At 69.2% G+C, this 95130-nt stretch carries 85 protein-coding genes, 1 tRNA gene and 1 rRNA gene; 45 read left to right on the top strand and 42 right to left on the bottom strand.

Annotated features, from left to right (window positions below):
- From IE302_RS34175 to IE302_RS34155, 5 genes are all read right to left on the bottom strand, one after another.
- Nucleotides 1–84, bottom strand: a 16S ribosomal RNA gene (locus tag IE302_RS34175); the annotation flags it as partial.
- A 392-nt stretch (nucleotides 85–476) separates the two neighbouring features.
- Nucleotides 477–1697: a low temperature requirement protein A gene (locus tag IE302_RS34170; RefSeq protein WP_191258569.1), complete on the bottom strand. Its 1221-nt coding sequence runs from the start codon at nucleotides 1695–1697 to the stop codon at nucleotides 477–479.
- Between the two features lie 455 nt (nucleotides 1698–2152).
- Nucleotides 2153–3625: an MFS transporter gene (locus IE302_RS34165; RefSeq protein WP_191258568.1), complete on the bottom strand. Its 1473-nt coding sequence runs from the start codon at nucleotides 3623–3625 to the stop codon at nucleotides 2153–2155.
- Nucleotides 3625–7209 carry a DNA polymerase III subunit alpha gene (gene dnaE, locus IE302_RS34160; RefSeq protein WP_191258567.1) on the bottom strand — a complete coding sequence of 1195 codons (3585 nt, stop codon included), beginning with the start codon at nucleotides 7207–7209 and terminating at the stop codon, nucleotides 3625–3627. The genes IE302_RS34165 and dnaE overlap by 1 nt, the downstream gene beginning before the upstream one ends.
- 202 nt (nucleotides 7210–7411) lie before the next feature.
- A complete protein-coding gene (locus IE302_RS34155) occupies nucleotides 7412–8497 on the bottom strand; it encodes a plasmid pRiA4b ORF-3 family protein (RefSeq protein ID WP_229908090.1) in 1086 nt (361 codons plus the stop codon).
- A 131-nt stretch (nucleotides 8498–8628) separates the two neighbouring features.
- On the opposite strand from IE302_RS34155, the gene IE302_RS34150 reads away from it, so the two are divergent.
- The 7 genes from IE302_RS34150 (at nucleotide 8629) to IE302_RS34120 (ending at nucleotide 16011) form a co-directional block, all read left to right on the top strand.
- The gene (locus IE302_RS34150; RefSeq protein ID WP_191258566.1) at nucleotides 8629–9030 is read left to right on the top strand and encodes a nitroreductase/quinone reductase family protein; all 402 of its coding nucleotides are present in this window, start codon (nucleotides 8629–8631) and stop codon (nucleotides 9028–9030) included.
- Nucleotides 9027–9677, top strand: a complete 651-nt coding sequence (locus IE302_RS34145; RefSeq protein ID WP_191258565.1) for an alpha/beta fold hydrolase — start codon at nucleotides 9027–9029, stop codon at nucleotides 9675–9677. The genes IE302_RS34150 and IE302_RS34145 overlap by 4 nt, the downstream gene beginning before the upstream one ends.
- Nucleotides 9678–9775: 98 nt before the next feature.
- Nucleotides 9776–10447: a FadR/GntR family transcriptional regulator gene (locus IE302_RS34140; protein ID WP_191258588.1), complete on the top strand. Its 672-nt coding sequence runs from the start codon at nucleotides 9776–9778 to the stop codon at nucleotides 10445–10447.
- Between the two features lie 4 nt (nucleotides 10448–10451).
- A complete protein-coding gene (locus IE302_RS34135) occupies nucleotides 10452–11891 on the top strand; it encodes an amino acid permease (RefSeq protein WP_191258564.1) in 1440 nt (479 codons plus the stop codon).
- The gene (locus tag IE302_RS34130) at nucleotides 11888–12841 is read left to right on the top strand and encodes an asparaginase (protein ID WP_191258563.1); all 954 of its coding nucleotides are present in this window, start codon (nucleotides 11888–11890) and stop codon (nucleotides 12839–12841) included. Before IE302_RS34135 ends, IE302_RS34130 begins: the two co-directional genes overlap by 4 nt.
- A 10-nt stretch (nucleotides 12842–12851) precedes the next feature.
- Nucleotides 12852–14240 carry an aspartate ammonia-lyase gene (gene aspA, locus IE302_RS34125; protein WP_191258562.1) on the top strand — a complete coding sequence of 463 codons (1389 nt, stop codon included), beginning with the start codon at nucleotides 12852–12854 and terminating at the stop codon, nucleotides 14238–14240.
- Nucleotides 14241–14388: 148 nt separating this feature from the next.
- Nucleotides 14389–16011 carry a CocE/NonD family hydrolase gene (locus tag IE302_RS34120; protein WP_191258561.1) on the top strand — a complete coding sequence of 541 codons (1623 nt, stop codon included), beginning with the start codon at nucleotides 14389–14391 and terminating at the stop codon, nucleotides 16009–16011.
- Here the strand turns inward: IE302_RS34120 and IE302_RS34115 are convergent.
- Both IE302_RS34115 and IE302_RS34110 read right to left on the bottom strand, forming a co-directional pair.
- Nucleotides 16008–16769, bottom strand: a complete 762-nt coding sequence (locus IE302_RS34115; RefSeq protein ID WP_191258560.1) for a metallophosphoesterase — start codon at nucleotides 16767–16769, stop codon at nucleotides 16008–16010. The genes IE302_RS34120 and IE302_RS34115 overlap by 4 nt on opposite strands.
- Nucleotides 16770–16773: 4 nt before the next feature.
- Nucleotides 16774–17403 (bottom strand): GntR family transcriptional regulator, encoded by a 630-nt coding sequence (locus IE302_RS34110; protein WP_191258559.1) that lies wholly within the window; start codon nucleotides 17401–17403, stop codon nucleotides 16774–16776.
- 46 nt (nucleotides 17404–17449) lie between these two features.
- On the opposite strand from IE302_RS34110, the gene IE302_RS34105 reads away from it, so the two are divergent.
- Nucleotides 17450–18628 (top strand): aminotransferase class V-fold PLP-dependent enzyme, encoded by a 1179-nt coding sequence (locus IE302_RS34105; RefSeq protein ID WP_191258558.1) that lies wholly within the window; start codon nucleotides 17450–17452, stop codon nucleotides 18626–18628.
- Here the strand turns inward: IE302_RS34105 and IE302_RS34100 are convergent.
- Nucleotides 18625–19116 carry a DUF1453 domain-containing protein gene (locus IE302_RS34100; protein WP_191258557.1) on the bottom strand — a complete coding sequence of 164 codons (492 nt, stop codon included), beginning with the start codon at nucleotides 19114–19116 and terminating at the stop codon, nucleotides 18625–18627. The two genes, IE302_RS34105 and IE302_RS34100, sit on opposite strands and share 4 nt — an antisense overlap.
- A gap of 63 nt (nucleotides 19117–19179) precedes the next feature.
- Here IE302_RS34100 and IE302_RS34095 point away from each other — a divergent pair, with 63 nt between their 5' ends.
- Genes IE302_RS34095 through IE302_RS34085 form a run of 3 tightly spaced genes read left to right on the top strand, consistent with a single transcriptional unit; the run spans nucleotide 19180 to nucleotide 21750 of the window.
- A complete protein-coding gene (locus tag IE302_RS34095; protein ID WP_191258556.1) occupies nucleotides 19180–19809 on the top strand; it encodes a TetR/AcrR family transcriptional regulator in 630 nt (209 codons plus the stop codon).
- Nucleotides 19806–21302 carry an AMP-binding protein gene (locus tag IE302_RS34090; RefSeq protein ID WP_191258555.1) on the top strand — a complete coding sequence of 499 codons (1497 nt, stop codon included), beginning with the start codon at nucleotides 19806–19808 and terminating at the stop codon, nucleotides 21300–21302. The genes IE302_RS34095 and IE302_RS34090 overlap by 4 nt, the downstream gene beginning before the upstream one ends.
- Before the next feature lie 28 nt (nucleotides 21303–21330).
- The gene (locus IE302_RS34085; RefSeq protein WP_191258554.1) at nucleotides 21331–21750 is read left to right on the top strand and encodes a cupin domain-containing protein; all 420 of its coding nucleotides are present in this window, start codon (nucleotides 21331–21333) and stop codon (nucleotides 21748–21750) included.
- Here IE302_RS34085 and IE302_RS34080 read toward each other — a convergent pair.
- Entirely contained in the window at nucleotides 21747–22265 is a 519-nt protein-coding gene (locus tag IE302_RS34080) for a MarR family winged helix-turn-helix transcriptional regulator (protein ID WP_191258553.1), read from the bottom strand. The two genes, IE302_RS34085 and IE302_RS34080, sit on opposite strands and share 4 nt — an antisense overlap.
- 14 nt (nucleotides 22266–22279) lie before the next feature.
- On the opposite strand from IE302_RS34080, the gene IE302_RS34075 reads away from it, so the two are divergent.
- Nucleotides 22280–22783: a carboxymuconolactone decarboxylase family protein gene (locus IE302_RS34075; protein ID WP_191258552.1), complete on the top strand. Its 504-nt coding sequence runs from the start codon at nucleotides 22280–22282 to the stop codon at nucleotides 22781–22783.
- A 284-nt stretch (nucleotides 22784–23067) separates the two neighbouring features.
- On the opposite strand, the gene IE302_RS34070 is transcribed toward IE302_RS34075, so the two are convergent.
- From IE302_RS34070 to IE302_RS34055, 4 genes are all read right to left on the bottom strand, one after another.
- Nucleotides 23068–24027, bottom strand: a complete 960-nt coding sequence (locus IE302_RS34070) for a GNAT family N-acetyltransferase (protein WP_191258551.1) — start codon at nucleotides 24025–24027, stop codon at nucleotides 23068–23070.
- A gap of 48 nt (nucleotides 24028–24075) precedes the next feature.
- A tRNA-Val gene (locus IE302_RS34065) sits at nucleotides 24076–24147 on the bottom strand.
- Nucleotides 24148–24186: 39 nt separating this feature from the next.
- Nucleotides 24187–24648 carry a peroxiredoxin gene (locus tag IE302_RS34060; protein ID WP_191258550.1) on the bottom strand — a complete coding sequence of 154 codons (462 nt, stop codon included), beginning with the start codon at nucleotides 24646–24648 and terminating at the stop codon, nucleotides 24187–24189.
- A 76-nt stretch (nucleotides 24649–24724) separates the two neighbouring features.
- Nucleotides 24725–25153 (bottom strand): DUF3052 domain-containing protein, encoded by a 429-nt coding sequence (locus IE302_RS34055; RefSeq protein ID WP_005164955.1) that lies wholly within the window; start codon nucleotides 25151–25153, stop codon nucleotides 24725–24727.
- Between the two features lie 402 nt (nucleotides 25154–25555).
- On the opposite strand from IE302_RS34055, the gene aceE reads away from it, so the two are divergent.
- Together aceE and IE302_RS34045 are read left to right on the top strand one after the other, a co-directional pair.
- Nucleotides 25556–28351 carry a pyruvate dehydrogenase (acetyl-transferring), homodimeric type gene (gene aceE, locus IE302_RS34050; RefSeq protein ID WP_191258549.1) on the top strand — a complete coding sequence of 932 codons (2796 nt, stop codon included), beginning with the start codon at nucleotides 25556–25558 and terminating at the stop codon, nucleotides 28349–28351.
- A gap of 124 nt (nucleotides 28352–28475) precedes the next feature.
- Nucleotides 28476–29687, top strand: a complete 1212-nt coding sequence (locus IE302_RS34045; RefSeq protein WP_020630471.1) for an alpha-hydroxy acid oxidase — start codon at nucleotides 28476–28478, stop codon at nucleotides 29685–29687.
- A 72-nt stretch (nucleotides 29688–29759) separates the two neighbouring features.
- Here the strand turns inward: IE302_RS34045 and IE302_RS34040 are convergent, their stop codons facing one another.
- Entirely contained in the window at nucleotides 29760–30401 is a 642-nt protein-coding gene (locus tag IE302_RS34040) for a nicotinamide mononucleotide transporter family protein (protein WP_191258548.1), read from the bottom strand.
- A 213-nt stretch (nucleotides 30402–30614) separates the two neighbouring features.
- The gene (locus IE302_RS34035) at nucleotides 30615–31352 is read right to left on the bottom strand and encodes a mechanosensitive ion channel family protein (RefSeq protein WP_191258547.1); all 738 of its coding nucleotides are present in this window, start codon (nucleotides 31350–31352) and stop codon (nucleotides 30615–30617) included.
- A 329-nt stretch (nucleotides 31353–31681) separates the two neighbouring features.
- On the opposite strand from IE302_RS34035, the gene IE302_RS34030 reads away from it, so the two are divergent.
- The 5 genes from IE302_RS34030 to IE302_RS34010 all read left to right on the top strand — a co-directional run bounded on the left by IE302_RS34030 (nucleotide 31682) and on the right by IE302_RS34010 (nucleotide 36735).
- Entirely contained in the window at nucleotides 31682–32896 is a 1215-nt protein-coding gene (locus IE302_RS34030) for a PucR family transcriptional regulator (protein WP_191258546.1), read from the top strand.
- Nucleotides 32897–33217: 321 nt separating this feature from the next.
- Complete coding sequence (locus IE302_RS34025; protein ID WP_191258545.1) at nucleotides 33218–34150, top strand: ACP S-malonyltransferase; 933 nt, start codon at nucleotides 33218–33220, stop codon at nucleotides 34148–34150.
- Nucleotides 34147–35130, top strand: coding sequence for a beta-ketoacyl-ACP synthase III (locus tag IE302_RS34020; RefSeq protein ID WP_191258544.1), 984 nt, complete (start codon nucleotides 34147–34149; stop codon nucleotides 35128–35130). Before IE302_RS34025 ends, IE302_RS34020 begins: the two co-directional genes overlap by 4 nt.
- 68 nt (nucleotides 35131–35198) lie before the next feature.
- On the top strand, nucleotides 35199–35444 hold the full coding sequence (locus IE302_RS34015) for an acyl carrier protein (protein ID WP_004559006.1): 246 nt from the start codon (nucleotides 35199–35201) through the stop codon (nucleotides 35442–35444).
- 40 nt (nucleotides 35445–35484) lie between these two features.
- Nucleotides 35485–36735 (top strand): beta-ketoacyl-[acyl-carrier-protein] synthase family protein, encoded by a 1251-nt coding sequence (locus IE302_RS34010; protein ID WP_191258543.1) that lies wholly within the window; start codon nucleotides 35485–35487, stop codon nucleotides 36733–36735.
- 174 nt (nucleotides 36736–36909) lie between these two features.
- Here IE302_RS34010 and IE302_RS34005 read toward each other — a convergent pair whose 3' ends face one another.
- The 4 genes from IE302_RS34005 to IE302_RS33990 all read right to left on the bottom strand — a co-directional run bounded on the left by IE302_RS34005 (nucleotide 36910) and on the right by IE302_RS33990 (nucleotide 42277).
- Nucleotides 36910–39270, bottom strand: coding sequence for a cation-translocating P-type ATPase (locus IE302_RS34005; protein WP_191258542.1), 2361 nt, complete (start codon nucleotides 39268–39270; stop codon nucleotides 36910–36912).
- Nucleotides 39271–39336: 66 nt separating this feature from the next.
- The gene (locus IE302_RS34000) at nucleotides 39337–39930 is read right to left on the bottom strand and encodes a hypothetical protein (RefSeq protein WP_191258541.1); all 594 of its coding nucleotides are present in this window, start codon (nucleotides 39928–39930) and stop codon (nucleotides 39337–39339) included.
- A gap of 42 nt (nucleotides 39931–39972) precedes the next feature.
- The gene (locus IE302_RS33995; RefSeq protein WP_091599164.1) at nucleotides 39973–40476 is read right to left on the bottom strand and encodes a DUF3145 domain-containing protein; all 504 of its coding nucleotides are present in this window, start codon (nucleotides 40474–40476) and stop codon (nucleotides 39973–39975) included.
- A gap of 328 nt (nucleotides 40477–40804) precedes the next feature.
- Complete coding sequence (locus tag IE302_RS33990; protein ID WP_191258540.1) at nucleotides 40805–42277, bottom strand: S8 family peptidase; 1473 nt, start codon at nucleotides 42275–42277, stop codon at nucleotides 40805–40807.
- A 194-nt stretch (nucleotides 42278–42471) separates the two neighbouring features.
- On the opposite strand from IE302_RS33990, the gene IE302_RS33985 reads away from it, so the two are divergent.
- Nucleotides 42472–43983, top strand: coding sequence for a hypothetical protein (locus tag IE302_RS33985; protein WP_191258539.1), 1512 nt, complete (start codon nucleotides 42472–42474; stop codon nucleotides 43981–43983).
- A 161-nt stretch (nucleotides 43984–44144) separates the two neighbouring features.
- On the opposite strand, the gene IE302_RS33980 is transcribed toward IE302_RS33985, so the two are convergent.
- Nucleotides 44145–45518 (bottom strand): dihydrolipoyl dehydrogenase family protein, encoded by a 1374-nt coding sequence (locus IE302_RS33980; RefSeq protein WP_229908089.1) that lies wholly within the window; start codon nucleotides 45516–45518, stop codon nucleotides 44145–44147.
- A 157-nt stretch (nucleotides 45519–45675) separates the two neighbouring features.
- Here IE302_RS33980 and IE302_RS33975 point away from each other — a divergent pair, with 157 nt between their 5' ends.
- Nucleotides 45676–46380: an Lsr2 dimerization domain-containing protein gene (locus IE302_RS33975; protein ID WP_191258537.1), complete on the top strand. Its 705-nt coding sequence runs from the start codon at nucleotides 45676–45678 to the stop codon at nucleotides 46378–46380.
- A 54-nt stretch (nucleotides 46381–46434) separates the two neighbouring features.
- On the opposite strand, the gene IE302_RS33970 is transcribed toward IE302_RS33975, so the two are convergent.
- From IE302_RS33970 to IE302_RS33950, 5 genes are all read right to left on the bottom strand, one after another.
- Nucleotides 46435–47178 carry a lipoate--protein ligase family protein gene (locus IE302_RS33970; protein WP_191258536.1) on the bottom strand — a complete coding sequence of 248 codons (744 nt, stop codon included), beginning with the start codon at nucleotides 47176–47178 and terminating at the stop codon, nucleotides 46435–46437.
- Entirely contained in the window at nucleotides 47175–48560 is a 1386-nt protein-coding gene (locus tag IE302_RS33965; protein WP_191258535.1) for an NAD(P)(+) transhydrogenase (Re/Si-specific) subunit beta, read from the bottom strand. The genes IE302_RS33970 and IE302_RS33965 overlap by 4 nt, the downstream gene beginning before the upstream one ends.
- Nucleotides 48557–48856 carry an NAD(P) transhydrogenase subunit alpha part 2 gene (locus tag IE302_RS33960; RefSeq protein ID WP_007032801.1) on the bottom strand — a complete coding sequence of 100 codons (300 nt, stop codon included), beginning with the start codon at nucleotides 48854–48856 and terminating at the stop codon, nucleotides 48557–48559. The genes IE302_RS33965 and IE302_RS33960 overlap by 4 nt, the downstream gene beginning before the upstream one ends.
- Nucleotides 48856–49974 (bottom strand): Re/Si-specific NAD(P)(+) transhydrogenase subunit alpha, encoded by a 1119-nt coding sequence (locus IE302_RS33955; RefSeq protein ID WP_191258534.1) that lies wholly within the window; start codon nucleotides 49972–49974, stop codon nucleotides 48856–48858. Before IE302_RS33955 ends, IE302_RS33960 begins: the two co-directional genes overlap by 1 nt.
- 368 nt (nucleotides 49975–50342) lie before the next feature.
- A complete protein-coding gene (locus tag IE302_RS33950; protein WP_191258533.1) occupies nucleotides 50343–50999 on the bottom strand; it encodes a TetR family transcriptional regulator in 657 nt (218 codons plus the stop codon).
- Between the two features lie 90 nt (nucleotides 51000–51089).
- Between IE302_RS33950 and IE302_RS33945 the strand changes: the two genes are divergently transcribed.
- The 5 genes from IE302_RS33945 to IE302_RS33925 are packed head-to-tail and all read left to right on the top strand — an operon-like array spanning nucleotide 51090 to nucleotide 55492.
- Nucleotides 51090–52181 carry a ferredoxin reductase gene (locus tag IE302_RS33945; protein ID WP_191258532.1) on the top strand — a complete coding sequence of 364 codons (1092 nt, stop codon included), beginning with the start codon at nucleotides 51090–51092 and terminating at the stop codon, nucleotides 52179–52181.
- A 13-nt stretch (nucleotides 52182–52194) separates the two neighbouring features.
- Nucleotides 52195–53310 (top strand): fatty acid desaturase family protein, encoded by a 1116-nt coding sequence (locus IE302_RS33940; protein ID WP_191258531.1) that lies wholly within the window; start codon nucleotides 52195–52197, stop codon nucleotides 53308–53310.
- Nucleotides 53311–53320: 10 nt separating this feature from the next.
- Nucleotides 53321–53521: a hypothetical protein gene (locus tag IE302_RS33935; RefSeq protein WP_093934750.1), complete on the top strand. Its 201-nt coding sequence runs from the start codon at nucleotides 53321–53323 to the stop codon at nucleotides 53519–53521.
- Between the two features lie 47 nt (nucleotides 53522–53568).
- Nucleotides 53569–54831 (top strand): sensor histidine kinase, encoded by a 1263-nt coding sequence (locus IE302_RS33930; RefSeq protein WP_191258530.1) that lies wholly within the window; start codon nucleotides 53569–53571, stop codon nucleotides 54829–54831.
- Between the two features lie 16 nt (nucleotides 54832–54847).
- Entirely contained in the window at nucleotides 54848–55492 is a 645-nt protein-coding gene (locus tag IE302_RS33925) for a response regulator transcription factor (protein ID WP_191258529.1), read from the top strand.
- Between the two features lie 148 nt (nucleotides 55493–55640).
- On the opposite strand, the gene IE302_RS33920 is transcribed toward IE302_RS33925, so the two are convergent.
- Nucleotides 55641–56171 (bottom strand): GNAT family N-acetyltransferase, encoded by a 531-nt coding sequence (locus IE302_RS33920; protein WP_191258528.1) that lies wholly within the window; start codon nucleotides 56169–56171, stop codon nucleotides 55641–55643.
- Nucleotides 56172–56202: 31 nt separating this feature from the next.
- Between IE302_RS33920 and IE302_RS33915 the strand changes: the two genes are divergently transcribed.
- Genes IE302_RS33915 through IE302_RS33905 form a run of 3 tightly spaced genes read left to right on the top strand, consistent with a single transcriptional unit; the run spans nucleotide 56203 to nucleotide 58002 of the window.
- The gene (locus IE302_RS33915; RefSeq protein ID WP_191258527.1) at nucleotides 56203–56766 is read left to right on the top strand and encodes a helix-turn-helix domain-containing protein; all 564 of its coding nucleotides are present in this window, start codon (nucleotides 56203–56205) and stop codon (nucleotides 56764–56766) included.
- Between the two features lie 10 nt (nucleotides 56767–56776).
- Nucleotides 56777–57586 (top strand): DUF3626 domain-containing protein, encoded by an 810-nt coding sequence (locus tag IE302_RS33910; RefSeq protein ID WP_191258526.1) that lies wholly within the window; start codon nucleotides 56777–56779, stop codon nucleotides 57584–57586.
- A gap of 5 nt (nucleotides 57587–57591) precedes the next feature.
- The gene (locus IE302_RS33905; protein ID WP_039916714.1) at nucleotides 57592–58002 is read left to right on the top strand and encodes a secondary thiamine-phosphate synthase enzyme YjbQ; all 411 of its coding nucleotides are present in this window, start codon (nucleotides 57592–57594) and stop codon (nucleotides 58000–58002) included.
- Here IE302_RS33905 and IE302_RS33900 read toward each other — a convergent pair.
- A complete protein-coding gene (locus IE302_RS33900) occupies nucleotides 57940–58962 on the bottom strand; it encodes a YhgE/Pip domain-containing protein (protein ID WP_191258525.1) in 1023 nt (340 codons plus the stop codon). The two genes, IE302_RS33905 and IE302_RS33900, sit on opposite strands and share 63 nt — an antisense overlap.
- Nucleotides 58963–59065: 103 nt before the next feature.
- Here IE302_RS33900 and IE302_RS33895 point away from each other — a divergent pair, with 103 nt between their 5' ends.
- From IE302_RS33895 to IE302_RS33880, 4 genes are all read left to right on the top strand, one after another.
- The gene (locus tag IE302_RS33895; RefSeq protein WP_191258587.1) at nucleotides 59066–59752 is read left to right on the top strand and encodes an HAD hydrolase-like protein; all 687 of its coding nucleotides are present in this window, start codon (nucleotides 59066–59068) and stop codon (nucleotides 59750–59752) included.
- A 9-nt stretch (nucleotides 59753–59761) separates the two neighbouring features.
- Nucleotides 59762–60721, top strand: a complete 960-nt coding sequence (locus IE302_RS33890) for a DUF8017 domain-containing protein (RefSeq protein WP_191258524.1) — start codon at nucleotides 59762–59764, stop codon at nucleotides 60719–60721.
- A complete protein-coding gene (locus tag IE302_RS33885; RefSeq protein ID WP_191258523.1) occupies nucleotides 60718–61590 on the top strand; it encodes a DUF8017 domain-containing protein in 873 nt (290 codons plus the stop codon). Before IE302_RS33890 ends, IE302_RS33885 begins: the two co-directional genes overlap by 4 nt.
- A 70-nt stretch (nucleotides 61591–61660) precedes the next feature.
- Nucleotides 61661–63835 (top strand): bifunctional lysylphosphatidylglycerol flippase/synthetase MprF, encoded by a 2175-nt coding sequence (locus tag IE302_RS33880; protein WP_191258522.1) that lies wholly within the window; start codon nucleotides 61661–61663, stop codon nucleotides 63833–63835.
- On the opposite strand, the gene IE302_RS33875 is transcribed toward IE302_RS33880, so the two are convergent.
- Nucleotides 63772–64743, bottom strand: coding sequence for a DUF8017 domain-containing protein (locus IE302_RS33875; protein ID WP_191258521.1), 972 nt, complete (start codon nucleotides 64741–64743; stop codon nucleotides 63772–63774). The two genes, IE302_RS33880 and IE302_RS33875, sit on opposite strands and share 64 nt — an antisense overlap.
- Nucleotides 64743–66491, bottom strand: a complete 1749-nt coding sequence (locus IE302_RS33870; RefSeq protein ID WP_191258520.1) for a proline--tRNA ligase — start codon at nucleotides 66489–66491, stop codon at nucleotides 64743–64745. Before IE302_RS33870 ends, IE302_RS33875 begins: the two co-directional genes overlap by 1 nt.
- A gap of 126 nt (nucleotides 66492–66617) precedes the next feature.
- Between IE302_RS33870 and IE302_RS33865 the strand changes: the two genes are divergently transcribed.
- Both IE302_RS33865 and IE302_RS33860 read left to right on the top strand, forming a co-directional pair.
- Nucleotides 66618–66974 (top strand): VOC family protein, encoded by a 357-nt coding sequence (locus IE302_RS33865; protein ID WP_191258519.1) that lies wholly within the window; start codon nucleotides 66618–66620, stop codon nucleotides 66972–66974.
- 28 nt (nucleotides 66975–67002) lie between these two features.
- Nucleotides 67003–67905 (top strand): 2-hydroxyacid dehydrogenase, encoded by a 903-nt coding sequence (locus IE302_RS33860; protein ID WP_191258518.1) that lies wholly within the window; start codon nucleotides 67003–67005, stop codon nucleotides 67903–67905.
- 42 nt (nucleotides 67906–67947) lie between these two features.
- On the opposite strand, the gene IE302_RS33855 is transcribed toward IE302_RS33860, so the two are convergent.
- Nucleotides 67948–68883, bottom strand: a complete 936-nt coding sequence (locus IE302_RS33855; RefSeq protein ID WP_191258517.1) for an aminoglycoside phosphotransferase — start codon at nucleotides 68881–68883, stop codon at nucleotides 67948–67950.
- 73 nt (nucleotides 68884–68956) lie between these two features.
- Nucleotides 68957–69925, bottom strand: a complete 969-nt coding sequence (locus tag IE302_RS33850; protein WP_191258516.1) for a GNAT family N-acetyltransferase — start codon at nucleotides 69923–69925, stop codon at nucleotides 68957–68959.
- Between the two features lie 58 nt (nucleotides 69926–69983).
- Between IE302_RS33850 and yaaA the strand changes: the two genes are divergently transcribed.
- Complete coding sequence (yaaA, locus tag IE302_RS33845; protein WP_191258515.1) at nucleotides 69984–70739, top strand: peroxide stress protein YaaA; 756 nt, start codon at nucleotides 69984–69986, stop codon at nucleotides 70737–70739.
- Between the two features lie 87 nt (nucleotides 70740–70826).
- Nucleotides 70827–72278: a trypsin-like serine protease gene (locus tag IE302_RS33840; protein WP_191258514.1), complete on the top strand. Its 1452-nt coding sequence runs from the start codon at nucleotides 70827–70829 to the stop codon at nucleotides 72276–72278.
- Between the two features lie 61 nt (nucleotides 72279–72339).
- Here IE302_RS33840 and IE302_RS33835 read toward each other — a convergent pair whose 3' ends face one another.
- From IE302_RS33835 to IE302_RS33825, 3 genes are all read right to left on the bottom strand, one after another.
- Nucleotides 72340–73863, bottom strand: a complete 1524-nt coding sequence (locus tag IE302_RS33835) for a phytoene desaturase family protein (RefSeq protein WP_191258513.1) — start codon at nucleotides 73861–73863, stop codon at nucleotides 72340–72342.
- A 72-nt stretch (nucleotides 73864–73935) separates the two neighbouring features.
- Nucleotides 73936–75483, bottom strand: a complete 1548-nt coding sequence (locus IE302_RS33830) for a S8 family peptidase (RefSeq protein WP_191258512.1) — start codon at nucleotides 75481–75483, stop codon at nucleotides 73936–73938.
- Complete coding sequence (locus IE302_RS33825) at nucleotides 75483–76646, bottom strand: S8 family peptidase (protein ID WP_191258511.1); 1164 nt, start codon at nucleotides 76644–76646, stop codon at nucleotides 75483–75485. Before IE302_RS33825 ends, IE302_RS33830 begins: the two co-directional genes overlap by 1 nt.
- Before the next feature lie 303 nt (nucleotides 76647–76949).
- Between IE302_RS33825 and IE302_RS33820 the strand changes: the two genes are divergently transcribed.
- From IE302_RS33820 to IE302_RS33805, 4 genes are all read left to right on the top strand, one after another.
- Nucleotides 76950–79775, top strand: coding sequence for an ATP-binding protein (locus tag IE302_RS33820; RefSeq protein WP_191258586.1), 2826 nt, complete (start codon nucleotides 76950–76952; stop codon nucleotides 79773–79775).
- Between the two features lie 394 nt (nucleotides 79776–80169).
- A complete protein-coding gene (locus tag IE302_RS33815) occupies nucleotides 80170–81111 on the top strand; it encodes a serine protein kinase RIO (protein ID WP_191258510.1) in 942 nt (313 codons plus the stop codon).
- 379 nt (nucleotides 81112–81490) lie between these two features.
- The gene (locus IE302_RS33810; RefSeq protein WP_191258509.1) at nucleotides 81491–82993 is read left to right on the top strand and encodes a DEAD/DEAH box helicase; all 1503 of its coding nucleotides are present in this window, start codon (nucleotides 81491–81493) and stop codon (nucleotides 82991–82993) included.
- Between the two features lie 158 nt (nucleotides 82994–83151).
- Nucleotides 83152–84339 carry an 8-amino-7-oxononanoate synthase gene (locus IE302_RS33805; RefSeq protein ID WP_191258508.1) on the top strand — a complete coding sequence of 396 codons (1188 nt, stop codon included), beginning with the start codon at nucleotides 83152–83154 and terminating at the stop codon, nucleotides 84337–84339.
- Here the strand turns inward: IE302_RS33805 and IE302_RS33800 are convergent.
- Both IE302_RS33800 and IE302_RS33795 read right to left on the bottom strand, forming a co-directional pair.
- A complete protein-coding gene (locus IE302_RS33800) occupies nucleotides 84305–84787 on the bottom strand; it encodes a GNAT family N-acetyltransferase (RefSeq protein WP_191258507.1) in 483 nt (160 codons plus the stop codon). The two genes, IE302_RS33805 and IE302_RS33800, sit on opposite strands and share 35 nt — an antisense overlap.
- Nucleotides 84788–84820: 33 nt before the next feature.
- Nucleotides 84821–85654 (bottom strand): S1 family peptidase, encoded by an 834-nt coding sequence (locus IE302_RS33795; protein WP_191258506.1) that lies wholly within the window; start codon nucleotides 85652–85654, stop codon nucleotides 84821–84823.
- 216 nt (nucleotides 85655–85870) lie between these two features.
- On the opposite strand from IE302_RS33795, the gene IE302_RS43285 reads away from it, so the two are divergent.
- From IE302_RS43285 to IE302_RS33780, 3 genes are all read left to right on the top strand, one after another.
- Nucleotides 85871–86035, top strand: a complete 165-nt coding sequence (locus tag IE302_RS43285; protein WP_191258505.1) for a hypothetical protein — start codon at nucleotides 85871–85873, stop codon at nucleotides 86033–86035.
- The gene (locus tag IE302_RS33785; RefSeq protein ID WP_191258504.1) at nucleotides 86025–86687 is read left to right on the top strand and encodes a M15 family metallopeptidase; all 663 of its coding nucleotides are present in this window, start codon (nucleotides 86025–86027) and stop codon (nucleotides 86685–86687) included. Before IE302_RS43285 ends, IE302_RS33785 begins: the two co-directional genes overlap by 11 nt.
- A 76-nt stretch (nucleotides 86688–86763) precedes the next feature.
- Nucleotides 86764–88158, top strand: a complete 1395-nt coding sequence (locus tag IE302_RS33780) for a mycothione reductase (RefSeq protein ID WP_191258503.1) — start codon at nucleotides 86764–86766, stop codon at nucleotides 88156–88158.
- Nucleotides 88159–88244: 86 nt separating this feature from the next.
- Here the strand turns inward: IE302_RS33780 and IE302_RS33775 are convergent, their stop codons facing one another.
- Entirely contained in the window at nucleotides 88245–88757 is a 513-nt protein-coding gene (locus tag IE302_RS33775; RefSeq protein ID WP_229908087.1) for a hypothetical protein, read from the bottom strand.
- A gap of 55 nt (nucleotides 88758–88812) precedes the next feature.
- Nucleotides 88813–90060, bottom strand: coding sequence for a CynX/NimT family MFS transporter (locus IE302_RS33770; RefSeq protein ID WP_191258502.1), 1248 nt, complete (start codon nucleotides 90058–90060; stop codon nucleotides 88813–88815).
- Between the two features lie 48 nt (nucleotides 90061–90108).
- Here IE302_RS33770 and IE302_RS33765 point away from each other — a divergent pair, with 48 nt between their 5' ends.
- Entirely contained in the window at nucleotides 90109–90798 is a 690-nt protein-coding gene (locus IE302_RS33765) for a FadR/GntR family transcriptional regulator (RefSeq protein ID WP_191258501.1), read from the top strand.
- A gap of 67 nt (nucleotides 90799–90865) precedes the next feature.
- Here IE302_RS33765 and map read toward each other — a convergent pair whose 3' ends face one another.
- The 4 genes from map to IE302_RS42895 form a co-directional block, all read right to left on the bottom strand.
- A complete protein-coding gene (gene map / locus IE302_RS33760) occupies nucleotides 90866–91723 on the bottom strand; it encodes a type I methionyl aminopeptidase (protein WP_191258500.1) in 858 nt (285 codons plus the stop codon).
- Nucleotides 91724–91746: 23 nt separating this feature from the next.
- Nucleotides 91747–93552, bottom strand: a complete 1806-nt coding sequence (locus IE302_RS33755; protein WP_191258499.1) for a penicillin-binding transpeptidase domain-containing protein — start codon at nucleotides 93550–93552, stop codon at nucleotides 91747–91749.
- 63 nt (nucleotides 93553–93615) lie between these two features.
- Nucleotides 93616–94470: a GNAT family N-acetyltransferase gene (locus IE302_RS33750; RefSeq protein ID WP_191258498.1), complete on the bottom strand. Its 855-nt coding sequence runs from the start codon at nucleotides 94468–94470 to the stop codon at nucleotides 93616–93618.
- A gap of 155 nt (nucleotides 94471–94625) precedes the next feature.
- A partial coding sequence (locus IE302_RS42895; RefSeq protein ID WP_229908086.1) for a flavodoxin-dependent (E)-4-hydroxy-3-methylbut-2-enyl-diphosphate synthase occupies nucleotides 94626–95130 on the bottom strand: 505 nt, incomplete at its 5' end.

Below are 95130 nucleotides of genomic sequence, written 5' to 3'. Positions count from 1 at the left end.
CCCCGAAAGGCTTCATCGTTCGACTTGCATGTGTTAAGCACGCCGCCAGCGTTCGTCCTGAGCCAGGATCAAACTCTCCAACAATGTCAAATTTGATCGAGGCAAATAATGCTCTCAAAGGAACCTCAAACGAGGTTCAAAATAAGCTCTACTGGCTTAGTTCACTAGCACACTGTTGAGTTCTCAAGCAACACACCCCAGATCGCACCGTGGCTACACGGCCTTATCTGAAGCAGTTATTTCTTGGCTTTAGTCCGGAGCACACCCTAGCACCTGCTCGAAACTGCCGTTTCAGCGGGGGTAGAGTTACCTCTCCGGTTCGGGACCACCCACTCTACCACCATCCGGTGGGAGCTTGGTTCGTGTTCCCGGCGGCCGCTCGGTTTCCCTGGCGACGAAGAGAACATTACACGGCCCGAAACCGGCGTTTACAGGGGGGTCCCTTTTTTCGCGCCGACGCTCTGACCTGCGTCGATCTACCCCTCTGCCGCCACCTCACCCGAAGCGGCGCCCGGCACCGGTTCCCCGTGGGTCGCGACGACCGTCAGGACGACGAGGGCGGCGGCGAGCCCGGCGGTGATGTGGATGGGCGCCGGCGTGAACGACGCGGCGAGCACGAGCCCCGCGGTCACCGGGAAGCCGATCGCGATCGGGCGGCATTCGTTGGCGGGCCCGATGTGCATCAGCCAGACGCTCAGCAGGTAGATCGCGACGGGCACGGTCGTGGCCATCGCGGCGGGAAGCGAGGCGACGTGCCCGGTGTGGGTGTCGTAGTCGACCGCGACTTCGAGACCGGCGCCGAGCGCGGCCGCCGAAGCGAAGATCAGGTAGTGCCCGTAGCCCCAGCTCGCGACGGTGAACAGGCTCTTCGCCTTTTCGAGCCGGACGTGGCCCGGCTGGTCGAAGTACAGCCACCACAGGGAGAAGACCAGCACGAGCCCCGCGGCGGCGAGCGAGATCAGGCTGCCGGTGTGCTCGCCTTTGTCCAGCCCCTCCTTGACCGCGGTGGTCGCGCCGAGGATGGATTCACCCAGCACGATGATCGTGAACAGGCCGTAGCGCTCGGCGATGTGGTGCGGATGCCAGCCGGTCCAGCGCTTGCGTTCGGCGATCACCGGGACCGCGAGTTCGGCCACCAGGAGCACGAAGAACGACGGCAGGGCCAGTGAATCCGGCAGGCCGAGCCGGACGATCCACAGGATCTGGACGATCGTGATGCCGATGGCGTACCGCACCGCGGCCGGACGGCACCGCGGATCGGTCCGCGCGGCGCGCAGCCATTGCACGACCATCGCCAGGCGCATCAGGACGTACCCGGCCACCATGATCCGGAAGTCGCCGTCGAAGGCCGACGTGACACCGGCGGCGACGGTCAGCCCTCCGGCGATCTGCACCAGCGTCACCAGCCGGTACGGCACGTCGTCGGTGTCGAACGAGGACGCGAACCAGCTGAAGTTCAGCCAGCCCCACCAGATCGCGAAGAACACCATCCCGAAGCTGAGCACCCCGTGCCCGATGTGGTTCTCGGCGATCGCGTGGTGCAGACCGGCGGCGGCCTGCGCGACGGCGACCACGAAACACAGGTCGAACAACAGCTCCAACGGGGTCGCGACCCGGTGTCCCTCACCGGAATCGCGCATCGTCATCGGCCGGTACCAGACCCTCAGCCGATTCCGCCGGTCAGAACTCTCCGCCATCTCCGCTCCTCGCACTCTCGGACTCGCGAAGATCTTCGCAGCCGGGAGCGGTTCACACACTCGGAGAAACGCGCAGCGGGTGGGTCCGGGCCGGGTGCACCTCCCCAGGCGACCCCGCGCGGACCCACCCGCGCGAATGCCTCACCGGGACTCGGCTCGCCAGTGGTGTGAGCCGGCTGCCGCCGAACGGTCCCCCGCGGACGCCGACGGCTGTCCACCGGCCCGTGACCGTGGGTGTCCATTCCTGAGAACTCCGGACTCACCACGATCGCTTCGCCGATCGATCCATCCCCGATCGATCGACAGAAATACCACTGTCGGTAGCCATGACACAGCAGTGAAGGCTCCGTAAGGTCTACCCGGTTGCTCTGAGTAGCACCAGAGGATGACTACCTCAGTCACTCGGATGGAGCATCGAGTCTTGCCGAACGTAGTCATCGGTACGCACGGATGACTCAGCCGCGTTGACTGTCGGCGGCCGCCCTCGCGGCTTCCTCCCGCTCAGTGAGCGAACGCCGCTTACGGCGCGCGCGAAGCTCGATCACGGCGAGTAGGAGCGCCGAACTCGTCAACACGGCGGCGCACAGCATCGCCGCGGTCAGCGCCGACGGATAACCGCCGTTCGCGCCCAGTACCGCGTGGAAGACCGAGGCCAGCACGACCGTGCCGATCGCGGTGCCGATCCGCTGCCCGGTCTGCAACGCTCCTCCGGCCACCCCCGCCATCGATGTCGGAACACATTCCAGGGTCAGCGTGGTGTTGGGCGAGATGACCATCCCGCCACCGACGCCGGCGACGAGCAACGGCAGCGCGAACCACCAGCCCGCCGCGTCGCCGGGATCCCGGCCGGCCAGGACGGCGACCGTGACCATCCCGGTGATCACCATGACCAGCCCGGTGACGGTGAGCCTGCGGCCCCACTTCGGCACCAGCCGTCCCGCGATCGCCGCCGAAACGGCCGAGCCGAGGGCGAAGGAGGTGACGGCCAGCCCTGACTGCAGTGGTGTGTAGCCGAGACCCTGCTGGAAGAAGATCGCGAAGACCAGCCACATCCCGGTGAACCCGCTGAAGTACAGCGCGCCGACGGCGGCACCCGTGGCGTAACCGGGGGTGTCGGTGAACAGCCGAGTGTCCAGCAGTGGCGGACGGTCGCGCCGCACCATCGAGCGTTCCCACCGTACGAAGGCGAATCCGAAGACCACCGCGACGAGGAACAGCCACCACAGATCGCTCAGCCCGCCCTGCTCGGATTCGATCAGCGGGAGCAGGACCCCGAGCACGGCGACACCCAGCAACATGATGCCGACGAAGTCGATCTCGCCCCGCAGGCTTCTCGCCGGTCTTTCCGCTTTCGGGAGCCATCTCAAGGCCAGGGCGAACGCCAGGATCCCGATGGGCACGTTCACGTAGAAGACCCAGCGCCAGCCTTCCGGGTCGCCGAAGACGGCGAGGATCACGCCGCCCAGCACCGGCCCGACGGCGGTGGAGATCCCGACGGTGGCACCGAACATGCCGAAGGCACGGCCTCGTTCCGCGCCGCGGAACAGGTCCTGGATCATCCCGCTGTTCTGCGGCGTCATCATGCCCGACGCCACCCCCTGCAGGAGCCGGGCGATGACGAGCGTCGTCTCGTTCGGCGCCGCGCCGGCGAACGCGCTGGTCAGCACGAACGCGGCGAGCGCGAACAGGAACATGCGGCGGCGGCCGAGCGCGTCACCGAGCCTGCCACCGGCCACCAGCACCAGGCCGAAGGCCAGCGCATAGCCCGAAACGACCCACTGGATCCCGCCGCTCGACGCGCCGAGGTCCTTCTGGATCGAGGGCAGTGCCGTGTTGACGATGCTGACGTCGAGCAGGCCCATGAACCCGGCGGCGAGGGAGACGGCGAGCGCCTTCCAGCGCCGGGGGTCGGGTTCGTAGGTGCTCATCAGGTACTGGCGGCGATCCCGGGAATGCCCTTGAGCTCACCGATCAGCATCGACGTCACCTTGACCGGATAGTCGTACAGCGCGAACACCGTCTGGTTCTTGCCGACCAGCTTGAGGTGCACCGGGGTCTCGCCCTTGTGCGCCAGCAGGGTCTGCTTCAGTTCGCTGACCACCGACTGGTCGATCTTCTCCGCGGCGGCCAGCAGGACCAGCGGCAGGTCTTCGTCACCGTTGCCGACCTCGGACAGGTCGAGCGGCACGAGCCCGCCGCCGAAGATGGACATCTTGTCCTCGCGCCAGTTCACCCGGCCCTTGACCAGGACGGCGTTGTCCTCGACGAGGTCCGCGGAGAACATCGCGTAGGACTTCGGGAAGTACAGGACCTCGAGTGAGGCGTCCATGTCCTCGACGGTGCAGATCGCCCAGGGCTCGCCCTTCTTGTTGACCCGGCGTTCCAGCGAGGTGATCAGCCCGGAGATGATCAGCTCGCCTTCCTTGGGCGGGTCGGCGATGATCGCGGCGATCGGCCTCGGCGCGTGTTTGCGCAGGATGCGCTCGGCACCGTCCAGCGGGTGCGCCGAGACGTAGAGACCGAGCATCTCCCGCTCGTAGGCGAGGAGTTGCTTGCGCGGGTACTCCTCTTCACCGAACTTCAGGTGCGCGAGCGGCGACGAGGACGCGGTGGCTTCCGCGTCGTCCTCCCCGCCGAAACCGAAGAGGTCGAACTGGCCCATCGCCTCCTGGCGCTTGAGCGGGACCACGGCCTCGACCGCGTCCTCGTGCACCTGGATCATCGAAAGGCGGGAGTTGCCGAGCGAGTCGAACCCGCCTGCCTTGATCAGCGATTCGATGACCCGCTTGTTGCAGGCCACCAGTTCGGACTTGTCGAGGAAGTCGGTGAAGGAGGAGTACTTCCCCTTCTCCGCCCGGGTCTTGATGATCGACTCGACGACGTTCGCGCCCACGTTGCGGACCGCACCCATGCCGAAGCGGATGTCCTCCCCGACGGCCGCGAACCTCAGCGCCGACTCGTTGACGTCCGGCGGGAGCACCTTGATCCCGAGGCGGCGGCATTCCGAGAGGTAGACCGCCGACTTGTCCTTGTTGTCACCGACCGACGTGAGCAGCGCGGCCATGTACTCCGGCGTGAAGTTCGCCTTGAGGTACGCCGTCCAGTAGGAGATCAGGCCGTACGCGGCCGCGTGGCTCTTGTTGAACGCGTAGCCGGCGAACGGGAGGATCGTGTCCCAGAGCGCCTTGATCGACTCGGAGGAGAAGCCGCCGGGGACCAGCTCGCTCGACTTCATGCCCTCTTCGAAGCCGACGAACTCCTTCTCGAGGACCTCCGCCTTCTTCTTACCCATGGCGCGGCGGAGCACGTCCGCGCGGCCCATCGAGTAGCCGGCCACCTTCTGGCCGATGTGCATGATCTGCTCCTGATAGACGATCAGGCCGTAGGTGTCGGCCAGGATCTCCTTCAGGGGCTCTTCGAGCTCGGGGTGGATCGGTTTGACCTTTTGCCGGTTGTTCTTGCGGTCGGCGTAGTCGTTGTGCGCGTTCATACCCATCGGGCCGGGGCGGTACAGCGCGCCCACCGCCACGATGTCGTCGAACACCGTCGGCTGCATCCGGCGGAGCAGGTCACGCATGGGCCCGCCGTCCAGCTGGAACACGCCGAGCGTGTCACCGCGGGAGAGCAGCTTGTACGTCTCCGGATCCTCGACGCCTAGGGTGTCGAGGTCGATGTCGACCCCGCGGTTGGTCTTGATGTTGTCGATCGCGTCACCGATGACGGTGAGGTTCCGCAGGCCCAGGAAGTCCATCTTCAGCAGGCCGATGTTCTCGCACGACGGGTAGTCCCACCCGGTGATGATCGAGCCGTCGTCGCGCTGCCACAGCGGGATGGCGTCGGTCAGCGGGTCGCAGGACATGATGACCGCGCAGGCGTGGACACCGGCGTTGCGGATCAGGCCTTCGAGACCACGGGCGGTCTCGAAGATCGTCTTGCACTCTTCGTCGGTCTCGACGAGCGCCCGGACCTCGGCCGCTTCGCCGTATCGCTCGTGCTTCGAGTCGACGATGCCCGAAAGCGGGATGTCCTTCGCCATGATCGGCGGCGGCAGCGCCTTCGAGATCCGGTCCGCGATCGCGTACCCGGGCTGGCCGAAGTGGACCCGCGCGGAGTCCTTGATGGCCGCCTTGGTCTTAATGGTGCCGAAGGTGATGACCTGCGCGACCTTGTCGACGCCGTACTTGTCGGTGGCGTACCGGATCATCTCGCCGCGACGGCGGTCGTCGAAGTCGATGTCGATATCGGGCATCGAGACGCGCTCGGGGTTCAGGAACCGCTCGAACAGCAGCTTCTGCGGGATCGGGTCCAGGTTGGTGATACCGAGCACGTACGCGACCAGCGAACCGGCGGCGGAACCACGGCCGGGGCCGACGCGGATGCCGACCTTCCTGGCGTAGTTGATGAGGTCGGCGACGATGAGGAAGTAGGCGGGGAAGCCCTTCCCGATGATGACGTCGAGCTCGATCTCGATGCGCTCGTTGTAGTACTCGTCCGGGACGCCCTCCGGGTACCGCCACTTGAGGCCGCGCGCGACCTCTTCCCGCAGCCAGGTGCCCTGGTCGTAGCCCTCGGGGACCTCGAAGAACGGCAGCCGGTCCTTGTGCGTGTAGACGTCCTTGTAGGACTCGACGCGCTCGGCGATCAGCAGCGTCGAGTCGGCGGCGCCGGGGACCTCCTTGTCCCAGTACTCGCGCATGTCGGCGGCCGACTTCAGGTAGTAGCCGTCACCGTCGAACTTGAACCGGTTCGGGTCGTTCAGCGTCTTGCCCGCCTGCACGCACAGCAGCGCGGAGTGGGTGTCGGCCTGGTCCTTGGTGACGTAGTGCGAGTCGTTGGTGGCCAGCGGCCGGAGGTCGAGCAGCTTGCCGATCTCGAGCAGGCCCTCACGGACCGACCGCTCGATCGGCAGGCCGTGGTCCATCAGTTCGAGGAAGAAGTTGTCGCCGCCGAAGATGTCCTTGTAGTCCGACGCGGCCTGGATCGCTTCGGTGCGCTGCCCCAGCCGCAGCCGGGTCTGGACCTCGCCGGACGGGCAGCCGGTGGTCGCGATGATGCCCTGGTGGTTCTCCGCGATCAGCTCGCGGTCCATCCGGGGCTTGCGGTAGTAACCCTGCATGCTCGCGAGCGAGGAGAGCTTGAACAGGTTGCGCAGGCCGGTGGAGTTCTCGGCGAGCATCGTCATGTGGGTGTACGAACCGCTACCGGAGACGTCACCGCCCTCACCGAACTCGTCCGAGCCACGCTGGTTGGCCTGTCCCCAGAAGACCGGCTTCTTGTGGAAGCGGCTCTCCGGCGCGATGTAGGCCTCGATGCCGATGATCGGCTTGAGGTCGTGCTTGACCGCCTGCTGGTAGAACTCGTCCGCGCCGTACATGTTCCCGTGGTCGGTCATGCCGACTGCGGGCATGCCCAGGCGCGCCGCCTCCTTGAACAAGGGGGCGATCTTCGCCGCACCGTCGAGCATCGAGTACTCGGTGTGCACATGCAGGTGGACGAAGGAATCGTTCGACACCAGCGAAAACCTCCCCTAGGCAGACGGATCCCTGGCTGCTTGACGCGGGCCGGTCCTCCCACCTTATGCGCCGATGGATCTCGGCGCCCGGGCGGGCTGGCGCCCCGGCGAGGGCCAGTCTCTACCTCCGACCGCCCGCCGCCAAGCACCCACGCGGCACGGTTTCGCGATGACCTCGGTTACCCCCGAACGGGGCGCCGGGTCAGCTCAGCCGGGCCAGCCGCCGGTTGACCACCTCCCTGTCGAACCACTCCGGATCGAACCCGTGGCCGCCGAACTCTTCGATCAGTTCCTCGTTCTCTTCGTCGTCCGGATCACGCAGGGCTTCCAGCAACGTCTCGTAGCCGCTCGGGTCTTCGCATTCCGGCGGCGGGGCGGCGCGCTCCCCGCCGAGGCACCTCGCCGTGCGAGGAGGGTCGACCAGCTTCTCGACGCGGATCCAGTGCCGCCAGCCCTCCACCTCGTAGACGAGCCGGTGGCCGGGCGAAGTGACGACCTGGCCGAGTGTCACCTCGTCGTCCAGACGGTCGCCCTCGCAGCTCTGGGCATCGACACTGAAGCCGCCGTACGCGGTCTCGAATCGATGGTGCCGCCGCTCGTCGAGGTCGAACGCGGCCGCGAGGATCCGGTGCAGCCCGGCGAGGGTGACGTCGGAGCGGACTTCGAGCCGTCGCCAGATCGCGTCGTCCGGTTCGGTCAGGGCGACCGCCAGCCAGAGTCCGGTGACCGGCGTGGGCCGGGGCAGGACGAGCGGCAGCGGATCGGCCGACGGCATGCGGGGCAGCGGTTCGTAGGCGGGGAGACCGAGCCAGCGGCGCAGCTGGGCCGCGCGCTCGGGCAGATCAGGCCTCGGATCGGTCCCCAGCTCCAAGAGCTTGGGGACTTTTTCCCGGATCCAGGCGTCGCCGTCCGCCTTGACGATCAGGGCCGTTTCGACCTGGCTCCGGAACTCCTCGGGTGTCAGCGGCGCCTCGGTCACCTCGAAACCGCCCCGGAGAACCGCCAGGGCGTCCTCGGGGTCGGGGTGGAGCTCGATCACGTCGACCTGGCGATCGTTGACCACCACCTCGACGCCCACCGAGCGTTTGCCGGCGGTCAGCGTGGCGGCGAGGACCACCAGGTCCTGATCCACCTGGCCTTGGACGACACAGTCCGACAGCTCGATCGGTCCGTGGAGCAGCTTCGGCCAGCGCTCCACCCTGGTCACGTCCAAGGGCGGACGCGTCCGGTGGGAGCGCTGGTGCTTCGGTCTTTTGGCGGGCTTGCGGCCGCGGCTGACGGGGGACACGGGAGCAGTATCGCCAGCGGCACCGACAGTTTCGGCGTCGTGAGCAGCGACGATCCAAAAGTGCTTGCCGACCTGGGCGCGGATGGGCAGACTGACCAGCCGCCAAGATCGCCGAACCGCCCGGAGAGTTGATGATCGACCTGCAGGCCATGAACGAGCGCGTGATCGCGGAGTTCCGCGCGAACGGCCGCCACGGCGATGGTCTCCCGACGTTGCTGCTCACCACCACCGGCGCCCGCACCGGGCGGCGGCACGTGACGCCGATGCTGTTCCTGGCCGACGACGACCGCTACGTCGTGTTCGCCGCGAACGGAGGCGCTCCCGGGCATCCGGACTGGTACCGCAACCTGGTCGCTGAGCCGTCCGTCGACGTCGAGGCGGACGGAGAGGCCTTCACCGCTCACGCGATCGAGGTCACCGGAGCAGCCAGGGACCGTCTGTTCGCGAAGCAGGCGAAGGCGTTCCCTCGGCTGGCCGAGCACCAGTCGAAGACCAGCAGGCCGTTCCCGGTGATCGCGCTCCAGCGCGTATGAAGGTCACGATCGTCCACGCCCACGGAGGCGGTTTCACCTCGTACGACCCGGAGATCGGGCGGCTGCGGACCGACGCGCTGCACCGGTCGGCGAAGCTCCGGGTCGTCCCGGTGGAGTACCGGCTGGCCCCGGAGCATCCCTACCCGGCCCAGGTCGCCGACGTCCTCGACGTCTACCGGTCGATCGAAGGACCGGTCGTGCTCCTGGGCGAGTCCGCGGGCGGGACGATCGTGCTCTCGGCGCTCCTGCGGCTCCTCGCCGACGGCGAGCCACCCCCGGCGGGCGTCGCCGCGATCTCGCCGGTCGCGGACCTGTCCCTCCCGGGTGGTTCGTTCGTCACCAACGACGGCGCCGACATCCTGGACCGGGATGCGCTCCGTCGATCGATCGAGGCGTACCTCGGGGACGCGGAGGCCGGCTCCGCGTCGCCTTCGCGCGGCGACTTCACCGGATCGCCGCCGCTGTGGCTCGCGGTGGGCACCGCCGAAGTCCTGCTCGACGACGTTGTGACACTGGCCACCTCAGCCCGGGAATCCGGTGTCAGCGCGGAACTCCGCGTCTACGAAGGCGCCCAGCACGGGTTCGAATTCTCGGGTGAATACCCCGTCGACGCGGACCTCGCAGCGTGGATCGGGACCCTCGGCTGATCGCTTGACAAAGCGGTGGACCGACCGCACGATCTCGTCTCATGAACCTGTCTGACAGCCAGACAGCCGGACACGGTGGTCCCCGGCGCGTCAGCGCGATGGAGGCCGTGCTGGCCCATCTCCGCGGCGCCATCGAGCGCGGCGACTACCCCGTCGGGCAGAAGCTGCCGTCGGAATCCGCGCTCGGCAAGGAGTTCGAGGTCAGCCGTTCGGTCGTCCGCGAAGCGTTGCGGGGGCTGCAGGCACTCGGGCTCACCGTGTCCAAAACGGGCAAAGGGACCTTCGTGACCGCCACCGGGCCGGTCGAGAACCCCACCTTCGGGACCTACTCGGCCCGTGACCTGTTCGAGGTCCGGCGGCACGTCGAGATCCCCGTCGCCGGGTACGCGGCCGTGCGCCGCAGTACCGACGACCTCGACCTGCTCGGTCACCTCGTCGAGCGCATGGACCTCGAAACGGACAACACCGCGTGGGTGGCGCTGGACTCGCTGTTCCACATCACCATCGCCCAGGCCTCGGGCAACCCGGTGTTCGGCAAGGTCATCGAAGAGATCCGCGACGCGCTCGCCCGGCAGTCCTCCTTTCTCAACCAATTGGGGGACCGTCGGACCCGCTCGAACACCGAGCACCGTGAGATCGTCACCGCCATCGCCTCCGGTTCCGAAGCGGACGCCATCGCGGCGATGACCTCCCATCTCGAGCACGTCGAGAACGCGCTTACCACCATCGTGCGGCCAAGCCGCCCGACGCAGCAGAACAAGGACGACTGACACCGTGACCGAACAGACCCTCAGCGCGGACGGCAAAGCCGCGCCGGTTCCGGCCGACGCCGGTGACGCCGGCTACGACAAAGCGCTGAAACCCCGCCACGTCAACATGATCGCGATCGGCGGCGCCATCGGCACCGGCCTGTTCCTCGGCGCGGGTGGACGGCTCGCGCAGGCGGGCCCGGCCTTGGCGATCGTTTACGCGGTCTGCGGCCTTTTCGCGTTCTTCGTGGTGCGCTCGCTCGGCGAACTCATCCTGTACCGCCCCTCCTCCGGCGCCTTCGTTTCCTACGCCAGGGAATTCATGGGTGAGAAGGGCGCGTTCGTCGCGGGCTGGATGCATTTCCTGAACTGGTCGACGACCGGTATCGCGGACATCACCGCGATCGCGCTGTACGCGCATTTCTGGTCGTTCTTCACGCCGATCCCGCAGTGGGTGCTGGCGCTCATCGCGCTCGCGGTGGTGCTGGCGCTGAACATGGTGTCGGTGAAACTGTTCGGCGAGATGGAGTTCTGGTTCGCCATCATCAAGGTCGCCGCGCTGGTGACCTTCATGGGGATCGGGATCTTCCTGCTGGTCACCCAGCAGCCGATCGACGGCCAGGTCCCGGGCTTCTCGCTGCTCTCCGACCACGGCGGGATCTTCCCGGCCGGGGTGCTGCCGATGGTCCTGATCGTCCAGGGCGTCGTGTTCGCCTACGCCTCGGTGGAGCTGGTCGGTGTCGCCGCCGGTGAGACCGAGAACCCGCGCAAGATCATGCCGAAGGCGATCAACTCGATCATGTGGCGGATCGGGATCTTCTACGTCGGTTCGGTCGTCCTGCTGGCGATGCTCATGCCGTGGAGTTCCTACTCGAAGAGCGAAAGCCCGTTCGTCACGGTGCTCTCGCACGTCGGGGTGCCGCAGGCGGGCAACGTGATGAACCTGGTGGTGCTGACGGCGGCGCTGTCCAGCCTGAACTCGGGGCTCTACTCGACCGGGCGCATCCTGCGGTCGATGTCGCTGGCCGGGTCCGCGCCGAAGTTCACCGGCGTGATGAACAAGAACCACGTGCCCTACGGCGGGATCCTGCTCACCTCCGCGGTCTGTGTGGTCGGTGTCGGCCTGAACGCCGTCGTGCCGAGCCAGGCCTTCGAGATCGTGCTGAACTTCGCCGCCATCGGCATCCTCGGCACCTGGGCGATCATCGTGCTGTCCCATCTGCTGTTCGTGCGCAAGGCCAAACTCGGTGAGGTGGAACGCCCGTCGTACCGCCTGCCGTTCTCTCCCTACACCGAGATCGCGACGCTGATCTTCCTCGTCGCGGTAGTGGTGCTGATGGGCTTCGACGAGGTCGGCCGGATCACCCTGTACTGCTTGCCCGCCATCGCGCTCGCGCTGGTGGCAGGCTGGTTCGGGGTCCGCAAGCGGATCAACATGGACGTCTTCGAAAAGACGAAGCTGTGATCCCCGAGATCCGCGTGCCCGCCCACGAACCGCTGGTGCACCTCCTCCGCGACGGAATGGTCGAGGGGGTGCACCACGGTTCGGCCGTGGTGCTCGCCCCGGACGGCCGGGTGCTGTTCTCCGCCGGTGACGTCGAGGCGGCTTTCTACCCGCGTTCGGCGGCGAAACCCTTACAGGCCACGGCGATGGCGCGACTCGGCGTCGACCTGAGCGCCGCCGGGTTCGCCGTCGGCGCGGCCAGCCACTCCGGCGAGGAGATCCACCTGGCCGAGGTGCTCCGGACCCTCGACGGCGCCGGGTTCACCGAGGAAGACCTGCGGACGCCGGAAGACCTGCCGTTCGACCTCGTCGAGCGCGACGCCTGGATCGCCTCGGGGCGGACCGCGTCGAGACTGGCGCACAACTGCTCCGGCAAGCACGCGGCGATGCTCGCGACCTGCCGCCTGCACGACTGGTCCACAAGGGACTACCTGGATCCGGGACATCCGCTGCAGCGCGCGATCGCCGGCTGCGTCGAGGACCTGACCGGGCAGCGGATCCCCAAGGTGGCCGTCGACGGCTGCGGCGCTCCCCTGTTCGCGGTGTCGCTGCGCGGGCTCGCCAGGGCGGTCGGCAAGATCGCCGCGGCTTCCGCCGGGACCCCGGAAAGCCTTGTCGCCGAAGGGATCCGGAAGCATCCGGAACTGGTCGCGGGTACGCGTCGCGACGTCACCGCGCTCATGCGCGCGGTGCCCGGCCTGATCGCCAAGGACGGTTTCGAGGCCGTCCAGGTCGCGGCCCTGCCGGACGGCACGGCGATCGCGATCAAGATCGCCGACGGCGGAGACCGCGCGCGCCGGCCGGTGCTCGCCGCCGCGCTCGCGCTGTGCGGTGTCGAGCAGGACGTCCTGGAACCGGCCCCCGGCCTGCGCGTGACCGGCGCGCTCGCCGAACACCATCTCGCCGCCTGAGGAGCTTTCGATGCACCGCGTGGAACACGATCTGCTGGGAGACAAGGAAGTTCCGGCCGACGCCTACTGGGGTGTGCACACCGCCCGCGCCAGGGAGAACTTCCCCATCACCGGCACCGCGATCTCCGCGTACCCGCATCTGATCGAGGCGCTCGCGTCGGTCAAGGAGGCGGCCGCCCGGGCCAACGCCGACCTGGGGCTGCTGGAGCCGGACGTCGCCGACGCGATCCGCCGGGCGTGCGGCGAGATCCGGGACGGCGCACTGCACGACCAGTTCGTCGTCGACGTCATCCAGGGCGGCGCGGGCACGTCGACGAACATGAACGCCAACGAGGTGATCGCGAACCGCGCGCTGGAACTGCTCGGGCACAAGAAGGGCGACTATGCCCGCGTGCACCCGAACGAACACGTGAACCTCGGGCAGTCGACCAACGACGCGTACCCGACCGCGGTCAACGTCGCCACGATCATCGCCGTCCGCGAGCTGGCCGAGGCGATGGTCGTGCTGGAGCGGGCGTTCGCGGCCAAGGCCGTCGAGTTCCACGACCTGCTGAAGATGGGCCGCACGCAGCTGCAGGACGCCGTCCCGATGACGCTGGGGCAGGAGTTCGGCACGTACGCGGTCATGCTCGGCGAAGACCGGCTGCGGCTCACCGAAGCGGTGGCGCTGCTGCACGAGATCAACCTCGGCGCGACCGCGATCGGCACCGGCCTCAACGCCGCGCCCGGGTACGCCGAAGCCGCTGTCGCGCATTTGCGTGAGATCACCGGGCTGCCCGTCGTGACCGCGGCGGACCTCGTCGAGGCGACACAGGACTGCGGCGCTTTCGTGCACCTTTCCGGTGTGCTCAAGCGGATCGCGGTGAAACTCTCGAAGAGCTGCAACGATCTGCGGCTGCTCTCGTCCGGGCCCCGGGCGGGGCTCAACGAGATCAACCTGCCGCCGGTTCAGGCGGGGTCGTCGATCATGCCCGGCAAGATCAACCCGGTGATCCCCGAGGTGGTCAACCAGGTCGCGTTCGAGGTCATCGGCAACGACGTCGCGGTGACGATGGCGGCCGAGGCCGGGCAGCTGCAGCTCAACGCGTTCGAGCCACTGATCCTGCACTCGCTTTCGGAGAGCATCACGCATCTGCGGTCGGCCTGCCTGGTGCTGGCGGAGCGGTGCGTCTCCGGGATCACCGCGAACGCCGACGTGATGCGGGGCTACGTCGAGAACTCGATCGGGCTGGTGACCGCGCTGAACCCGAGCATCGGCTACGCGGCGGCGACCGAGATCGCCAAGGAAGCGCTCGAAACCGGGCGCGGCGTGGCGGAGCTCGTCGTCGAGAAGGGTCTTCTTCCCGCGGAAGAACTGGCGAAGCTGCTGAAGCCGGAGACGCTCGCGCGGCTTTCCTGAGACCAGCGGGGCGGTACCGGGCGGTCCGCCCCGCGCCAGTGTCATGAAAGTGGCTTTCAGGACATTTTTCGTCCTGAAAGCCACTTTCATGACATGCGAGTACGGTCGTAAGCGGAAGGTGATCATCCGCGCGAAAGGCGGCCCAGGCGTGCTCGACCGACTTCTCGACCGATATCTCGGCCTTCCCCCGGCCGAAGGCCCCGCTCCCTCGGTGACCAAGGCGATCCCCGTCCCGATGCCCGACGGCGTCCGGCTGCTGGCGGACCGCTACGCCGTCCCTGGCGACGCGCCACGGCCGGTGGTGCTGATCCGCACGCCGTACGGCCGCAAGGGCGTGATGGGCAAGATCTTCGGCGAGACGTTCGCACGACATGGACTGCAAGTCGTCCTCCAGAGCACTCGCGGGACCTTCGGCTCCGGCGGCGAGTTCCGGCCGTTCCACCTGGAGAAGGAGGACGGCCTCGCCACCGTCGCCTGGCTGCGCGAGCAGCCGTGGTGCGACGGCCGGGTGGCGATGGCGGGCGCGAGCTACCTCGGCCACACGCAATGGGCCGTCGCGCCGTACCTCGACGAGCCGCTCGAAGCGATCTGTCTCGGCGTCACCGCGTCGGAGTTCGTCTCGGCCTTCTACCCCGGCGGGATCCTCGCGGTCGACAACATGGTCTCGTGGTCGTCATTGATCGGCCGCCAGGAAGGCCGGTTCGCCGGCCTGCCGAACCCTTGGCAGACGAAGAAGACCCGCCGGGCCATGGCGCATCTCCCGGTTTCCGGCGCCGACGTCGCGGCCATCGGCAAGCAGGTGCGGTTCCTGCAGGACGTCTCCGCGCACGCCGAACCGGGCGACGACTTCTGGGCACCGTCGGACCACAGCGCCGAGGTCGCCGGGCTGACCACGCCGGTGAGCATGGTGACCGGCTGGTACGACCTGTTCATCGCCGCCCAGCTGCGCGACTTCAAGGAACTCGCCGCCGCCGGCCGCGAGCCGCGGATCACCATCGGCCCGTGGGCGCACGGCGAGCCAGCCAGCCTGAAGACCCTGATCACCGACCAGATCGGTTTTCTCTCCGCTCACCTGCTCGGCGATCGCGCGCCGCTGAGGCAGGCACCCGTGCGCCTGTACCTCCAAGGCTCGGGGCGATGGCTGGACTTCGAAAGCTGGCCGCCGAAGTCGGACGCCACCCCGTATTTCCTGCGCCCCGGCGGGCTCTCCCCCGACGAACCCGTCGAGTCGAAGCCGGGCACGTTCACCTACGACCCGGCGGATCCCACACCGACCGTCGGCGGCCCGCTGCTGTCGGGTGTGCAGAAACAGCAGGACAACACGGACGTCGAGCAGCGCCGGGACGTGCTGTTGTTCACCGGCGACGTGCTGAAGCGCGACCTCGACGTCATCGGCGAGGTCTCCGCGCTAGTGCACGTCCGGACCGACCTCGGGCACGGCGACGTGTTCGTCCGGCTGTGCGACGTGGACGGTCGCGGGGTCTCCCGCAACGTCACCGACGGCATCCTCCGCCTGCGGCCCGGCGGTCCCGCGTCCGATGTGGACGGTGTGGTCGCGGCCGAGGTCCGGCTCGACCCGACCGCCTACCGGTTTCGGCGCGGGCATCGGCTGCGGCTGCACGTCGCGGGCGGCGCGTTCCCGCGCTTCGCCCGCAACCACGGCACCGGCGAACCGGTGCACAGCTCGGTGGACGGGAAACCCGCGCGGTTCGAGATCTTCCACGACCCCGCGCACCCGTCCCGGATCACGCTGCCGGTGTTCTCGGCTTAGTTCGGCACCACCCGCTGGTGGGTGGTCAGCCTGCCGTCGTCGTGCAGTACGTGGAACAGCAGCGACGGCGGCAGGTCGTAGTCGACCGGCCCGCCCTCACCCCAGCCCCGGAGGCCGTTCTCTTCCCACGGGAACAGGATGCTCGACCCGACCGACGGCGCCGACCGCAGCGGCACCCCCGCGAACGTCGTCGACGCCGCGGCGTGCACGTGCCCGCAGAGCAAGGCAACCACACGCGGATGCCGGGCGAGCACCTCGGCCAGTTTTTCTTCGCCGGTCTGGCGCATCGCGTCCACCAGCGGCAGCCCGAGCGCGACCGGCGGATGGTGGAAGGCGATGAAGGCGGGCCCGTCGCCGTCGGCGAGAACACGGTCCAGCCAGGCCAGGGTCTCGTCGTCGAACTGCCCGTCCGGCTTGCCGGGGATACTGGAGTCGGCCATGACGAACGTGACGTCGCCGACGGTGTGCGCCACGTTGACCGGCGCGTCGTCCGGCGCCTGACCGAGCAGCCCTTCCCGGAACGGGCCGCGTTTGTCGTGGTTGCCGGGGCAGGTGAAGAGCGGGACGTCGGTCTTGAACAGCTCGGCCGCGCGCCGGTACTCCTCAAGGGTGCCGTGGTCGGCGATGTCGCCGGTCACCAGGATCGCGTCCACCGGTGTCACCAGGCCCCCCAGATACCGCATGACCCGCTCGGTGCGTTCGTCTGCGCGTTCCCCGCCGTCGAGATGGTTGTCGCTCAGATGTGCCGTCACGAACATCGTTTCACCCCATGTCGTCCAGATATGCCAACGTTTTCACCCAGTTCCGCACGAGCAGCTCGACGGCCGTCGCGAGGTCGGGCACCCGGATCGCCTCGGCGATCCGGAAGTGCTCATCGATACTCTCCCGAGAACGTTCGACGCCACCGAAATAGCGGGCGTCGTAGCGCTTCAGCAGCGGTTTCGTCTGCTCGATCAGGCGCAGCAGATGCGGATTCGTGCAGCGCGAGACCAGCAGCGCGTGCCAGCGATCATCCAAAGTGGACAGATCGCCCTGCCGATCGAGTTCCGCGGCCATCTCGGTGGTGATCCGGTCCAGGCCGCCGGTGAGGCCGACGAGGTCCTGCGGCGAACTCCAGCGCAGCGCGAGCGATTCCAGCTCCGCGACGAGCGGATACAGCTGCCGGGCCTCGCCGGGATCGAACGGCGGCACGAGAAAGCCGCGACCGGGCGCCGAGACGAGCAGCCCGCGATCGGCCAGCCCGATCAGCGCCTCGCGCAACGGTGTCCGGCTGACGCCCAGTTCGCGGGCGAGGTGCACCTCGTTGATCCGGCTGTCCGCGGCGATCCGGCCGTCGAGCACGCGGGCGGTGATCTCCTCCGCGAGGTCACGCCGAAGCAGGTTCCTCGTCATGCCGACAGTATTGCATGCACTTCGGCCGTACTGTATTCAGTTAGGCATGACGGACTTCGATGTGAACCGCGCTCGCCTCGAGACGCCGGGCTGTGCGGAAGTGGTCCACCTCAACAACGCCGGATCGTCGCTGCCACCCTCCCGGGTGACCGACACCGTCGTGGACTACCTGCGCGAGGAAGCCCTGATCGGCGGGTACGAACAGGCCGCGGCGACCGCGGAGCGGATGGAAGGCGTCTACGCCTCGGCGGCCCGGCTCGTCGGCGCCGAGCCGGGCGACATCGCGCTGACCGACAACGCGACCAGGTCGTGGCAGGCGGTCTTCTACGCGCTCCCGTTCGCCGCGGGAGACCGGATCCTGACCGCGAAGTCCGAGTACGCGAGCAACGTCATCTCTTTCCTGCAGATCGCGAAGCGCACCGGTGCCGTCGTCGAGGTGGTCGACAACGACGAGTCCGGGCAGCTGGACGTCGAAGACCTCAAGCGCCGCGTCGACGGCGACGTCAAGCTGATCGCCGTCTCCCACGTGCCGACGCAGGGCGGGCTGGTGAACCCCGCCGAGGAGATCGGCGCGGTCGCGCGGGAGGCCGGGATCCCGTTCCTGCTGGACGCGTGCCAGAGCGCCGGCCAGATCGACCTCGACGTCGCGCGCCTGAACTGCGACGCGCTCAGCATCACCGGCCGCAAGTACCTGCGCGGGCCGCGCGGCACCGGATTCCTTTACGCGCACCCGCGCCTGCGCGAGCGCGTGGAGCCCGCGATGCTCGACCTCCATTCGGCGGTGTGGACAGCGCCGGAAACCTACGAAGTCGACTCGACGGCGAAGATGTTCGAGGTCTGGGAACGCGATCACGCCGCCTTGCACGGCCTCGGCACGGCGATCGACTACGCCCTCGAATGGGGCATGCCCGCCATCGAGGCCCGCGTCGCCGCGCTCGCGGCGAAACTGCGCGACGCGCTCCGCGAGGTCCCCGGCGTCAAGGTCCACGACCAGGGCACACGGCAATGCGGGATCGTCACGTTCAGCGTGGCGAAAACGCCCTCACAGGAAGTGAAACAGCGCCTGGCGGCGGCGAAGGTCAACGTCAGCGTCACGGAAGCGACGTCCGCCCAGTTCGACTTCGCCGAGCGCGGACTGCCTCCGCTGGTCCGGTCCTCGGTGCACTACTTCAACACCGAAGAGGACATCGCGCTCCTCGTCGGCGAAGTCGGGAAACTGGCTTAACGGCGGGAAAGCAGCGAATCGGACGGCGGGGCGAAGGGCAGCCCCGTCGCCTTCGCGCGTTTGCCGATCACCAGGGCCTCCCCCAGCAGGCTGACGCCGATCGACAACGTCACCGGCCGCGCGTCGGGATGCGCCCCGGCCGTGGTCGCCAGGAACCCGATCCCGAAGTTCACCAGCAGCGACAGCACCCAGACACCGAACGTCCAGCCGGTGTAGCGCAGCCAGAGCACGCCGTCGCGCTCGAACAGCTTCGTCGTCGTGGCGCGCACCGCACCGAGGCCGCAGCCGACCACGGAGCCCAGAACGAGCCAGAGGCCGTCCGTGAGAGTGAAGATCTCCAGCTTGGCCAGGCCGTAGACCCCGATCGCGAGCAGGATCACCGGCGCCCCGAACACCTCGCGTGCGACCAGCGGTTCTCCGCGCAGCCTCCGCACGACGATCGCGATCACCGCGACGACCACCAGGGCCATCAGCAACCAGGTCCTCATGAACTCCCCCTTTATAGCATGACTGTGCCAAATAAAATAGCAAGGCCGTGCTATAAAGACAACATGCCCAAGATCGTCGACCCCGACGCCCGCCGCCTGGAGATAGCCGAAGCCGTCTTCCGCGTGATCCAGCGGGACGGCCTCGCGCAGGCGTCGCTCAGGAGCGTGGCCGGGGAGGCCGGACTCGCGATCGGTTCGGTGCGGCACTACTTCCGCGGCCACGACGAGCTGATCGTGTTCGCCATGCGCGCGCTCGGCGACCGGCTCGAAGCGAGGTTGCTGGGACACCTCCCCGATCTGCTCGACCCCGCGACCCCGCGCTCGCGGCGGCAGGAAATCACCGAAGCACTGCTCGGCGAGCTGCTCCCGCTCACCGAGCAGACCAAGGCCGAAACCGACGTCTGGCTGGCGTTCTCCGCCGCCGCAAAGAACCGGCCGGACCTCGCCGAGGAGGCCGTCCGCATGTACGAAGGGGTCCGAGCCCTCGTCCGGCGGGTGCTCGACGGCGCCAACGAAGCGGGCGGTCTGCTCGACGACCTCGACCTGGCCGTCGAGACCGAACGGCTGGCCGCGCTGCTGGACGGCCTCGCGCTGTCGACGGGCCGGACCTCGCCGGAGCTGATGCGCACCGTGCTCCGGCGGCATCTCGAGACACTGCGGCGCCCCGAACCGGCTGGCACGGTGAAGGGATGAGCACGTTCTACGAAGTCGCGGCCCAGGACCCCGGCCGCGTCGCGGTGATCGACGTCGACGGGCGGGAGACCACCTTCGGCGCACTCTCGGCGCGCGCGAACCAGCTGACCCACGCTTTGCGGGAGCTCGGCCTCGGCGAGGGCGACGGCGTCGTCGCGATCATCCACAATGGACTCACCTATTACGAGCTGCTGCTGGCGACCTTGCAGGCGGGGATGTACTTCACCCCGGTCAACCACCGGTCCTCGCCGGGGGAGATCGCCTACATCGCGGCCAACAGCGGCGCCAAGGTGGCCGTCGCGGACGCGGACATCGCGGCCACGTGCACCGCGGAACTGGGAAGCCTGCACCGGTTTTCGCGCGGCGAGACGCCGGGCTGGGCCGACTACGCGTCCTGGGGCGCGGATCTGCCCGTCACCACGCCGGAGCACCGGACCGCCGGGCAGACGATGCTCTACACCTCCGGGACCACGGGACGCCCCAAAGGCGTCCGGCGCGCGCTGTCCGGGCGACCACCGGCGCTGCACCCGATCCACGCGCACGTCCTCGAACGCCTGGACGTCCTGCCGGGGCACGGCGTGCACCTCGTCGCCTGCCCGCTGTACCACGCCGCGCCCGGCATGTTCTCGACCGCGATCCTGCATCTCGGGCACACGCTCGTGCTGATGGACCGGTTCGACGCCACGGAAACATTGCGGCTCACCGAAAAGCACCGCGTGACGAGCACGCATCTGGTGCCGACGATGTTCCACCGCATGCTGCGGCTGCCCGAGGACGTCCGCGCGCACTACGACCTGTCGAGCCTGGTCTCGGTGATCCACGGCGCCGCGCCGTGCCCCCGGGAGGTCAAGGAGCGCACGCTCGCCTGGCTCGGGCCGGTGGTCCACGAGTACTACGGCGCGTCCGAGGGCCTGATCACGGCGGTGCACGCCCGGGACTGGCTCGCCGAGCCGGGCACCGTCGGCGAGCCGCTGGACGGCGTGCGGGTGAAGGTCCTCGACGACGACGGCCGGGAGCTCCCCGCGGGGGAGACCGGGACGCTCTACTTCAGTTCCGCGCACACGAAATTCGACTACCACGACGATCCGGACAAGACGGCCGCCGCGCGCTCCGGGGAGTTCGTCACCGTGGGGGACGTCGGCTACCTCGACCCCGCGGGCCGGGTGTTCCTGTGCGACCGGCGGACGGATCTCATCCTTTCCGGCGGGGTGAACATCTACCCGGCCGAGATCGAGGCGCGGCTGCTGAGCCATCCCGACGTCGCCGACGTCGCGGTGATCGGGGAACCGGATCCCGAATGGGGACAACGGGTCGTCGCCGTCGTGCAACCGGTCGAAGGTGTCGCCGGGGACTCCGAGCTGGCGGAGCGGCTCGAAGAGCATTGCCGGGCGGAGCTCGCCGGGTTCAAGACACCGCGCCGGTTCGATTTCCGGGAACGGCTGCCGCGGACGGAGAGCGGGAAGATGCTGCGGCGGACGCTTCGGGCGCCCTGACCTTGCCCGTCGCGGTACCGTTTCCCGTATGCGCCTGCGGTCTGTGACCACGCTGCTCGCCACGCTCGTCCTCGCGCTCGCCGTCCCCGGGACGGCCGGGGCGACCCCGGGGTCCGGGGTGACCGGGACGATCTTCAAGCAGAAGACGGTCGGGGACACCGACTACGTGCTGCGAGAGGTCGTCATCCAGCCCGGCGGGTACACCGGCTGGCACTATCACGACGGGAAGCTGTACGCGTACGTCAAGAACGGCACGCTGACGCACAACTCGGCCGACTGCGGGCTCGACGGCCTGTACCGCAAGGGTGCGGTCTTCACCGAGCCGAGCGACACCGTCCACATCGGACGGAACCTCGGGACGACGCCGGTGGTCCTGGAGGTGCTTTACGTGCTGCCGCACGGGAGCCCGCTCTCGCAGGACGCGCCGAACCCGGGTTGTCCTTTCTAGGCTCCGAACCAGCCCGCGACGTCGAGCCGGAAGCCGTCCGCCGGCGCCATCGCGCGAAGGTCGGTTTCGAGCGCGCGGACTCGGCCCGCGCCCAGCGTGCCGACCCAGTCCTCGCGCAGCTCGTCGAAGATCGCCGCGGACCGGCGGAGTGAGTCGATCCCGCGGCCGGTGAGCCGCACGACCTTGCGCCGCGCGTCGGCCGGATCGTCGGCGCGCTCGACGTAACCGAGCTGCTCCAGCTTGTCGACGGTCTTGCCCGCCGCCTGCTTGCTGACCCCGAGCCGCCGCCCGATCTCGCTCGCCGTCGCGCCACCGAGGCCGATCGCCTGCAGGGCGAAGCCGTACGCGGGACGGACGTCGGGATGCCCCTGCTCGGCCAGCTCGGCGTGCAGCCGGTCGATGATCGACCGGAAGCCCGCGAACAGCAGCAACGGCAGCTCGAACCCGGGAGTTTCGGGAACTCGCTTGCCTTGTTCGACAACCTGGTTTACCTTTTCGTCAACCACGTTGACCATCTTAAGGGGCTGCCTTGTTCACCGACCACACCCTCGAAACCGCGCCCGGAGCTTCGCGCCGTTCGATGGAGGCGACCATCCGGAAGTTCGGCCACCTCCCCACCGCCGTCGCCCGGCAGGCGTCGTCGCCGGAACTGCTCGACGGGTTCCTGAGGCTCAGCGCGAGCTTCGAAAAGACCACGCTCGACCCGCTCGCGCGGGAGACAGTCGTGATGACCGTGGCGACCCGGAACGGCTGCGAAGTGTGCGTCGAGATCCACACCGGCAGGCTGAAGGGCCATCACGCGGACGACGACGTCATCGCGGCGCTTCGCTCGCAAGAGCCCGTTCCCGACGAGCGGCTGGAAGCCGTCCGGCAGTTCACGCTGGCGGTGCTCGAAACCGCCGGCGGCGTGGACGACGAGACGCTGCGGGCCTTCTTCGGGCACGGATTCACCGAGCGGAACGCCCTGGAAGTCGTCATGGGCATCGGGGCCTACACGATGTCGACCCTGGCGAACAGGCTCATCCGCGCGTAGTCGCTTTACGTGGTCGCCCCTCACGGCCCGGTATCACTCCAATGGCCGCCGATCTTGATGTATCTGGGCAGTCCCGACCGCCTCTTCTCTTGTGCAGCCGAAAGTTCGCCACCCGCGGCGCGGCGCACCGGCGGTCTGGCCTGCCGAGGGGGCAGACCAGACCGCCAAAACCCGGACGTTCCACTGGTGTGGGGGTACGTGAAGGCCCCCTTCCCTCGATTCAGCCGAGGGAAGGGGGCCTTCACGTGTCTCCCCCCGCATTTAGTCCTCTACTTGCGTCGAGGTCAGGCTTCGAGGGCCCATCGCACGAAGCGCATCTTCGGCGCGAAGCCGGCCTTCTCGAAGACCCCGAACGCCCCGGCCGGGTCCGCCGAGTCCACGTTCAAACTGGCGCGGTCGTAGCCCCGATCGACGGCGGCCCGCAACGCGTGTCCCATCAACGCACCGGCGACGCCCCGCCGCCGGTACTCCCGGAGCGTTCCGATCACCATGAAGTGCGCGTCACGGACGCCCGTGGCCTCCGTGTCGGCCTCCCACCACAGGGTCACCAGCATCCCCACCGCGGCGCCCGTCGCCTCCTCGCGGAGCAGGAAGCTGATGTCGGGCCGGAACGTCTGGTTGGTGATCTTGTTCCGCCAGAGATCGGCGGGCATCGGCGCCGCGCCCCAGTAGTCCCGGTACGCCTCGTTCCGGACCGTGCGGAAGTCCTCGTCGTTCCGCTCCGACCACGGCTCGACCACGAACCCGTCCGGGATCGCCGGACCGTCCAAGGCGCCGAGCGAGTGCTCCATCCGCTGGAAGTAACGCACCGGCGTGAACCCCCGGGACCGGACGAGTTCGGCGAGACCGGCGATGCGCTCGGGCCGGTTGACGTCCACCACGAGCTTCGAGTCCGGGTGATGCGACGCGTGCACCACCTTGGCCGCCGCCACCCCCGCGTCGACGAGCGCGCCGCCGATCCCGCGGCGGCGATACCCGGGGTGGACCCCGCCGTCGAGGAAGACCCGATGGATCTCTTCCGCGGACGGCTTGAAGCGGATCTTCATGTAGCCGGCCATCACGTCGCCGTCGAAGGCCGCGAGACTCGCGCGCTCCAGGTCCGCGTACGGGTCGATCAGCTCCTGGAGGGTGTCCTCCGCCGTGTAGTTCTCGCCGATCCCGTCGACGGTCTCCATGGCGTTGAGGAGGTCCGCGGACGCCTGGGCGTCCTCGCGGGCGAGCGGCCGCCACGTCAGGTCGTGCATGCGGCTGAAAGTAGTCCCGCGCTCGGCGGGTTGTCGCCGGGTTTTCGGTGGGCGCAGTAGGGATCGAACCTACGACCGCTCGGGTGTAAACCGAGTGCTCTCCCGCTGAGCTATGCGCCCGGGAGGTGGCACCCGCGTACGGGTGCCACCGGTGAAGACTCAGGCCAGGGAGGCCACGGCCTTCTTCCACGCCTGCTGGTCGCGAGCCTCGCCGGGCTGGTTGACCTCGGCGAACCGCACGACGCCGTCCTTGTCGATCAGGAAGGTGCCGCGGGTGGCCAGGCCGGCCGCCTCGTTGAAGACGCCGTAGGCCTTCGCGACCTCACCGTGCGGCCAGAAGTCCGAAAGCAGCGGGAACTGGTAGCCCTCCTGCTCGGCCCACGCCTTGAGCGAGAACGGGGTGTCCACCGACACACCGATGACCTGGACGCCGTTGCCGTCGTAGTCCGCGAACTCGTCCCGGAGCTGGCACAGCTCGCCGGTGCAGATACCGCTGAACGCGAACGGGTAGAACACCAGCAGGACCGGCTTGTCGCCCTGGAAGGACGACAGCTTCACGGCCTGCTTGTTGTAGTCGTTGAGCGTGAAGTCCGGGGCTTGCGATCCGACCTCGACGGCCATACCGGCGGTTTCCTCTCAAGAGCGAACAGGGGCCTGCGAGGACAACCCTATCGTGTCGATCGCGCGGCTCCCCGGGTCACCGCTTGGTCTTCGACTTCGGCGACACCAGCCGCGTGCCCGCCCACTTGGGACCGGCGCTGATGTTGGCCGTCTGGGCGAGCCCGACCTGCGGCACCGCTTCGGCGATCTCGCTCGGCTCGACGTGCCCTGGCTGCCCCGTCTTCGGGGTCAGCACCCAGATCACGCCGTTCTCGTTCAAGGGGGTCCGGACCTCGATCAGCGTGTCGCCGAGATCACCGTCGTCCTCGCGCCACCACAGCAGCACCACGTCGATGACCTCGTCGGCGTCCTCGTCGAGGATGTCGCCGCCGATCTGTTCCTCGATCGCCGCACGAAGGTCGTCGTCGACGTCCTCGTCCCAGCCGATCTCCTGGACCACCATGTCCGGCTTGATCCCGAGCCTTTCGGCGACGCTGCTCTGATCAGCGTCTCCCGCGGCGACCACTGCTGTCACTCCTCCAACTACGACGGAGCGTGGTGTCGCTCGGCCGGATTCGACCGGGCGGGCACCACACTCGGGTACACGATGCCCGTTAGCGAACACTGGTGAAGCGATCCGCGCAACCGTCCACACCGGATCTTGAACAACTCGTGTCGCGGCATACGGACATTCAGCCCACTCCCGGAGGGTCAATCCGGGCGCGCTTGGGCACCCCCGAACGGCCTGCTTTAGGGTGGGAGAGAAAACGCGCGCGCGAGTACAGGCGCGTGCGAGGTGTGTCGCAATCGGGTCCGTGGACGTTACCGATCAGTAGCGGTGACGCGAACGGAACCGGAGGACGACGATGGACGGCGAACACGCCCGAGTACGAGCACAACCAGCTACCACCTTTCGCAAGGAGACCCCTTGGCCCCGCAGAACGACGGCGCCTCCGGCAAGGAGACCCCGGCACGCGTCCGCGTCATCCGTGACGGATTGGCGGCGCACCTGCCCGACATCGACCCGGAGGAGACCGCCGAATGGCTGGACTCCTTCGACGAGGCGCTGGCCAGGGGTGGTCAGCAGCGCGCCCGCTACCTGATGCTGCGCATCCTCGAGCGGGCCAGGGAACGCCACGTCGGCGTCCCGGCGCTGACGTCGACGGACTACGTGAACACCATCCCCACCGAGAACGAACCCTGGTTCCCCGGTGACGAGGAGATCGAGCGCCGCTATCGCGCCTACATCCGGTGGAACGCCGCGATCATGGTGCACCGCGCGCAGCGTCCCGGCGTCGGCGTCGGCGGGCACATCTCGACCTACGGCTCGTCCGCGGCGCTGTACGAAGTGGGCTTCAACCACTTCTTCCGCGGCAAGGACCACTCGGGCGGCGGCGACCAGATCTTCATCCAGGGCCACGCCTCCCCCGGCATCTACGCCCGCGCGTTCCTCGAGGGCAGGCTGACCGAGAACCAGATGGACGGGTTCCGTCAGGAGTTCTCGCACGCCGGCGAGGGCGGCGGCCTGCCGTCGTACCCGCACCCGCGGCTGATGCCGGAGTTCTGGGAGAACCCGACCGTGTCCATGGGCCTCGGCCCGATGAACGCGATCTACCAGGCCCGGTTCAACCGCTACCTGCGTGACCGCGGCATCAAGGACACCAGCGACCAGCACGTCTGGGCGTTCCTCGGCGACGGCGAGATGGACGAGCCGGAATCGCGCGGCCTCATCCACGTCGCCGCGGGCGAGGGCCTCGACAACCTGACCTTCGTGATCAACTGCAACCTGCAGCGGCTCGACGGCCCGGTGCGCGGCAACGGCAAGATCATCCAGGAGCTGGAGTCGTACTTCCGCGGCGCCGGCTGGAACGTCATCAAGGTCATCTGGGGCCGCGAGTGGGACTCGCTGCTGCACGCCGACCGTGACGGCGCGCTGGTCAACCTGATGAACACCACGCCGGACGGCGACTTCCAGACGTACAAGGCCAACGACGGCGCCTTCGTCCGCGAGCACTTCTTCGGCCGCGACCCGCGGACCAAGGAACTGGTCAAGGACCTCACCGACGCCGACGTCTGGAACCTCAAGCGCGGCGGGCACGACTACCGCAAGGTCTACGCGGCCTACAAGTCGTCGCTGGAGCACCACGGCCAGCCGACGGTGATCCTGGCCCACACCATCAAGGGTTACGGCCTCGGCCCGTCCTTCGAGGGCCGCAACGCCACGCACCAGATGAAGAAGCTCACCCTCGACGACCTGAAGCTGTTCCGGGACGCCCAGCGCATCCCGATCAGCGACGAGGAACTCGAGCGCGACCCGAAGCTCCCGCCGTACTACCACCCGGGCAAGGACTCGGCGGAGATCGAGTACATGCTCGGCCGCCGCAAGGCGCTCGGCGGGTTCCTGCCGGAGCGCCGCCCGAAGGCCTCGAAGGCGCTCGTGCTGCCGGGCGACAAGGTCTACGAAGGCATCCGCAAGGGCTCGGGCAAGCAGGAGGTCGCCACCACGATGGCGTTCGTCCGGCTCGTCCGCGAGCTGGCGAAGGACTCCGAGATCGGCAAGCGGATCGTCCCGATCATCCCGGACGAGGCGCGCACCTTCGGCCTCGACTCGATGTTCCCGACGGCCAAGATCTACAACCCGCACGGCCAGACGTACACGTCGGTCGACGCGAGCCTGATGCTGGCCTACAAGGAGTCCGAAAAGGGCGTCATCCTGCACGAGGGCATCAACGAAGCGGGGTCCACCGCGTCGTTCACCGCCGTCGGCACCTCGTACGCCACGCACGGCGAGCCGATGATCCCGATCTACATCTTCTACTCGATGTTCGGGTTCCAGCGGACCGGTGACGGCCTCTACGCCGCGGCGGACCAGATGGCCCGCGGGTTCGTGCTCGGCGCCACCGCCGGCCGCACCACGCTGACCGGTGAGGGCCTCCAGCACGCGGACGGGCACTCGCTGCTGCTGGCGGCGACCAACCCGGCCGTCGTGGCCTACGACGCGGCGTGGTCGTTCGAGATCGCCCACATCGTGCGGGACGGTCTTCGCCGGATGTACGGCGAGACCGGGCCGGACGGCAACGGCGAGAACATCTTCTACTACATGACGATCTACAACGAGCCCTACCAGCAGCCCGCCGAGCCCGAGAACCTCGACGTCGACGGCCTGCTCAAGGGTCTCTACAAGTACGCCGACGCGCCGTCGGGCGACGGCCCGGAGGCCCAGATACTGGTGTCCGGCGTCACCATGCCGGACGCGCTCCGGGCCCAGCAGATGCTGGCCGAGGAGTGGGGTGTACGCGCGGCCGTGTGGTCGGCCACGTCGTGGACCGAGCTGCGGCGCGAGGCCGTCGAGGCCGACCACGACAACCTCCTCCACCCGGGCGACTCGCCGCGTGTGCCGTACGTCACGCAGAAGCTGTCCGGCGCGAACGGGCCGGTCGTCGCGGTCTCGGACTGGATGCGGGCCGTGCCTGACCTCATCCGCCCCTGGGTGCCGAACGACATGCTGACGCTGGGCACCGACGGGTTCGGGTTCTCCGACACCCGCCCGGCCGCCCGGCGGAAGTTCCTGGTCGACGCGCAGTCGATCGTGGTCGGCACGCTGAGCGCGCTGGCCAAGCGCGGCGAGGTCGACCGGGCGAAGGCGGCCGAGGCGGCGCGGAAGTACCGCCTCGACGACGTCGCCGCCGCGGGTCCGCAGTTGTCGGACTCCGGTAGCGCCTAGCGTTGAGATGAAGGGGCCTTTCATTGCAAATTTTGCGATGAAAGGCCCCTTCATTGCATCCAGCGAGCAGCGGGCTAGGGTGAGACATCGGATGTTTCCGGGGAAGCGGGAAGGGTGAGCGAGTGTGACCAAGCGTCGACTGCCGAAGCCGAGTGAGCTGAAGCAGATCCTGCGGCCGAAGCCGATCGTGCTCAACCCGACCGAACGGCGGCTGGCGGGCGCGCACACGATCGCCGACCTCCGGATGCTCGCCCGCAAGCGCACCCCGCGCGCCGCGTTCGACTACACCGACGGCGCCGCGGAGCTGGAGGACAGCCTCCGCCGCGCCCGGCAGGCCTTCCGCAGCGTGGAATTCCACCCGAACGTCCTGCGCGGCGTGTCCGATGTGGACACGAGCAAGGAGATCCTCGGCAAGCGTTCGGCGCTGCCGTTCGCGTTCGCGCCGACCGGGTTCACCCGGATGATGAACCACGAAGGCGAGTCCGCGGTGGCCCGCGTCGCGCAGCGCAACGGCATCCCGATGGGGTTGTCGACGATGGCGACGACGTCGATCGAAGACCTCGCGGCGGCCGCGCCCGAGGCCCGCAAGTGGTTCCAGCTCTACGTCTGGCGCGACCACAAAGCGGGCGAAGATCTGATGAATCGCGCCTGGGCCGCCGGCTTCGACACGCTCATGCTGACGGTGGACACCCCGGTCGCCGGCGCGCGGCTGCGCGACGTCCGCAACGGGCTGACCATCCCGCCCGCGCTCACCCTCAAGACCTTCGTCGACGGGGCGATGCACCCGTCGTGGTGGTTCAACCTGCTGACCACCGAACCGCTGACCTTCGCCTCGCTGAGCCAGTTCGACGGCACGGTCGCCGAACTGCTCAACCAGCTCTTCGACCCGACCCTGAACTTCGACGACCTCGACTGGGTCCGCCAGACCTGGCCGGGCAAGCTCGTGGTCAAGGGGATCCAGAACGTCGACGACGCCCGTGACGTGGTCAAGCACGGCGCCGACGCGGTATTGCTGTCCAACCACGGCGGCCGCCAGCTCGACCGCGCGCCGACCCCGATCGAACTGCTGCCCGCGGTGCTCGACGAGATCCAGGGCGACGCGGAGGTGTGGGTCGACACCGGCATCCTCTCCGGCGGCGACATCGTGGCCGCGATCGCGCGCGGCGCCGACGCGGTGCTCATCGGGCGCGCGTTCCTCTACGGCCTGATGGCCGGGGGCGAGCGCGGCGTTCAGCGCTGCGTGGACATCCTGCGCGCCGAGATGACCCGGACCATGCAGCTGCTGGGCGTCCGCACCCTCGCCGACCTCAAGCCGTCGCACGCCACCATGCGCTGACCGACGCAATTCGTCCTCTGAATGCGGTACTTGCGTCGCGCAAATACCGCATTCAGAGGACGAAACGCGGGGTCAGCGGCCCGCCGTGGAGAGGCCTGCGGGAGCGGTCCGCACCTGCTTCGCGGTGCGGTTCCAGCTCCACCAGCCGTGCACGACCAGCCCGGCGAACACGATGTAGACCGCCGCGGAGAAGTACAGGCCCGACGAGAGCTGCAGCGGCACGCCGATCGCGTCGACGACCAGCCACACCAGCCAGAACTCGACGAGACCGGCGCCCTGCGCGGCGAAGGCGACCAGCGTGCCGACGAAGATCGCGGCGTCCGGCCAGGGCGCCCACGAGGCGTTCAGCGCGTCGAGGACCAGCGCCATCGCGGTGGTGCCGATCGCGAACGCGCCGAGCATCGCCAGGCGCTCGCCGAGACGGCCCTTGCGGACGACGACGCCGTAGACCGGGTCGCTGCGGCGGGACCACGCCCACCAGCCGTAGATCGAGATGGCGAGGATCGCGACCTGCCTGGTCGCGAGGCCGCCGAGGTGCGCGGAGATGTAGACCGAGAACAGCAGCACGGTGGCACCGACCTGGACCGGCCAGGTCCACAGCGTGCGGCGTTGCGCCAGGAAGACCACGGCGAGCGCGAACACCTGCCCCGCCAGCTCGGCGAAGGAGATCCACTGTCCGAGCACCGTGACACCGTTGTGCAGCAGGAAGTCCACGTCCGCACCCCTCTCCGTCTACCGCTCCAACATGCTCCGTTCCGGAGCCATTCCCTAGGGAGTGTGAGGTGCGGAACAGAGAGACGGCTCAGGAGCCGCTAAGGACTCTCACAGGATGCGAAAAGGGCCCTCCGCCACGTGCTCCGCGACGATGGGCCCCTTCGACTCCACGCGGGCCCGGTGCCTTCCTCGATCACCGGGCCCGCGGGATGCTCAGGAATCTACGCGACTGATGCCCACGGGCGAAGTCGGCGGCTCCGAACGGACCTCCTGCTTGCCGCTTCCGGGCTCAAGCTGGCCCTGCAGGTTGGACAGCCAGCCCTGCCAGCGGTCCTGCGCCGGCTTGATCAGGCCGCCGCCGAAGCCGACGACGATCACGCCGCCGATGGTGGCGAGCACGGTGATCAGGACCGGCCCCGTCACCGCCGTCGCGATGTTCACCTGGCCGAGCGCGGCGATGATGCCGAACGCCATGATCATCCAGTAGGCGATGGTGCCGAGCAGCCGCCCGGCGGGCCGAGTGGAGAGTGCTCCGGTCACCAGATCACGGACGACCTTGGCCACGGCGGCCGCTACGATCACCAGGACCAGCGCCACCAGGATCCGCGGCAGGAACGCGATGATGTCGTTGAGCAGGGCGCTGACCGGATTGCTCTCCCCGAATACGCCGAACGCGAGTTGCAGCGCGATCAAGAGAATGAAGTAGTACACGAGTTTGACGAGGATCCCGCCCGCGTCGACATTCGCTTGTTTGAGCGTTCCGGTGAGTCCGGTCTTCTCGATGAGCTTGCCGAAACCGATCTTCGACAGAACCAGTCCCAATGCCTTTGACACGGCTTTCGCGATCAACCAGCCGATGAGCAGGATGATCAGGAATCCGACCAGTTTCGGCACGAAGGTGGCGACAAGGTTCCATGCTTGTCCCAGACCGTCTTTCAGCTGCTCGCCCACGGCGAACTCCCTCCTCTGCGCATCCGCGACCTACCCGGTGCGGCTTGCGAGGGATCGTTGATCACGGGCACCGCACCGGCAACTCGGCGACCCACGATCGAGTGAGTGAGCTAGCGGGAAAAGATCCACAAGTCCCATACTTGTCCTACCGGTGGGGACCGGGGAGACGAGGCCGTCCGGCGCAGCGAAAAACGCGAGCGCCGGGCGGCCTCGAGTTTTATGCAAACACCTTTCACAATTCACCGGCATTGACCGTCCACTTCGGACACCAGCGGCGAAAGGCCGCAGGACGACGGCAACCCGGCCCGTCGGACTAGGATCGGCTGACCATGGCTGATGCGACTTCCGGACGGCGTGTGCCCAAGCACCACGGGCTGTCCGCCAAGACCCTCCGGCGGCTGGAGCACGCCTCCGGCCGGCTCGCGAGCGCGAGCGTCGCGGTGATGGAAGAGCGGCTGAGCTGGTTCGCCCGCCTTCCCGCCGACCAGCGCGCGAGCGTCCTGTTGATCACCCAGGCGGGTGCCGCCGGTTTCGTCGACTGGCTCCGCGACGCGAAGGAGGCGCTCTCCCTCACCACCGAGGCGTTCCGCGAGGCGCCCGCCGAACTCTCCCGCTGGGTGAGCCTGCGGCAGGCGGTCGGCATGGTGCGGCTGGCGATCGAGGTGTTCGAGGAGCAGCTGCCCGAGTTCGCCGCGAACGAGGCGGAACGCGCCGCGCTGATCGAGGGGATCCTGCGCTACGGCAGGGAGATCGCGTTCGCCGCCGCCAACTCCTACGCGGCCGCCGCCGAGGCGCGCGGCGCCTGGGACGCGCGACTGGAGGCGCTGGTCGTCGACGGCATCGTCCGCGGCGACGCCGAGGAAGCGGTGCTCTCGCGCGCCGCCGCGCTCGGCTGGGATCCGGCCGCTCCCGCCACCGCCCTGGTCGGCACCCCGACGTCGGACGACCCGCCCGCCGTCGTGTTCGAGGTGCGCAGCCGCGCCGCCCGGGTCGGACGGCCCGTCCTGCTGTCGGTGCAGGGGTCGCGGCTGGTCGTGGTCGTCGCCGGGCCCACCGAAGGCAGCGTCAAGGACCGCGAGATCCTCACCAAGCTGTCCGTCGCCTTCGCCGAAGGCCCGGTCGTCGCCGGACCGACGGTGCCGACCCTCGCCGAGGCGCACCACAGCGCGACCGAAGCGCTCTCGGGTCTGCGCGCCGTCGTCGGCTGGCCCGGCGCACCGCGGCCCGCGAGATCGATCGACCTGCTGCCGGAACGCGCGCTGTCCGGCGACCCCGAGGCCGAACGCCTGCTCGTCGAGCAAATCGCCCGGCCACTGGAAGAGGCGGGCCCGGCACTGCTGCGGACGGTGGAGACCTACCTCGACAGCGGCGGCGTCCTGGAAACCTGCGCGCGGACGCTGTTCGTGCATCCGAACACCGTCCGGTACCGGCTGCGGAAGGCGGCCGAACTCACCGGCCGCCACGCGGCTGAATCTCGCGACGCCTGGGTGCTGAAGGTGGCGCTGACCGTCGGGCGGCTGGCCCGGGCCCGCGGCCTCTGGTGACGGCCGTCGTGATCGGGCACCGCACACGCGTGATCGGACACGGAACCCGCGTGATCAGAGACGGAACTCGCCTGAGTTCCGCCTCCAATCACGTGAAATCGGCTCCCGATCACGCGAATGACGGCCTCCGGCACAGACTCCGGTAAACCCGTTGGTAACTCTGCGCAGTGACGGACTTCATAGGGAAAGCTGGTTGAACCCGACAAGGCTTTTGGGTTAAGCGCGGAGATCAGGAAGGCGCTTTTGGAGGGTTCCGACAATTACGCTGGCAGGACTTGGTGAACGTCGGCATCACGACCATGGTGGCCGAGAGTGTTCTCTATGGGGGTGACAGTTGCAGTCCTCGCCCCCGGTCAGGGTTCCCAGGCCCCAGGCATGCTCACCCCTTGGCTCGAGCTCGATGGCGCCCGCGCGCGCGTCGAAGCCTGGTCCGAGCGGGCCGGTCTCGACCTGATCCGCCTCGGCACCGAAGCGGACGCCGAAGAGATCCAGGACACCGCGATCACGCAGCCGCTGATCGTGGCGCTGTCACTGCTGGCGTTCGAGCACCTCCAGCGCGAAGCCCCGGTCGCCGCGGACTCGCCGGTCGCCGGGCACTCCGTCGGCGAACTGGCCGCCGCCGCCATCGCCGGGGTGCTGAGCCCCGAGGACGCCGTCGCGCTGGCCGCCATCCGCGGCGCGGAGATGGCGAAGGCGTGCGCGCTGGAGCCCACGAGCATGGCCGCGGTCATGCTCGGCGATCCGGAGCAGGTCGTCGCCTGGCTCGACGGCCACGGCCTCGCCGCGGCGAACCGCAACGGCGCCGGCCAGATCGTCGCCTCGGGCGCCGCCGCCGCGATCGAGAAGATCGTGGCCGAGCCGCTCGAGGGCACCAAGGTCCGCGCCCTCAAGGTCGCGGGCGCGTTCCACACCGCCTACATGGCACCCGCACAGGAAGCGCTGGCCGCGCAGGCTGCGAAGATCACCCCGGCGGACCCCACGCGTCCGCTGCTGTCGAACGCCGACGGACAGGTCGTCACCAGCGGGGCCGAGTACCTCGACCGGCTGGTCAAGCAGGTCACGAGCCCGGTGCGCTGGGACCTGACCATGGACGGTCTGGTCTCCGCGGGCGTCACCTCGACGCTCGAACTACCGCCGGCGGGCACGCTGACCGGGCTGGTCAAGCGGCAGCTCAAGGGAACCGTGACCACCACCATCGCACTGAAGACGCCCGCCGAGCTGGCGAAGCTTCAGGGGCAGGAGGACGCTTCGTGACCGACCGATCCACCTTGCGGCAGGCGCAGGGCGCCGCCGGGAGCCGCATCCTCGGTGTCGGGAGCTTCCAGCCCGAGAAGATCGTGACCAACGACGATCTCTCGAAGATCATGGACACCAACGACCAGTGGATCCGCGAGCGGGTCGGCATCGTCGAGCGCCGGTTCGCCGAGAAGGACGAGTCGCTGGTCGACATGGCGGTCAAGGCGGGCACCGCCGCGCTGGCAGACGCCGGGGTGGATCCGTCCGAAGTGGACACGGTCATCCTGCCGAACTGCACGATGCCCACGCAGATCCCGAACGCCGCCGCCCAGGTCGCGGACCGGATCGGCATCACGCATCCGGCCGCGTTCGATCTCAACGCCGCCTGCGCCGGGTTCTGCTACGGCCTCGGGGTCGCGTCGGACCTCATCCGGGCGGGCAGTGCGAAGAAGGCGCTCGTCATCGGCGCCGAGAAGCTCACCGACCACGTCGACCCGGTCGACCGCGCGAACGCGATCATCTTCGCCGACGGCGCGGGCGCGGCGGTGGTCGGCGCGGCCGACACCGCGCAGATCGGGCCGGTCGCCTGGGGCAGCGCGGGCGAGCACGTCGACCTCATCTACATGCGCGACGACAAGTGGATCTACCAGGAGGGCCAGTCGGTCTTCCGGTGGGCGACCACGCAGATCGCGCCGATCGCCTTGCACGCGCTGGAACTGGCCGGGCTCGAACCGTCCGATGTGGACGTCCTGATCCCGCACCAGGCCAACCTGCGCATCGTCGAGGCCATCGCCAAGAAGCTGCGGGCCAAGGGCGCCCGCGAGGACATGGTCGTGGCCGACGACATCAAGTACTCGGGCAACACCTCGTCCGCGTCCATCCCCCTCGCGCTGGACCACATGCGCAAGGCGGGCACCGCGAAGCAGGGCGACGTCGTGCTCGCCGTCGGCTTCGGGGCCGGACTCTCCTACGCGGGCCAGGCCTTCATCTGCCCGTGATGAATACTTCCCTCGCGGGCACCGTGTCCGCGAGGCAGCCGAAAGCATCACCGAGAAGGGAACAACCAGTGGCAGACAACGCAGAGATCCTCGCCGGCCTCGCCGAGATCGTCGAAGAGGTCGCCGGTGTGGCGCAGGACGACGTGACCGCCGAGAAGTCCTTCGTGGACGACCTCGACATCGACTCGCTGTCCATGGTGGAGATCGCTGTTCAGGCCGAGGACAAGTTCGGCGTCAAGATCCCGGACGACGAGCTGGCGAACCTGAAGACCGTTGGCGACGCGGTGAACTACGTGTCGGCCAACTCCAAGTAAGTCCGACTTCTTGATTGGCGCCGACCTTGGGGAGACTCCAATGAGCAACATCGACGTCGTGATCACCGGGATGGGCGCGACCACGCCGCTCGGCGGGGACGTCGCGTCCACGTGGGACGGACTGCTCGCCGGGGCGAGCGGGATCCGCCGCATCGAAGCCGACTGGGTCGACGAACTCGAGCTGCCGGTGAAGATCGGCGCCATGCTCGCCGTAGACCCGTCCGAAGTCCTGCCGCGGGTCCAGGCCCGGCGGCTGGACCGCTGTGAGCAGGTGGCGATCATCGCCGCCCGCCAGGCTTGGGCGGACGCGGGTTTCGAGCAGCCGACCGACGAGCATCAGGATGTGGAACCCGAGCGCCTCGGGGTGACCATCGGTACCGGTGTCGGCGGTCCGGTCACCCTGATCTCCCAGAACGACCTTCTGCACAAGCAGGGACTCCGCAAGGTCTCCCCGCTGACCGTGCCGATGCTGATGCCGAACGGTCCCGCCGCGCACGTCGGGATCGACCTGAAAGCGCGTGCCGGTGTGCACTCGCCCGCGTCGGCCTGCGCGTCGGGCGCGGAAGGCATCGCCGCCGGCTACGAGATGATCCGCTCGGGCCGCGCCGACGTCGTGGTCGCCGGTGGGGCCGAATCGTGCATCCACCCGATCACCCTCGCCGGCTTCGCCCAGGCGCGGACGGTCTCCACCCGCAACGACGACCCGACGAAGGCGTCCAGGCCGTTCGACGTGAACCGTGACGGTTTCGTCCTCGGCGAGGGCTCCGGTGTCGTGATCCTGGAGCGGGCGGACCGCGCCAAGGCCCGCAACGCGCGGATCTACGCGCAGCTGAGCGGGTACGGGATCACCTCGGACGCCTACCACATCACGGGCAACCACCCGGAGGGCGTCGGCCAGATCGCCGCCATGCGGCAGGCGATGACGATGGCCGGGGTCTCCCCGGCCGACGTCGGCCACGTCAACGCGCACGCGACCTCGACGGTCGTCGGCGACGTCGGCGAGGCCGCGGCGATCCGCAACGCCGTCGGTGAGCACGTCGTGGTGACCGCTCCCAAGGGCGCGCTCGGCCACCTGGTCGGCGGTGCGGGCGCGGTCGAGGGCATCGCCACGATCCTGGCGATCTACCACGGCCTGATCCCGGCGACGCTGAACCTCGAGGACCTGGACCCGAAGGTGCAGCTCGACGTCGTCTCCGGTGAGGCGCGCAAGGTCGAGCTGGGCGCGGCGATCAGCAACTCGTTCGGTTTCGGCGGGCACAACACGGCGCTGCTGTTCACTCCGGCGGCCTGAGGCTGTTCGTTTCGTTCGTAAGTACGTGAAGGCCCCCTTCACTGCGTTAGACGCGGCGAAGGGGGCCTTCACGTATTTCGGGCCGGGGCGTGGGCGGTCCATGAGCTGCAATGAAGGGGCCTTTCATAGCAAATTTTGCTATGAAAGGCCCCTTCATTGCAGAACCGGAGTGGGTCAGGCCTCCGAGCGCTTCACCAGATGCCGCCCGATCCACCAGGCCGCCTCCACCAGCACGATCCCGACAGCGGCACAGGCGAACGCCGAAAGCGTGTACGCGCTCACGCTCGGGTCCAGCGCGAAGAACTTCTGCGTGAACGGGATCAGGAACAGCGCGAGCGTCAGCACGACCATCCCGCCGATCAGCAGGATCTTCCACCACCGGTACGGCCGCGCGACGATCCCGAGCACCCACAGCGCGATCGTGATGAGCGTGATCAGCGCGGTCGTCCCCGCCTGGATCTTGTCCAGTTCGGACTGCCCGGATCCCTTGTACACCAGCAGGTAGCTCACGAAGGTCGCCGTGGCGATGACCAGTCCGGCGGGCACGGCCATCCGCATCACCCTGCCGACGAAGCCGGTGCGGGCGCGTTCGTTGTTCGGCGCCAGCGAGAGCACGAAGGCGGGCAGGCCGATCGTGAACCAGGCGGTGATCGTGATGTGCCGCGGCAGGAACGGGAACGGCACCTGCGCGATGCCGACCATCAGCGCCAGCAGTACCGAGTAGACCGTCTTGGTGAGGAACAGGTTCGAGACGCGTTCGATGTTGCCGATCACCCGCCGCCCCTCGGCGACGACGTGCGGCAGGGTGGCGAACTTGTCGTCCAGCAGCACGATCTGCGCGACCGCGCGGGTGGCCGGGCTGCCGGCGCCCATGGCGACGCCGATGTCCGCGTCCTTCAGCGCGAGGACGTCGTTCACGCCGTCCCCGGTCATCGCGACGGTGTGGCCCTTCGACTGCAGCGCGCCGACCATCGCGCGTTTCTGCAGCGGCGTCACGCGGCCGAAGACGGCGCGCTCCTCCACGGTGTCGGCCAGCTTCTCGGCGTCCTCCGGCAGTTTCCGCGCGTCGACGGGCTTGTCCGCGCCCGGCAGGTCGAGGGTGCCCGCGACCGCGCCCACGGAGATGGCGTTGTCGCCGGAGATGACCTTGACCGCGACGTCCTGGTGCGCGAAGAAGTCCAAAGTGTCCTTCGCGTCGGGACGGACCTTCTGCTCCAGCACCACGAGCGCGACCGGCTGGACGTCGCCGGGGCCCTCCGCCGCGTCGACGGCCCGCTCGGCCCGGCCCAGCAGCAGGACGCGCAGACCGCGTGAGCCGATCTTCTCGGCCTCCGCCCGGTGCTCTCCCTCGGGCAGCAGGACGTCGGCCGCGCCGAGCACCCAGTCGCCGTCTGCGCCGAACGACGCGCCGCTCCACTTGCGCGCCGAAGAGAACGGCATGGTCGTGGTGACCCGCCAGCCCGGATCGGTCGGGTAAGCCTCGGCGATCGCCTGCAGGCTCGCGTTCGGGCGGGGATCCGCGGCGGCGAGCGCGGCCAGCACGTCGTCCACCGGGTGGCCCGGCGTGATCTCCCGGACCTCGGAGAGCCGCATCGCGTTCTCGGTGAGCGTGCCGGTCTTGTCCGCGCACACCACGTCGACCCGGGCGAGGCCTTCGATCGCCGGGAGTTCCTGCACGAGGCACTGGCGCTTGCCCAGCCGGATGACGCCGACCGCGAGCGCGACGCTGGTCATCAGCACCAGGCCCTCGGGCACCATCGGCACGAGCGCCGCGACCATGCCGCGCAGCGCGTCCGGCCACGCCTGGTCGCCCGCGAGCTGGTTGTAGATGGTCAGCGCGCCCGCCGGGATGAGCAGGTAGGTGATGAACTTGAGGATCTTGTCGATGCCCTGCCGCAGCTCCGACTTCACCAGGGTGAACTTGCTGGCCTCCGCGGCCAGTTTCGCCGCGTAGGACTCGTCGCCGATGACGTCCGCGCGGTAGGTGCCGCTGCCCGCGACGACGAAGCTGCCGGAAAGCACCTTGTCGCCGGGCTGCTTGACCACCGGATCGGATTCCCCGGTCAGCAGCGACTCGTCGACCTCCAGCGCGTCGGCGGTCAGCGCCGGCCCGTCGACGACGATCTTGTCGCCGGGCCCCAGCTCGACGAGGTCCCCGAGCACGACGTCTTCCGGGGCGATCTCGGCGCTCTTCCCGTCACGGCGGACGGTCGGTTTCGCCTGTCCGACGATGGCGAGCCGCTCCAGGGTCCGTTTCGCCCGGAGTTCCTGGATGATGCCGACCGCGCTGTTGACGATGATCAGACCGCCGAACAACCCGTCGATGAAGTACCCCGTCGACAGGATGAGCAGGAACAGCACCCCGTAGATCGCGTTGATCCGGGTGAAGACGTTCGCGCGGATGATCTCGCCGGTGGTCCGGCTGGTCTTCGTCGAGACCGTGTTGGTCTGGCCCGCGGCCACCCGCTGGGCGACCTCTTCGCTGCTGAGCCCCCTCGAGGCGTCGGTCAGCACGGCCGGCTGGTCAATTGCCATGCCCGCGACTCTATTCGGCCCCGGCTCACGCCCGCGTCAGCCTGGGGGACCATGTCGCCCCTTACTTCAGCATCTTTCGTGTTCGGGGTTCGTACCGCCGTCGGTGGTGTCTACGCGCCAGGAACCGCTCTCCAGCCGCAGCGGCAGCACCAGCCGCCAGCGGATGCACGCCTCCGGCAGATACACCGGGGCGTCTTCGACGTCCTGGGTGCTGGTGAAGGCGACGAGCACCCGGAGCGTGTTCGGCGCGCCGGGCTCGATGCGGTAGACGAGGATGCTGCCGTCCCGAGTGGACTGATAGTCCTTCTTCCACTCGGCCGGGGTCTTGGTCTTGGCCCGTTCGCGGCTGACCACCGAAGTCCACTTCGGATAGTCGCGATCGTTGATGGAGTCGAAATATCCCTGCAGCACCTGCCGGACGTTCTGGTACTGAGGATGCGCGAAGACGTCGGGCGTCACCTCGACGGCCTGCGAGCCGGGCTGCGCCCCCGGGGCGACCGACGTCGGCGAATCACTGACGAGCGGTTCGGTGGGCGCGGCCTCCGGACGGAGGTAGAGATCGCGTGCCAGCAGCCCGACGCCGACGGTCAGGGAGATCACGACCACGAGGACGGGGATCAGCCACCGCTGGCGAGAGAGGGGGCGAGGCTGGGCGGTCACCCTGAAAGGTTAGCCGCCCGCCTCTTCCGTCCTCACCGGCGTCTACCCGACTTGGTGCAGCCAGGTGACCGGGGCGCCGTCACCGGCGTGCCGGTACGGTTCGAGCGCTTCGTCCCAGTTGGCGGCGAGGAGCTCGTCGAGCTTGTGCGCCAGGGACTCACCGGTGCGGACCTTGCTCACGAGGGCGCGCAACTGGTCCTCGCCCACGACGATGTCGCCGTTGGCGCTGGTCCTGCCGTGCCACAGGCCGAGGCCCGGAGCGAAACAGAACCTTTCCCCGTCGACCCCCGCACTGGGCTCTTCGGTGACTTCGAACCGGATCATCGGCCACGCCTTGAGCGCGGACGCCAGCTTTCCGCCGGTGCCCGAAGGCGCACGCCATCCACATTCGGCGCGGAGCTGTCCTGGACTGGCGGGCTGCGCCGTCCACTTCAACTCGACTCGGGCACCGAGGGTGCCCGAAATAGCCCACTCGACGTGCGGACACACCGCAGACGGCGACGAGTGGACGTACACCACGCCACGGGTGTTGCCACGGGTGCTCACTGCTGACCTCCGCTACTCGACGAGGGGCGTCTTCCCCTACGACCTCGCGAGCTTTGCTGGTCAGGTGGCTCGTGCCGCCTCCCGGTACGCGTGAGCACATTGTGCACCCCAACTGTGCTGTTTGGCCACATGAACACCACAAGTCGCACCTGATTGGGACGCGGAACTCCTGCGAAAGCCCCCTTCTTCCGCTGGGCCGGGGAAAAGATCCCGTCACCCGGGTTACCCCGGGGACGGCAATTGTGCCGTCCGGTCCGTGAAGGCCTCCTTCCCTACCGTGAGAGCAGGGAAGGAGGCCTCCACGGACTTATGGCCAGAGCGACCCGGATCAGCCCTGGGCGCCGAGGGACTTCGCCGCGGCGAAGGTGTCCACCAGGCCGGTGCCCTTGTCGAAGCTCGACGTGTACGGCCCGGCCGCCACGTACGGCGAGCCGTTCGCGAACTTGTACGCCGTGCCCTTGATCGCCGCCTCGATGTCCGCCGGGCTCGCGTTCGGCGCGACCTGGAACAGCTGCGCGACGATCCCGGTGATCTGCGGTGCCGCCATCGAGGTCCCGCTGATCACGTTGTAGGTGGCCAGGTCCAGCAGCCCCGGGCCGTTCTTGGGCTGGAGGCCCTGAGTGCAGATCGGCTGCGTGGGGCGGCAGGACGAGAGGATGTTCTCCCCCGGCGCGGAAACGTCGGGCCAGCTCGACTGGCTGCTCTGGAGGCCGCGCGAGGAGAAGTCGGACACCGTGCCGTCGCGGGTGCCGGTCCCCTGGTCGTTGAACGACGCCACCGAGAGCACGCCCGGCGTCTGGTCCTGTCCCGGCGGGTTGGAAAGGTTCGCCGAACCGTCGCCGCCGTCGTTCCCGTTCGCCCACACCGTGACGACGCCTTCCGCGGCGAGCGCGCGCTGCAGCTTCACCGTCGCCGAGTTCGGGTCGAAAACGCCGCCACCGCTGGGGCCGTAGGAGTTGTTGGTCACCTTGATCGGCGGGCACACCGACGCCGCGACACCCGCGCCGCAGGGCGCCTTGTGGTTCTCCAGCACCCAGTTCAGCGCCGCGTCCGTGCCGAGTACGAGCAGCGCCGCCCCGGTCGAGACGGAGACGATCTTCGAGCCCGGTGCCGAGCCGCCGACCTTGGTGCCGTCGGTCAGCGTCAGCTGGTTCCCGGCGGCGATCCCGGTGACGTGCGTGCCGTGGCCGCCGAGGGAGAGGGTGTCGGTGTCGACGACGGTCGGGACGTCGACGATGCAGTTGGTCGCCGTACCGTCGAGACAGAGGCTCTTGAGGCTGCGCACCACCCGCGTCTTGCCGTCGGCGCCCTTGAAGGCCGGATGCGTCGGGTCCACGCCGGTGTCGATGATCGCGACGGACACGCCCCTGCCGTCCACCGGCGTGCCGGCCGCGTCCTTGAGCTGCGCCTGGGTCTGCAGGCTCCGGGTCGCCGTGGTGCCGGCGCTGCCGTGGGCCTTGAGCTTCTCGTTGCCTTCGACGTAGGTGACGCCTTCGGCTCCGCGGACCGCGCGCACCTGATCGGCGGTGCCCCGGACGGCGACGACGCCGATCTTGCCGAACGAGGTGATCTTCGCGAGCCCGGCTCCGCGGGCGGCGCGTTCGGCGGTGGCGACATCGTCGGCGTGCACGAGCGCGGTCACCCCCGTGGCGCCGGTGACGGCCGAGAGCAGGCGGGACAGTCCGGGGGCGACAGGTGCGAGCGGTCCCGCGGCCTGCGCGGGGACCATCCCCGCGACCGGGACGGCGAGCAGGGCGACGACGAGCGCGGCGCGTCGACGCCAAGGGCGAGATACGGCCATGACGTTTCTCCTGGTGACAGGGGACAAAGGAGCTGCGACCTACCAACGAGTAATACCCGAGTGAGTGACGGCGCTCACGCCGATGACAACTTCTCGGAGCAACATCACCGCGCCTACCTGCGACGTGTCTTCCCGTTAGTCCGGATGGAGGCGCTACTTTGTGCAGCGAGACCGACGAGATGGGGAGGGGTTCGGTGCGACTCGTTCGCCTCGCTCAGCAGCCGTCCCGGGTGGCCGAGGACGTCCGCGCCGCGCTGGCTTCACTCGGCCGGGGCAGCAACGTCGTGGGCGGGATCGCCCTGGTCGGCGCCAGCCCGGTCGAGGGACGGCCGGTCGAAGCCGTCGTCGTCATGCCGAAGGGCGTCCTCATCGTGATCGGCGTCGACCTGCCGGACCCGGCGCTGAAACTCGAGGCGCCGCTCGGCGGGCCGTGGAAGGCCGACGGCTGGCCGCTGGTCCACGGGGACACCTCGATCAACCCGGCCACCGACGCGCTCTCGCTGTCCGCCGCGTGCACGCACAAGATCGCGGACGTCGCCCCCGGCGCCGGGCCGATCGGCACGATCATCGCCGTCGGTCCCTACGTGGAGACGGTCGATCAGCCGCCCGCGGACCTTGCCGGCTCGGTCCGCGTCCTCTACCCGACGGCGACGACGATGCTCGCCGCGACGGTCTCGCTGGCCACCGCGGCCCGTCCCCGCTCGGTCCAGCAGGCGCGGGACCTGATCGCCGCGCTCGCCCCGGACGCGCCGCCGATGCCCGAGGAGATGTTGCTCGGGGAAGGGTTCAGCGCCTATTCCGACGACGAGCCGACCGTGGTCCGCGAGAACCCGCTCGTCGCGATCGCCCCGACGGTTCCGGTGCAGCATCCGGGAAAGGGGAAGAGACCGGCGAAACCCGCCGCTCCGCCCGCGCCTCCGGTCGAACCCGCCAAGCCCGTGCAGTCCGCGCCGCCCGCCCGGCCCGCGCCCCCGGCTCAGCCCCCTCGGCAGGCCGTCGCCGCGAAACCCGCTCCCCCGGTCCGGCAGGCACAGCCCCCAGCGGCCACTGCCGCCGCGGCACCCACTCCCGCTCCCGCCGAGTCTGCCCCGAAGAAGCCTCATCAGTCCAAGACGGTGAAGTGGCTCCCGCTCGCCGCGATCGGTCTGCTCGTCGTGCTGCTGATCGCCGCCATCAGCGTGGCCTCGGGCGGGGACGACACCGCTTCCACGCAGTCTCCCCCGCCGCCGACCCCGGCCACCAGTCCCCCGCCGCCGAGCAGCAGCGCGGTGGAGAACATCCAATTCACCTCGCGGGCGTCGGCCGCGGACCAGAAATGCGCGTCGCACGCGTACGGCGATGTCCAATCAAGCCTTCAGCAGACGAGTTGTTCCGCCGTGAAACGGGCCAGCTTCGCCAGTTCCGTCGACGGCCGGGCCGCCGCGGTCACGATCGCCGTCGTGGAGTTCCCGAACACCGAGCAGGCGACGGCGTTCAAGGCCGCGGCCGACAATCCCGGCGGTGGCGGCATCCTCGACGTCGCCACCGAGACCAATCAGTGGCAGGGCGACGTCCCGGTGTTCGAGGGCGCCGCCTACCAGAGCAGCCTGGACGGGAAGGCGGTCCGGCTGATCCAGGTGGTGTGGGTGCCGGGACCGTCCACTCCGGACGATCCCGGCCTGGTTCGCGCCGCGAAGGCCGCCCTCGAACTCCCTGTGAACGGTTAGGTCGTGTCCTGTGAGTCTGTTCGATGGGCTTCGTGATCCAGGTGGCTCCCTGACGGTGCGGGCGGATCGGCCTCGTACCGGGTTGTACTCGGCCGCATCCGCCCGTGCCGTCAGGGACCACCTGGGCGCGAAGACCGCGAACAGGGCTCGCAGGACACGACCTAAAGGCCGTACGCCTCCAAGAGGCGCAGCCATACTTCGCTGATCGTGGGGAACGACGGGACCGCGTGCCACAGGCGCGACAGCGGGACTTCCCCCACGATCGCGATCGTCGCCGAGTGCAGCAGTTCGGACACGTCCTGCCCGACGAAGGTCGCGCCGACCAGCACACCGCGTTCGGTGTCGACGACGATTCGCGCCTTGCCCGCGTAACCGTCCGCGTGCAGTGACGAACCGGCGACCGCGATGTCGATGTCGACGACGCGATGCGGCTTGCCCTCCTCCGGTCCGGCGAGCCCGACCGAAGCGACCTCCGGGTCGGTGAAGACGACCTGCGGGATGGCGTGGTGATCGGCGGTGGCGCTGTGCGCGCTCCACGCGGAGGAGTCGACCGGCTCGCCCGCCGCCTGTGCGGCCACCGCGTCCCCGGTGACGCGGGCGGCGTACTTGCCCTGATGGGTCAGCGGTGCCCGGCCGGTGACGTCCCCGACTGCGAACAGCCAGTCACCGTCCACAGCGGACACGCGGCCGTTGTCGTCCGTCGTGAGCGGCTTGCCCGCTTCGAGCCCGAGCGTCTCCACGCCGAGTCCGTCGGTCGCGGGACGGCGGCCGGTGGCGACGAGCAGTTCGTCGACGATCAACCGGTCACCACCCTTCAGGGACAATTCCTTACCACCGTCCACAGCGGACACGGAGTCGAGACCCGATCCGGTGTGCACGGTGACCCCGGCTTCGCGGAGTCCCGCGATGACGGCGTCGCCCGCGAAGTCCGGCAGCCGGGGCAAGGGACGTTCGCCCGAGATGATCAAGTGGACTTCGGCGCCGAGTGTCGCGAAAGCCTGGGCCATTTCGACGCCGACGACACCGCCGCCGAGCACGCCGAGACGGCCCGGCACCGCTTCCGCCGAGGTCGCCTCCCGGGATCCCCAGGGGGAAACGGTGTCCAGTCCGGGGATCGACGGCGTCCGCGGGACGCTGCCGGTGGCGACGATCACGGCTTGCCGCGCGGTCAGCACGTCTCCGCCGTCGACCGTCACCTCCCGCTCACCGGTGATCCGGCCGTGCCCGCGGATCGGGACGATCCCGACGCCTTCGGCCCACTTGACCTGTCCGCTGTCATCTCCCTTGCCGGTGAACCAGTCCCGGCGCGCGAACACCGCGGCCGGGTCGACCGCGTCACCGACCGGGACACCGGGAACGCGTTTGGCGGCGGCGAGGAGGTTCCCCGGCCGCAGCAGCGCCTTGCTCGGAATGCAGGCCCAGTAAGAACATTCGCCGCCGAAGCGTTCGTGTTCGACGAGGGCGACCCGAAGTCCGCCGCGTGCCGCCCGCTCGGCGGCGACCTCGCCGACGGGGCCGCCTCCGATCACGATCACGTCAAAAGTCTGTGCTGACATGCATTCAGCGCACACCACCGCGCAGCTTCGCGCAACCTGCCGCTATCCTCGTGTCGCTGCGTGAGTCATCAGCCGCGGGTTCAGGTTTCACCGTGCCGGTTACGCAGTAGAACGATCGAGCGCGGGAGGTTTTTTCATGGCCAGGAACACTGCTGTGCATTTGCTGGATGATCTGACCGGCGAGGCTGCCGAAGAAACGGTCGCTTTCGGTTTGGACGGAATCGCTTACGACATCGACCTTTCGGCCGACAACGCCACCGCACTCCGGGAAATCCTGAGTGCCTATGTGGAGAACGGCCGCCGGATCGGTGGACGCAAACTGCGGCCGCGGGTGGTGCAGCGCCCCAAGGGCGCGCGGGTGTCGAAGTCGACCCCGAAGACCGCGGCCACCGCCGCGAAGGCCGAGGCGAAGACGGCCGCGAAACCGGGCCGCAAGCCCGCCGCGAAGGGTGTCGCGGGCCGCAAGCCCGCCGCCGCCAAGAAGGCCGCCGCTCCCAAGACCGAAGCGAAGGCTCCCGCCAAGACCACGGCGAAAGCCACCGCTGCCAAGGCGAAGTCGACCCGCGGCGCGGCGGCGAAGACCACCACCGCGAAGGCTCCGGCCGGTCGCGCCAAGGCCGCCGCCGCGGCGAAGACCCCGGCCAAGGCGGCACCGAAGGCGGCCGCCAAGACGACGTCCGCGAAGGCCGCTCCGAAGGCCGCGGCCGCGAAGACGACCGCCGCCAAGGCAGCGCCGAAGGCCGCCGCCAAGGCTCCGGCGAAGAAGGCCGCCGAACCGAAGAAGACCACGCGCGCCGCCCGCAAGGTGCCCGCCGTCACTTTCTCGGCCACCGAAAAGTAACTCACCGAAAAGGGCCCTTTCGCGAATTTCGCGAAAGGGCCCTTTTTGTTTTCGTCATGTGCGCTGAGCGCCCTCGGAATGCCATTCCGGGTAGTGGTACCTCGTGCGCTGGAGCGAGCGGTGCCACTCCAGCTCCCCGGCCGACGGCTTCCGGGTGGTGAGTTCACCCAGTTGCGCGGCCGCCGCCACGCGGACCGCGGCCGTGACTTCGGCTACACCTTTCCGCAGGCCATGCTCGGCGAGCGACGCGACCGGGCTCCGGTGGGAGTCGAGCGGCCGGGGATCGGCGGGTGCGGAAGTGAGGTACCGGCCGACGCGTTCGGCCGCGGTCGAAACGAGCAAGGTGGAATGCGCGAGCAAGCCCGTTCTCGTCCGGAACACGGCGAAACCGCACAGCTTCGCGTCACCGACGAACAGTCCCCGATCACCGAGCCGCGACGGCAGCCCAAGTTCGGCCACCGTCGCGGTCATCAGTTCCCCGAGCGCTTCGAGCGGTTTGACGGCTTCCCCGGACAGGCCGAGTCCCGGCAGGACGAGAGTGATGTTGAGATTGCCGGGATCGTGGAACACCGTGCCGCCGCCACTGGCCCGGCGCAGCACCGGGACGCCGTCGCTCGCGCAGACGTCGGCCTTGACCTCGCGTTCGATCTTCTGCCCCCGCCCCACGACCACACTGTCGGTGTTGCGCCAGATCCACAGGACCGGCGCCTCCGGTGCGGCGCGCAGGAGGGCTTCGTCGAACGCGAGGTTGTCGGCCGGGTCGTCGAACGCGGCGACGACTTCCGAGGGGCCGGTCACAGTGCTTTGAGTTCCTCCACGATCTCGCCCACCGACGATTTGGCGTCGCCGAAGAGCATGCTTGTCTTCGCATCGTAGAAGAGCTCGTTGTCGATGCCGGCGAAGCCCGAGCTCATCGAGCGTTTGAGCACGATCACCGACCGGCTGTGGTTCACCTTGAGGATCGGCATCCCGTAGATGGGCGAGCCCGGATCGGTCTCGGCGGCCGGGTTCGTGACGTCGTTCGCGCCGATCACCAGCGCGACGTCGGTCTGGGCGAACTCGGAGTTGATCTCGTCCATCTCCTTGAGCTGTTCGTACGGGACGTCCGCCTCGGCGAGGAGCACGTTCATGTGCCCCGGCATCCGGCCCGCGACCGGGTGGATGGCGTACGCGACCGTGATCCCCTTCGCCTCCAGCAGCTTCGCCATCTCGCGGACCACGTGCTGCGCCTGCGCGACGGCCATGCCGTAACCGGGTACGACCACGACCTTGTTGGCGTACGCCATCTGGATCGCGGTGTCGGACGCGCTGGTGCTGCGGACCGGCCGGACCTCGCCGGACCCGCCGCTCGCGACCGTCGTGCCGCCGCCGAACCCGCCCGCGACGATGGCCGGGATCGACCGGTTCATCGCCTTCGCCATCAGGTTCGTCAGGATCGAACCCGAGGCGCCGACGATCATGCCCGCCACGATCAGCGCGGTGTTGTCGAGCGCGAGCCCCATGGCCGCGGCCGACAGACCGGTGAGCGCGTTCAGCAGCGAGATGACGACCGGCATGTCCGCGCCGCCGATCGGCAGCACGACCACCACGCCGAGCACGCCCGCCGCGACCAGCAGGCCGATCATCAGCAGTTCGGCGTCGCCGCCGGTGGCGATGACGACCGCGAAGACGATCGCGGCGATCAGGACCAGCGCGTTCACCGGCTGCTGCAGTTTGCCCAGGGTGATCGGGCGGCCGGAGATGAGTTCCTGCAGTTTCCCGAACGCGATGTTCGAACCCCAGAAGGACACCGAACCGACGATCGCGGCGAACAGTGACGCGATCGCGACGTACGCCGGTTCGTGCGCGTAACCCTCGGTGGTGCGGAACTCGACCCAGGCGATCAAGGCCACCGCCCCGCCGCCGACGCCGTTGAACAGCGCCACCATCTGCGGCATCGCGGTCATCTTGACCTTGCGCGCGGACGGCACGCCGACGACGACGCCGATCGCGACGCCGAGCGCGATCAGCAGCCAGTTGCTCATGCCCGGCGTCAGCAGCGTCGCGATCACCGCGATGCCCATGCCGACCGCGGCGATCCAGTTGCCGCGGACCGCGGTGCGCGGACCGGTCAGGCCCATCAGGCCGTAGATGAACAGTGCGAAGGAAATGATGTAGAGGACGGCGATGAAGGTCGTCACTTGTCACCACCGTCTTCCGGCTTCTTCGCCTTGAACATCGAGAGCATCCGGTCGGTGACGAGGAAGCCGCCGACCACGTTGATCGTGCCGAAGGCGATCGCGATCACCAGCAGGATCTTGTTCAGTACGCCGTCGACCCCGAGGCCGAGCACGATCAGCCCGCCGAGCAGGACGATGCCGTGGATGGCGTTGGTCCCCGACATGAGCGGGGTGTGCAGGGTGTTGGGCACCTTCGAGATGACGGTGAATCCCACGAATCCGGCGAGTACGAGGATCGCCAAGCTGCCTACGAGCATCACTCGCCCCCTTCTTCTTCGGCACCGCCGGCCCCGGCCACGCAGGCCCCGGCGACGATCTCGTCGGAGAAGTCGAGCGCGAGCTTGCCTTCGGAGTCGACGAGCAGTTCCAGCAACTCGGTGACGTTGCGCGCGTAGAGCTCGCTGGAATGCGCGGGCATCTCCGCGGCGAGGTTGAGCGGCGAGCAGATGGTGACGTCGTACTCGACGACCTCCTCACCCGGTTTCGTCAGTTCGCAGTTGCCGCCGGACTCGCCGGCGAGGTCGACCACGACACCACCGGCGGGCATTCCCTTCACCGCGTCGGCGGTGACGAGGGTGGGCGCCTTGCGGCCGGGGACGAGCGCGGTGGTGATCACGACGTCGAACTTCGTGATCGCCTCGGTGAGCCTGAGCTGCTGTTCTTCCTTCTCTTCTGCCGTCAGCTCGCGGGCGTACCCGCCTTCGCCGACCGCCTCGATGCCGAGCTCCAGGAATTTCGCGCCGAGCGACTTCACCTGCTCGCCGACCTCGGGCCGGACGTCGTACCCGGTGGTCTGCGCACCGAGCCGTTTCGCCGTCGCCAAGGCCTGGAGCCCGGCGACACCCGCGCCGAGCACGAGCACCTTCGCCGGTGGCACGGTTCCGGCCGCGGTGGTGAGCATCGGGAAGAAGCGAGTGAGTTTCTCCGCGGCCAGCAACACCGCGCGATAACCCGCGACGCTGCTCTGGGACGACAACGCGTCCATCGCCTGCGCGCGGGAGATCCGCGGGATCGCCTCGACGGCGAAGGCGCGCACGCCCGCCGTTTCCAGTGCCGCGATCCCCTCCGGATCACCCCGTGGATTCAGGAAACCGATGAGAATGGTGCCCTGCTTGAGCTTCGCGATTTCGGCAGCGCTCGGAGGCGCCACCTTCACCACGATGTCGGCATCCCACGGATCGCCGATCACCGCGCCCGCCTGCTCGAAGGTCTCGTCGGCGAGCAGCGCGCCGGCGCCCGCGCCGGGCTCCACCACCACCCGCAGTCCGCGTCCGGAGACGCGCTCGATGAGTTTCGGAACCAGCGCGATGCGGCGTTCACCTTGTCCGGTCTCCCGGACAACACCGACCGTGAGCTGCTCGTTTTCTGCCGCCACAGGCGACCTCCTCGCTGGAGAGGACCACACGAACCCGCACTGTTTACCACGTCCAGCCGACAACTTTCCTGGCTGAACGTATCCGGACGGCATCTTTCCGTGACATCGCTCATCACGATCGATCCAGCCATCGATCCAGGTGCGCGATGTCATAAGGCGGGTCGGAGCGGCCGTGACGCGGCGCCGCACTCGCGTGATCGAAGACGGATCTCGCGTGATCAGAGGCCTAACATCGAGTGCGGCGCCGAAGCACGCGAGTCACGCGTTCAAGCACGCGAGTCACGTGTCCGATCACGTCGGCGAGCGTGTCGCGAAAGCCACCTTCGCGACACGGCGGGTCCAGCCTTACGGAGCAAGGGTTTCGCCGATCACGGAACACTCCGCCAGTTCGGCACCCCCAGAAAGATCAACCGCAGCCGCCGTTCGGCCGTGCGCACGATCTCGTCGTCACGCGAAGGTGTTTCGAGCAACTCCAGCACCGTCGTGAGCATGGTCGTCACGATCAGGTCGGCGAGCAGGTGCAGGTCTTCGGTGCTCCAGTCGCGGAGGAAATCGAACCGCGCGAGGTCGACGGCGAGTTCGCTGACGAAGAGCTTGAGTTCGAAGCCGATCGCCTGCCGGACCGGGCCGGTGCCGCCGTAGCGCTCCCTGGTCAGGAAGTGGAAATGGTCCTCGTGCGCCCGCACGTGCTCGCGCAGGACGCGCACGGACGAGCGGATCATGTCGTTGTACGCCGACGGCCTCGTGCGCGCGGAGCGGATCATCGTGCGCAGCGTGCGCATCGACTCCTCGACGAGCGCCACGCCGAGTTCGTCCATCGAGGCGAAATGGCGATAGAACGCCGTCGGCACGATTCCGGCCTGCTTCGCCACCTCGCGCAGGCTCAGTCCGGAGAACCCGCGTTCCGCCACCAGGTCCAGTGCCGCGTCCAGCAGCGCCTGCCGGGTGCGCTGTTTGCGCTCCTGCCGGGAAACGGGCTCTGTTGTCACGACGGACAGCGTAATCGCCTCCGCGCTATCACCCACGTCACATCGCCGTCCTCTCGCGTTGACAAGCGGGATCTTCACCACTTCACTGTTGAGTGTACAAGCGTTCACTGAAATTGGGAGAAAGTGATGACGGCACTGGTACCGCGCAGGGCCAGGCGGCTGGCCTCGCTGGCCGAGGCCCTGCTCACGCCCCACGGAATGGACCGCTACCTCGAACTCGTCGATCCGATGCTGGTCCGCCGCGAGATCCGCGGCCTGGTCACCGGCGTCCGGCGGCAGACGCCCGACACGGTCACGCTGACCATCCGGCCGAGCCGGGCCTGGCGGGGACACGTCGCGGGCCAGTACGTGCGGGTGACCGTCGAGATCGACGGCGTCCGCCGGACCCGCTGCTACTCGCCCGCCGGTTCGGAGCACGACGGCACACTGGAACTGACCATCAAGGCCGACCCCCAAGGGCTCGTCTCGCGGCATCTGAACCGCACGATCACCACGGGTTCCGTGCTCGGACTGTCCACTGCGGACGGTGAGTTCACCCTGCCGTCGCCGAGGCCGCGGCGGATCCTGCTGCTCAGCGGCGGGAGCGGGATCACCCCTGTCCTGTCGATGCTGCGCACGCTGGCCGACGAGAAGCACGAGGGCGACGTCGCCTTCCTGCACTACTCCAACGGCGCCGAAGACGCGCTCTACCGCGCCGAGCTCGCCGACCTCGCCCGCCGCCTGCCCGGCCTGCGCGTGGTACACGCGTTCACTCACGTGAAAACCGGCGGCGACCTGCACGGGTTCTTCTCGAAGGAGCACCTCGCCGAGGCCGCGCCGTGGTACCCCGACGCCGAGACCTTCCTGTGCGGACCGAAGCCGCTGATGGATTCCGTCCGCGACGCGTTCGAGGCCGACGGACTCGGCGCACACCTGCACACCGAGGAGTTCACGCCGCCGGCGCTCACCTTCGACACCGAGAACGCCGAAGGGCAGGTTCGGTTCGCGCGCAGCGGCCGCGAGTTCGAGAACTCCGGGAAACCGCTGCTGGAGCAGGCCGAAGACGCGGGACTGAGCCCGGAACACGGCTGCCGGATGGGCATCTGCTTCTCCTGCACCCAGATCAAGACCTCCGGCTGCGTGCGCAACGCGAAGACCGGCGAGACCTCCAGCGAAGAGAACGAAGAGATCCAGCTCTGCATCTCCGTCCCGGTCGGGGACGTCGAGATCAACGCTTAGAAAGGAGCGGGCCATGACGGGCTTGCAGGACAAACTGACGCCGCAACAAGTCGAGGACTTCGGCCGTGAACTGGACGAGATCCGGCAGCGGATCGTCGCCGACCTCGGCCAGGTCGACGTCGACTACATCCACAACGTCATCAAGACGCAGCGCGCGCTCGAGGTCGCGGGCCGGGGGCTGTTGTTCGCCGGGTTCTTCCCGCCCGCGTGGGTCGCCGGCGTCGCCGCGCTTTCGGTGGCGAAGATCCTCGACAACATGGAGATCGGCCACAACGTCATGCACGGCCAGTACGACTGGACGCGTGACCCGGCGCTGAGCTCGCAGAAGTTCGAATGGGACACCGTCGCGCCGTCGGAGAACTGGCGCCACTCCCACAACTACATCCACCACACGTACACGAACATCCTCGACAAGGACCGCGACATCGGTTACGGCATCCTGCGGATGGACCCGGCGCAGAAGTGGAATCCGTACTACTTGGGCAACCCGGTGTACGCGACGCTGCTCGCGCTGTTCTTCCAGTGGGGCGTCATGCTGCACGACCTCGAGGTCGACAGGGTCGCGAAGGGCGAGCGGACCTGGGCCGAGAACAAGCCGGTGCTGAAGAAGATCGTGCGCAAGGCCGGCCGCCAGGTCGGCAAGGACTACGTGCTCTTCCCGCTGCTGACCGGTCCGCTCGCGCCGCTGACCTTCCTCGGCAACGCCACCGCGAACCTGACCCGCAACCTGTGGGCGTTCTCGATCATCTTCTGCGGGCACTTCCCCGCCGACGTCGAGAGCTTCACCGAAGAGGAGACCGAGAACGAGTCGCGGGGCCAGTGGTACCTGCGGCAGATCCTCGGCTCGGCGAACATCACCGGCGGCAAGCTCTTCCACGTCATGACCGGGAACCTCTCGCACCAGATCGAGCACCACCTGTTCCCGGACATCCCGGCACGGCGCTACCCGGAGATCGCGGGCGAGGTGCGGGCGATCTGCGAGAAGTACGGCCTGCCGTACAACACCGGTCCCCTGCGCAAGCAGCTGTTCTCGGTGGCGAAGAAGATCGTGAAACTGGCCCTGCCGTGGAACGGCGAGCCCCGCACTCCGGCTACCGTGGAGAGCGACAAGACCCTCCGAGCGGCTTAAGGTGTCTGACATGGTCGGTCAGTTCGAAAGCACCAAGGACGTGGTCCAAGAGGTCACCGAGTCCGCGGCCACGCACATCGGCAACATCGCGACGATCATCACCGGCGCGATCCGGGACATCGCCCGCGAGACCGGCGACTGGCTCACGGACGTCATCGAGATGCGCGAGGCGTCCCAGCGGGCGCAGGCGGACGAAACCCGCGAAGACTAGGGAAACCTGGATGGGCGTGAGGCGGGTGGCCACGGCAAGCTGAAGCCGTGATCACCCGCTACGCCCTCCCTGGGCGCGTCCTCGGCTCGCAGCTGAACCGCGCGTACTGGGCGGAGCTGGCGTGGGTGATCATCGGCGCGCCGCTGACGCTGGTGCTCGTCATCCTCGTCGTCTTCGGGCTCCTCTTCGGGACCGCCCTGAGCCTCCTGACCATCGGGCTGCCGGTGCTCATCGGCGTCCTGGCGGGCGCGCGGCTGATCGGCGTCGCGCACATCGGCCTGGCGCGTGCCCTGCTCGGGACGACGGTCACCCGGCCCACCCGGACCGAGCTGCGGCCGGGGCTGTGGAACGGGATCAAGAGCAAGATCGGGGACCCGATCGGCTGGCGGTCGATCGCCTACCTGCTGATCCGGCTGCCCCTGTCGTTGATCGAGTTCTTCCTGGTCGTGACCCTGTTCGTGTACGCCGGGAGCACGCTGACCTACCCGTTCTTCTGGTTCACCCTGAACGGGCAGGCCATGCCGACGTTCGACCTCCACGTCGACGCCTGGGCCCTCACCCTGCCGCTCGCCCTCACCGGGCTGGCCGTGCTGCTGGCGATGCCGTGGGTGGTGCACGGCCTGACCGCGCTCGACCGGCTGCTGGTGCGCGGGGTCCTCGGCGCCGAAGACCTCTCCCAGCGCGTGCGCGACCTCGAACGCAGCCGGGCGACCGCCGTCGACGACGCGACGCGGCAGCTGCGCCGGATCGAACGGGACCTGCACGACGGCGCGCAGGCGCAGCTGGTCGCGCTGGCGATGAAGCTCGGCATCGCGAAGGACGAACTGTCCGGCGGCGGCGACATCGAGCAGGTCAGCGCCCTGGTCACCGCCGCACACGCCAACGCGAAACAGGCGCTGGTCGAATTGCGCGACCTCGCCCGCGGCATCCACCCCGCCGCGCTCGACGCCGGTCTCGACGTCGCACTGTCCACATTGGCCGCGGGCTCCGGCATCGATGCCCGGATCACCGTGGACCTGCCGAGCAGGCCTTCGCCGTCGATCGAGACCATCGCCTACTTCACCGTCGCCGAACTGCTGACCAATGCCGCGAAGCACACTTCCGCCGCGATCGAGGTCGAGGTGGGTATCGTCGGTGACGCCTTGCGGCTCGTCGTGCGCGACGGCGGTGAAGGCGGGGCCCGGCCGGAACGCGGCGGCGGGCTCGCCGGGATCGCCGAGCGGCTCGCGACGGTGGACGGCGGGCTCGACATCGACAGTCCTCCGGGAGGGCCTACGGTGATCAGCGCGGAAATACCAGTGCGGAAATAGGGACTTGGGGGGCGGCGTGCGCGTCGTGATCGCGGAGGATTCGGCCATCCTCCGGGCGGGGCTCGTCGAACTGCTGAACCTTCGGGGGCACGAGGTCGTCGCGGCCGTCGCCGACGGCGACAGCCTGTGCGCGGCGGTGCGCGAACACCGGCCGGACGTGTCCATTGTGGACATCCGGATGCCGCCGACGCACACCGACGAAGGCCTGCGCGCGTCGATCGCGCTGCGCGCGGAAGTCCCCGGCTGCGCGATCCTGCTGTTCTCGCAATACGTCGAGACGCAGTACGCGACGGAACTCCTGGCGGACCGCGCGGGCGGCGTCGGCTACCTGCTGAAGGACCGCGTCGCGGAGGTGTCGGACTTCCTCGACGCGCTCCGGCGGGTCGCCGACGGTGAGACCGTGCTCGACCCGGAAGTGGTCAGCCAGCTGTTCACCGCCACCCGGAAGACGGACGCGCTCGCCGGGCTGACGCCGCGGGAGCGGGAGGTGCTGGGCCTGATGGCCGAGGGGCGGTCGAACTCGGCCATCGCGTCGGCGTTGTTCCTTTCGGCGGGCTCGGTGGAGAAGTACGTGTCGAGCATCTTCGGGAAGCTGGAGCTGCCTCAGTCCGAAGGGGACAACCGGCGGGTTCTCGCCGTGCTGCGGTACCTGGAGTCCTGAAGGCGTGTCTCGCGTGCTTGAAGGCGGATTTCGCGTGACCAGGGCCGGAACTCGCGTGCCTGGTGGCGGATGACGCCGGTTCGGCGAGTTCCGCCTCCAAGCACGCGAGATCCGCCTGCAAGCACGCGAGTTCGGGGAAAGGTGAGGGTTATCGGGGCTCCACCGGAACCCCGTCCGGCTCCGGCAGGCAAAGCTGCACCCAAGCGACATCCCGCCAGGCCCCGTGCTTGTACCCGATCCGCCGGTAGGTCCCCACCGGCTCGAAGCCCAGCGCGCGATGCAGCCCGGCGCTCGCGTCGTTCGGCAGCACCATCCCCGCGCAGAAGTTCCGGAAACCGCGCGCCGCCAGCGTGTCCAGCAGCGCCTGATAGAGCGCGCGGCCGCCACCGGTCCTCCGGCGGCCGAGTTCCAGATAGATACTGACCTCGCAGGACCAGCGATAGGACGGACGACCGCTGAAGGAGCCTCCGTAGGCGTAGCCGGCGACGCGACCTTCGTCGTCTTCGAGCACGAGCCACGCGTGCGCTCGCTGCGCCTTGGCGATGCGCTCGGCCATCTCGTCCGGGTTGGGCGGCTCGGTCTCGAACGAGATCACCGTGTCGGTGACATACGGCGCGTAGATCTCCGCGCACGCCGTCGCGTCGGCTTCCGTCGCTTCCCTGATCACCATGGCGACCATAGTAACCGAGGCTGCCACTATAGTGGGCAGCATGTCGGATCCCTTGTCCGCGTCGCTCGCCGCGACGCTCCAGTCCGCGAGAGTCGACCAGAACCTCTCGGCCAACGCCCTCGCCGAGTTGTCGGGCGTGTCCAGGGCGATGATCGGCAAGATCGAACGCGGCGAGGCGCAGCCGACGGCCGTCCTGCTCGGCAGGCTTTCCGCCGCGCTCGGGATGACCTTGTCCGAGCTGATCGCGCGCGCCGAGCATGGCGACCGGCGGCTCGTGCGCGCGGCCGATCAGCCGACCTGGACCGACCCCGACACCGGATACGTGCGCCGCGCGGTGTCGCCGTCCCTCGGCGGGCCGCTGGAACTGGTCGAGGTCGTCCTGCCCGCGGGAGCCGAGGTCGCCTTCCCCGCGCACACCTACGCGCTGACCCACCACCAGATCTGGGTTCTCGACGGGCGTCTGCGCTTCCGCGAGGGCGACGTCGACCACGAACTCGACGCGGGCGATTGCCTGCAGCTCGGCACTCCGCAGCCGTGCGCCTACGTCAACCCGACCGGCGAGCCGGTCCGATATTTGGTCGCCCTCGCCCGGCGGCACGCCTGATACTCGGGGCATGGACACCCGGGCCCTCACACACATCGCGGCGAAAGCACGCGGCGGGCACGAGGCCGGCCTGCCCGTGACACTGCACTTCCATCCCGACAGATCCACAATGGACGGACGTTCGGTCCTGACGGCGATGGCCGAGGACGGCTTCTACCGCAACCAGTTCGAAACCGGGACGAGCAACGGCGGGCTGACCGCGCGTCCCGGCGGAGCCCGTTGGCACTGGGAAAGCCGGATGTTCGGCGGTTTCTACGACGACGCGCCACCCGACGGACGGCCGAAGTACGGCGCCTTGAACTTCCGCCGCCGTCCCACCGGCGGTGCGCCGAGATTCGGCTCGGCCCATTTCCGGATGGCCGCGCACACCGTCGCGCGGACGACGTTCTGCTATCCGGACAGCGTGCTGAATCCGGCGGATTTCGGTTACGGCACCAGGGTTTCCGCACTGATCGCACTGGCCGAGCGAGGCGACACGGACCTTCTCGACGACTACGTCGAGGCGCACGTCCACGGCCCCGTCGACCTCGCGACGGACGTCGAAGCCCTGGTTCTCGACCCGAGCCACCGCGGGACCGACGTCGAAAAGGCCGCGCTCCGGCTGGACTGCCCGCTCGAATGGCATCCGGGTTTCCGCCTGCCGACCGAAGAACTCGAACGGCATCCCGCCTACCGCGGTCCGGAATTCGTCGAACTCGGCCTGGCACTGGCCGAAGACGGCTGTCTCGATCCGCGCGTCCTCGGCGAAGCCGGCCACCTCGATCCGCAAGCCCTCAAACGCGTCTGGCACTACGTCGCGCGCTTCGGGGCACTACCGTGACAGGCATGTACTCCACGGAGATCGAGGTGCGCACCGGCAGCGTGGCCGTGGTGCACGACCTGACCAAGGACGCCGAGACCTTCCTGCGCGACGCGGACGCCGAGGACGGGATCCTGCACGTCTTCGTCCCGCACGCGACGTCCGGGCTGGCGATCCTGGAGACCGGCGCGGGCAGCGACGAAGACCTGCTCACCGCGCTCGACGAACTACTCCCCCGCGACGGCCGCTGGCGGCACCAGCACGGCAGTCCCGGTCACGGCCGTGACCACGTCCTGCCCGCGCTGCTGCCGCCGTTCGCGACGATCCCGGTGATCGGCGGGGTGATGACGCTGGGCACCTGGCAGTCGGTCTGCCTAGTGGACACCAACCTGGACAACCCGGTCCGGCGCGTCCGCTTCAGTCTGCTGGAGGGCTGAGCGGCCCGGCCACAGCGCGAGCACGAGTCCCGCCGCGAGCAGCCCCGCGAGCACCCACACCCCGGTCGCGACGTCCGGCGCGCCGGGCACGCCTTGCAGCAGGCTCCGGAGCCCTTCCGCGGAGAACCGGAACGGCGTCCAGGACCACAGCACCGCGCGATAAGCGGGGTTCAGCAGCTCCGGCACCTGACCCGCGACGGCGGGCGCGACCAGGTACAGCGGGCCGAGGATCGCCATCGCCCGCACGCCGAGCAGCCGCAGCAGACCGGTCTGCAGGGCGGCGAACCCGGTCGAAGCCAGGAAAAGGAAGCCGAGGACGTCCCAGCCGAGCGGAAGCGCGGAGTCCCACAGTTTCAGGAACCCGGCCAGGACGCCGGTGACCAGCACACCCGCCGAAACGATCTGCGTGAAGCGCGCGCCCGCTCCCGCGTCCCTGCCGATCCGCCGTCCGGCCAGCACCAGCACGGCACCCGCGGCCAGGCAGCCGACCCACGCCAGCGCGCTCAGCGCGAGCGGCGCCGTCCGGCCCGCGACGCTCGCGGGGTGCAGCGTCTCGACCTTCGGCGCGCCACCCATCGCCTGCGCCGCGCCGGTCAGGACCTGCTGCGCGATCTGCGTCCCGGACGGGTTCACCGCCCCGGACACCACGACCGTCGACGGGAGTTCGAGGACGCCGTAGACCTCCTTGTCCTCCAGCAGTTTCCGGCCTTCCCCGGGTGAGGCCACCCGCCAGGAGACCTGTCCGCCGCCGTGGGAGGCGATCCCGTTCGCGGCCGCTTGGAGCGGCCCCGGCGGCGCGGCCACGGCGACTGGGAGTCCGTCGGGCGCGACGGTGGCCTGCGTGCCGAAGGTGAGAAAGCCCAGCACGACGGCGATCAGCGCACCGGCCACCCCGGCGAGCAAAGCGAAGGCCCCTGCGGGGCGACGGTTCGACACGACCGTCCTCCATTTATTCGTCATCTGTTGAATTAGCTGCCAAGGTAGGCGTCCGCCACCAAGAAGTCAACAGACGTTGAATTAGGTCATCGGTACCGTCGACCGCGTGACTACTCCGCATCGGCTAGTGCTGTGGGACATCGACCAAACCCTCGTGGACCTCCGTGGCGTCGGCGCCACCTGGTACGCGACCGCGCTCGCCGAAGTCGCGGGCCTCGAACTGCGGGAGCTGCCGAAGTTCGGCGGCCGCACCGAACGCGCCATCAGCGCGGACATCCTGACCTCGCACGGCGTCGAGCCCACCGAGGAGAACGTGCGCAAGCTCTGGCTCGCACTGATCGCGGTCTCCGAGAGTCACGCCCCGACGCTGTCCTCAAGCGGCCGGGCGCTTCCTGGCGCCAAGGACGCGCTGAACGCCTTCGCCGGCCACGGCGGTGTCGTCCAGACCTTGGTCACCGGGAACCTGCCGGAGATCTCCGTGCACAAGCTGACCGCGTTCGACCTGCACGAACACGTGGACTTCGAGATCGGCGGCTACGGCTCGCTCTCGGCGCACCGGCCCGATCTCGTGCCCGCCGCCGTCGGCCAAGCCTCGGCGAAGCACGGCACCGAGTTCGCGCCCGCGTCGGTCGTCGTCATCGGCGACACTCCGGACGACGTGCGGGCCGCGCTCGACAACGGCGCCGTCGCGGTGGCCGTGGCGACAGGGCAGTTCAGCGCGGAAGAACTGGCCGACGCGGGCGCGCACACCGTCCTCGGCGACCTGTCCGACCTGGCAGCGGTGCGCGCGGCCGTCTTCAGAGACGCCAACTAAGCTCGCTCCATGGCATACCCAGGCGGCAACGGCTGGCCGGAACAACAACCGCAGCAGCCCTATCAGCAGCAACCCCCGCAGCAGCAGGGATATCCGCAGCAGAACCCGCCGCAGTACGGCCAGTACCCGCAGGATCCCCAGCAGCAGTACCAGGGGTATCAGCAGCAGGGTTTCCAGCAGTTCCCGCAGCAGACGTACCAGGGATTCGCGCCGGAGCCGCCGAAGAAGAGCAAGAAGGGCCTCTGGATCGGCCTCGGCGCGCTCGTCCTGGTCGTCGCCGTGGGTGCCACGCTCTTCTTCGTCCTGCGTGACGGCGACGATCCACAGCCGCAGGCCGGTCCGCCGCCTTCGTCCGCTCCGGTGCCGCCGTCGTCCTCGGCGTCGAAGCCGCCACCTTCGAGCAGCGGTGCCCCGAAAGACAACAAAGTGCCCTCGACGACGCCCGGCTGGCAGGGGATCCTGTCGGCGAAGGACAAGACCGCCTACGACCTTCCCGCGTCCGGCTGGGAGACCAAGCCGGGCCAGATCGTCGGCTACAACGAGGGCGAGTTCAAGATGGTCATCCACGAGGCGTCGACGTACAAACTCGGCGCTTGCCCGGATTCCCGGGGTTCGAACCGCGGCGTCGTCGGCTTCGCCACCGCGGACCAGATCCCGGTCGAGAACGCCGCCAGGGGCGCCGTCCGGCTCTGGATCCAGTCCGCCACCGGCAAGGCCGACGTCCCGATGCCCGACGTCAAGCAGGTCCCGATCGCGAGCGGGGCGATCCAGGCGGTCAGTTCGACCGGGACGTTCACCCCGCCCGAGACCGAGGAGTGCCGGGCACCGAGCGTGAAGGTCACCTCGGCGGCGTTCAAATCCGGTGATCAGACGATCTGCTTCGTCATGGCCATCGACCAGGGCACCCCCGACGCGTTGCCCGACGCGGACGCGCAGAAGATCCTCGCGAGCTTGAGGCCGCAGCCATGACCGGCCCCGGTGGGCATTCCGGCGAACCGCGAACGTGGTTCGTCGATCCGCTCACCGGGCAACCGCTCGAACCCGAGGCCGAGGCCGAACGGACCAGTCCGCTTCCGGTCGTCCGGGACACGGTCCCGTCGCGCCGTCGCTTCCGCCTCGGACCGGCGCTGGGCGTCCTCGGACTGGCCGCCGTCCTCGCCGTCGGCACGACGGCCACCTTCCAGGCCAAGACCGCCGCCCCGCCGCGGTCCGCCCAGGAGCTCGTCCTGCCCGACTCCGTGACGCCCGCCAGGATCGAGCCGGTGATCGCGGGCTGGCAACCCGTGCAGTCCGACGATCACCCCCTCGTTTTCGACGTCCCGCCGGACTGGAAGCTCGAAGAACCCGACGTCGCCGTCGGCTACGAGACACCGTCCGGCGACCTCGTCACCCTGCAGGGGGTCGCCCGGTACCACCGCGACTTCTGCCCCGGCTCCGACCTTTCGGCGCGGGCGATGGCGGGGTTCACCACCATCGACGAGGGCGAGGTCGGCGGCACCGTCCAGGCGGCGGAGGAAACGACCCTGCGGTGGGCCGAAGCCGCGTACGGCTCCCTCGGCGAGGGACGGTCCCCGAAGACCGAAGTCGGCAAGGCCGGTCCGCTGAGAATGCTCGACGGAGGTACGACCGCCACCGCCGTGACCACCACCGTCGTCCCCGCCTCGGACGGACCGTGCCCGGCCCCGTCGGTCGCGATCACCGCGATCGCCCTCCCCCTGCGCGCGGTGCCCGGCTCCGGCCGCTACCACGTCCTTCTGGTGCTGGCGGACCAGGAGACCCCCGACGCCGTAGCCAGGGACATCGTCCTCAAGATGGGTGAGAGCATCCGTCGCGAGTAGCACTCCCCTAAGGGAAATATGGGTCCCGTGCCGGATGTGTCCGACCGGCCCCCGCACCTAATTTGAGTCCATGCCAAAAGGGGGAAGCGGGACGGCCGCGCCGGGCCGGACGCGCAAGATCGCCACGGTGCTGCGGCACCGGTTGCCTTTCACGACCCTGGTCACGCTGACCATGCTCGCGCTCGCCTTGGCCACGGGCGCGCTCTGGTCGGCCGCCGAGGATCGCGCGGTGTACCCGTACATCGCCTATGGGCTGCCGTCGCTCGAAGCAGGCCGCTGGTGGACGGTGCTCACCGGACCGCTGTTCGCGGTCGTCCCGCTCTACTACCTGCCGATGGTGCTCAGCTTCGCGCTGTTCGCCGGGTTCGCGGAATGGCGCCTCGGGACGCGCCGGGCGATGGCCGTGGCGATCGGCGGTCAGTTCGTCAGCGTGCTGGTGGCCGTGCAGTTCCTGGCGCTGAGCCGGAACTCCGGCTGGGAGTGGGCGGAACGGGTCGCGGGCAGCCTCGACGTCGGGTTCTCCGGGGGCGCGCTCGCCGCGGTCGCGGTCGCCAGCGCAACCCTGCGCCCGCCGTGGCGCCTGCGGTTGCGCGCCGGGCTGTGCGTCTACGCCGGGATCGCGATCATCTTCGTCGGCACGCTCGCCGACCTCGTGCACTTCTTCGCCCTCGTCCTGGCCCTGCCGTTCGGGCGCAAGTTCCTCGGTTCGCAGGACGCCGGCCGCGAACGGCGGCCGAGCCTGCGCGAGTGGCGGTTCTACGTCGTGGCCGGCCTGCTGGTGCTGACGGTCGCCGAACTGGTGATGTCCTTCGTGCCGGGCAACGGTCCCTTCGGTTCGTCCGAAGAGCTTTCGCTGTCCACCTGGGAGGTCATCGCCCTGTGCCTGATCGTGGTGCCGATCATGAACGGCCTGCGCAAGGGCAGCCAGGTCGCCTGGTGGTCCGCGATGATCCTGACCTCGTTCGTGATCCTGCAGGTGATGGTCTACGGCGGGGTGCTCACGCTGGCCGAGGTCTTCGGTGACGACGCCGGGCTGATGGATCCGCCGCTGTTCTTCGTGGACAACCTCCTGTGGACCGTCGAGTTCGCGTTGCTGGTCTCCTCGCGGGGCGCCTTCCGCGTGCCGTCGCGCCGGAAGCGCCGCCGTCTCGGCCGGATGGGAAACCCCGCCCTGGCCCGCACCCTGCTCAGCCGTCACGGCGGCAGCACGCTTTCGTGGATGACGACGTGGCCGCAGAACTCGTATTTCGTGGCCGCGGACGGCAAGTCCTACCTCGCTTACCGGCGGCACGCCGGGGTCGCCATCGCCCTCGGCGACCCGATCGCCCCGGACGGCGCCGCCGACCGGACGATCGCCGAGTTCATCACGATGTGCGAGAACACCGGTCTCGTGCCGTGCCTGTTCTCCGCCACCGGCGACACCACCGCCAAGACCGAGGAACTCGGCTGGAAGCAGGTCCAGGTCGCCGAGGACACCCTGATCGAACTGGAGACGCTGGAGTTCCGCGGCAAGCGCTGGCAGGACGTGCGGACCGCGCTCAACCGCGCCAAGAAGGACGGCATCGAGTTCCGGCTCGTCCGGCTCGCCGACCAGCCGCGCGCGGTGATCTCCCAGGTGCGCGCGATCTCCGAGGAGTGGATCAGCGACAAGGGCATGCCGGAAATGGGCTTCACCCTCGGCGGGGTCGACGAGGCGATGGACCCCGAGACCCGCGTGGGTCTCGCGGTCGACGCCGACGGCGTGGTCCACGGCGTGACGTCGTGGATGCCGGTCTACACCGGCGCGGGCGCGGTCGGCGGCTGGACGCTCGACGTCATGCGCAAGCGCGCCGACGGCTTCCGTCCGTCGATGGAGTTCCTGATCGCGTCGTCGTGCCTGGCGTTCCGCGACGAAGGCGCGAAGTTCGTTTCGCTGTCCGGCGCTCCGCTGGCGAGTTCGGGCGAGCCCGCGCACGCCGTCGAGCGGGTACTGGACGCGCTCGGCACGATGATGGAGCCGTTCTACGGATTCCGTTCGCTGCACGCGTTCAAGGCGAAGTTCCAGCCGCGTCACGTCCCGCTGTACCTCGCGTTCCGCGACGAAGCGGATCTGCCGCGGATCGGCATCGCGCTCGGCCGGGCCTACCTGCCGAACACCGGGCTGCTGCGGCTGGCGAAGCTCGCGCGGTCGGGCAAGAAGCCTCAGCGCAACGTGGAAGGCGGCGGCGTGATGGTCCTGCGGTCCGCCTCCGGGACACCCCGGTAGGTCTTGAGGATCTTCAGGATCTGCTCGCGGTCCGCGCCGCCCGGCGTGTCCTGGCCCGAATAGACGGCCAGGGCCGCCGAGGCGTCGCCCAGCTGCGGCGCGATCACCCCGACCAGGGCGCGCCGCTCGCCACACGGTCCGGGCGGGGTCACGACCTCGGCGAGCAGGATGCTCGCGGGGACCTTCTTGCCGGAACCGAGCGTGAACTCGGCCGTCTGGGGCGGTTCCGGGGTGATCTTGGCCGTCAGGGGGCCGTTCTCCGGGTTGTAGGCGCTGACGGCGAGGTCGTCGACCGCTTTCCGCGCCGCGGCGGCAGGGTCGGCGACCTTCACGTTCGCCACGCCACTGCCGCCGATCCTGCTTCGCTTCTCCTGCGGGCAGTAGCCGTCCCCGACGAAGGCACTGGCGACCATCGTGATGCCCGGGACCTGGGAGCCTTTCTCCCAGCCGTGGATCGTGCCGGGTTTCGGCGTCCAGTTCGGCGGGACGTCGTAGGCGTAGACGCCGTCCTTTCCGGCCACCGACTGCCAGCCTTCGGTCACCGGCGGCGCGATGACCTGGGGCGAAGGCGTGTAGACGGTCGGCGCCCGGGGTGTCGGGGCGCTGCTGTCCGACGAGCGGTCGCTGTTGTTCGCGAGCGCGGCGACCGCGATGACGCCCAGCGTGGCGAAGAAGCCGTACATGGCCCTTCGCCCGCTTCGCGACATCGGCTGCTTCGCGGGCTTTTCCGGCTCCAGAGCAGGTTTCGGTTCGGCTTCCGGCTCGGCAGGAGCGGACGGCACCGGGGCCGGTTCCGGAGTCGGCGAGTAGCCGGACGAATCCGAGGGCTGATAGCCCCCGAATCCGTCCAGCGCCGCGTTGTCCTCGTAGCCCGGGGAATCCCCGCGCTTCTTGCCGAACAGGCCCATTACGAGCGGACGAGCTTGACCAGGTGCTCCACGACCGCGTCGACGGCGATTTCCTCGCGGTCGCCGGTGCGGCGGTCCTTGACCTCGACGACGCCGTTCGCGAGACCGCGCCCGACGACGAGGATGGTCGGCACGCCGACGAGTTCGGCGTCCGCGAACTTGACGCCCGGGGTGGCCTTGCGGTCGTCGAGGACGACCTCTATCCCGGCGGCGTCCAGTTCGGCGGCGAGCTTCTCCGCGCCCGCGGCGACGGTCTCGTCCTTGCCCGCGATGACCACGTGCACGTCGAACGGCGAGACCTCGCGCGGCCAGACGATGCCGAGGTCGTCGTGGTTCTGCTCGGCGAGCACGCCGACCAGCCGCGAGACGCCGACGCCGTACGAACCCATGGTGATGCGGATGGGCTTGGAGTCCGGGCCGAGCGCGTCGAGCTCGAAGGCGTCCGCGTACTTGCGGCCGAGCTGGAAGATGTGCCCGATCTCGATACCGCGAGCGGCGACCAGGGTGCCCTTGCCGTCGGGCGACGCGTCGCCTTCGCGGACCTCGGCGGCCTCGATCGTGCCGTCACCGGTGAAGTCGCGGCCCGCGACCAGGTCGACCACGTGGTGGTCGCGCTCGTCGGCGCCGGTGACCCAGGCGGTGCCGTCGACGACGCGCGGGTCGAGCAGGTACCGGACGCCGTTGTCCTTCAGCGCCTTCGGGCCGATGTAGCCCTTGACGAGGAAGGGGTTCTTGGCGAAGTCGGCCTCTTCGAGCAGCTCGAACTCGGCGGGCTCCAGCGACGCTTCGAGGCGCTTCGTGTCGACCTCACGGTCGCCAGGGAGGCCGATGGCCAGCAGCTCCCACTCCTTCGAACCCGGCTGACGGGTCTTCACCAGGACGTTCTTGAGCGTGTCCGCGGCGGTGAAGGTCCGGCCGAGGTCCGCGTTGTTCAGGAACGCGACCAGGGACTCGATGGTCGGGGTGTCCGGCGTGTGGTGCACCTTCGCCTCGGGCAGGCCCTCGATCGGCTTCGCCTCGGGAGCGGGCGTGGTGACCGCTTCGACGTTGGCCGCGTACCCCGATTCGGTGCTGCGGACGTAGGTGTCTTCACCCGTCTCCGCGACGGCCAGGAACTCTTCGGAGGCCGAGCCGCCCATCGCGCCGGAGGTCGCCTTCACGACGACGTACTCGATGCCGAGGCGGTCGAACAGCTTCGTGTACGCCTGGCGGTGCAGCTCGTACGACTTCGTCAGGCCCTCGTCGTCGAGGTCGAAGGAGTAGGAGTCCTTCATGACGAACTCGCGGCCACGCAGGATGCCGGCGCGGGGACGCGCCTCGTCGCGGTACTTGGTCTGGATTTGGTACAGGACGACGGGGTAGTCCTTGTACGAGCTGTATTCACCCTTCACGGTGAGCGCGAAGAGCTCTTCGTGCGTCGGGCCGAGGAGGTAGTCGGCGCCCTTGCGGTCCTTGAGACGGAACAGGGCGTCGCCGTACTCGGTCCAGCGGCCGGTGGCCTCGTAGGGCTCCTTCGGCAGCAGCGCGGGGAACTGGATCTCCTGCGCGCCGAACGCGTTCATCTCTTCACGGACGACGTTCTCGATACGGCGCAGCACCCGCAGGCCCAGCGGCAGCCAGGAATAGCCGCCCGGGGCCACCCGGCGGACGTAGCCGGCGCGTACCAGGAGCCGGTGGCTCGGTACCTCGGCGTCCGCCGGATCCTCACGCAGGGTGCGAAGGAACAACGACGACATCCTGGTGATCACTTCTGGGCTCCTCGCTGGAATTACGCGCTTAGACGTTCTGCGCAGCGTAGTCACCCCGCCCCGGGACGGTTCAACCGGTTATCGCGGGCGCCCGGTTTTGTCGGTGGGTGCCGCTAGCGTTCCGCCATGGGTATCGAACTGGGCATGATCACGATCGACTGCGCGGATCCGCGCGGGCTCGCGGCGTTCTGGACGAAGGCGCTCGGGGTCGAGGTGGATCAGGACTACGAGGGCGAGTTCCTGATCCTGCACCCCAAGACCGGCACGGCGCCCGTGTTCGCTTTCCAGCGCGTGCCGGAGGAGCGGGTGAGCAAGAACCGGGTCCACATGGACTTCGTCAGCGAAGACAGAAAGAAGGAGGTGGAACGTTTGATCGCACTCGGTGCGAAGCAGCTGGACGAGCACGAGATGCCGGGCATCGCCTGGACAGTGCTGGCCGATCCCGTCGGCAACGAGTTCTGCGTCGCCACCCACGACGGCTGACGCCGGTCGCGATGGTCAGAATGGCGGTATGACGGAGCGAGCCATCCTGCCCTGGTCCGACATCGAGCTGCCCGAGGGCCTGAGCGCGATGCTCTACGACGGCACGGGACCGCTGCCGGACGGCGACCTCGATGACGTCGAGGTCTACGTGCTGCCGTACGACGCCGGGTCCGAGCCGGCGAAGCTGATCGCCCGGCTTCCGTCGCTGAAGCTCGTGCAGTCGCTTTCGGCCGGGGTGGAGAGGCTGGTCCCGCTGGTGCCGGCGGGAGTGAAGCTGGCCAACGGCCGCGGTCTGCACGACCTCAGCGTGGCCGAGCACGCGCTGGCGCTGATCCACGCGTCCCAGCGGGATCTGCCGCGCTGGTTCGCGCAGCAGGCGACGGCGTCGTGGGACCGCGAGCACACGCGCTCGCTCGCGGACAGCCGCGTGCTGCTGGTCGGCCACGGCTCGATCGGCCAGGCCATCGAGCGGCAGCTGGTCGCGGCCGAAGCCGTCGTGACCAGGGTGGCGAGCAAGGCCCGCCCCGCGGAACGGGTGCACGGCGTCGGTGAACTGGCGGAGTTGCTTCCGACCGCCGACATCGTGGTCCTGATCCTCCCCGAAACACCGTCGACCATCGGCCTGTTCGGCGCCGCGGAACTCGCCGCGCTGCCGGACGACGCCCTGGTGGTGAACGTCGGGCGGGGTTCGGCGATCGACACCGGAGCGCTCACGAAGGAGACAGCGTCCGGACGATTGCGTGCCGCGCTGGACGTCGTCGATCCGGAGCCGTTGCCCGCCGGGCATCCGCTGTGGACCACCCCGGGCGTGATCATCACGCCGCATATCGCGGGCGGATCGGCGTCGTTCCACCCGCGCGCGAAGCGACTGGTCGCCGAGCAGCTGCGCCGCTACGCCGCCGGTGAAGAGCCGCTGCACGTGGTCGGCTGACGCCGCATTTAGTCCTCTGAATGCGGTTTGTTCAGCGACGGTCTAGGGCCAGTGGGTCCGGTAAGCGAGCCAGTCCCGCATCGCCGCGGCGAGACGGCGCTGCGCCGCGCGGACCCCGGTCGTCGCGGGTGGTTCGGGCAACCGGGACGCGCGTTCGGCGTGCCCGGCCAGCGCGACGCCGAACGCGGTGACCGCCCAGACCGGGACGCCGGTGAGCACGGGACGGCGCCGCAGCAGGCGGTCGACGTCGGCGGGCTCGTGCCCGGCGTCGAGCAGGTACGGGACGAGCGCGACCAGGTCGAGCCAGCCCGCGCCCCTCGCCGGGTAGCGCCAGTTGGTGACGAGCACCCTGCCCGGCCCGGTCCGCACCAGGTACTCGGGCTGGATGTCGTTGTGCAGCAACGTGTCCCCGGCCGACCAGGGATGCCAGGACGTCTCCAGCTGGACGAGCCTGTCGAGGTTGCGGACGGCCCAGCCGTCGAGGTCGTCCGGCGGCTCCTTCGCCAGTTCGTGCCAGCCGCGCAGGAGCGGGCCGAGGTCGTCGAGCGCGTCCGGGACGTCGGGCAGCGGGCACGGCGTGAGCGTGCGCCCGAGCGCGCCGAAGGTGGCCAGGACCGCGGAAAGGTCCGGCGAGCCTGGCCGCAGGTTCGGCCTCGTGCCGTCGAAATCGGCGAACGCGAGCACCAGCCATTCGCCGTCCACAAAGGACAGCAGCTTCGGCGTGGGGGCCTCCGGGGGCAGCCGCCGCGCGATGGCGGCCTCCGTCCGGTAGCCGCCAGCTCGCGGGCTGTTCGCCGGGATCGCCTTCAGGAAGACCCAGCGATGATCGCGGTCGAGTTCGAGCCTCGCGGCGACACCGCCGTCGAATTCCGGGGTCTGCCACAGCGAACGGCGGACCGCCGACCCGAGCTCACGCTCCACGGCGTCACGCGTCGCCGACGGCAGGTCGTGCCAGCCGAGGCGTGCGGAAACCGGCAACGCCCTACCACCCCCAGCGATCTCTCCGAGGAGGTCGACTGTACCGAAATACGCCCTTTCGGGTGACAACCGGTCAGGTGGGGACGGGCTTCACGTACCCGGCCCAGCGCTGATGCTCGCTGAACCCGACACGCTCGTAGACGCCGAGAGCGCGGTGCGTGTTGTCCTGGTCGACGTTGAGCGAGGCGCGCTGGAAACCCGCCGCCTCGGCTTTGACGAGCGTGTGACCGAGCAGCGCGCCGGCGATGCCGCGTCCACGAAGGCTCGCGTCCGTCGCGACATGGCTGACGTACAGCTCCTTCACCCCGGTCGCGGCCTCGTCGGAGGCGAAGAACGCGCTCAGCAACATCGCGATCACCCTGTCCCGGGAGGGGCTCAGCAGCAGGAAAGACAGCTCCGGCTGGAAGTCCTTGGCGCCGACCACGAGATGCCGCCAGGCCTCCGGGGACTGCTCCGTGCTCCCCCAATGGTCCGCGAAGGTCTCGTTACGGGACCGCAGGGTGAGTTCCTCGTACTTGTCCTCGTAGGCGACGAGGGGAAACTCTTCGGGCAGCGGCTTGACCGGCGGGATCGAGCCGAGGTCGGCCCGCATGTCGACGAACCACCGGGCGTGCTCGTACCCGGCGTCCACGAGCACCTCGGTGAGCCAGCGCTGTTTGGTGTTGGCGGCGGCGTGCAGCTCCAGCGGCGCGTCCGGATGGGACTTCGCGTGGATCTCCTTGCCCGTCTTCTCGAACCAGGCGGTGAGGTGCGCGGCGATCGCGTCGTCGCGGTACTCGGGGTGGACGAGCGTCTCGACCCGCACCATATGCGCCGGATTCGCCGCGTCACGCCGCCTGAGCACGCCGTAGGCGACCAGCTTGTCGCCGTCCCAGGCGCCGGTGGTCGCCGTCGGCAGGTCGATGTTCGGCGAGCCGATCTCTTCGGCGAGGTCCTCCGCGCTGTAATGCTCCTCGATCGGCTCGACACGCTCCGCCGCGGCGAAGGTCTCGGCCAAACGCGGCATGTCTTCCATGGTCAGCGGACGCCAGCTCAGGCTCATGAGGGGAGGCTAAGCCCGCGCCTCGGGGTGACGCACTCCATTTAGTTACGCTTCCGTGGTGCTCGTGCTGCTCCCCCCTTCCGAAACCAAGGCCGCCGGTGGCACCGGCGCGCCGCTGGACCTCGGCGCGCTGTCGTTCCCGGAACTGAACCCGGCCCGGGCGAAGCTGGCCGACGCGCTGACCGAACTGGCGGCCGACGTCCCGGCCAGTGTCGCCGCGCTCGGCATCACGCCGCGGCAGGCCGACGAGGTCGCCCGCAACGCCGAGCTGTGGTCCTCGCCCACGATGCCCGCGCTGCGCCGCTACACCGGGGTGCTCTACGACGCGCTCGACGTGAAGTCCTTCACCAAGGCGACGCTGGCGAAGGCAGAGAAGCGTCTCGCCGTCGCTTCGGCGCTGTTCGGCGTGGTCGCGGCGACCGACCCGATCCCCGCGTACCGGCTCTCCGGCGGGAACGCGCTGCCGGCGCTGGGGACCATCCGCAGCGTGTGGAAGCCGGTGCTCGAACCGGTGCTCCAGGGCATCGAAGGACTGGTCGTCGACCTGCGGTCCGGGACGTACTCGGCGCTCGCGAAACTCCGGCCGGACGCGGTGACCGTGCGTGTCGTGACCGAGGACGCGAAGGGCAACCGGACCACGGTGAGCCACTTCAACAAGGCCTACAAGGGACGGCTGGCCGCCGAGCTGGTGAAGTCCCGCAGCGAGCCGTCCACTGTGGAACAGCTCGTGCGGGTGCTGTCGAAGGCGGGCCTCGACGTCGAACGCACCGGCGACCACAGTCTCGAACTGCTCACCGGCGACGGCGTGCATTAGTTCCGTACCCCTACGGGCTCCTTCCTCGGTTGTTCCGCCAGGCACGGATGCGGAAAGTGATTTCCAGCCACCTGGAAAGGAACCACCGTGAACAGAAGACAACGGCTGCTGGGGATCGCCACCGCCACCCTCGGCTGTCTCTCGGTCCTCCTGCCCGCGCCCGCGGCCGCCGCGGACCTGCCCGCGGTCACCCCGACGGACCAAGCGGTCGTCCCCAGTGGACCGCACACGAACTCCATCGGCGGCACGCCCGCCTCGGTCAAGGACCACCCGTTCATCATCGCGGGCCTGCGCCAAGGCGGCTCCCGGCCGCAGGGCCAGACGTGCACCGGTTCGGTCGTCGCGCCGCGCAAGATCCTGATCGCCGCGCACTGCAAGGCGGCCGAGGGAGAGAAGAGTTTCCTTTACGGGCTGGACGATCTCAACGCCGGCGGCGGGACGCGGATCGGCGTCGTCAGCTACGACATCCACCCGAAGTACGTCAACTTCGACCAGGGTTACGACGTCGCGGTGGTCACCACCGACGCCGACATCCCGGTGCCGGGCGGCCAGTACGCGAAGGTCGCGACGTCGGCCGACACGGACCTGAACAAGCCGGGCAAGTCCGGGCTCGGGCTCGGCTACGGCAAGAAGAACCACAACGACAGCCCCGCGAACGTCGAACTGCACAAGTTCACCCTGCCGATCGTGCAGGGCAGCAGCTGCAACGGTGTCGGTGCGGGCTTCAAGGACGCCACGATGATCTGCAGCGGCTACAGCGACGGCCGCGTCACCATCTTGCCGGGTGACAGCGGCGGTCCGCTCATCGTGGACGGCAAGGTCGTCGGCGTCGCTTCCTGGAGCCGCAGCGACTTCAAGTGGTACAGCGTGTACGGCCGGCTCAACAACGACATGGGCGACTGGGTCAAGCAGCAGATCGGCGAGTCGAACAACCCGGAGACGTTCTCCCTCGCGGTGACGCCGTCCTCGCTCAAGGTCGAGCCGGGCAAGTACGTTTCCGCCACGGTGACCAGCAAGCCGGGCAAGAACGGCGCGGAGAAGGTCGACCTGAGCGCGTCGGGTCTTCCGGACGGCGCGAAGGCCACCTTCCAGCCCGCGTCCATCAACTCGGGCGAGTCGGCGAAGGTGAGCATCGAGGTTCCCGCCGGGACGGCCGAAAAGGACTACGCCGTCACGATCTCCGGCAAGGGGACCGCCGACACGGCGACCACGAAGCTGACGCTGACCGTCGGCAACGGCGGCCCGCAGCCCGGTGATCTCAAGGTGAGCGTGAGCCCCGGCAGCGGGACCGTGCAGCCCGGGTTCTTCAGCAACGTCACGGTTTCCGCCACCGGCGGGACCGGCACGATCACGCTGTCGGCGTCCGGCCAGGGCCTGCCGTTCGCGCCGTTCTTCAACCCGAAGACGATCTCGAGCGGCGGCAACTCGACCATGCAGGTGGCCGCGCCGTTCCAGCGCGGCACCTACCCGGTGACCGTGACCGCGACGGACTCGGCGGGTAAGACGTCCACCGCCACCTACACCCTGACCGTCCAGTAGCGCGTGTCATGAAAGGGCCGTTCAGGACATATTTCGTCCTGAACGGCCCTTTCATGACATTTCAGGACCGGGAAAGCACCGCCATAGCGGCATTGTGCCCCGGGATTCCCGAGACGCCGCCGCCCCGCACCGCGCCGGCGCCACACAGCAGCACCCGTTCGTGAGCCGTTTCGACTCCCCATGTACCCACCTGAGCGGCATCGGCCGCGTAGGGCCACGACAGATCGCGATGGAAGATGTGCCCCGCGGGCAATCCCAGTTCGGCTTCGAGGTCCAGCGGTGTCTTCGCCTCGATACACGGCCGTCCGTCCGGTGCGCGCAGCACGCAGTCCTCGATCGGCTCTGCCAGCACACTGTCCAAAGAGGACAACGTCGCTCGCAGCGCCTCCTCGCGCGCGGCGTCGTTGCGTTCCTCGAACAGCCGCGCGGGCATGTGCAGTCCGAAGAGGGTCAGGGTCTGCACCCCGGCCGCCCGTTCGGCCGGGCCGAGGATGGACGGGTCGGTCAGCGAATGACAGTAGATCTCGCAGGGCGGCAGCGAGGGGATCTTGCCCGCGGCCGCCTCGGCGTACGCCGTCGCCAGCTGCTCGTAACCCTCGTTGACGTGGAACGTGCCCCCGAACGCCTCGCGCGGATCGACTCCCGCGTCCCGCAGTCTCGGCAGCCGTGACAGCACCATGTTCACCTTGAGCTGCGCGCCTTCCGGTGCCTCCGGCGGCTCCTCCCCCAGCAGACGGGCGAGGGTTCGCGGCGCGACGTTCGACAGGACGTGCCCGCCGCGCACGGTGAATTCGTCGTCGCCGAGCCGATAGCGCACCGTGCCGTCCGGATCGAGCGACAGCACTTCGGCACCGGTCACCAGCCGTGCCCCGGCCGTCCGCGCGGCCGACGCGAGTGCGCCGGTCACCGCGCCCATCCCGCCCACCGGCACGTCCCAGTCACCGGTCTCGTTGCCGATCACGTGGTAGAGCAGGCAGAGGTTCTGCCGGAAGTCGCCGGCACCGGCGAAGGTCCCGATCAGCGCGTCGGTCAGGACGACGCCGCGCACGGTGTCGTCGCCGAACATCCCGGTGAGCGTTTCGGTGATCGGCCGTTCGAACAGCGCTTCCCAGGCCTCCGGCTCGACCCTCGAACGCAGTTCCTCTCTGGAGAGCAGTGGTTCCGTCAGGGTGGAGAACGTCGCTTCGGCGACGCGCGAGGTCATCGCGTAGAACCGTTGCCACGCCTCGAAGTCCTTCGTGGACCCGGTGAGCGCGGAGAACGACGCCGAAGTGCGGCCGTCGTCGCCCGTGTCGACAAGGAGACCGCCGTCGCCGACGGGGGTGTACGACGACATCCGCCGCCGCCGGAGATCGAGTCCGAGCCCGAGTTCCGCGACGATCTTGCGCGGCAGCAGGCTCACCAGATACGAGTACCGCGAAAGCCGGACGTCGACGCCGGGGAACGCCCGGAACGACACCGCCGCCCCGCCGACCTCGTCCCGGCGTTCCAGCACCAGCACCGAACGGCCAGCCCTGGCCAGATAGGCGGCCGCGACCAGGCCGTTGTGCCCGCCACCGACGATCACGGCGTCGTAGGACTCCATCCAAAGCCTCCCAGCGATAACGACAGTGCGCCGCGGTCATCGTGACCACGGCGCACTGCCCTTCGCAAGGACTCAGAAGGTGATGGAGAAGCCTTCGATAGTCCCGCTGTCGAACCGGTAGACATCGCGGACCCGCAGTTTCCAGGTCCCGTTCGCCGGTTCGGACGAGGCGTTCACCGTGTAGGAGGTGTGCACGCCGCTCGCCTCGCCGATCCCTCCCGCCTGCTTGAGACCGAACACCGCACCGCTCGGCCCGATCAGGTCGATCGCCAGGTCACCGGTGTAGGTGTGCGTGATGTCGACCTTGACCGGCAGCGTCGCCGACGCCTTGCCGTCGCAGCCGTCCTGCGTCACCGAACTGGTCACCGCGTCACCCGCGTCCGGAATGGACACCGGTGTCGTGTTGGACTTGGCCCCGCACTTCGGGCCGGGGCCTCCTCCGCCGATGAACGAGACGTTCAGCAGCTTGTTCACCGTTCCGCTCGGCAGGCCCTTGAGCACGCCGTCCGAGGCGTTGTTCACCAGCGCGTCCCGCGTCTGCTGCGCGGTGGCGCCGGAATTCGCGGCGAGATACAGCGCCGCGGCACCGGCCACGTGCGGCGTGGCCATCGAAGTCCCGCTCATGTTCGCCGAACCACCGTTGGACGTGGACAGCGACGTGATGTTGCTGCCAGGGGCGAAGATGTCCACGCACGAACTGTGGTTGGAGAACGAGGACTTGTTGTCGTTCTCGTCCGAGGCGCCGACCGTGATCGCCTCGGGGATGCGGGCGGGGCTGACGTTGCAGGCGTTCTGGTTCTCGTTGCCCGCCGCCACCACGTAGACGAAGCCCGCCGCGATGGACTTCTTGATGACGTCGTCGCCGAGCCCGACCTGGTCCATCCGCAGGCTCAGGTTCGCCACCGCCGGTTTGGTGCCGTTCGCGGTCAGCCATTCCGCCGCGTCCACGATGGCGGAGTCGGGGCCGTTGCCCGAACAGTCGTTGCCGAGCACCTTCAGCCCGACGATCTTGACCTTCTTCGCGACGCCGTAGGTCTTGCTGCCGATGGTGCCCGCGGTGTGACTGCCGTGCCCGTTGCAGTCCTTCCCGTTGCCGCCCACGAAATCCTTGCCGATGGACGCGCGCCCCTCGTACTCCGGGTTCTCCGGGTTGATCCCGGTGTCGAGGTCGTACGCGGTGACGCCCTCGCCCGTGTTCGGGTACGTGAAGCTCTTGTCGCGCGGCAGGTTCTTCTGGTCGATCCGGTCGAGGCCCCAGGTGGGGTTGGTCTGGGTGCCGACGGCACGCGCGGTGCCGTCCTGGTAGACCGCCTTGACCGCCGGATCCGCCGCGAGGCGCCGGGCCTGCTGCTCCGACATGCCCTTGACCGAGAAGCCGCGGAGCACGTTCTTGTACGCCGACCGGACCTCGCCGCCGTAGCGGCCGGTCAGCGAGGCCGAGGACTGCTCGACGGCCATGGTGCCGACGTCGTGGAGCACGACGATGTACTGGTCCCCGTAGTGCTGGTTCGCCTGCACGACAACGCCTTCCGCCTGGGCGGCGACGGCGTTGCCGGCGGCGAGCGCGGCCAGCGCGGTGGCCGCGAAGGCCACCACGCCGGCGCGCACGCCGCGGCGCATCAGAGACCTGCCACGTTCAGCAGTTTGTTGGTCGAGCCGGAGCCGGGGCTGGTCACGACGCCGTTGGTGGCGGCGGCGGCCAGGCCGGAGGCCACGGCGGCGGGGTTGGCCGACGGGTGCGAGGTCAGGTAGATCGCGGCCGCGCCTGCGACGTGCGGCGTCGCCATCGAGGTCCCGCTCATCTGCTGGGTACCGCCACCGTTGCGCAGCGAGGTGATGTTGGTGCCGGGCGCGAAGATGTCGGTGCAGCTGCCGTAGTTCGAGAACGTCGACCGGCGGTCGTCGTTCTGCGTGGCGTTGACGGTGATGGCCTCCTTCACGCGGGCCGGGCTGGTGCTGCAGGCGTTCGTGTTGGAATTCCCGGAGGCCACCGTGTTCGTGATGCCCGCCGAGACCGCGCGGCGCACGGCGGCGTCGACGCCGGTGTCGGCCGGGCCACCGAGGCTCATCGTGAGCACCGACGGGCCCTTGGCGTTCTTCACGACCCAGTCGATCCCGCTGATGATCTGCGAGTACTGGCCGCTGCCCTGGCAGTTCAGCACCCGGACCGCGACGATCTTGGCACCCTTGGCCACGCCGTAGGTGGCACTGCCGACCGTTCCGGCGACGTGCGTGCCGTGGCCCTGGCAGTCCTTGGCGTCGGCGTCGTTGTCGATGAAGTCGTAGCCGCTGGAGGCGCGGCCGCCGAATTCGGACTGGCGGTAGTCGACACCGGTGTCGAGGACGTAGACCGTCGCCCCTGCTCCGTCGTTGGGGTAGGTGTACTTCTTGTCCAGCGGCAGTTTCTGCTGGTCGATCCGGTCCAGGCCCCAGGTCGGGTTGTTCTGGGTACCGGTGATGTGCGCGACGGCGTCCTGCTGGACGAAGTCGACGTTGGGGTCGGCGGCGAGCCGTTTGGCCTGCGCCTCGGTCATCTTCGCCGAGAAACCGTTCAGCGCGGCGCTGTAGGTCGCCTTCACCTGGGCCCCGTACTTCGCCGCGAGACCGGCGTCGCCGCTCTTCAACGAGACGATGTATCCGTCCGTGACCGCTCCCGGCACACCGGCGCCGAGGATCTGCCCCTCGGCGGCCGTCGCAGAACCGGCGAAGGCCAATGAGGCCGTCACACAGGCCCCGGCGAGCACCGCACCCGCGATCCGGTGACGTCGAAGTTCTCCACGCATTTCCTGAGCTCCGTTCACTCGAACAGGTGGTTCGCGCCAGCAGGGATAGGAGCCGACGCCGTGACGAGCAGTCACGCTGGAATCACTTTCGGATGGTGGTAGCTGCGCGAACAAGCGAGGCAACGGTCCGTAGGACTACGTATCTAATGGTGAAATCCACGGTCCCTACGAAAGTTGTGTGACCGTCCGAGCGGGTTCCGTGATCACCGAACCCGCGCTTAAGCTGCGTTCACTCGAACGGTGAGGTTCGTGAAGCGGGGGTGACCCGGCATGGTGATCGGTGGCCGCAGGACGAGTTCGCCCGTGCTCGTCGGCCGTGAGGCGGAATTACACGAGCTCCTCGACGGCGCCATGCGCTCGCCGTCGGTGATCATGCTCGAAGGCGAAGCGGGGGTGGGCAAGACCCGGCTCACCACCGAACTGCTGGCCTGCCCCGAGCTGGCCGGACGGCCGGTCCTCATCGGAAGCTGCCAGCCGCTGCGCGAGCCTTTCCCGTACGGCGTCGTCTTCGACGCGCTGAAGGACGTCCGCCCGGCGCGCGAACTCAACCCCGTGACCGGCGTACTCGGGCCCTATCTCCCGGAACTCGCGGCGTTCCTGCCGCAACCGCCCGCCCGGCTCGGCGATCCCCGAGCCGAACGGCACCGGCTCTTCCGCGCCGTCCGGGAGCTGCTCGGCTCGCTGGGCCCGCACATCCTCATCGTCGAAGACCTCCACTGGGCGGACGACGGCTCCCGCCGCCTGCTGCGGTTCCTGATGACCGACCCGCCGGCGGGCCTGACCCTCCTGCTCACCTACCGGCGTGAGGAGACGCCCGGCGGCATCCCGCTCGGCAGTGCCTACCGGCCCGCTCCCGGGACCGCGCACGTGCCCGTCACCCTCCGTCCGCTGGACCGCGACGGTGTCCAGGCGCTGGTGTCGGCCCTGCTCGGCGAGGCGAACGTCTCGGCCGAGTTCGCCGCCCGGCTGCACGAGCAGTCCGCGGGGCTCCCGTTCGTGGTCGAGGAGATCGTGCACGCGATCGGGGGCGTCGAGGGCGCGGTGCACGCCGACGGCGCGACCGCGCGACGCCTGCTGGACACGGTCGAGGTCCCGGCGCTGCTGCGGGAAGCGACCGTCGAGCGCCTCGTCGCGCTGCCGTCGGCGGCCCGGCGGATCACCGAGGCCGCCGCCGTCCTCGGCACACCGTCCACTTCGGACCTGCTGACCGCGGCGGCCGCGATCGCCCCGGAACGTGCCCGCCGCGCGCTCGTCCTCGCGCTGGAACGCAACGTCCTGGTCGAGACCGGCGAGGGCACGTACGGCTTCCGGCACGCGTTCGCCCAGCAGGCCGTCTACCGGGCCATTCCCGGTCCCGATCGCCAGGAACTGCACCGGCGGGCCGCGCGCCTGCTGCGCGACCGCCTCCCGCAGTCCCTGGTGCGGCTCGCCGAACACTGCCGTAAGGCGGGTGACCGGGCCGGTGCCCTGAAGTACGGCGAAGCGGCCGCCGATCAGGCGTCGACGGTCGGCGATCTCGCCACCGCGACGGATCTGCTCCGTACCCTGCTCGACGAACCGGGCCTGCAACCGTCCGATGTGGACAGGCTGGCGGTCAAGTTCAGTTCGGTGGCGTGCAACGGTCTCGCGCAGGCCGAGGTCGTCCCGGCGCTGGAACGGCTGCTCACCGACGGCAGGCTGTCCGGGCGGCTGAGCGGCGAGGTCCGGCTGGGGCTCGGGCTCCTGCTGGTGCGCCAGGCGGGCGGGCTGGAGGCGGCCAGGACCGAGATCGAGATCGCCGTCAACGATCTCGCCGACCGGCCCGACCTGGCCGGACGCGGAATGGGCGTGCTCGCCCAGCCGTGGGTCGGCGCGACACCGCTGCGGGAGCACCGGCGGTGGATGGACCGGGTGGACGGGCTGATCGCGCACGCCACCGATCGGCGGCTGAAGATCATCCTGCTGGCCAATAACGCGGCGTCGCGGCTGCACATCGGGGACGCGCGGGGCTGGGACATGCTGGACCGGGCGCCGACCAGCGTGGGTTCGGCCGACGAGCAGCGGCATCTGTCACGGCTGCACTGCAACAGCGCCGACGCCTGCGCCTGGACCGGCCACCACCGGCGGGCCAGGAGCCTGCTGCGCAGCGGGATGCAGCTGGCCGCCGACTGCGGCGCTCCGTACGTCGTCAGCACCGCCAGCGCGACCGCCGTCCACACCGACTGGCTCACCGGGAACTGGGACGGCCTCGCCGAACGGGCCGACGCGCTGATCGACGAGTACCGCGACCTCCTGCCGGTGACCAGCGAGCTGTGCCTGGTGCTGGGCCTGCTCGCCGCCGCCCGCGGCGAATGGGACGAGGCCGCGGCCCGGTTCGCCGGTACCGCGGCGGACCAGCCGGAGAACGCGTTCACGCCGGTCGCCATCGCCGCGCACGCCGGGATGGCGGGCATGCTGCTCGCCCAGGACCTCGGAGAGGCCGCCGTCACACAGGCCGAAAAGGGACTGGAACTCTTGCGCGCCAAGGGAGTCTGGGCCTGGGGCGCCGACCTGCTCATCGCCGCCGTCGACGCGTACTGCGCCACCGGACGGGAAGACGAGGCGCAGGCGCTGACCGACGAGTTCGAACGCGAGATCGGCGGCCTCGACGCGCCGTCGACCCACGCCGCGCTGGCCGCGAACCGCGGGCTCGTCGCGGCGGCCCGGGGCGAGCACGCCGTCGCGATCAAGGCCTTCGAGCAGGCACGGACAAGGTTCGAGGCCCTCCCGGCGCCGTATCACGCGGCGCTGGTCGCCGAACGGGCCGCGCGCTGCCGCCTGGCCGGGAACGAGGACGTCGCCGAGACGTTCGCCGCGCTCGCCGAAGCGTTCGACCGGCTCGGCGCCACCCGCGACGCCGCGCGCTGCCGCCACGCGTTCCGGTCCACCGGCGCGGTCGCCCCCTCGCGGCGCGGCCGCCGCGGCTACGGCGACGAGCTGTCCCCGCGCGAGCGCGACGTCGCCCGCCTGCTCGCCGCCGGGCACACCAACCGGGAGATCGCCGAGGTGCTGTTCCTGTCGCGGCGCACGGTGGAACAGCACGTCGCGAGCGTTTTACGGAAGCTGAAGGTGCGGTCGCGGAGCGAACTCGCGGGACTGCGGTCGGCCTAGGCAGCGGCCGCGCGTGAAGGCCCCCTTCCCTCGGCTGAGCCGAGGGAAGGGGGCCTTCATGTACAGCAGACGGGTAAGCGCAGGTACCGCGTCGGTCGAGTGGGTCGTGAGTGGTAACTGCCGTTAGAACGTCACTTACCACTCACGACCACCCCGACCGAGCTGGGCCCGCACCCCCTCCCCGCCGCCCCGGATTTAATTCGGTTGCGCGCGGCTCACGGCGTCCGAGATGATCGTCCGCGATCCGGCAGGGAGCCGGTGGATGCGACAGGGAGGTGCCTCGTGCTGATGACTGTCCGGGGCGTTGTCCGCCCCCATCCACTCGCCCCTCGCGGCTGAGCGCGGAGCCACGACGCTCGCCCGGTGGGGCATCCCTGACTAGGAGAACCCACCAGTGCGCAAGCACGATCTCGAAGAGTCCTACGAACAACGTCCTCGCCGTACCCGTCGCGCGCGTTTCGACGACGAGCCGGAACCCACCCGTGGCGGACGGCTCACCGAAGCCGAACGCGTCCGGCTCGCCCGGCTGCGTGAGGACGCCTACACCGAAATCGCCATCCCCGACGGCGCCGACCGCTGGAGCACCTGGGGCGACTCGGAGCAGGGGCCGCTGCCTCGCCCCGATTGGGTGATCACCGAGCTGGCGGCGGTGGACACCGAACTCGGCGTCCTCAAGACCGGCAAGGAGGCGGACGTCCACCTCGTCCGGCGCAACCTGCCCGGCACCGAGGGCACGGTGCTGGCGGCCAAGCGGTACCGCAGCGGCGAACACCGCCTGTTCCATCGCGACGCCGGCTACCTCGAAGGCAGGCGGATGCGGCGCTCGCGGGAGATGCGGGCCATGGAGTCGCGCAGCAGCTTCGGCCGCAACCTCATCGCCGAACAGTGGGCGGTGGCCGAATTCGGCGCGCTGAGCAGGCTCTGGACGGTCGGTGCTCCGGTGCCGTACCCGGTGCAGCGCGACGGAACCGAGCTCCTGCTGGAATTCCTCGGTGACGGCGAGACGGCCGCGCCGAGGCTGGCGCAGGTGCGGCCGGAGCCGGACCAGTTGCGGGAGCTGTGGTTCCAGACCTCGGCGATGCTGGAACTGCTGGCGTCGCAGGGGCTCGCGCACGGCGACCTCTCGGCGTACAACCTGCTCGTCCACCGCGAGCGGATTATGGTGATCGACCTGCCACAGGTGGTCGACATCGTCGCCAATCCCGGCGGGCTCGAGTTCCTCGCGCGAGACGTGCGGAACATCGCCGCCTGGTTCCACTCACGGGGACTGCCCGAACGGCTGACCGCGGTCACGGAACTGATCGAGGAACTGCAAGAGATCGCCGGGTTGCGCTGACCGTCCACAGTGTCATGTCACAGTGTCATGAAAGGGCCTTTCCTGACGGATCATGTCAGGAAAGGTCCTTTCATGACACGCCGGGAGAACGTGTGGCAGAGACCCTGCCCACAATCGGTCCCTCCAGTTGGGGAGCCGGATAACGGTCCGGTACAGTAGTACTAGACCGCAACCGGCGGCGTGGATGAGTGGTGTCCGTCGCCTCCAAAGCCAACCGAATGGCTCGCGGTATCCGTATCAACCAATTGGCGCGCGGTGTCACGCAGACGCGGTGTGCCGGGTTCGTCCCTGTGAACGCCCATCTGTGCACACCATCTTGCCCTGCCTGCGCGCGGGCAGCCCGGGCCTCCTTGTGACGTGCCACGTCCGAGAGGCATTTGTGACAGTCACGTTCAACTCCGGCCACGTCTCACCGTCGGCGCGTCAGCACCGCAAGCCGCGCACCCGCCCCGCGGGTGACGCGATGCTGCGCGAAGACGCCGTCGAGACGGTCAAGGCGAAGACCTGGGCGGAGCTCGGCCTCCCCGACCCGCTGCTGCGGGCCCTGGCCGACGCCGGTATCACCACCCCGTTCCCGATCCAGTCGGCGACCATCCCCGACGCGCTGGCCGGCCGCGACGTGCTCGGCCGCGCCCAGACCGGTTCCGGCAAGACCCTGGCCTTCGGCCTCGCGATGCTGACCCGGCTCAACGGCGGCCGCGCCCGGCCGAAGCACCCCCGCGCGCTGATCCTGGTCCCGACCCGCGAGCTGGCCATGCAGGTCGCCGACTCGCTGACCCCGCTTGCCAAGGCCCTCGGCCTGTGGTGCCGCACCGCCGTCGGCGGCATGGCCTTCACCCGCCAGGCCGACGCGCTTTCCCGCGGCGTCGACCTGCTGATCGCCACCCCCGGCCGGCTGTCGGACCACGTCCGCCAGGGCACCGCGTCGCTGTCGGACGTCAACTTCGTCGCGCTCGACGAGGCCGACCAGATGGCCGACATGGGCTTCATGCCGCAGGTCCGCGAGATCCTCGACCTGACCCCGGCCCGCGGCCAGCGCCTGCTGTTCTCGGCCACCCTCGACGGTGACGTCGACAGGCTGGTCCGCGCGTACCTGACCGACCCGGTCACGCACTCGGTCGCGCCGTCGACCGCGAGCGTCACCACCATGGACCACCACGTGTTCCAGGTGTCGCACCAGGACAAGCAGGACATCATCACCGAGATCGGCGCCCGCGAGGGCCGCACGATCATGTTCGTCCGCACCAAGCACCACGTGGACCGTCTCACCGAGCGCCTGCGCGAGAAGGGCGTCCACGCGGCCGCCCTGCACGGCGGCAAGACCCAGGGCCAGCGCAACCGGGTCCTCGCGGACTTCAAGGAGGGCTACGCCCCGGTCCTCGTCGCCACGGACGTCGCCGCTCGCGGTATCCACGTCGACGACATCTCGCTGGTGCTGCACGTCGACCCGGCCGCCGACCACAAGGACTACCTGCACCGCGCCGGCCGCACCGCGCGCGCCGGGGCGTCCGGTGTCGTGGTCACGCTGGTCACCCACGACCAGCGCCGCATGGTGCGCCGGATGACCGACCGCGCCGGTGTCCGCGCCGAGCAGACCACCATCCGCCCGGGCGACGCCGAGCTCGCTCGCATCACCGGTGCGCAGCAGCCCAGCGGCGAGCCGGTCGTCGAGCGCCGTCGTGAGTCCCCGCGTCGTGGCGGTGGCCGCGGCTACGGTGGCGGCGACCGCGGTGGCTACCAGGGTTCGCGCGAGGGTCACGGTCACCGCGAAGGCGGCCGTCCCGGCGGCTTCCGCGGCCGCCCGCGTCGTGGCGAGTCCGGTGGCGGCAACGGCCGCCCGCAGCGTCCGGGCCGCGGCCCGCGTCGCAGCTACGACAGCTGAGTCGTATCTCGCGTGTTCCTGACCGGGACTCGTGTGATTGAAGGCGGAACTCTCGAGTTACGTCTCCGATCACACGAGTCCCGTCTTCATTCACACGAGTCCCGTGTTGTGGCACCCGTCTGACGGGTTTGCGGACGGCGGATGGGAGACTGCGGGACGTGACTTCTCCCGGCCCCGCTTCCCAGAACCTCCCGCCCGACCAGGTCTTCGACTGGCTCGACGTGGAGGCGGAGAAGCGGGCCGAGGCCGGGCTGGTGCGCAAGCTGCGCATCCGGCAGGCGCAGGAACCGGAGCTGGACCTCGCGGGCAACGACTACCTCGGGCTCGCCAGGGACAAGCGCGTCGCCGGCGCGGCCGCGGCGGCCGCGTTGCGCTGGGGCGCCGGGTCGACAGGCTCCCGGCTCGTCACCGGCACCACCGAGGTCCACGCGGAACTCGAGCACGAACTCGCCCGCTTCTGCGGTGCGCAGGCCGCGCTGGTCTTCTCCTCCGGTTTCACCGCGAACCTCGGCGCCGTCACGGCTTTGTCCGGCGCGGATTCCGCGATCGTCACGGACAAGTACATCCACGCGTCGCTGATCGAAGGCTGCCGGCTGTCCCGATCGGACATCGCCGCCGTCGCGCACAGCGAGCCGGGCGCCATCAAGCACGCGCTGGCGACCCGCCGCAAACCACGCGCGCTCGTCGTCACCGATTCCGTGTTCTCCGTGGACGGCGACATCGCGCCGCTGGAGGAACTGGCCGGGGCCTGCCGGGAACACGGCGCTTCCCTGCTCGTCGACGACGCCCACGGCTTCGGCGTGCTCGGCGAGGGCGGTCGCGGCGCCGTCCACGCGGCGGGACTCTCCGGCGCGCCGGACGTCGTCACCACGATCACGCTGTCGAAATCCCTTGGGGCACAAGGCGGAGCGGTACTCGGACCACGTCGCGTGATCAAGCATCTCGTGGACACCGCGCGCAGTTTCATCTTCGACACCGCGCTCGCGCCCGCCAGCGCCGCCGCCGCGCTGGCCGCTCTCAGCGCGCTGAAGGCCGAGCCGGAGCTGGCCACCAAGGTGACCGAAGCCGCCGGAAACCTTGCCATGCAACTGAAAGCGGCGGGGTTCCGGGTCGGTCTCCCGGACGCCGCGGTGATCTCGATCCAGGCGCCGTCGCCCGATTCGGCCGTGGCATGGGCGTCCGCCTGCGCGGATCAGGGTGTGCGGGTCGGCTGTTTCCGCCCGCCGTCCGTGCCCGACGGCATCTCCCGCCTGCGCCTGACCGCGCGGGCCGACCTCACCGAGGCCGACGTGGACCGCGCGGTCGCGGTGATCACGGCCGCGGCGCCTCCCGGCGCCACATCGTGAGGTGCGGGATCCCGTCTTCCATGAACTCGTCGCCTTCGACGACGAAGCCGTACTTGGCGTAGAAGTCCTTCGCGTACGTCTGCGCGTCGAGGACGCACGGCGCGTCCCCGATCCCCGCGAGCGCGGTCTCCATCAGCCGTCCCGCCAGCCCCTTGCCGCGTGAGCGGACCGCCGTGCACACCCGGCCGATCCGGAAGGTGCCGCCGGCGTCCTGCAGGACCCGCAAATACGAGTCGACGGCGACGGAACCGCCGACCCAGAGATGCCTCGTGCCGGGCAGGAGGTCACGCCCGTCGATCTCGTGATAGGCGCAGTCCTGCTCGACGACGAACACGTCCACGCGCAGGCGGAGGATGCCGTGCAGCTGCGCGGCGGTGATCTCGTCACCGGCGACGGACAGCGGGAACGACGTGGTCTCGGTGATCGGGGTGTCGGTGGTCACGCCCACTTGTTAGCACATCGGACGTGAAGAAGGCATCGATCAGCCGATCAGCTTCCGGCCGTTCTGCTGGGAGATCTCGTTCGAGAAGTGGGAGACGCGGGTGTACACGCCCGGTTTGCCCGCCTTGGCGCAGCCTTCGCCGAAGGAGACGATCCCGATCAGCGTGTCCCCCACCATCAGCGGCCCACCCGAATCGCCCTGACAGGCGTCGACACCGCCTTCGGGGTAACCGGCGCACACCATGTCACTCGGGTCGTAGCCGGAGTACACGGTGCGGCAGGTCTTGTCGCTGACCACCGGGACGACCGCGCTGCGCAGGTAGTCCGACCGCGCGCCGCCGTCGGCGACGCGGCCCCAGCCGAGCACCGTCGCCTTCGTGCCTTCGTCGTACAGGTCGGCGTTGCCGTTGTCCGCGACCTTCGCGGGCCGGTACGGCAGCTTCCCGCTGACCGTCATCACCGCGATGTCGTCGCCCTTGCCGGGATCACCGCTGTAGTCGGGGCTGACCCAGACCTTCGAAACGCGCAGTTCCACCCCGTCCCGCGAACGCTTGTCCTCGCGTCCCGCGACCACCCGGACGTCGTTCTTCTTGACCGCGACCGCGCAGTGCGCCGCCGTCGCGACCGTCGTGGAGCTGACGATCACCGCGCCGCAGTACTGGTTCCCGCTGCGGTCGGCCAAGAACACCGCGTAGGGGTACTGCGAGACCGAAGCCTTGCCCCCGCCCACGATCCTCGGTTCGGCGGCCTTGCCCGGGCCGTTGGCCGCGCTGTCGTCGGCCGAAGCGCTGGTGACCACGACCGGCACCATCACGGCCGTGGCCAGTACCGCTCCGGCGGCGAGCAGCAGGGGGCGGCGTGACTTCTTGGGCATGTTCTTTCCCTTCACCGGGGCGTACGTATGGCCAAGCCCTGGGAAGTCCTTCGACTCCAGCGCGTACACAAGCGATCGCGAATACCCTAATCGGCGAAAGCCCGATGCGGTGTCACTGAAACGGGTGGACCTGTGCTCACCGAACGCATCTGTCAGGCTGGACCTCGTGCGGGCGACGGCGACGATTCTGGTGGGTGCGGCTTTTCTCCTCTTTTCGTGTTCCAGCCCGGCGCCGCCCGAACCGGCACCCGCGCCGTCCACCCCGGCCGTGACCAGCGGTCCCGCGAAAACCTCTTCCGCCACACCGGTTCCGAGCACTACGACCCCGCCACCCGCACCGGCCTGGCAGGTCGGCGCGAAGCCGCTTCCCTTGCGCCCTGACGGTTTCGGGCAGATCCTCCCGACTCCTCCGGTCCTGGCCGATCGTTCCCTGCCGACCTCGGATCTGCTTCCGCCGCCCGCCGGGAACCGGTTCGCGGGCACGGTGAATCCGGTCCCCGCGGACGTGCTCGCCCGCAGCACCTGGCAGGCGGGATGTCCGGTCAAAGCCGCCGAACTGCGCTATCTCACCTTGTCTTTCTGGGGTTTCGACGGACGCGCGCACACCGGTGAAATGCTCGTGAACGCTTCCGTCGCGAATCCCGTGGTGACGGTTTTCGACCGGTTGTTCTCCGTGAAGTTCCCGATCGAGGAAATGCGCGTGACCACGCCCGCCGAACTCACCGCTCCCCCGACCGGTGACGGGAACAACACCAACGCCTTCGTCTGCCGTCCGGCCCGCGGCCAGACGAACTGGTCCGCGCACGCCTACGGGCTCGCGATCGACGTCAACCCCTTCTGCAACCCGTACACGAAGGGTGACCTCGTCCTGCCAGAACTCGCGTCGGCCTACCTCGATCGGGGAAACCGGCGGCCGGGGATGATCACCTCCGGGGATCCGACCGTCGCCGCCTTCTCCGCGATCGGCTGGACCTGGGGCGGCACCTGGACGACGCCGAAGGACCGGATGCACTTCAGCTCCACCGGGCGCTGACCGGGAACAACTGGCCGCGGCGGGGAGTTGGCTAGAGTCGGAACCGCCCCGCTCCCCCGCCGCAAAGGAAGTCAGCGTGCCCCACTACGACCTGGTGATCGTCGGTACCGGATCGGGTAACTCGATCCTCGACCCGCGTTTCGCCGACTGGAACACGGCGATCGTGGAGAAGGGCACGTTCGGCGGCACCTGCCTGAACGTGGGCTGCATCCCGACGAAGATGTTCGTGCACGCCGCCAACGTCGCGGCCACGCCCGCGTCGTCGTCGAAGTTCGGCGTGGACGAGGAGCTGACCGGGGTCCGCTGGCGCGACATCCGCGACCGGATCTTCGGGCGGATCGACCCGATCGCCGCGGGCGGTCGCGAGTACCGCGTCCAGCACGAGGACAACAAGAACGTCACCGTGTACGAGGGCGAAGGGCGTTTCACCGGGCACAAGGAGCTCCGGGTCAGCTACCCCGACGGCCGCCCCGCCGAGACGATCACCGCCGAGAGGTTCGTGCTCGCCGCCGGCGGGCGCCCGGTGATCCCGGACGTCCCCGGGCTCGCCGAGACCGGCTACCACACCTCCGACTCGGTGATGCGGCTCGACGAGCTGCCCGCCAGCATCGTGATCCTCGGCGGCGGCTACATCGCGGCCGAGTTCGCGCACGTCTTCGCCTCGTTCGGGGTGAACGTGACCGTGGTCAACCGGTCCGGCGCGCTGCTGCGTTCCGAGGACGACGACGTCAGCGCCCGGTTCACCGAACTGGCCGCGCGGCGGTTCGACGTCCGGCTCGACCGGAAGACCGTCCGCGCGCGCAAGACCGCGTCCGGCGTCGCCCTGGACCTCGAAGGCCCGCAGGGCGCCGAGACCGTCGAGGCCGAGGTGCTGCTGGTCGCCACTGGCCGCACGCCGAACTCCGACCTCCTCGACGTCGCCGCCACCGGCGTGACCACGGGCGAGCGCGGGCACGTCGTGGTCGACGAGTACCAGCAGACCGTGGTCGACGGGATCTACGCGCTCGGCGACATCTCGTCGGTCTTCGAGCTGAAGCACGTCGCGAACCACGAGCAGCGCGTCGTGCAGCACAACCTGCTGCACCCGGACGAGCGGATCGAGGCCGACCACCGGTTCGTCCCGCACGCGGTGTTCACCTCGCCGCAGGTCGCTTCGGTCGGGCTGACCGAACGCGAGGCCCGCGAGCGCGGCGTTTCGTACGTGACGTCGCACCAGGACTACGCCGGGATCGCCTACGGCTGGGCGATGGAGGACACCACCGGTTTCGCGAAGCTGCTCGCCGACCCGGCCACCGGGCAGCTGCTGGGCGCGCACATCATCGGCCCGCAGGCGTCGTCGGTGATCCAGCCGCTGATCCAGGCGATGAGCTTCGGGCTGGACGCGAAGAGCATGGCTCGCGGGCAGTACTGGATCCACCCGGCGATGCCGGAGCTGGTCGAGAACGCGCTGCTGAACCTGCCGCTGGACTGACGGGAGCGCAGTTAGTCGACTAAATACGTTCGCCAAAGGGACGCGACGTCCGATTGGGGCGCATTTAGTCGGCTAACTGCGCGGGGTCAGACGACGAGAGTGCAGGCGTGGGACTCGTTTCGCACCGCGAGGTCGCGCACCGCGTTCCTCGTGTTGTCCAAGACGATCATCAAGGCGAGCGAGCGGGCCCCGTCCTCCGAGAACCGCTCGCCCGCCTCGGCGTATCGGCGGACCGCCGCCAAGAACTCCTCCCGCGCCGATGCCGCCCCTCCCGGCACCGCGCGGACCCCCGTCGCCCCCTTGAGGACGTCCTTGGCGCCGCCCGCCTTCACCGCGAAGTAGTGCTGCGACTTGCGCAGCTCGGTCGCGGCGTCCCCCTTCGCGTCCGGCCAGTAGCGTCGGATCTCCGCGCTGCTGTCCTTCCACACCTGTACGCACACCCGGTCCACGGCGCGGTAGAACTCCTGCGGCGAGAGCACCGCCGCGGGCCGCTCCGACGCGACGGCGACGCAGACCGCGGCGAAACACGCCAAGGCCGTCCCGTACGCCAGTCCCTCCACCACGCCGACCCCCAGGACCGAGTTTTTGAACAGGTTCAACTCGGTCAGGCTAAGGCTCCGCCCAGGGTGGGGTCAAGAAGTTTTTTGAACGCGTTCAGACGAAGCGGCGACGGCCGGCGAGAGCACCGAAGGTCATCTGCGCCACGAAGACCACGAGCATCATGATCCAGGGCACGGTCCAACCGCCGGTGAGGTCGTGAAGCAGCCCGAAGAGGAACGGCCCGACGGCCGCCATCAGATAGCCGATGCCCTGCGCCATCCCCGACAGCCGCGCGGTGTCCGCACCGGTGCGCGCCCGCAGCGCGATCACCGTCAGCGCGAGCGAGAAGACGCTCATCCCGAGCCCGATCAGGACACACCAGAGCAGCGGGGAAAAGGCCGGGGCGACCATCATGCCGACCATGCCGACGAAGCCGAAGACGCCCAGCCCGACGATCCAGGGGCTCTGGCTGTTCTGCCGTGCGGCCATCGGCGCCACCACGAGGCTGATCGGGACGGCGATGAGCGACATCAGGCCGAGCAGCAGCCCGGAGTCGCCCTTGCTCACCCCCGCGTCGATCATCACTTCCGGCAGCCAGCCCATCACGACGTAGGCCAAAAAGGCCTGAGTGCCGAAGAAAAGCGTGACCATCCACGCAAGGGGGCTACGCAGGAGCGATCGCCCGCTACCCTGCTTGCCTGCCTCCGCGACGGGTGCACGTCCCGCGCCGCGGGCTGCGAGAATCCAGACGAGGAGTGCGAGCACAGCCAGGACCGACCAGGCGCCGAGACCTTGGCGCCAGCCGCCGAACGCGTTCTCCAGGGGAGGGGTGAGCGCGGACCCCAGGGCGCCTCCGCCCTGGAGAGCGGCGGTGTACACGCCGGTCATCATGCCGACACGCGCAGGGAAGGAGTCCTTGATGACGACCGGGATCAGCACGTTCGCCAAGGCGATCCCCGCCGTGGCCACCAGCGTGCCCCCGAGCACGACGTACGGTCCGTCGATCACCCGCAGCACCAGGCCGACGGCCAGCACCGACAGCGCGGACGCGATCGCCGCGCCGACGCCGAACCGGCGGGCCAGCAGGGGCGCGGCGAGTCCGGCGGCGGCGAAGCAGAGGCCCGGGAGTGTGGTGAGCACGCCCGCCCAGGTCGCCGTGGCGCCGAGGTCGTCGCGCATCTCGCCGAGCATCGGGCCGACGCTGGTGATCGCCGGGCGCAGGTTGAGCGCGACCAGGATCACCGCGACGCCGAGCAGGACGCCGCCGGTGATCACCCCCGGCCGCCACTCCGTTTCGATCGAGCCTTCGAGTTCAAGACGGTCATCGAACGGGGAAACGGGTTCTCGGGAGTCGACACGCACGTCGGCTAGTATCACATACATAGGATGATTGGATGAAGGGACAACGCTGTGCCATTGGCCACCACGCGCCGTGCCGGCCTGGTCGATCAGGTCATCGAGCAGCTGCGTGACGCCGTCACGCAGGGAGAATGGCCCATCGGTCAGCGGATTCCGACCGAGCCCGAGCTGGCAGGGCAGCTCGGCGTCGGGCGCAACACCGTCCGCGAGGCGGTCCGCGCGCTCGCGCACACAGGGCTGCTCGAAGTCCGGCAGGGCGACGGGACCTACGTGAGGGCGACGAGCGAGGTCTCGGGCGCCATCCGGCGGTTGTGCGGTTCGGAGCTGCGCGAGGTGCTGCAAGTGCGGCGCATCCTCGAAGTCGAAGGCGCCCGGCTCGCGGCCGCGTCGCGGACCGAGGAGGAAGTGGGCGAGCTGCGCTCGCTGCTCGAACGCCGCAACGCCGAACTGCGCGAGGGCCATTGGGAGGATTTCGCCCGGCTCGACGCGGAATTCCACTTCGCCGTCGTCCAAAGTGGACATAACACCCTGCTGACCGAGATGTACCGGGGGCTCACCGAGGTGATCACGGCCAGCGTGGCCGCGACGTCGAACGTGACGCCGGGCCGCGAGTACCTGCCGGAGATAGGACACGAGGGGCTCGCCGACGCCATCGCCGACGGCGACGCCGACCGGGCCGCCAGTGAGGCGTGCGGCTTCCTGGACGAACTCCTGGCCCGGGTGGAGCACGACGACGCCTGACCCAGAAGTACATGAAGGCCCCCTTCCTTGCGCCTGGCGCAAGGAAGGGAGCCTTCATGTACTTGCCCTACGGCAGGGTCAGGATTTCAGCGCCGGTCTCGGTCACCACGAGGGTGTGCTCGAACTGGGCGGTCCACTTCTTGTCCTTGGTGGTGACGGTCCAGTCGTCGGCCCAGATGTCGTAGTCGATGGTGCCGAGGGTGATCATCGGCTCGATCGTGAAGGTCATGCCCTGCTCGATGACCGTGTCGACCGACGGCTCCTCGTAGTGCAGGACGGTCGGCGCGGTGTGGAACGCCGGGCCGACGCCGTGGCCGGTGAAGTCGCGCACGACGCCGTAGTCGAACCGCTTCGCGTACGACTCGATGACGCGGCCGATCACGTTGAGCTGCCTGCCGGGGCGGACGGCCTTGATCGCGCGCAGGGTCGCCTCGCGCGTGCGCTCGACCAGCAGCCGCGCCTCCTCGGAGACGTCACCCGCGAGGAACGTCGCGTTGGTGTCACCGTGGACGCCGCCGATGAACGCGGTGACGTCGATGTTGCAGATGTCGCCGTCCTCGATCACCGTCGAGTCCGGGATGCCGTGGCAGATCACCTCGTTGAGCGAGGTGCAGCACGACTTCGGGAACGCTCGGTAGCCCAGCGTCGACGGGTACGCGTGGTTGTCCAGCAGGAACTCGTGGATCACCTTGTCGATGTCGTCGGTGGTCGCACCGGGTTTGACGGCCTTGCCGCCCTCCTCGAGCGCCTGCGCCGCGATCCGGCTCGCGACGCGCATCGCCTCGATCACCTCGGGCGTGCGGACCCCGTTGCCCGTGTCGCGTTTCGGCGCCGGCCGGTCGACGTACTCGGGGCGGGCGATGCTGGCGGGGACGACTCGCCTTGGCGTCTGGACGCCTGGCTTCAAGGGGGAACGAACGGACATGTGTCCAGCCTACGACCTGACGGCTAGCCCAGCCCCGTCAGGAAGCGCTGGGCCGCCTCGACCGCCGGCCGGGACGTCCCCGCGTCGGTGGTCAGCACCGCGAAGGCGAGGTCCCCGGTGTAGCCGGCGAACCAGCCATGCGCGTGCGTGCCGTCGCCGAACTGGGCCGTCCCGGTCTTGCCCCGGACGTCGGACAGGGGTTTGAGCAGGGTCGCCGTGCCGTCGGTGACGACCTCGCGCATCATCCCGCGGAGCGCGTCGAGCACCTCGGGCCGGATCGGTTTCCCGAGCCCGGCCGACGTCGCGGCCATCCCCCGCACCAGCGTCGGCACCGGGATCTTCCCCGACTGGACCGTGGCGGTGGCGACCGCCAGCCCGAACGGGCTCGTCACGACGGTCCCCTGGCCGAAGCCGTTCTCCGCCCGCTGCGCGACGGTGTTCGCCGGCGGCACCGAGCCGGTGATCGTGGTCAGGCCGGGGATCACGAAGTCCGCGCCGACGCCGAGGTCGCGCGCGGCGTCGGTCAGCGCGGCGGGCGGCAGGTCGGTCGAGAGCTTCGCGAACGTCGTGTTGCAGGACTTGGCGAACGCCGTCGACAACGGGACGACGCCGAGGGCGAACTTGCCCTCGTTCGGCACCGTCCGGTTCTCGAACGTGGCCGTGCCGGGGCAATCGACGGGGCTGTCGGCCCGCACCGAGCCCGCGGACAGCGCGGCGACGGCGGTGGCGATCTTCATCGTGGAGCCCGGCGGGAAGCGGCCGGTGAGCGCGATCGCGCCCTGCGCGTCGGCCGGGGCGTTCTGCGCCACGGCCAGGAGTTCGCCCGTCGACGGCTGGATCGCGACCAGCGCGGACGCCGTCGGGACCGGGGCGAGCGCCCGCTCCGCCGAGCCCTGTGCCTTCACACTGAGCGTGCTGACGACCGCGGGCGCCGGTTTGGGGTGTTCGTTGTGCAGATCGATGATCTCGCCGCCCGCCGTGTCGAGCGTGACGACGCGCCAGCCCGCGGAGCCCTCCACCTGGTCCTCGACGAGCGAGCGGACGGACGGCAGGACCTGCTTCCCGAAGTTCTTGTCGTCGGGCAGCAGCCGGTCCTGCTGACTGAACCGGACGCCGGGCAGGTCGTAGATTTCGGGTTTCACCTCTTGGTAGCTGCTCGCCCGCAGGCTCACCACCGGAAAGCCGTTCCCGGGCTTGAGCGCCTTCACGCCATCACGGATCGACTGACCGGTCACCGTGGGTTCGAAGCGGTTGAGCGCCGCGCCGAGTTTGTCGGAGACCGCCACGAGGTCGCCCGCCTTCGCCGGATCGAGCACCACGCTGACGACGTTCTGCGGGCGCAGCAACGGCATCCCGTCGCGGTCCAGCACCGGCGCGAGATCCGGCGGCTCGGACTTCAGCGTGATGCTCTGTTGCGCGGCCAGTTGCGGATGGAGCGCCGTCGGCAGCCAGCGCACCTTCCAGCCGTTCTGAGTGGAATAGACCTGCGCGTCGGCCTTGTAGGTCCAGACGCGGCCGCGAGGGAGGTTCCAGGTGAGCTGATAGGTCGCCGTCCCGTTGTCCGAGCCGGACGCGTGCTTGACCTCCTGGGCCGCGACCTTGATCGACTCGGGAGAGAGCGCCTTCCGCGCCATCTCCAGGGAAGAGCGCGCGGCGTCCGGGGAGTCGGTGAAGAAGGCCGCGGCGGCGACATCACCGGAAGAGAGTCCGTCGAGGAAACCCGCGATCGCGTCTTCAGGACCGGAATCGGCGAAGAGACCGCATCCGGCGGCCGAAAGGCCCACCACCCCCGCGAGCACGACGACGGCGAAACGACGACCTGCTGGCATGTCCCGGATCCTGCCAGTCCCGGCGGTTTCCCACCGGATGCAACGCCGTTCCGGCCGTGTCCGCTAAAAGAGAACCGTCGCGTACTGCCCGACCTGTTGGAAGCCGATCTTGCGATAGGCCGCGAGCGCCGGGCTGTTGTAGGCGTTGACGTACAGGCTCGCGGTGCGGCCCATCCCGCGGACGAGCCTGGTCACCACGGACGCCGTCCCGGCGGTGCCGAGGCCACTGCCACGGCGTTCCGGATGCACCCAGACCCCCTGGATCTGGCCGACCGTGGAGGACATCGCGCCGATCTCGGCCTTGAAGACGACCTCGCCGTCCTCGAACCGCGCGAACGCCCGGCCTCCGGCGATCAGTTCCGCGACACGGGCGCGATAACCGGCGCCGCCGTCACCGTTGCGGGGATCGACGCCGACCTCTTCGATGAACATCGCTATCGCGGCCGGGAGATACCTGTCGAGTTCCTCCGGGCGCACGGCCCGGACCGCCGAATCGGCGGCGACGGACGGGACGCCGTCGAGCGCCATCAGCGGCTGGTCGTGCCGGACTTCGCGGGCGGGGCCCCATTCCGGCTCGAGCTCGTCCCACAGTCCCAGCACCTGCTCGGCCGGGCCGACCAGCGACGAGCAGCTCCGCTGGCGGCGCAGCGCGCGATCGGCGAAGGAGCGCAAAGCGGAGGCGTTGCCGCGCAACGGGATCAGATTCGGCCCGGAGAAGCACAGCCCCTGGAGCCTGCCCGCGCGGACGGGGCGGGAATCGGCGGCCCAGAGCTCACCACCGAGCCGCCAGGGGTCGAGACCCGCGGTCTCCACCCTGGCACTGACCATGCAGCTGCCGACCGGGTCTGTGGCGAGCGCGGCACGGACCGCGGGATAGTCCCGATCATCGAGCAGCCGTGCACCTGCAAGCCGCAACACCACTCCAGAGTGCCAGATGAGCGGCGTAAACGGAACGCAAGCTTCACGACACGCTGAGAGAACCTCAGCAGGTCGGGGCCACCGAGTGCAATGAAAGGCCCCTTCATCGCAAATTTTGCGATGAAGGGGCCTTTCATTGCACTTGTCTCGACCAGTCAGCCGACGGTGACGGTGGGCTCTCCCTCGCCGATGGTCTGGCCGGATTCCTCGGCGATGCGCATGGCTTCTTCGATGAGGGTTTCGACGATGGCGTGTTCGGGGACGGTTTTGATGACTTCGCCTTTGACGAAGATCTGGCCCTTGCCGTTGCCCGACGCGACGCCGAGGTCGGCCTCGCGCGCCTCACCCGGGCCGTTGACGACGCAGCCCATGACCGCGACGCGCAGCGGGACCTCCATGCCCTCCAGGCCGGCGGTGACCTGCTCGGCGAGCGTGTAGACGTCCACCTGCGCGCGGCCGCACGAGGGGCAGGAGACGATCTCGAGCTTGCGCTCCTTGAGGTTCAGCGACTGCAGGATCTGGATCCCGACCTTGACCTCTTCCACCGGCGGCGCCGACAGCGACACGCGGATGGTGTCGCCGATGCCCTGGCGCAGCAGCGCGCCGAAGGCCACGGCCGACTTGATGGTGCCCTGGAACGCCGGGCCCGCTTCGGTGACG

Origin of the sequence: Amycolatopsis oliviviridis, assembly GCF_014654365.1 — a bacterium.
Lineage (GTDB): Bacteria > Actinomycetota > Actinomycetes > Mycobacteriales > Pseudonocardiaceae > Amycolatopsis > Amycolatopsis oliviviridis.
Note: the sequence above shows the minus strand (reverse complement) of the source record. Positions and strands in the feature narration are given on the sequence as shown.

Excerpts from the sequence above, each read along its gene's own strand:
- IE302_RS34025 (WP_191258545.1), top strand. The coding sequence starts at position 33,218 with ATGGGGGTGACAGTTGCAGTCCTCGCCCCCGGTCAGGGTTCCCAGGCC.
- IE302_RS34100 (WP_191258557.1), bottom strand. The coding sequence starts at position 19,116 with ATGAGGACCTGGTTGCTGATGGCCCTGGTGGTCGTCGCGGTGATCGCG.
- IE302_RS33900 (WP_191258525.1), bottom strand. The coding sequence starts at position 58,962 with ATGACGAATAAATGGAGGACGGTCGTGTCGAACCGTCGCCCCGCAGGG.
- IE302_RS33850 (WP_191258516.1), bottom strand. The coding sequence starts at position 69,925 with ATGAGCCTGAGCTGGCGTCCGCTGACCATGGAAGACATGCCGCGTTTG.
- IE302_RS33920 (WP_191258528.1), bottom strand. The coding sequence starts at position 56,171 with ATGGTCGCCATGGTGATCAGGGAAGCGACGGAAGCCGACGCGACGGCG.
- IE302_RS33940 (WP_191258531.1), top strand. The coding sequence starts at position 52,195 with ATGACGGGCTTGCAGGACAAACTGACGCCGCAACAAGTCGAGGACTTC.
- IE302_RS33830 (WP_191258512.1), bottom strand. The coding sequence starts at position 75,483 with ATGCGCCGCGGCGTGCGCGCCGGCGTGGTGGCCTTCGCGGCCACCGCG.
- IE302_RS33795 (WP_191258506.1), bottom strand. The coding sequence starts at position 85,654 with ATGCCCAAGAAGTCACGCCGCCCCCTGCTGCTCGCCGCCGGAGCGGTA.
- IE302_RS33990 (WP_191258540.1), bottom strand. The coding sequence starts at position 42,277 with ATGGCCGTATCTCGCCCTTGGCGTCGACGCGCCGCGCTCGTCGTCGCC.
- IE302_RS33865 (WP_191258519.1), top strand. The coding sequence starts at position 66,618 with ATGGGTATCGAACTGGGCATGATCACGATCGACTGCGCGGATCCGCGC.
- IE302_RS34145 (WP_191258565.1), top strand. The coding sequence starts at position 9,027 with ATGAAGGTCACGATCGTCCACGCCCACGGAGGCGGTTTCACCTCGTAC.
- IE302_RS33825 (WP_191258511.1), bottom strand. The coding sequence starts at position 76,646 with ATGCGTGGAGAACTTCGACGTCACCGGATCGCGGGTGCGGTGCTCGCC.
- IE302_RS33755 (WP_191258499.1), bottom strand. The coding sequence starts at position 93,552 with ATGCCAGCAGGTCGTCGTTTCGCCGTCGTCGTGCTCGCGGGGGTGGTG.
- IE302_RS34150 (WP_191258566.1), top strand. The coding sequence starts at position 8,629 with ATGATCGACCTGCAGGCCATGAACGAGCGCGTGATCGCGGAGTTCCGC.
- IE302_RS34140 (WP_191258588.1), top strand. The coding sequence starts at position 9,776 with ATGGAGGCCGTGCTGGCCCATCTCCGCGGCGCCATCGAGCGCGGCGAC.
- IE302_RS33975 (WP_191258537.1), top strand. The coding sequence starts at position 45,676 with ATGGCCAGGAACACTGCTGTGCATTTGCTGGATGATCTGACCGGCGAG.
- IE302_RS34030 (WP_191258546.1), top strand. The coding sequence starts at position 31,682 with ATGGCTGATGCGACTTCCGGACGGCGTGTGCCCAAGCACCACGGGCTG.
- IE302_RS33960 (WP_007032801.1), bottom strand. The coding sequence starts at position 48,856 with ATGCTCGTAGGCAGCTTGGCGATCCTCGTACTCGCCGGATTCGTGGGA.
- IE302_RS34080 (WP_191258553.1), bottom strand. The coding sequence starts at position 22,265 with ATGGTCAACGTGGTTGACGAAAAGGTAAACCAGGTTGTCGAACAAGGC.
- IE302_RS33860 (WP_191258518.1), top strand. The coding sequence starts at position 67,003 with ATGACGGAGCGAGCCATCCTGCCCTGGTCCGACATCGAGCTGCCCGAG.
- IE302_RS33885 (WP_191258523.1), top strand. The coding sequence starts at position 60,718 with ATGACCGGCCCCGGTGGGCATTCCGGCGAACCGCGAACGTGGTTCGTC.
- IE302_RS33835 (WP_191258513.1), bottom strand. The coding sequence starts at position 73,863 with ATGGAGTCCTACGACGCCGTGATCGTCGGTGGCGGGCACAACGGCCTG.
- IE302_RS34005 (WP_191258542.1), bottom strand. The coding sequence starts at position 39,270 with ATGGCAATTGACCAGCCGGCCGTGCTGACCGACGCCTCGAGGGGGCTC.
- IE302_RS33905 (WP_039916714.1), top strand. The coding sequence starts at position 57,592 with ATGTACTCCACGGAGATCGAGGTGCGCACCGGCAGCGTGGCCGTGGTG.
- IE302_RS33945 (WP_191258532.1), top strand. The coding sequence starts at position 51,090 with ATGACGGCACTGGTACCGCGCAGGGCCAGGCGGCTGGCCTCGCTGGCC.
- aspA (WP_191258562.1), top strand. The coding sequence starts at position 12,852 with ATGCACCGCGTGGAACACGATCTGCTGGGAGACAAGGAAGTTCCGGCC.
- IE302_RS34170 (WP_191258569.1), bottom strand. The coding sequence starts at position 1,697 with ATGGCGGAGAGTTCTGACCGGCGGAATCGGCTGAGGGTCTGGTACCGG.
- IE302_RS33910 (WP_191258526.1), top strand. The coding sequence starts at position 56,777 with ATGGACACCCGGGCCCTCACACACATCGCGGCGAAAGCACGCGGCGGG.
- IE302_RS34105 (WP_191258558.1), top strand. The coding sequence starts at position 17,450 with ATGACGGACTTCGATGTGAACCGCGCTCGCCTCGAGACGCCGGGCTGT.
- IE302_RS33915 (WP_191258527.1), top strand. The coding sequence starts at position 56,203 with ATGTCGGATCCCTTGTCCGCGTCGCTCGCCGCGACGCTCCAGTCCGCG.
- IE302_RS34115 (WP_191258560.1), bottom strand. The coding sequence starts at position 16,769 with ATGTTCGTGACGGCACATCTGAGCGACAACCATCTCGACGGCGGGGAA.
- IE302_RS34085 (WP_191258554.1), top strand. The coding sequence starts at position 21,331 with ATGCGCCTGCGGTCTGTGACCACGCTGCTCGCCACGCTCGTCCTCGCG.
- IE302_RS33875 (WP_191258521.1), bottom strand. The coding sequence starts at position 64,743 with ATGGGCCTGTTCGGCAAGAAGCGCGGGGATTCCCCGGGCTACGAGGAC.
- map (WP_191258500.1), bottom strand. The coding sequence starts at position 91,723 with ATGTCCGTTCGTTCCCCCTTGAAGCCAGGCGTCCAGACGCCAAGGCGA.
- IE302_RS33890 (WP_191258524.1), top strand. The coding sequence starts at position 59,762 with ATGGCATACCCAGGCGGCAACGGCTGGCCGGAACAACAACCGCAGCAG.
- IE302_RS34090 (WP_191258555.1), top strand. The coding sequence starts at position 19,806 with ATGAGCACGTTCTACGAAGTCGCGGCCCAGGACCCCGGCCGCGTCGCG.
- IE302_RS34070 (WP_191258551.1), bottom strand. The coding sequence starts at position 24,027 with ATGCACGACCTGACGTGGCGGCCGCTCGCCCGCGAGGACGCCCAGGCG.
- IE302_RS33880 (WP_191258522.1), top strand. The coding sequence starts at position 61,661 with ATGCCAAAAGGGGGAAGCGGGACGGCCGCGCCGGGCCGGACGCGCAAG.
- IE302_RS34165 (WP_191258568.1), bottom strand. The coding sequence starts at position 3,625 with ATGAGCACCTACGAACCCGACCCCCGGCGCTGGAAGGCGCTCGCCGTC.
- IE302_RS34110 (WP_191258559.1), bottom strand. The coding sequence starts at position 17,403 with ATGACGAGGAACCTGCTTCGGCGTGACCTCGCGGAGGAGATCACCGCC.
- IE302_RS34095 (WP_191258556.1), top strand. The coding sequence starts at position 19,180 with ATGCCCAAGATCGTCGACCCCGACGCCCGCCGCCTGGAGATAGCCGAA.
- IE302_RS34060 (WP_191258550.1), bottom strand. The coding sequence starts at position 24,648 with ATGGCCGTCGAGGTCGGATCGCAAGCCCCGGACTTCACGCTCAACGAC.
- IE302_RS33935 (WP_093934750.1), top strand. The coding sequence starts at position 53,321 with ATGGTCGGTCAGTTCGAAAGCACCAAGGACGTGGTCCAAGAGGTCACC.
- IE302_RS34010 (WP_191258543.1), top strand. The coding sequence starts at position 35,485 with ATGAGCAACATCGACGTCGTGATCACCGGGATGGGCGCGACCACGCCG.